Annotated in this window: 78 protein-coding genes and 2 riboswitches; of the genes, 58 read left to right on the forward strand and 20 right to left on the reverse strand. The window is 61.3% G+C overall.

Annotated elements, in window-relative coordinates; translation table 11 throughout:
• Positions 1-181, forward strand: a 181-nt coding sequence (locus DBR47_RS22385; RefSeq protein ID WP_148090435.1) for a transposase domain-containing protein, incomplete at its 5' end; no start/stop codon positions are given.
• An 858-nt stretch (positions 182-1,039) separates the two neighbouring features.
• On the opposite strand, the gene DBR47_RS22390 is transcribed toward DBR47_RS22385, so the two are convergent.
• Both DBR47_RS22390 and DBR47_RS22395 read right to left on the reverse strand, forming a co-directional pair.
• Positions 1,040-3,019 carry a UvrD-helicase domain-containing protein gene (locus tag DBR47_RS22390; RefSeq protein ID WP_124454316.1) on the reverse strand — a complete coding sequence of 660 codons (1,980 nt, stop codon included), beginning with the start codon at positions 3,017-3,019 and terminating at the stop codon, positions 1,040-1,042.
• Positions 3,016-5,439 (reverse strand): AAA family ATPase, encoded by a 2,424-nt coding sequence (locus tag DBR47_RS22395; protein WP_231512456.1) that lies wholly within the window; start codon positions 5,437-5,439, stop codon positions 3,016-3,018. Before DBR47_RS22395 ends, DBR47_RS22390 begins: the two co-directional genes overlap by 4 nt.
• Positions 5,440-6,653: 1,214 nt before the next feature.
• Here DBR47_RS22395 and DBR47_RS22400 point away from each other — a divergent pair.
• Positions 6,654-10,913 (forward strand): hypothetical protein, encoded by a 4,260-nt coding sequence (locus tag DBR47_RS22400; RefSeq protein ID WP_124454318.1) that lies wholly within the window; start codon positions 6,654-6,656, stop codon positions 10,911-10,913.
• Complete coding sequence (locus DBR47_RS22405) at positions 10,873-12,759, forward strand: hypothetical protein (RefSeq protein WP_124454320.1); 1,887 nt, start codon at positions 10,873-10,875, stop codon at positions 12,757-12,759. The genes DBR47_RS22400 and DBR47_RS22405 overlap by 41 nt, the downstream gene beginning before the upstream one ends.
• 845 nt (positions 12,760-13,604) lie before the next feature.
• On the opposite strand, the gene hxsA is transcribed toward DBR47_RS22405, so the two are convergent.
• The 4 genes from hxsA to DBR47_RS25160 form a co-directional block, all read right to left on the reverse strand.
• Positions 13,605-14,378 carry a His-Xaa-Ser repeat protein HxsA gene (gene hxsA, locus DBR47_RS22410; protein ID WP_124454322.1) on the reverse strand — a complete coding sequence of 258 codons (774 nt, stop codon included), beginning with the start codon at positions 14,376-14,378 and terminating at the stop codon, positions 13,605-13,607.
• Complete coding sequence (gene hxsC, locus DBR47_RS22415; protein WP_124454324.1) at positions 14,371-15,456, reverse strand: His-Xaa-Ser system radical SAM maturase HxsC; 1,086 nt, start codon at positions 15,454-15,456, stop codon at positions 14,371-14,373. The genes hxsA and hxsC overlap by 8 nt, the downstream gene beginning before the upstream one ends.
• Complete coding sequence (hxsB, locus tag DBR47_RS22420; RefSeq protein ID WP_124454327.1) at positions 15,453-16,922, reverse strand: His-Xaa-Ser system radical SAM maturase HxsB; 1,470 nt, start codon at positions 16,920-16,922, stop codon at positions 15,453-15,455. The genes hxsC and hxsB overlap by 4 nt, the downstream gene beginning before the upstream one ends.
• Positions 16,923-17,332: 410 nt before the next feature.
• Positions 17,333-17,563 (reverse strand): AlpA family transcriptional regulator, encoded by a 231-nt coding sequence (locus DBR47_RS25160; protein WP_124454329.1) that lies wholly within the window; start codon positions 17,561-17,563, stop codon positions 17,333-17,335.
• A gap of 1,217 nt (positions 17,564-18,780) precedes the next feature.
• Between DBR47_RS25160 and DBR47_RS22430 the strand changes: the two genes are divergently transcribed.
• The 8 genes from DBR47_RS22430 to DBR47_RS25405 all read left to right on the forward strand — a co-directional run bounded on the left by DBR47_RS22430 (position 18,781) and on the right by DBR47_RS25405 (position 41,768).
• Positions 18,781-21,267 (forward strand): TerB N-terminal domain-containing protein, encoded by a 2,487-nt coding sequence (locus tag DBR47_RS22430; protein ID WP_124454331.1) that lies wholly within the window; start codon positions 18,781-18,783, stop codon positions 21,265-21,267.
• Positions 21,264-22,574, forward strand: a complete 1,311-nt coding sequence (locus DBR47_RS22435; protein WP_124454333.1) for an ATP-binding protein — start codon at positions 21,264-21,266, stop codon at positions 22,572-22,574. The genes DBR47_RS22430 and DBR47_RS22435 overlap by 4 nt, the downstream gene beginning before the upstream one ends.
• 13 nt (positions 22,575-22,587) lie before the next feature.
• On the forward strand, positions 22,588-24,825 hold the full coding sequence (locus DBR47_RS22440; protein WP_370454944.1) for a DEAD/DEAH box helicase: 2,238 nt from the start codon (positions 22,588-22,590) through the stop codon (positions 24,823-24,825).
• 217 nt (positions 24,826-25,042) lie between these two features.
• Positions 25,043-25,519 (forward strand): hypothetical protein, encoded by a 477-nt coding sequence (locus tag DBR47_RS22445; RefSeq protein ID WP_231512457.1) that lies wholly within the window; start codon positions 25,043-25,045, stop codon positions 25,517-25,519.
• 406 nt (positions 25,520-25,925) lie between these two features.
• Positions 25,926-28,157: a type I secretion system permease/ATPase gene (locus DBR47_RS22450; protein ID WP_124454453.1), complete on the forward strand. Its 2,232-nt coding sequence runs from the start codon at positions 25,926-25,928 to the stop codon at positions 28,155-28,157.
• Positions 28,154-29,605 carry an HlyD family type I secretion periplasmic adaptor subunit gene (locus DBR47_RS22455; protein ID WP_124454335.1) on the forward strand — a complete coding sequence of 484 codons (1,452 nt, stop codon included), beginning with the start codon at positions 28,154-28,156 and terminating at the stop codon, positions 29,603-29,605. Before DBR47_RS22450 ends, DBR47_RS22455 begins: the two co-directional genes overlap by 4 nt.
• The gene (locus tag DBR47_RS22460) at positions 29,605-30,927 is read left to right on the forward strand and encodes a glycosyltransferase family 4 protein (RefSeq protein WP_124454337.1); all 1,323 of its coding nucleotides are present in this window, start codon (positions 29,605-29,607) and stop codon (positions 30,925-30,927) included. Before DBR47_RS22455 ends, DBR47_RS22460 begins: the two co-directional genes overlap by 1 nt.
• 506 nt (positions 30,928-31,433) lie before the next feature.
• Positions 31,434-41,768, forward strand: a complete 10,335-nt coding sequence (locus DBR47_RS25405; RefSeq protein ID WP_124454339.1) for a calcium-binding protein — start codon at positions 31,434-31,436, stop codon at positions 41,766-41,768.
• Positions 41,769-41,966: 198 nt separating this feature from the next.
• On the opposite strand, the gene DBR47_RS22475 is transcribed toward DBR47_RS25405, so the two are convergent.
• Positions 41,967-42,869 carry a nucleotidyl transferase AbiEii/AbiGii toxin family protein gene (locus DBR47_RS22475; RefSeq protein WP_124454341.1) on the reverse strand — a complete coding sequence of 301 codons (903 nt, stop codon included), beginning with the start codon at positions 42,867-42,869 and terminating at the stop codon, positions 41,967-41,969.
• Complete coding sequence (locus DBR47_RS22480; RefSeq protein ID WP_197047232.1) at positions 42,866-43,465, reverse strand: AbiEi antitoxin N-terminal domain-containing protein; 600 nt, start codon at positions 43,463-43,465, stop codon at positions 42,866-42,868. The genes DBR47_RS22475 and DBR47_RS22480 overlap by 4 nt, the downstream gene beginning before the upstream one ends.
• 259 nt (positions 43,466-43,724) lie before the next feature.
• Here DBR47_RS22480 and DBR47_RS22485 point away from each other — a divergent pair, with 259 nt between their 5' ends.
• Positions 43,725-44,525, forward strand: coding sequence for a glycosyltransferase (locus DBR47_RS22485; protein ID WP_124454345.1), 801 nt, complete (start codon positions 43,725-43,727; stop codon positions 44,523-44,525).
• A gap of 80 nt (positions 44,526-44,605) precedes the next feature.
• Entirely contained in the window at positions 44,606-47,563 is a 2,958-nt protein-coding gene (locus DBR47_RS22490) for a glycosyltransferase family 2 protein (RefSeq protein ID WP_197047234.1), read from the forward strand.
• On the opposite strand, the gene DBR47_RS22495 is transcribed toward DBR47_RS22490, so the two are convergent.
• Together DBR47_RS22495 and DBR47_RS22500 are read right to left on the reverse strand one after the other, a co-directional pair.
• Positions 47,526-48,386 (reverse strand): hypothetical protein, encoded by an 861-nt coding sequence (locus DBR47_RS22495; RefSeq protein WP_124454349.1) that lies wholly within the window; start codon positions 48,384-48,386, stop codon positions 47,526-47,528. The two genes, DBR47_RS22490 and DBR47_RS22495, sit on opposite strands and share 38 nt — an antisense overlap.
• Positions 48,387-48,509: 123 nt before the next feature.
• Positions 48,510-49,745 carry a site-specific integrase gene (locus DBR47_RS22500; protein ID WP_124454351.1) on the reverse strand — a complete coding sequence of 412 codons (1,236 nt, stop codon included), beginning with the start codon at positions 49,743-49,745 and terminating at the stop codon, positions 48,510-48,512.
• A 332-nt stretch (positions 49,746-50,077) separates the two neighbouring features.
• Here DBR47_RS22500 and DBR47_RS22505 point away from each other — a divergent pair, with 332 nt between their 5' ends.
• Together DBR47_RS22505 and DBR47_RS22510 are read left to right on the forward strand one after the other, a co-directional pair.
• Entirely contained in the window at positions 50,078-50,779 is a 702-nt protein-coding gene (locus tag DBR47_RS22505) for a heavy metal response regulator transcription factor (protein WP_124454353.1), read from the forward strand.
• Positions 50,776-52,158: a heavy metal sensor histidine kinase gene (locus DBR47_RS22510; protein ID WP_124454356.1), complete on the forward strand. Its 1,383-nt coding sequence runs from the start codon at positions 50,776-50,778 to the stop codon at positions 52,156-52,158. Before DBR47_RS22505 ends, DBR47_RS22510 begins: the two co-directional genes overlap by 4 nt.
• A gap of 8 nt (positions 52,159-52,166) precedes the next feature.
• Here DBR47_RS22510 and DBR47_RS22515 read toward each other — a convergent pair whose 3' ends face one another.
• The gene (locus tag DBR47_RS22515) at positions 52,167-52,538 is read right to left on the reverse strand and encodes a CzcE family metal-binding protein (RefSeq protein ID WP_148090436.1); all 372 of its coding nucleotides are present in this window, start codon (positions 52,536-52,538) and stop codon (positions 52,167-52,169) included.
• Positions 52,539-52,779: 241 nt separating this feature from the next.
• Positions 52,780-53,063, forward strand: a riboswitch (cobalamin riboswitch).
• A 269-nt stretch (positions 53,064-53,332) separates the two neighbouring features.
• On the opposite strand from DBR47_RS22515, the gene DBR47_RS22520 reads away from it, so the two are divergent.
• From DBR47_RS22520 to DBR47_RS22620, 21 genes are all read left to right on the forward strand, one after another.
• Positions 53,333-54,001 carry an energy-coupling factor ABC transporter permease gene (locus DBR47_RS22520; RefSeq protein ID WP_124454358.1) on the forward strand — a complete coding sequence of 223 codons (669 nt, stop codon included), beginning with the start codon at positions 53,333-53,335 and terminating at the stop codon, positions 53,999-54,001.
• Positions 53,998-54,825: a precorrin-4 C(11)-methyltransferase gene (gene cobM / locus DBR47_RS22525; RefSeq protein ID WP_124454359.1), complete on the forward strand. Its 828-nt coding sequence runs from the start codon at positions 53,998-54,000 to the stop codon at positions 54,823-54,825. Before DBR47_RS22520 ends, cobM begins: the two co-directional genes overlap by 4 nt.
• Positions 54,822-55,832 (forward strand): sirohydrochlorin chelatase, encoded by a 1,011-nt coding sequence (locus tag DBR47_RS22530; RefSeq protein ID WP_124454361.1) that lies wholly within the window; start codon positions 54,822-54,824, stop codon positions 55,830-55,832. The genes cobM and DBR47_RS22530 overlap by 4 nt, the downstream gene beginning before the upstream one ends.
• An 8-nt stretch (positions 55,833-55,840) precedes the next feature.
• Complete coding sequence (locus DBR47_RS22535; RefSeq protein WP_305037024.1) at positions 55,841-56,533, forward strand: precorrin-8X methylmutase; 693 nt, start codon at positions 55,841-55,843, stop codon at positions 56,531-56,533.
• Entirely contained in the window at positions 56,530-57,630 is a 1,101-nt protein-coding gene (locus tag DBR47_RS22540) for a cobalt-precorrin-5B (C(1))-methyltransferase (RefSeq protein ID WP_124454365.1), read from the forward strand. The genes DBR47_RS22535 and DBR47_RS22540 overlap by 4 nt, the downstream gene beginning before the upstream one ends.
• Positions 57,631-57,648: 18 nt before the next feature.
• Positions 57,649-59,001: a precorrin-6y C5,15-methyltransferase (decarboxylating) subunit CbiE gene (gene cbiE, locus DBR47_RS22545; RefSeq protein ID WP_124454367.1), complete on the forward strand. Its 1,353-nt coding sequence runs from the start codon at positions 57,649-57,651 to the stop codon at positions 58,999-59,001.
• Positions 58,998-59,780, forward strand: coding sequence for a precorrin-2 C(20)-methyltransferase (cobI, locus tag DBR47_RS22550; protein ID WP_124454369.1), 783 nt, complete (start codon positions 58,998-59,000; stop codon positions 59,778-59,780). Before cbiE ends, cobI begins: the two co-directional genes overlap by 4 nt.
• Positions 59,777-60,535, forward strand: coding sequence for a cobalamin biosynthesis central domain-containing protein (locus DBR47_RS22555; RefSeq protein WP_124454372.1), 759 nt, complete (start codon positions 59,777-59,779; stop codon positions 60,533-60,535). The genes cobI and DBR47_RS22555 overlap by 4 nt, the downstream gene beginning before the upstream one ends.
• Positions 60,532-60,945, forward strand: a complete 414-nt coding sequence (locus tag DBR47_RS22560) for a cobalamin biosynthesis protein (protein ID WP_231512458.1) — start codon at positions 60,532-60,534, stop codon at positions 60,943-60,945. Before DBR47_RS22555 ends, DBR47_RS22560 begins: the two co-directional genes overlap by 4 nt.
• A 4-nt stretch (positions 60,946-60,949) precedes the next feature.
• Positions 60,950-61,951, forward strand: coding sequence for a precorrin-3B C(17)-methyltransferase (gene cobJ / locus DBR47_RS22565; protein WP_124454374.1), 1,002 nt, complete (start codon positions 60,950-60,952; stop codon positions 61,949-61,951).
• A 13-nt stretch (positions 61,952-61,964) separates the two neighbouring features.
• Positions 61,965-62,217: riboswitch (cobalamin riboswitch) on the forward strand.
• A gap of 140 nt (positions 62,218-62,357) precedes the next feature.
• On the forward strand, positions 62,358-64,394 hold the full coding sequence (locus tag DBR47_RS22570; RefSeq protein WP_124454376.1) for a TonB-dependent siderophore receptor: 2,037 nt from the start codon (positions 62,358-62,360) through the stop codon (positions 64,392-64,394).
• Positions 64,384-64,941 (forward strand): hypothetical protein, encoded by a 558-nt coding sequence (locus DBR47_RS22575; protein ID WP_124454378.1) that lies wholly within the window; start codon positions 64,384-64,386, stop codon positions 64,939-64,941. The genes DBR47_RS22570 and DBR47_RS22575 overlap by 11 nt, the downstream gene beginning before the upstream one ends.
• Complete coding sequence (locus tag DBR47_RS22580; protein WP_124454380.1) at positions 64,929-65,777, forward strand: ABC transporter substrate-binding protein; 849 nt, start codon at positions 64,929-64,931, stop codon at positions 65,775-65,777. The genes DBR47_RS22575 and DBR47_RS22580 overlap by 13 nt, the downstream gene beginning before the upstream one ends.
• Entirely contained in the window at positions 65,774-66,787 is a 1,014-nt protein-coding gene (locus tag DBR47_RS22585; protein WP_231512459.1) for an iron ABC transporter permease, read from the forward strand. The genes DBR47_RS22580 and DBR47_RS22585 overlap by 4 nt, the downstream gene beginning before the upstream one ends.
• The gene (locus DBR47_RS22590; RefSeq protein ID WP_124454382.1) at positions 66,784-67,554 is read left to right on the forward strand and encodes an ABC transporter ATP-binding protein; all 771 of its coding nucleotides are present in this window, start codon (positions 66,784-66,786) and stop codon (positions 67,552-67,554) included. Before DBR47_RS22585 ends, DBR47_RS22590 begins: the two co-directional genes overlap by 4 nt.
• 60 nt (positions 67,555-67,614) lie before the next feature.
• Complete coding sequence (locus DBR47_RS22595; protein WP_124454384.1) at positions 67,615-69,729, forward strand: TonB-dependent siderophore receptor; 2,115 nt, start codon at positions 67,615-67,617, stop codon at positions 69,727-69,729.
• Positions 69,730-69,739: 10 nt separating this feature from the next.
• Positions 69,740-71,218, forward strand: coding sequence for a PepSY domain-containing protein (locus tag DBR47_RS22600; protein ID WP_124454386.1), 1,479 nt, complete (start codon positions 69,740-69,742; stop codon positions 71,216-71,218).
• The gene (locus DBR47_RS22605; RefSeq protein WP_124454388.1) at positions 71,208-71,564 is read left to right on the forward strand and encodes a ferredoxin; all 357 of its coding nucleotides are present in this window, start codon (positions 71,208-71,210) and stop codon (positions 71,562-71,564) included. Before DBR47_RS22600 ends, DBR47_RS22605 begins: the two co-directional genes overlap by 11 nt.
• Before the next feature lie 159 nt (positions 71,565-71,723).
• Entirely contained in the window at positions 71,724-71,972 is a 249-nt protein-coding gene (locus tag DBR47_RS22610; protein WP_124454390.1) for a hypothetical protein, read from the forward strand.
• Between the two features lie 103 nt (positions 71,973-72,075).
• A complete protein-coding gene (locus DBR47_RS22615) occupies positions 72,076-73,194 on the forward strand; it encodes a sensor histidine kinase (protein WP_197047235.1) in 1,119 nt (372 codons plus the stop codon).
• Positions 73,191-74,048: a LytTR family DNA-binding domain-containing protein gene (locus tag DBR47_RS22620; RefSeq protein ID WP_124454392.1), complete on the forward strand. Its 858-nt coding sequence runs from the start codon at positions 73,191-73,193 to the stop codon at positions 74,046-74,048. Before DBR47_RS22615 ends, DBR47_RS22620 begins: the two co-directional genes overlap by 4 nt.
• Before the next feature lie 43 nt (positions 74,049-74,091).
• On the opposite strand, the gene DBR47_RS22625 is transcribed toward DBR47_RS22620, so the two are convergent.
• From DBR47_RS22625 to kynB, 6 genes are all read right to left on the reverse strand, one after another.
• Positions 74,092-75,900 carry an aminopeptidase P family protein gene (locus DBR47_RS22625; protein ID WP_124454394.1) on the reverse strand — a complete coding sequence of 603 codons (1,809 nt, stop codon included), beginning with the start codon at positions 75,898-75,900 and terminating at the stop codon, positions 74,092-74,094.
• A 180-nt stretch (positions 75,901-76,080) separates the two neighbouring features.
• The gene (locus DBR47_RS22630; protein WP_124454396.1) at positions 76,081-78,717 is read right to left on the reverse strand and encodes an ATP-binding protein; all 2,637 of its coding nucleotides are present in this window, start codon (positions 78,715-78,717) and stop codon (positions 76,081-76,083) included.
• Positions 78,714-79,577: an ABC transporter substrate-binding protein gene (locus DBR47_RS22635; protein ID WP_124454398.1), complete on the reverse strand. Its 864-nt coding sequence runs from the start codon at positions 79,575-79,577 to the stop codon at positions 78,714-78,716. Before DBR47_RS22635 ends, DBR47_RS22630 begins: the two co-directional genes overlap by 4 nt.
• A 197-nt stretch (positions 79,578-79,774) precedes the next feature.
• Positions 79,775-80,623, reverse strand: coding sequence for a tryptophan 2,3-dioxygenase (kynA, locus tag DBR47_RS22640; protein WP_124454400.1), 849 nt, complete (start codon positions 80,621-80,623; stop codon positions 79,775-79,777).
• The gene (kynU, locus tag DBR47_RS22645) at positions 80,620-81,921 is read right to left on the reverse strand and encodes a kynureninase (RefSeq protein ID WP_124454402.1); all 1,302 of its coding nucleotides are present in this window, start codon (positions 81,919-81,921) and stop codon (positions 80,620-80,622) included. Before kynU ends, kynA begins: the two co-directional genes overlap by 4 nt.
• Before the next feature lie 15 nt (positions 81,922-81,936).
• Complete coding sequence (gene kynB, locus DBR47_RS22650; protein WP_124454404.1) at positions 81,937-82,587, reverse strand: arylformamidase; 651 nt, start codon at positions 82,585-82,587, stop codon at positions 81,937-81,939.
• 262 nt (positions 82,588-82,849) lie between these two features.
• On the opposite strand from kynB, the gene DBR47_RS22655 reads away from it, so the two are divergent.
• The 14 genes from DBR47_RS22655 to DBR47_RS22720 are packed head-to-tail and all read left to right on the forward strand — an operon-like array spanning position 82,850 to position 96,934.
• Complete coding sequence (locus tag DBR47_RS22655) at positions 82,850-85,204, forward strand: bifunctional salicylyl-CoA 5-hydroxylase/oxidoreductase (protein ID WP_124454406.1); 2,355 nt, start codon at positions 82,850-82,852, stop codon at positions 85,202-85,204.
• An 8-nt stretch (positions 85,205-85,212) separates the two neighbouring features.
• On the forward strand, positions 85,213-85,998 hold the full coding sequence (locus DBR47_RS22660) for an SDR family NAD(P)-dependent oxidoreductase (RefSeq protein ID WP_124454408.1): 786 nt from the start codon (positions 85,213-85,215) through the stop codon (positions 85,996-85,998).
• The gene (locus tag DBR47_RS22665; protein ID WP_124454410.1) at positions 85,998-86,558 is read left to right on the forward strand and encodes a MarR family winged helix-turn-helix transcriptional regulator; all 561 of its coding nucleotides are present in this window, start codon (positions 85,998-86,000) and stop codon (positions 86,556-86,558) included. The genes DBR47_RS22660 and DBR47_RS22665 overlap by 1 nt, the downstream gene beginning before the upstream one ends.
• Complete coding sequence (locus tag DBR47_RS22670) at positions 86,555-87,418, forward strand: enoyl-CoA hydratase family protein (protein ID WP_231512460.1); 864 nt, start codon at positions 86,555-86,557, stop codon at positions 87,416-87,418. Before DBR47_RS22665 ends, DBR47_RS22670 begins: the two co-directional genes overlap by 4 nt.
• 12 nt (positions 87,419-87,430) lie before the next feature.
• Positions 87,431-88,591 (forward strand): acyl-CoA dehydrogenase family protein, encoded by a 1,161-nt coding sequence (locus tag DBR47_RS22675; protein ID WP_124454466.1) that lies wholly within the window; start codon positions 87,431-87,433, stop codon positions 88,589-88,591.
• 12 nt (positions 88,592-88,603) lie between these two features.
• Positions 88,604-90,223, forward strand: coding sequence for a benzoate-CoA ligase family protein (locus DBR47_RS22680; protein WP_124454412.1), 1,620 nt, complete (start codon positions 88,604-88,606; stop codon positions 90,221-90,223).
• A 31-nt stretch (positions 90,224-90,254) separates the two neighbouring features.
• Positions 90,255-91,463, forward strand: coding sequence for an ABC transporter substrate-binding protein (locus tag DBR47_RS22685; protein ID WP_124454414.1), 1,209 nt, complete (start codon positions 90,255-90,257; stop codon positions 91,461-91,463).
• On the forward strand, positions 91,460-92,380 hold the full coding sequence (locus tag DBR47_RS22690) for a branched-chain amino acid ABC transporter permease (RefSeq protein WP_124454416.1): 921 nt from the start codon (positions 91,460-91,462) through the stop codon (positions 92,378-92,380). Before DBR47_RS22685 ends, DBR47_RS22690 begins: the two co-directional genes overlap by 4 nt.
• 5 nt (positions 92,381-92,385) lie before the next feature.
• Positions 92,386-93,348 carry a branched-chain amino acid ABC transporter permease gene (locus DBR47_RS22695; RefSeq protein ID WP_124454468.1) on the forward strand — a complete coding sequence of 321 codons (963 nt, stop codon included), beginning with the start codon at positions 92,386-92,388 and terminating at the stop codon, positions 93,346-93,348.
• Positions 93,341-94,114: an ABC transporter ATP-binding protein gene (locus DBR47_RS22700; protein WP_124454418.1), complete on the forward strand. Its 774-nt coding sequence runs from the start codon at positions 93,341-93,343 to the stop codon at positions 94,112-94,114. Before DBR47_RS22695 ends, DBR47_RS22700 begins: the two co-directional genes overlap by 8 nt.
• Positions 94,111-94,821 carry an ABC transporter ATP-binding protein gene (locus DBR47_RS22705; protein WP_370454947.1) on the forward strand — a complete coding sequence of 237 codons (711 nt, stop codon included), beginning with the start codon at positions 94,111-94,113 and terminating at the stop codon, positions 94,819-94,821. The genes DBR47_RS22700 and DBR47_RS22705 overlap by 4 nt, the downstream gene beginning before the upstream one ends.
• 46 nt (positions 94,822-94,867) lie before the next feature.
• Positions 94,868-95,260: an acyl-CoA thioesterase gene (locus tag DBR47_RS22710; RefSeq protein ID WP_370454948.1), complete on the forward strand. Its 393-nt coding sequence runs from the start codon at positions 94,868-94,870 to the stop codon at positions 95,258-95,260.
• Between the two features lie 7 nt (positions 95,261-95,267).
• Complete coding sequence (locus tag DBR47_RS22715) at positions 95,268-95,705, forward strand: RidA family protein (RefSeq protein WP_124454422.1); 438 nt, start codon at positions 95,268-95,270, stop codon at positions 95,703-95,705.
• A gap of 53 nt (positions 95,706-95,758) precedes the next feature.
• Positions 95,759-96,934 carry an acyl-CoA dehydrogenase gene (locus tag DBR47_RS22720; protein WP_124454424.1) on the forward strand — a complete coding sequence of 392 codons (1,176 nt, stop codon included), beginning with the start codon at positions 95,759-95,761 and terminating at the stop codon, positions 96,932-96,934.
• 164 nt (positions 96,935-97,098) lie between these two features.
• On the opposite strand, the gene DBR47_RS22725 is transcribed toward DBR47_RS22720, so the two are convergent.
• From DBR47_RS22725 to DBR47_RS22735, 3 genes are all read right to left on the reverse strand, one after another.
• Positions 97,099-97,404 carry an addiction module antidote protein gene (locus tag DBR47_RS22725; RefSeq protein WP_124454426.1) on the reverse strand — a complete coding sequence of 102 codons (306 nt, stop codon included), beginning with the start codon at positions 97,402-97,404 and terminating at the stop codon, positions 97,099-97,101.
• 10 nt (positions 97,405-97,414) lie between these two features.
• Positions 97,415-97,708: a type II toxin-antitoxin system RelE/ParE family toxin gene (locus DBR47_RS22730; protein WP_124454428.1), complete on the reverse strand. Its 294-nt coding sequence runs from the start codon at positions 97,706-97,708 to the stop codon at positions 97,415-97,417.
• 145 nt (positions 97,709-97,853) lie between these two features.
• Positions 97,854-98,876, reverse strand: coding sequence for an integron integrase (locus DBR47_RS22735; RefSeq protein WP_370454949.1), 1,023 nt, complete (start codon positions 98,874-98,876; stop codon positions 97,854-97,856).
• Between the two features lie 839 nt (positions 98,877-99,715).
• Between DBR47_RS22735 and DBR47_RS22740 the strand changes: the two genes are divergently transcribed.
• The 8 genes from DBR47_RS22740 (at position 99,716) to DBR47_RS22775 (ending at position 103,374) form a co-directional block, all read left to right on the forward strand.
• Positions 99,716-100,192, forward strand: a complete 477-nt coding sequence (locus DBR47_RS22740; RefSeq protein WP_124454432.1) for a hypothetical protein — start codon at positions 99,716-99,718, stop codon at positions 100,190-100,192.
• A gap of 59 nt (positions 100,193-100,251) precedes the next feature.
• Positions 100,252-100,614: a hypothetical protein gene (locus DBR47_RS22745; protein WP_124454434.1), complete on the forward strand. Its 363-nt coding sequence runs from the start codon at positions 100,252-100,254 to the stop codon at positions 100,612-100,614.
• Positions 100,615-100,637: 23 nt separating this feature from the next.
• Complete coding sequence (locus tag DBR47_RS22750; RefSeq protein WP_197047237.1) at positions 100,638-101,036, forward strand: hypothetical protein; 399 nt, start codon at positions 100,638-100,640, stop codon at positions 101,034-101,036.
• 57 nt (positions 101,037-101,093) lie between these two features.
• Positions 101,094-101,597 carry a hypothetical protein gene (locus DBR47_RS22755; RefSeq protein WP_124454436.1) on the forward strand — a complete coding sequence of 168 codons (504 nt, stop codon included), beginning with the start codon at positions 101,094-101,096 and terminating at the stop codon, positions 101,595-101,597.
• Between the two features lie 197 nt (positions 101,598-101,794).
• Entirely contained in the window at positions 101,795-101,998 is a 204-nt protein-coding gene (locus tag DBR47_RS25180; protein WP_124454438.1) for a hypothetical protein, read from the forward strand.
• A 128-nt stretch (positions 101,999-102,126) separates the two neighbouring features.
• Positions 102,127-102,516, forward strand: coding sequence for a DUF6864 domain-containing function (locus DBR47_RS22765; RefSeq protein WP_124454440.1), 390 nt, complete (start codon positions 102,127-102,129; stop codon positions 102,514-102,516).
• Positions 102,513-102,851, forward strand: coding sequence for a hypothetical protein (locus DBR47_RS22770; RefSeq protein ID WP_124454442.1), 339 nt, complete (start codon positions 102,513-102,515; stop codon positions 102,849-102,851). The genes DBR47_RS22765 and DBR47_RS22770 overlap by 4 nt, the downstream gene beginning before the upstream one ends.
• Positions 102,823-103,374: a DUF6869 domain-containing protein gene (locus tag DBR47_RS22775; protein WP_124454444.1), complete on the forward strand. Its 552-nt coding sequence runs from the start codon at positions 102,823-102,825 to the stop codon at positions 103,372-103,374. The genes DBR47_RS22770 and DBR47_RS22775 overlap by 29 nt, the downstream gene beginning before the upstream one ends.
• Positions 103,375-103,544: the final 170 nt, after the last annotated feature.

Consider the following 103,544-nt stretch of genomic DNA (forward strand, 5'->3'; position numbering starts at 1 on the left):
CTTCGCTGGAAGCCTGCGCGCGGGCAAGCGAGCTGCGGCCGTCATGAGCTTGATCCAATCGGCCAAGCTCAATGGGCTGGAGCCGTGGGCTTACCTGAAGGGCGTGCTGACCAGGCTGCCGACGCAGCCGGACAGCCGAATCGCGGAACTGCTGCCGCATCGCTGGGCGCAGCCGACATAGCTTGAGGCCAGATCAGCCCGTCAAGATGACTTGGCTGGACGCATACGATGAATCGCTACAGCGCAGTGCCGATTCGTTTGGCAGACTCTGGTGGCCTTGCTGAGCTGAGGGTCAGTGGCCTGTTTCAGACGGGAGACAACGCGAGCTTCGCGCGGGCTGTGGCGGCGTTGCATGGTCTGCGTGTGCTTGATGGTCCGGATCGAATTCAACTTGCCCGTCCTAAGTAAGCCGACTTCTGCAGCATTGCCAAAATAATTGGGTGACCGGCTAGCAGGCTATCAATTGCAGTTGATAGGTGTCACAAACGAAGAGTTGCCTCGAAGCCAAAGTGCATTGGCTTGAGATAACAGACTGCAATGCAGCGGTTGCTGCCGTTCGAATTTTCCGCTTGTGGGAGCGCTTGTGCGGCGGATTCAGCCGTTCTCGGTGCGTTGCGGAGTAGATGGTGCCTTGAGATTTAAGGTCTGACCTTCGTGCCCCTTCAACCAGCTGCACCACCATGTTGGTGATGTTAGACGACTGCAGCTGCACACCCGTCGAGATTGGTTCGGGCGCAAGCGGTGCCGGGGCTTCGAAGAAAAGCCTCAGCTAGCTGGGCCAGCCGTTGCGCACAACGGTGTGCATCAGGGGATGGACCAGAAGGGAAGCATTGACCACATGCCCCATCAGCTGCGGCGCATGGCCGCACTGCATGCTGCAGTGTCATCCTGAATGCCTCGGTGGCCGTGTTTAAACCGACTAAGCCGATGAGCAAGGTCGTGACCTCGTTGAGGAAGTCCTGCAGCGAGGTATGGATTCTTGCGCCGAGCACTCCAGGCTCCTTCTGTTCAGTTGAAGCGCTATCCCGCACCCATCGTCTCACGCCAACATGGCGACCTCATCCGCCTGGAACCAACCCGTTGCCTTGATTGCCGCGGCAGCCGCACCTGGGTTGGATGCCCACAGCACCAAAGCAAGGCTCTCCTCCGCTCTGCTGCAGGTCACGTAGAGCAGTCGAAGGGTTCTGTCGATGCTGGTCTCCTTGCCTTCCTCGGCGTTGGTCTTGTCGCTTGAAGAAAGCTCCTTGGCCCCGAAGAGCTTGTCGTACGAGAAGAGGAAGCCGCCGGCCTCGGAGTCGTCCATGACCACCATCACGTGCGGGAACTCAGAGCCCTTGACCACCTGATGGGTAGCGAGCTCAGCCTCCCCACTCAAGTAGGACTTGTACAGACCAATCTGTTCCCAAGGCGTCTCGAATAAGTGACTCCAACCGCGCTTTAGCCGGTCCACCCGGTCCTCCTTGGAGACGACTTTGGGAGGGTCCGGTGGTGGCGTTGGGTCCAGGAACGCATCAGTCAACCGTGCATCTGTATCGAAGACTCCCGCCACGAGCAGGGGCTGAAGGACCTCGCGAACCGTGGCACCAGGCTTCCTCGCCACCGCTCCAAACGCGAGCACGGCGTCGTGCAGCTTGGCGAGCTCCGCCCGACGCTCGTCGATGTCCTCCGGTAGCCCCTGCAGGGATTTGGCTGCCCGAAGGACGTTCATAACCCGGAACTCGTCGACCTCGCCTAGCTTGTCGAAGCACGCGGAGAGCTCCAGAGCAGGTCCCAGCAGCGGTCTCACCATGGATGGCCCTGAGCGTTCGCCGTTGCCCTTTGGCGCTGCGGCATCCTCATCCAACAGCTCCATCGCGAAGTACGTTTCGAAGAACCGGCCTCGCTTCGCCGCCAACTTGTGCTCTAGCGCCAGTGTCTTGAAGCTCCTCACGTCCTCAGACCACGCCACTGCACCCGTCGCCTTCAGCATGACCGCAGCACACTCCCGCTCGCGCTGCACCTTCGCTTCGGTGTCTTGTTTGGCATCTCCAATGAAGAGCCGAACCAGCCCCGCAGACTTCTCTTCCCGAGGATGCTGAGCGAAGCCAGTCTTGGCCTGAGTCCGCCCCGCAAGGTCCGCATCCCAAATCGCGTTTATGAGGTCCACCACGCGTTTCTGGCTGCGATGGTTCATCTTCAACGCCGGAAGGGCCCAGCCCTCTGGGACGTGACTAGGAAGGTCTCGGTGGCCGTCGGCATAGATGCGCTGACGGTGGTCGCCCAGCAGTCCCAAGCTGAATTTCCCTGGCCGAGCTGCTTCCAACCTGAGGAGTGCATCGAGGATGCCCCGCATCGTGTCCTGCGACTCGTCGATGAGGACGAGCGGGTGCCGCTCCTCTAGGATGCGCTGTAGGGTTGGTCGGTTGTCGATGAGCCACGCAGCAACGCGCAGGACCGTCGTGTGCGAGAGCGCTCCTGATCCATATGTGTTCTTGTCCGGGTGGTAGATGAACTTCTCCGTCGCCCGAATCGCGTCCGCTTCCTCAGCAATCTCTCGGTACCTAGCCCGGTCCTTGTCGGTCTCCCCTCGGACCTTCGTCGCAGCTTCTAGCTTGGCCTGCTTTAGTTCTTCGTCCTTGAGAGCAAGAAGGCCCTCCTGGATATCCGCGTCGAAGCCGTCAATGAGCTCCCAGCAGAACGCGTGGATAGTTGACACAACGGTCAAGTTGTTCTCGCCAAGCCGGCCGCTCACGACGTTGGTCGCGTTCTTCGTGTACGTGATGACGCGAACCGTTTGACCGTGACTGCGGAGGCGCCTTGCGAAGACACCACCGGTCTCGTGCGCAACGACGCCAGTGACCCGCCGCAGAACCTCAACAAGCGTCCGCGTCTTTCCCGACCCGGCTCCTGCGAACAGGAAGAAGCTCCTCGGCGGCTGCCCAGTCACGTAGGCGCAAATCTCCTCCACGACGTGGGCGTCTCGCTCGTTCCCACCGGCAGCGATGCCGACGGCCGCCACTGCTTCGGCTACGCCGCTCATGGGGTTCCCCCAGCGGTCACGTTAACCTCCGCGCTCAACCACTCCAGCGCATTCTTGATGTACTCGGGGCACTGAAGGACGGCGCCGCTATTCAGGCGTTCAAACAGCGTGGCAGCAAAGTCGCCCTTGCTGAAGGTTCCGTGCATGAGGTTGTGCAGCGCCTCCAGCAGCTTCACGTGGTCGGGGTTGTCGACCACAAGCTCCACCACCTTGCTAAGAGCGCCGCGATGCTTCCTCTTCTTCCCTTCGGCGTCGACTTCTTCGTCCAGCTTCTTGAACCAATCGATGTTCGCCAAAACGAGCGCGTCCTCGAACGAACTCGGCCACTGGTCGCTCGCGGCCGTCACCGGTAGCTGCCACGCAAAGCGCACCTTGACGCCCTTCGGCGACGTCCACTCAAGCTGCGCAGCAGTTGGCTTGCCGTAGTCCTTGAAATTCGGCAGGCCCGGATGCCACGAAGTCAGCGTGTCGTTCCCGCACTCAAGGTCGGCCTGGCCGGCGATATGCACAGCAGTCCGAACCGTCCGGCCCTTCGCGGACTTCGTTTGAATCACAGGGTCAAGGTCCGTGACGATTGCGGTTGGGATTCCAAGTTTCTCAACGAGCGGCCGGAGCCGATGCGCGTGGCTCCCACCAATGTCTACGAAGGACACATATCGCTTCGCAAGCTTGGGGACGTGCTGTTCGATGAACAGTGGCACCAACATGCGCTCAGCAGTCCCTTCCACGAAGACCGCGGCGTCCGCGAACAGCAGGTCGGTGTGCTGAACCTGGAAGTACCGCTCCGCGAAAATTCGAGTCTCCACATCCTTGCCGAACACGTCGCCGAGGTTAACCACCTCGGTGCTTGGCTTTCCGCCGGCGCCGTTGCTCGGCAGCCGCTTAACGTAGCGAAGACGCGTGAAGCTGTCGCCGTGAGCCAAGTGGCTTGAATGCGTACTGATGAGCAACTGGCTACGCAGATGGGCGTGCACGGCGTCCTTGGGCTTGATGAGCCCATGTGCGTTGGACGAGAAGTTCCTTGTCACCTGCACGTGAAGGTGAGCCTCCGGCTCTTCCACGATGACCAAGTGGATGGCAGCTGGCGCTCCCTGCGGCGGATTCAGCCGCGCTGCTCGGAACGATACGAGCATGAAGCTCAAGGATTGCAGATTCTGGTAGCCCAGCCCAATGGAATGCTCAGGGAGGGACTCATCGAGCACCGACTTGTCGAGTCGGTACTGGACCGCGGTGCTGTGAGCAAGGAGGTCAGCCGTCTGAATTCGAGTCCTAAAGTGGAACTGCTGCGGGTCATGAAGCCCGGGGTAGCCAAGAACCTCAACGTCCTCCATCGCCGGCTTCAGCGCCTTGTAAATGAGGTCGTCCAGCTTCGCCTGCGCCTCCGCTATGGCGGCAACCAGTGCCTCACCGTGCCCAGCCGAACTCGTCGACACGTTCAGATGCTGTCGAGCGAACTTGAGCAGTTGGCTTGAGAACATGCCGGGGCGAGAGCTTGGCGTCTCTGACCTGGCTTCATCTTCCTCGGCCCCGAGTCCCCGCTGAGCCGCGACGAAGTCGACGCGAATCAGCTTACGCAGGTGGGCCAGTTCCACCGGTTCCGAGCCTGCCGGGAGAACTTGAGGCGATGACTCCCCCTTTGTCGCCAGGGGTCCCTCCGCTGGGTCCAGGCGGTAGGCGCATACCTTTCGCAGGTCCGAGGGATGCCGCAACCAGTAGTCGATGATGTCCTCAGGCCAGGCGTGGCCCTTCTGGGGCAAGTCCTTCACCGGATGACGCGCCTCGCGGAAGGTCCACGCCAGCTTGCGAAGCTCTTCAATGTTGGAGACGGGCTCAAGCCGAAGTCGCACGCCAACGGCGCCGCCCTCCCACTTCAACGACGTGATGAACGGAGCCACGTAGCTGTACGCACCTTCCTTGGCGTCGAACCACAGGTCCGCGAATGGCATGCAGCTGAGCAACTGCTCCAACTGGTCCACCCATACCTCCGCGTCCTTCGTCTCAGTGGTTGGGTCCTCCGCCAGGCCTTCCCAAGCCTTGCTCAGCTCCCGGAGCTTGGACCATTGCGAGAGACTTAGGTCATAGGGCCGGAAGCCGGACTGGTCGCTCAGAAAGTTGCGAAGCACCGTCAGCAGCGAGGTCTTGCCGCTATTGTTGGCGCCGACCAGAACCGTTGTGGTCTCATCCAGGTCCAGGCGCGTGCTGGACAACCGCCGGAAGTTGCACACCTCCACACAGGCCAGTCGAATAGGTGGTGTAGCGAAGGGCGCAGTGGCTGCGGGCGCGTCGTCATTGGATGGTGCTGCCGCCGGCACTGCGTCAACTGCGGCGGAGGAAATCGTGTGAGTAATCATCTGCTTGAGCTTTTGTTTCGCCAGAAGGCGAGTGTCACAAATTGAGGTGCGACGGCGTGGCAAACTCAAGCTCTAGCTCAGGTCTCCGCTCCGCAACTCTCCCCTTTCTGATTCATAACGGATTTCAGACCAGAAACCCGACATCCGGGCGGCATACGGAACAAAAGTTGACCAAACAGGCAGCTCGCACAGAGCGCTCGCAGGAGAGCTGGTCTTGCCGGCCAGCCGAAGGTGCGAGAGTCCACGAGGCGCGAGGGTCAGGCCTCAAATCTCAAGGCCCGATGTAATCCGCGACGACGTTCTTGCTGGCCAGCGAACGGTTGCTCCGTGCGCATTGAAGACTTACGAATGCCGAGTCCGAGCGGGTGCACCTAGCCAAATGCAGAAGTTGGCCGGAATTCAGCTTTGCAGCGATTGCTGTCGTTCACATCGCAGAGCTCGAAGCCTGCAAGCGGTCGTTCAACGTCTGCGCTCATTGGACGGTGAAGCCGTTCGCTGCAGCCAGTCGCTGCACATCGTCTGCGAGGCCAGCCCCCGCGGCTACGTCATCCAGTGCCACCTCTGCGCCCAGGGCCTGCTCTGCGATGTGGTCCCACCGTCCAGCATCGCTCACGCAATTGGCGAGCGCATCAAGACCGACCGGCGCGATGCCATGCTTCTTGCTCGGTTCGCCCGCTCGGGCGACTTGTCTGTGGTGCGCGTGCGGATACGGCCGACGAGTCTGTGCGCGACCTGGTGTGTGCCCGCGAGGATGCCGTGCTCGAGCAGTGCAGCGGGCGCCGCCGACTGAAGGCTCTGCTGCAGCGCAACGGCGTGGCCTACGCCGGCAATGCCTCATGGACGGTGGCGCATTTGCGCTGGCTGGGCGGTGCATCAAGCTCACGCATTCGACACAGTAGATCGCCTTCCAGGAGTACCTGCAGGCCAGCACGCAAGCTGGCGAGCGCATCGCCCGGCTTGAGCAGGCGCTGAGCGCACGCCGGGTCGACAAGACAAAGGCGGTGGTGCGCGAGCTGGCCGGATCCGCATGGGCCATCGGGGCGCGCGAGGTGCAATTCTCAGGCTGGGCGGGCCTGAAGCCGTAAGCGGCGTGACGGAGTAGCTCCGACAAGCCACATGACCAACGAGGTGAAATACCAGCATCTGCACCGTCAGCGCACGGCGGGCCCATCGGATCCTGATAAGGTTGCTGCACTGGTGGCCTAAACTGCGCATCGCCTGCAGCAGGCGAGAATTTGGCACATGAGGCGTGCGCATGAACGCTCGCACAAGAGGAGGAGTACATGGGTTGGCTCACTGTGGCGATGAGGTCCGCGGGAACCGTCCTGAGCGCAGCGTTGCCGTTCTTCAAGCAGAGGTTTGCGGAGCGTGCGGCTGGAGACGCTCCGGGGGATGTCCCGGCTTCCATCACTGACGATCTGATGGACGGGGCGCTGCTGCGCCTGGGCGAGTTGAAACCCGATGACCCGCTGTGGAAGCGTAGCCTAGTCAGACTGGAAGGGGCGCTCGTTCGCCCGGACCTGTTCAACATGCCCAGTGTGCGCGAGTGGCTCAGTCGCCCTCAGGTTCGCGAGGGGATTAAGCGCGCTGCAGAGACTGCGATCGCCCGCGGCACCGTGCCCCAGGATCTGATCAATCGGCTGGCTGATGAGTATGCGGACTCCACAGGAGATGATCGCCGATTTGCGGATCAAGCTATCCGCATCGCCGTCGCCTCCCTTCAGGCCAGCGTTCAAGCCTTCGCACGAGATCAGGGCACCGCGGCCATCGTCCAGGCGACGACGTCCGAGCTTGGTCGAAAAATCGACAGCGGCTTCGCCGACGCGGCTCGGGATAGAGCGCTCGCCGACAACCCGTTCATCTCGGAGCGCTTCACGCAGGACGGTCGTGACGAGCTCAACAGAATCCTTCGCAGGCGGGCAACGCGGGGGGCGAAAACCGCACAAGAGTTGAGGGGCCTCATCCGCGACTTCGAACCGGGCGGACGGTTTGCAGCCGCAGCACCCTCGCTTCAGAACGACGCCACGTTCTGGCTTGCGCGGATGGAGGCAGCAGCCGGCGATGGAGAAACTGCCGCCGGCCGGTTTGTCACCTTGGAACAGCGCGGGTACACGGTTCCACCCGCCGCGTGGGCGTTGGCCGACCTGGCGACCGGGGATACCCAGGCTGCGCTGCGACGCGTCCGCGATCTGACCGATGCCGAAAGTCAGACGGCGATCTTTCACATTCTCATGAGGTCGCAGGGGAAAGCAGCCGCCCTTCAGTACGTCGATGACCTTGGCGAGCTGACTCCAGGCTCCTTCACCATTATCGGTTGGAACAACGTTTGCCTCATCCTTCAAGAGGAAGGACGCATCGCCGATAGCGCTGCACTTCTGGCGCGCCTTCCGGAGTCCGTGCTCAGCCAGTGCACGAACCTCTACTACATGTACGCGGTCAGCCAGTTGCTGCCGATGCTCCCGGTCGACAGGTATTCGGCACTCAAGAGCAACGGCTTCTATGCAGTCACGGAACCCGTGCTGGATAACCCGCAGTCATCCGTGGCTCGGACGAGAGCCCTTGAAGCGGCTGAGTTGGCCAGGCAGTGTGCAACTGATGCGCGAGACGCCTTGATCGCCGAGCAGTGCGTGAAGGGGATTCACTGCCTGCGCTTGCAGGATCCACGAACGCGGGACCAGGAGATTGCATCGATCCAGGAAGCGATGAAGGACGGCGAAGCAGCGGTACATCTCATCGGGCTCGCTCGGGCCTGTAGTATCGAATTTGACCCCCAGCCACTCGAGCGCCATCTGGACCGCGCGCAAATGATGGGCGGACTCAGCGAGCTGCAGCTACGCGCGAAGATGAACCTGCTGGCCACTCCCAACCGAAGCGGCGATCTCGTCAGGTTCCTGGACGAGTCCTGGGACAGTCTCCTGCCCGACAGCAGCATTGAAACCCTTGTCATCATGAAGGTCCAGGCGCTCGGCAACAACAAGGACTTCGACGGCGCAACAGCGTTCCTTGACGCCTACGCCGACCGGGTCGAGGCCGCCACGCTGTCCCGGCTTCAGCTGATGTTGCAGGACGAACGTGGCGGGGATCCGAGCGACGCGGCAGCGCAACTTTTCCGCCAGTCCGATTCGATCGTGGACCTGCACAACTTGGTGCGCGTGCTCGTTGGCCGAAACCGCTGGAAGCGGCTGAAGCCATACGCTGAGCAGCTCTTCCAGAGAGAGCCCAACTATGACAACGCCATGCTGCAGCTCAACTGCCTGCAGCGCACGCGGGCCAGCGCGAAGGAAATCTGCGCCTTTCTTGAGAGGACGATTGATCTGGTTGAGCAACGCGCCGAGATCCGATCAGCGCGGGCCTGGGCTCTGTTCAGGGTCGGCAAGCATCTGGAGGCCAAGCGCCTCAACGACGAATTGCTCGTCGAGCGCGACGCCACCAACGATCTGGCACTGGATGTCAACATCGCGATCCGCACGGGGGACTGGGAACGCTTTGCTGCGATTGGCGCTCGAGGATGGGAGCGCCGTGCCCAGCTTGATGGGCGAATGCTACTGATGCTCGCGAGGCTGGTTGGCTTCTCGGATCCCGCTCAGTCGCTCACCCTCGCGCAAGAGGCGGTGGCAAAAGAAGGCGACGATCCGGCGATTCTCGTTGGCGCGAACGCCATCGCGATCGCCGCCCGGAGAGACGACTTGGCCATGCCCTGGGTGCACAAAGCTGCCGAGCTTTCCAAAGATGACGGGCCTGTGTCGGTCTTCTCCTTTAGTGAGATGGTCGAGTTCATGAGGAGGAACGCAGAGAGCTGGAGGGAGAAGAACGAGTTGTACCGCACGGGGCAGGTGCCGCTGCACCTGGCGGCGTCGCTGTTCAACGCTGCCTTCTCGCAACTGCTCATTGCTCAGCCGAGGCAGAACGCGCGAGAGGTTGACCCGAGGCGCCGCCATCCCGTCCCGATCCGTTCTGGTCAGCGAGCCGCTGCTGGGGGTCATGAGTACTCTCGTGTCTCACTCGATGTCACCGCGCTGTTTGTGCTGAGTGAACTGGGAAAGCTCGAGGCCGTTCTTGATTCGCTTGATGAGGTGTTCGTCTCACCGAGAGTGATGGACGTGCTGCTCGAGGACCGCGGGCGGGTCGCATTTCATCAACCATCCAGGATCGCCGAAGTGAAGCCGCTGAGCGCATGGGTTGCGTCGGGTCGGCTGAAGGTCATCGATGCCAAGGCCAGCGTAGGCCTGGCGGACGAGGTCGGCGAGGAAGCAGCCGTCTTGTTGGCGGAGGCACAGACCCATGCGGGAATGTTCATCCATCCCGGCCCGCTCTTCAAGGTTGCCTCGTACATGGACAAGGAAGCGGCTCTGGGCGAGCTGCAGACGCGGTTCGCCGATCCCGTCGATGTTATCAGCGCCCTTCTCGCGGAGGGCCTCCTGACACAGGCAGAAGGCGATGACGCGACGACGTTGTTGCAGCGCATCGGGATGGCCGCACGCCAGGCGGTGCAACCTTCCTCGCCCTTGTATCTCGACGGCCTCGCCGTCCAGTACCTGCAGCAAGCCAAGCTGCTTCAACCGCTGCTCAACTCGGGGCACGTTGTGTATGTCCACAAGAGCACGGTTGACGAGTGGCAGGCCCTGCTCGCCACCGAGCCGATGACGGAGGAGCTGATCCAGGCTCTCGACGCCCTCAGAAGAACGGTTCGAGCTGGTCTGATGTCCGGGAAGGTGAAGTTTCTCGCTGAGAGTGTTAGACGCAGCGAATTGAACGCGATCACCATGCTGCCGATGGTCGATCTGCTCGATGACATCGCGGGCATCGACGCGGTTGTGCTTGACGATCGCATGCTCGGGAGCAACCACAGCCTCACCGATGCAATGGGTAAGGCCGTTCCGGTTCTATCGAGCCTGGACATGTTGGGCATGCTGGTGCACAAGGGATCGATGACCGAAGCTTCTCAGCGCGAGTCGCTTCATCTCCTTCGCACCCGGTGCTACTTCTGCATTCCGATCGATCCAGGCGAGGTGTGCCACTACCTAGGCCAAGCCTCCGTGGAGGATGGAAAGCTGAAGGAGACGGCCCAGCTTCGTGTCATCAGACAGTATCTTGCTCGCCTGAACGCGACGGACGTCCTGTGTACGGCGGCGGACCTCAGCTACCAGCACTCGCTCTGGCGAGCCTCCAGTGTGGTCATCGGCATGCTGTGGATGGATTCAGCCACATCAATTGTCGATGCCGAAGCCAGGTCCGACTGGGTTGTCGCCTACCTTCTTCCGAACCCTGAACTTGTCATGCGGTTCACACAGGGCGAGGCAGATCGGATAGCCGAAGTCGTCGCCTCGCAGCTGACGGTCTCGTTGATGCCTGTTGGCGGGGACGCCGCACGACGCAAGGCCTACGCCAATTGGTTGGAGCGCGCCCGCCTGTCAACTCTCCTGCCGGCCAACTCGCGCGTGCTGGACCTGGCAGCCGAGCAGGCCGCGGAATTGTTGATCAGGCGAGCCTCGGAGATTGCAGATGAAATTAGAAGCAGAAGTAGCGCGGATCCAACTGAATAGCCTGCCACCGCTGATAGCGGAGCGGCTGTTGATGCGGCGTGACGTTGCTTCGCTGGTCGAAGCGGGTTCTGCATCGATCAGAGATATCGGTCAGTTCAGGTATGCCGATATCCGAGATGTCCTGGCAACGGCGCCGCTTGGCAGCTTCGTGGACGTATCTGGTGCAGTTGGCGCTGGGCTCTCGATCGCCCGGTCATCCGACGCATTGATCCGGGTCCGCGGGCAGACGGGTAAAGAGAAGATCCTGCCGGAGTTGTCGCTGCTCGATCCTTCGCAGGAGATTCGACTGGAAGGCATCAGGCTTCTGTCAGAGAGGGCACAACCCCACTGGCCGCGCCGCTTGAGCTGGCGCCAGAAAGCATCCGATTCGCCGCTCGCCGACAGCGAATTCGGGTTGTTGCTCGATGAGCTGCAGAACATTGCAGAGCCGGTCATCGGCGAGATCGGGCAGAAGCTGGAAAATGCAGGTTTTGGCGCAAAGGACCTTGTTCCTACGAACACGACCTACTACGAGTCGATCCTTGGGGGGATACCGTGGACGATCGGCGTTGACGAGTACATTGCCGACACTCTCATGCCGCACCTAACTGCCATGTTTAGTAGGAATCCCACATGGGGTTTAAGGTGCATGCAGGCCAGCTGTGTCTCGGAAAGAGTCGACCCGGTGCCATTGACGGCCTCGGTTTCGAACGACGATCTTCTGTCTGCCATCAATTCCATCGGCCATGGCCAGACGCCGTTCGCCGTGCTTGCGACCTACAAGCTGGCGTCCTCCCGCGCCTCCGGCGACGAGCGATTCGCAAAAGTCGCCCAGGCCGCCCTGCAGCAGCTCTTCGATCGCACCACCACAGGCGATGATCCCAGAGGCCTCGATGAGCTGCTGATTGCGCTTGTGAAACTGACGCTGAGCATCATGGGCCAGGCGGAGCAGCTAGCACTTGCACCTGTGTTCTGGCGTCGGCTCGTGGCATTTGCCCATCCGACCCTCCTTCTGGAGTCGATGAACATCTCCGAAGATGATGTGAGAGACCTTGCTGACTGGATCGCAGCACGCCTCACGCGTGAGAGTGCGGCAGTTGAGATCCTTGATGAGCTCGCGGAGCCTGGATGGCGTACTGATTCCCTCCATGGCCAGGAACTCTGGGCAACAGCGCTGCTTCGCGGCCTGCAGTTCTCCTCAGCAAGTTCCGCATCGGCGGTCTTGTCGCCCGCCCAGCTGAAACTGGCTGAGTCGCACCTCGTGCATGTCGCGGGCTTGCCGGACCCGCTGAGCGGTGCCAGGCGAGACTGGGCAGCCGTCACGACCAATACGCTTGACGCGGATCTGCTCAAGAATATGGACGCCGCGAACCCCGATGGATCCGCAGCTGAACCTATCCGTGTCTGGAGCGCACTCGTGCACCACGCGCAGATCTACCGCTTTGGCGAAGACCTTTTGGCGCGGATCCGCGACCGGCTCAACAGCTCGATGCCCGCAGCGGGCACAAACCTCTCTGAGGACCATGAGACGCTGGTTCTTTGCTGCAACCTCGCGTCGACTCAGGGCGACATCGACCTGGCTGCGATCGTGGCCGCACGGGCCATAGAGGCCGGCGAGAGCTCCACCGATCCAGCCAGCGCGTCGCTGGCAGCTTACATCGTGATCCTGGCCGCCGGCGCAGCCAAAGACAAGCCTGCCAGTTTGGAGTGGGCTGCCGAAAGGCTGCTGCAGCTGGCATATCGCCTGCCCCACGGCGCACCCTGCGCAGCTTTTGCAGCGACCATCACGATGTTCCAGCGACTCATTCCGTTCCAAGAACGGCGTTGGGCCAAGGCGTTGGTTGTTGCCAGTTCGGCCGCTACTTGAGCGTTCGTTGCCCCTCTGCCGGCTTCCGCTCGCATGAGCGGGCGTCAGTATCCGGACATCGGGCAAGTACCAGTCCAAGTCCGCTTGCTAGAAAGTGGGCCAGGTGAATTGCAGCCTCTCAGTAGATCCCGTGATGAAGAATAGTGAGGCCCTGCCCTGGCCATCGCGACGCGGCCGGGGGGCGGTGGTCGAGGATCTCCCTCAGCCGATCCAAATCGGGTGGTACTCCCCGTTGGCCTTGACCCAATCGTTCATGCTGGTCTCGCTAGCCTAGACGAATCTGCCCCGGCGTTTGGCGGGCAGTTGACCTAATATTCAGGCCGTCACTCTGTCACCTCACTGCGAGGTGTCTGCACCGTACAGGAACTGCTCGGACACGTCGATGGGGCGACGACCATGACCTACACCCCTTGGCTCAGGATGGGCTGCGGTGCCGTGCGCAGCCCCTTGGACTCTCTGCCTGGGACTGGAGAGCCGCAAAGCAGTCGCTGGTGAAATACCGCAATCAGCCTTGAGCCGACTTCGCATTGCCGAACGGCTGTAGTGCAGCGGGAGCGGTCGCTGCGTCTCGCTAGGTCTCAGACAGGTTCGTTGCACCTACCGGCCATTCCTTTGACAACTTGTCCCTAAGTTCGTCGGCTATCCTCGGATCAAAGGTAAACAACTATTGGGACCTGCCGGTTCATCCAATGTCGTCGAGCGTTCGTCTGGGCCGTTTAGAGGGGGTGGCCAGGTTCTTGTTCGCTGCATGGCAAATCAATGCAGTGATGAACGGCGGCGGCGGCATTGTTCCGGCATTAGAGTGCGCCTAGGAGGCCGTTCAGCGTCAAGGGATATGCGAGTGCTCAGTTCACCGTCGGCACACCCAGGGCGTTCAGCGTATCTGTGAGCATCAGGCCCGTCGGACGCAAGCCTTTGACGATCTGGAAATGCTTCACAGCTTCCTGCGTCTCCGCGTTGAACACGCCATCAATCTGCCCCTCGTAGAGCCCCATCCGCTTGAGCGCAAGTTGCACACGGAGCACTTGCAAGCGAAGCTTCTCGGCGCGCTTCAACTCTGGCGTAGCGCCCTCTGGCTTCGGTGACACGCCCGGTGCGTACAGCACCTGCGCCGGCGCGCGGGAAGGCGAAGTTCTCACGCCGGACGTCGTCCCACTTAGCGGGGGAGCTTGATTCGCATCAAGCGTCAGCGGGACCCGGACGTGCTCGCCCGAAGTGGGCTGCGAAGTGTCTTGCGAGGAGAGTGGTTGCGCGGACAAAGGGAGCGAGCGCGCAGGCGCCGGTGCTGCGGGCTGCGCGTAGGTCGGCGCAGGAGCCGGAGCCGGAGTCAGGTTCAGTACCGGCGCGGATGCCGGCGGTGCTGGCGCTGGAGGGACGTAACGGCTGCTGCCGCTGCTTCCTGAGTAGTGAGAGCTATGGCTCGAATGTGACCGATGGCTTGAATGGGATCGGTGTGCCGCGAAGAGGTTGTCAATGTCCGAGTTCAGCGGCCTCAGCGACACCGGCTTCAGGTCATCGCTGGTCGGCGTGGTTGGGGCAGGGGCCGCCACCGAAGGCTTCAGGCCGAGCAGCGGAGCGCCTGCCAAGAACAGGGTTAATGTGCGCAGGAACTTAGACATGTTTGGCTCGCAGTATTGGTGTGACGCGGGTCCTGTGAAGGGAGCTCTTGTCCCAGGTGAAGAAGCCGCTGCATCTGGGCTTCAGCTGGCAGAGTTCGCATTCGGGGGCGAACTCGTTCTTCCAATCGGAAATGCTTGCCGCGGCGAAGGGGCGGAGCTGCGCAGGGAGCTTACAGAGCGGCAGGTTCATTAGCACAGGTGTGAGGCCATGAAGTCGCAGAGTCGCTACCGCCGCGCGGATCTCGTCCACCCGCTCGGACGGGTCAACTAGGCACATCTCCGCGTTGGCCAGCGCAAAGCCGATGGGCTCTGTGCCCATGAGCGCCACCGTTTGCACGAACGGCAGGTTCTTCGCGATGAACTCGCAGAGCGCGGGAAGCTGGTCCAGGACAGGCTGGATGAGCACCGTCCTTACTTGGATTGACTGACTGTGCGCTTGCAGGTTGAGCAAGCCGCCAATGGTCTGGTCGAACGCGCACGGCGCCTGGACCACGAAGTCGTGCAGCTCATCAGCCCCCCCATACAGAGGCACCAACCAGGTCGTCCGGCCCGGACGAAGCCCCTCGAGCAAGGCTGCTGCTACACCCGCCTCGCCAAGCTGCCTGGCGTTGGTGAGCACCTCCACGGTCGTAACCGGCCAGCTTGCATGCGCGAAGTCCAATAGTTCGCGCAGCTTCGCCGCATGGAGAGTCGGCTCCCCTCCCGTCACGCCTACTACCCGCGGCGGGCACTCGATAAGTGAGATGGTCTCCATCGCCTCGCGGAACAGCCAGCTGTCATCCTGGCGCGTTGGCGGCTGCGAGCACATCAGGCATCGGCTGTTGCACTGGTTCGTGACGAAGAGCGTGTGGTGCGTATCCGCAGCGCGGTACGCCACGATGACGCGGCTCAGCCCTTCAGAGAGCCGAACCACATCCTGCGGCACAAGGCAGGCCGAGCCATCAAGCTGACAAACAATGCTGCGCTGAGGCTCGCCTCCTAACGAGCTGCTGGTCAACGTCACCAAGCGCCCCGCGAGGCTGGACACCTTGAAAATGCCTGACGTCGGCGATGGCGACGCGAGAAGAACCTCCCTCATGACGCGCCCGCCATGCTGTTGGGTTGCGCCCAGCGAGCAAGAAGGTCCGCCGTTTGCGTATCGCCCCGCCCTTCAACATCACCAAGCCGGTTCAGCCAGAAATCGAACATGGCGGTCTGGCGCCGACAGTGCTCGGTCTCGCGGGTAGGCGCTGCGTGGCCGCCTTGCGCGAGGGCTGCGGCATCAACGGGGCTCGGGGCGCAGTGGCTCTTGAACGCGCATGCACTACAGTCCGGGTCGCCGGAGGCGTCTCCCTGGTCGGCAATCCTGGAGGACACATCGCAGCTGAGCAGCGCCTCCAATGGCGTGCCGATGGCGCCCATGCGGAAGCTCGTATCGCCTGTCTCCGCAAGCATCCTTGCCTCGTCACTCGGATACACCCAGCCATCGTAGTTGTAGACCAGCACCGCACGCCCGGAGGCATTGGGACTTTGCAGGTCGACGTAGCCGGCATCAAAGCTGGAGATGAGCTTGTTGAGGATCAATCCTGCGTAGGCCTCGCGGATGGCGACGCCCTGACCGTTCCACCAGAGGACCCGATCCACAGCCCGCTTGTAGAAGCGCATGAAGTCCTGCGTCGAGTAGCCGAGGTAGGCCAGATTCCGCTTGGCGAACCCGTATGGACTGAGCGGGCGGATGAACACATCCTGCAGGCCAAGAGCGACATACTCATCCACGATGGCCTCTGCATACTCAATGCTATGGTGCGTCGTTGTCATCAACGCCGACACCGAGTCCGGGCCCAAAGCAGCCCGCGCCAGCTCAATGCCCTGAAGAGTTCGGGCATACGAATCCCGGGTCGGCAACGGCCTGTTCTTGTTGTGCAGCCAAGCCGGTCCGTCGATGCTGGTCGACAGCTTCACGTCATACTGCCTTAAGTAGCTGCACATCTGGCCGGTCAGTTGGTGCAGCGTCGACGCGATGACGAATCGGATGGCTCTACCTTGGCGCGCCGGATGGTGTGCAAGTGCTTCAATGGCCAGCTGGATCAGGTCGAACCGGTTAAGCGGATCGCCGCCCTGAAACTCGACGGTCAGGGTCTCAGCGGCGCTGGCCATGATGGTGTCGCAGGCGGCCAGCATCTCGTTTTGCGACATCGAGAAGCCTTGCGCGTCAAGGGCCCGGCTCACCTGGCAATACTGACAGCTGTGCGCGCACTGGAGGGTCGGCACCAGGATGTGCAGGGCGGGAGGCCCGGCAGCGGTGGCCGCCTTCTCGGCCAGACGGGATGCGTAGAGTCTATCCAGTCCTGGGGTCGACGCCGAGCTCGTCAGAAAGTGCTTGGCTTTGAGGCACTGGCGGAGGTCGCCGTCGACCTCTTCGGGAGCGGTGCGGAGCAGCTCGAGTATCTGGGCGTCTAGGAAGGCGACCTCGCCAACCGGGGACAGGCACGCCCAGCGACCGCCTTCGAGGCGGCGCGTCTCAAATGGACGGACCTTTGCTTGATAAACCGTCCCTACGCTCACGTACGTCTCCCCGTCTGCTGAACAGACTCGCGGCCGCCGGCGGTTTGTTGGGTTCTGCCGTTACGGACATTTCTAATTTTGTGTATGTTGGCACGCAGGCGCGCCCGGAAGAAGAGGGTCGTTCCTTAGTGAAGTCTGTGGGCGACTCAGCAAGCAAAGAGGGGCAATACCTGACTGCAAGCATCTAACTGCCGCGGACATTGCAAGGTAAGAGCTCGAAAGACTTGGCGGATTGCACCCAATGAGTGTACGTTAGGCCCAATGACCTCTTAATGTGATCGCCGACACTCTCTGTTCGACGATGAATGTCGCTGACAGCCTAATGCAGGCGGCCGGGTTGCTTGAGTATCCGCAGATCTAGCTAGGATGTTGCGCCGGCACTGCTTGTTTGGAAGCTGAAAGCGCCCGTTTCAATATGAAGATGGCTTTCTGGCTCGGCTCCATTCGGCCAAGTCCGACAGGCGCCACCCAACGGCGCGGCCGGAGAGATGAACCGAAGTGGGGAACTCATGGGTTGCCATAAGTCGATAGATCGTCGATCGGCCCAGGCCTGTCATTCGCCGGACCGTAGGCATGCGTACGAAGTGCGGCGTCTGCAGATCAACATCGTTGGATTCATGTGGGGCTGACTGGGAATGCATGGTGCGACTCCGTTGATGATGTGCCCTTGAATCTACGCAACATTGGGGTCAATGTTTGCGATGACTTCGATCAGTAAATCATCTCTTCATCTCCGACCTGGTATGAACGTCGGTAAGGCTGTGGGTCATGGTCGTTAGCGGAGTGCTCGGGTTTCAAAACGCGGCCCTTCCCGAGCCAGAGGAGAGGCGAGCGCTGTTTCATTCACGCTTTGCGTGAACGCGCTCGCCTGCCGAACAGGCCTGTGGCCAGATCGGCACCTCTGGCTCCCGCCACGCCCGAAGCCGGGCCGCTCGCGACGCTGTGCGTCGCTTGGTTCCTTGCGCGCATTGCGGTTGATTTGGGGGCTTCGATTGGGGTGGAATTTGGTAGCTTCAAGTCCGTCTCCTGCGCGCCAGTGCGTGGGCATTTGATTGGCTTCGGGGGCTGAAGTGAACTTCGGTAGCTTTGGGTTGAGTGCGTCTGGCCAAATGTGCCAGCGTGTCTACGTTGACAGGCTCTCCTTGCACGCTGTGGCTTGTTTTTGCGGTGCAGTGGGACCAACTCAAGTTGCTCAGTTCAAGGGGCTAGGCTGGGGGTTGTTAAGTCGCTTAACTATCTGGTCGGTCACAAGGTGAGTCCAATCTGCCGGGTGATCTCCTTGAGTGCAGTCTTGAGCTTTTTGTGATGGCCACTTTCGGCTTGTTGGGCCGCTCAACGCTTTCTCGGCCGAAGCCTAGGCGCTTGGCTGGCGTGGCTGACTCGTGGAACTGTTGCTGGTTAGCAGTTGAGGCCGCGGGGAGCTAGAGGCAGCATCTCTTTCGGCTGAATCGGGCCATGACAGTTTCGCTCTTGGTGCGGACTCTGTTCGGATACGGTTCAGTTGTGGTTCGGTTGTGGTTCACTTGTGAGTCGCTTAGTTGCCGGTCTCTGTTCACTCTCTGTGCTTTGTATGCGGCAGAGCTTGTCTTTGTGGAACCTGAAAACTGGTGAGTTTTGGTGAGTGCAGAGATAGGCGCGGTGGCGTAGTTGTCAGACAAATGGCGCGCGCGAAACTTTTAGCTCAAACAAGCAATGCGTTCATTTGTCGCCAGCGCAATCCAGGCAGGGCAGCCGGGAAATCCCTCTGCCATAAAACACGGCCAGTGAGTAACTCGACTTGCCAACAAGGTATCGTTACGAAAATTGTTGGCTGATCGACGTCACTGAGGCGGCGACAGACCGGCAAAGGGAGTCGGCCTTGAGCAGGAAGAAAAAAACGGGCGCTGGACTTAGCGCCTTGATCGTCGTTGGCGTGTTGGTTGCGTTGTTCGCGGCTATCTCTAAGGAAGTGTGGCTGGTCTTAGCATTTCTTGCTGCGGGCTGGTTCATCGTGAAGATGTTCAACGGAAGCAAAGGGCCGGTGGCGCAGCGAGAAGAATCTCGGTCGCCGGCTTCGGGTGTTCGTTCAGGATCGTCCTTCCCGGCACCGACACCTCGTGAGCCACCGGCGCCTCGTGTCATCACTTTGGAGCCTCAAGCCTCCAACGCGGCAATGAAGACGCCCGTGGCTGCGCCGACCTTGGTTACTTCTACGCCGATTGCGTTTGATGAACCAGTTCTTGTGGTGCCCGCGGCGCCTGCTCCAACGCGAGTGGAGTTCAAACTGCCGAGCGGCCCGAAGTTTTTGGGACCGGCGACATGGATTCCGCACGGCTCTGCGGTGGAAGTTGCAGGCGTCTTGATTCAGGGTGGGTTGGTTTATGTCGGGACGGTGTTGAAAACACCGAGCGGGGCGAATGATCCTTGCCTCATCGACCCTACAAAGTCGGTTGCGTCCCATGGCGACTATATGGATCGCCACATGGGCTATTGGCCCAGCTACTCGGAAATTCCCAGTGTGGCTCGACGGGCGTATTTGAACTGGTTGGCTGGAGGGCGCTCAGACCCGAACGCCGATATTGGCTACGTTTTCCTTTTCTTCTATGGTCTAGAGCGGCGGGCAGTCATTGATGCAAATGCCGACGCTTCTGCAATGTCTGACTGGCCAGTGATCGCCGATGAGCTGCGCCGTTTGCTCGCTGTTTATGGAGACAAGTCAGGCTCATTCAGGAGCTACGCCGGTGAACTCTTGAACTGGGTTTCGCTGAACAAAGATGGCAAGCTCTACGAGAAACCAGTTCCGAATCTGATAAAGACGTTTGAGCTTCCGCTTTACCTGAAGCTGGCGTTGGGTCAGGCTGCGCTTGATGGTGCGCCGGTTCCCACGGCACTGGCTCTGGCGTGGGTTAGGTTTGATCCAAATTACTACCCTAGAACGCCCGCGACGCGCTGCGTGGACCAGTTCAATGCGATGTTCGAGATCGAGTACCGGAAGCGATTCGGCAATGGGATTGCTTTGCCGAAGAATCGAACGAAGTTGAAGTTTGTCTACCGACCTGCCTCATCAGGATTTCACGGGTTCAATGAGATCAAGCTTGTCTTTGGAGATACGCCTGACGTGTCTGTCTTGACGAAGCCAATCAAAGAGCTTCGTGCCCTAGCTGATCTGGTGACTGACCAGTTGGACGCGTTTAGCCGTTTCGTCGGGCGCAATCCTGAAGGCAGAGACACGTTGGAGGGAATGCTGTTTCTTCCGAACTATCTTTGGCCCGGCTTGGCCCGTGAAACTTTGGATAGATATCGTGAGGAAGTTAGATGCGCCCCGGTGTCGCTGGGGTACCAGGAGCTTCTAACTGCACTAGGTGCCAAGAGTGTTTTGAACAAGGAAAGGACACAGGCGCTTGCTCGCGCTTTCGCGGCAGCGGGTATTGGCATTGAGCCTGATGTTCTCGGAAACTCAAGGCCGCCAAAACCGGAGGAGCGCGTGGTCCTCTTTGAGTTGTTGGCGATTGAGGAGCTCTCACGTGCCACCCCTGCTTATCAATCGGCTTTGCTGACGTTGCAGCTGGCTTCCTCTGTCGCGTCAGCCGATGGTGATTTTGGAGAATCCGAGCTAGAGCATTTGAAGTCTCAAGTCAAAACTTGGGTTCACTTGTCGCCCAGTCACCAACATCGTTTGGCTGCCCATTTGCAGCTCTTGGCTGCTGCTCCGATGTCTTTGACGTCGCTGAAGAAGCGATTGGAAACATTGGATGTTTCGGCCAAGGAGTCGATTGCGTCGTTCATGGCTATCTTGGCCCAGGCAGATGGCACTGTGTCGCCTCAGGAAGTGAAGACCTTGGAGAAGGTTTACAAAATTCTGGGCCTTGATCCTAAGAAGGTTTTCAGCGATCTCCATGCGGTAACGGCAGGCGAGGGGGTAGACAAAACGTCGGTCTCCGTGGGAGGTTTGAAAGAGGGGTTCAAGCTCGATGCCGCCCGCATCGCTTCGCTGCAGCAGGACACTGCGAAAGTCTCGGCGCTGCTGGCCGGTATCTTTACAGAGGACTCAGCGGAGCAAGCTGTGGGCTTGTCTAGAAGCGTCGAACTCGAGTCAGACCTTGAAGTTGAACCGTCTGATGAAGCCGCGCCTGCGTTGTTGTTTGGCCTTGATGAAGCGCACGCTTCATTGGCCAGGTTGTTGCTGACGCGACCGCATTGGACTCGTGAAGAGTTGCAAGATGTGGCAGCTGACCTTGACCTGATGCTGGATGGTGCGATTGAGTGCATCAATGAGGCGGCGTTCGACAAGCATGACATTCCATTCACCGAGGGTGATGACCCGATCGAGGTCAGCAACGAAATCAGGGAGAAGATTGAAGCATGAGCACCCCAATACGTCCAAAGGATCGCGACGCGGTCATCCAATCTTTGCGGGCTGGCGTCGTGCCGCGGGCTGGGCAGCACTTGATTCAGGTAGGGCGCACCCGAGAGATTCAAACTTTGCTTGCGGATATCGAACGTGTCGCTGATGGTGGTTCGGCGTTCAGGGTTGTGACCGGTGAGTACGGCGCTGGCAAGACTTTTTTCCTGAATCTGGTGCGAGCAGTCGCGATGGAGAAGAAGCTTGTGGTCGCAAGCGCAGATCTGAACCCTGATCGCCGTCTGCATGCAAGTGGAGGCCAGGCGCGCTCGCTGTATGCAGAGTTGATGAGGAACTTGTCGACGCGGACAAAACCAGATGGGGGGGCCTTGGCGGGCATTGTTGAAAAGTTCATTGCGACAGCGAAGGCCGAAGCCAAGGCCGCAGGGATCACGACCGAAGCAGCGATCCGGCAAAAGCTTGACCACCTCACAGAGTTGGTCAATGGGTACGACTTTGCCGAGGTGATCGCCGCCTATTGCCGTGGCTTCGAAGAGGGCAACGAACAACTCAAGGCTGATGCGGTTCGTTGGTTGCGCGGTGAGTTCACCACCAAAACTGATGCCAGACAGGCGCTCGGTGTGCGTACTATCGTGGACGACGCAGCGGTCTATGACCAGTTGAAACTGATGGCTCGGTTCATCCGACTTTCGGGCTTTTCAGGGCTGCTCGTGAGCTTGGATGAGCTTGTGAACCTGTACAAGCTCGCGAACACACAGGCTCGAAATGCGAACTATGAGCAGATCCTTCGAATTCTGAATGACTCGCTCCAAGGGTCCGCTGAAGGATTGGGTTTCGTCTTAGGCGGAACTCCCGAGTTCTTGCTCGACACTCGGCGAGGTCTGTATAGCTATCCTGCGCTGCAGAGTCGATTGGCTCAAAACACATTTGCCGCAGAGGGCCTGGTTGACTTCAGTGGGCCTGTTGTGAGGCTTTCCAGCCTGACGCCCGAAGACTTTTATGTCTTGTTGCAGAAGATTCGGCATGTCTTCGCCGGTGGTGATGCGGAGAAGTACCTCGTGCCTGATCAAGGCATCTTCAGTTTTATGGAGCATTGCTCGAATCGAATCGGCGAGACCTATTTTCGAACGCCTCGCACGACGATTACGTCTTTCATCAACTTGTTGGCCGTCTTGGAGCAAAACAAAGGCGCGGCGTGGCAAGAAATTTTGGGGGGTGTTGAGGTCCTTCGTGACGCGGGCGGTATTGCCGACACTTTGGTCGAAGGCGACGCTGACGCCGATGATGAGTTCGCGTCATTCAAGCTGTAGTTGCGATCTCTAGGTGTCCAAACTGAGCACACACACCTCTTCTGCCTTTGACCTGCTTGATGTACGCATCCAGCGCTTCATCTGGGCGGAAGGATGGGCAGCCCTTCGGGAAGCCCAGGAAGCCGCGATCCCTCTTGTTCTTAAGGCTGATCGTGATGTGATCGTTGCCGCAGCGACAGCGGCTGGCAAAACCGAAGCTGCCTTTCTTCCTGCACTGACACATCTCCTCAGTCAGGAATCTCCAGGGTTGATTGTTTACATCAGCCCATTGAAGGCGCTGATCAACGATCAGTTTGGCCGACTTGACAGGCTGTGCGATCAGTTGGATCTGCCTGTGTGGCCATGGCATGGGGACATCACGGCCTCGACGAAATCTCGGTTCTTGTCGAAGCGCCAGGGGGTTTTACTTATTACGCCTGAATCGCTGGAAGCCTTGCTTTGCAATCGAGGTACATCGATAGGGGCGATCTTTCGTCGCTTGGACTTCTTCGTAGTTGACGAACTCCACGCATTCATCGGCTCGGAACGAGGAAAGCAATTGCAGTCCTTGATGCATCGAATTGAATGTGCCGTGGCACGGACTGTTCCTCGCATAGGACTTTCTGCGACGCTGGGTGACATGAGCCTAGCGGCAGAGTTCTTGCGCCCCGGAAAGGCGCGAGGCGTTGCGATTGTTGATTCGAAGTCTGAGGGCAATGAACTCAAAGTCCTGATCAAAGGCTATGAAGAGCCTCTGACTATCAGGCATTCTCGGGACTTCGAGGACGATGAGCAAGAGACTGAACCAGCGACGCCTGGGCAAGTTGCCGCGCATCTTTTCCAGGTGCTCCGAGGATCGAACAACCTTGTTTTTCCCAACTCCAGGCGAGAGGTCGAACGCTACACACATTTGCTGAGCAAGATGTGTTTGGATCAACAGGTCCCGAATGAGTTCTGGCCCCACCATGGCAGTCTGTCCAAAGAAATTAGGGCGGAAACCGAGTTGGCTCTGAAGCAAAAGGAGCGACCTGTAACAGCTGTTTGCACCAACACTTTGGAGTTGGGCATTGACATCGGTGCTGTCAAGTGTGTGGTCCAAATCAATCCGCCACCAACAGTTGCAAGTGTTCGTCAGCGATTGGGCCGGTCAGGGCGTCGCCCAGGTGAGCCTGCAATTTTGCGAGGCTACTGCATTGAGGACGCGATCGATGCAAAGTCGCCGCTCGAATCGCTGCTGCGACTCCGCACGGTTCAGATGACAGCCACGGTTGGGCTTTTGATCGAGGCCTGGTTTGAACCACCAAAGGCCAATGGGCTACATCTATCCACACTGGTCCAGCAGGTTCTTTCATTCATAGCTCAGAACGGCGGGGCTTCGATTGCGCAGCTGTATGGCTTGCTCTGCGGCCCGGGTAAGCCGTTCGCGGGTTTAAGCAAAGAAGAGTTCGCTTCGCTGATTCGGCACCTGGGTAGCAAAGATTTGATCGTCCAAGAGTCTTCGGGGACGTTGCTGCACGGTGTACTTGGCGAAAAATTCGTCAACCACTACAGCTTCTATGCCGCGTTTTCTGCTGATGAGGAGTTTCGAGTAGTCGCGGGAGGAAAGTCCCTTGGCACGATCCCGGTCTCACAGATGTTGTCCATCGGCCAGCGGATTCTTTTTGCTGGGAAAACCTGGCGCGTTGATGAAGTCGACGAGGAGCAGAAAGCGATCTACGTGACGAGGACTTCTGGCGGTGTGCCACCGATGTTTAATGGCGGCGCAGGGCGAACCCATACGCGGGTCCGTCAAAGAATGCGTGCTTTGCTTGAGTCGGCGGATGTGCCTGTGTTTTTGGATCCGACTGCAACGCGGTTTTTGATGGAGGCGCGAGAGGCTTATCGGGTTCGAAACATCTCCACTGAGTTTGTGCTGGACCAAGGCCGCCACTTCCTCCTTTTGACTTGGCTTGGCGATTCAGCAAATGAGGCGCTGGCTTGCCTTCTGAGATCTCGTGGATTTACGGCTGCGGCGACAGGGCCGGGTATCGAGGTTCAGAAGGCGCATTGGTCGATTCGAGATATTTTCGAGGTGTTGTTGGATTTGGCAAATAGTGAGCCTCCGTCTTTCGAGCAAATGCTTGACGATGTTTCCAATCTTCAGCGCGAGAAGTGGGATTGGGCATTGCCGGACGGACTGCTGAGAAGAGCCTACGCCAGCATCTACTTGGATATCCCCGAGGCCCTGGCTTGGGCAAAAGAGGCTGAGTCCTTTCCAAGGCGGAGCCGGTAGACAAGCGTCGAAAGCTGGTCACTCATTCGCTACTTGGATTGAGGCTAGGCAGCAGTTTGCAGGTCCCAGGCTCTTTGAACGGGCCGCGTCAGGGCTAGCACAAGTTCGCATGACCTGCTCCCTTCCTGGCATCCGAGGACGCCAGGAAGTCTTTTCATAGTTGGGCACATTCCAATGCCGATTGCACTTTGATGGTTTTGACTGAATGGGAAACGAGATGCTGACATCGCTTAGGCCAAGCGGCCACATTTGGATGCACGCCGAGCAGTTCTTTAACGCAGCCGAAATCTTGTGGAACGCCGAAGGTGTTGACCTCAGCAAGCTCTGCATTCCACTCGTGGTGAACTATGCGCTCAGCGCGGAGTTGGCCATGAAGGCGGCCGAGGGATTTACGAACTACGGGCCTGTGATTGACGGGATTATTGGCGCTGCGACCTTGGGGTCGAGTGCTCGCGGGCACAAACTGCCAGAGGTTTTCAACAAGCTTCAGACTGACACGCAAGCTGGAATTTCTCGCGAGTTCTACCTCGCAACCGGCGAACCACTTCAGCCTTTGCTCGAGAGGTGCGCTGACTATTTCGTCCAAGGTCGGTATGCCTACGAATCAAAGGGCGGGTCCTATGACCTGACTGCGATCCGAATGCTCGCTGGCGGCTTGCTCAAGGCCGTAAAGGCTCATGGGCTGAAACAGTAGGAGCTGCCGTGGCGCTGTTCCTTTGCGGCGTTGCTTGTGAATGACAACATCGGGCTCAGACGTTCGTTGTTCAACGAGAAGACAGCCGCCTCAAATTGGCAACTCGTGCCCTTTTCACTTCCAAGTCTCCTTGGCTTGAAAGCGCGCGTTCGAATGCAATGGTCTGTTCGTCGCTGACCAGCCATAGCAGTAGCTTGTCGCATTTGTTTGTAGGACGTGGGTGTCTACAAAGCCAATCCTTTTTTAGTGCGAAGGGAGGAGTCAATTTGCGAAGCCCCCCAAAGGTGGGATTTCTCATCGTGAAGAGATTGAACGACCATGCCCTTGGTTTGTAGGTAACTGTGATGTAACCGCTGATAGCGGATCAGGGAGAAAAATGACAATCACGGCAGACGCAGTGAGCGCCATGCCCGGGGATGTGTCTAGCGTGCCGCTTGATGCCAAATCCGGAACTGTTTTACCCGACGAGGCCAAATTAGGCCCGCCTCCCGACTCGACTTTGGCTGCCTTGGCAATCGTCGCAAGGTTGCACCATGTGGCCATCGAACCTTCGGCTTTGCGCCATCAGTTGGGTCTTGGCGACACAGACAACGTTTCTCGCCAAGACCTGCTGCTAGCAGCAAGGCAGCTCGGTCTCAAAGCCAAGAGCACGAGTAGCAGCTCGGATCGCCTGAGCTTGCAACCCCTGCCCGCGTTGGCATTTCTCGCAGACGGCCGTGTGGTTGTGCTTGCCCAGTGCGACGGACAGCGCGTCCTTTTTATGGACCCTGCTGGGCATCAAAATGGTCAAGCAACTCGACCCACCATCGAGCCCGTTGAGGTCTTTGCCTCGCAATGGACGGGCGAGCTGATCTTGATTGCCAGTCGCGCCAGCCTTGCGGGCGAGCTGGCCAAATTTGATTTCAGCTGGTTCATCCCCAGCATTGTCAAGCACCGCAAGCTGCTGGGCGAGGTCTTGACGGTCTCCTTGTTCCTGCAGCTCTTCGCCCTGGTCTCGCCGCTGTTCTTCCAGGTGGTCATGGACAAGGTGCTGGTGCATCGCGGGCTGAGTACCTTGGATGTGTTGGTGGTCGGCTTGGTCGTCATCATGCTGTTCGAGAGCGTGCTCAATGTGCTGCGCAGCTATGTGATGAGCCACACCACCAGTCGAATCGATGTCGAACTGGGGGCCCGCCTGTTTCGTCACCTTTTGAACCTGCCCTTGGCCTATTTTCAGGCTCGCCGTGTGGGTGACTCGGTGGCGCGTGTGCGTGAGTTGGAGAACATCCGGCAGTTCCTCACCGGGAATGCCTTGACTCTGGTGCTGGACGTGCTGTTCTCGGTGATCTTCATCGCCGTGATGTTTGTTTACAGCGTGCCGCTAACGCTGATTGTTTTGTGTTCGCTTCCGCTGTACCTGGGCCTGAGCTTGGCAATCGTTCCGATCTTGCGTGGTCGCCTAAACGAGAAGTTTGCCCGCGGCGCCGAGAACCAAAGCCTGCTGGTCGAGACCATCACCGGCATCCAAACTGTCAAGGCCAGTGCCTTGGAGCCGCAGATGGCGCGGCGCTGGGATCAACAGTTGGCCGCCTACGTTTCGGCCAGCTTCAAGACCCAGACCTTGGCGCAGTACGGCCACGAGGGGGTCAACCTGGTTGGCAAGCTGGTGAACGCTGCGACGCTTTGGTATGGCGCGCATTTGGTCATGGATGGGCAGCTGACAGTCGGCATGTTTGTGGCCTTCAATATGTTTGCGGGCCGGGTGGCCCAGCCCATCATGCGCATCGCGCAGATGTGGACCGACTTCCAGCAAACCGGGCTTTCCATGGCTCGCCTGGGCGACATCCTCAACACCCGCACCGAGCTTGCTTCGCAAAGCGCCAGCCCGCTGCCCCGCATCCAAGGCCGTGTGACGCTGGATCAGTTGAGCTTTCGTTACCGCCCCGATGCTCAGCCTGTGCTGAACGGCATCAACCTCGATGTGCGCCCCGGCGAGGTGATTGGCATCGTTGGCCGCAGCGGCTCCGGCAAGAGCACGCTGACCAAGCTGATTCAGCGCCTCTACGTGCCCGAGAGCGGGCGGGTGCTGGTCGACGGGCACGATGTGGCCATGATCGATGCCGCGCAGTTGCGCCGTCAGGTGGGTGTGGTGCTGCAGGAGAACATGCTGTTCAACCGCAGCGTGCGCGAGAACATCGCCGTCTCCGACCCGGCGGCGCCCCTGGAGGCGGTGATCCATGCCGCCAAGCAGGCGGGGGCCCACGACTTCATCGCCGAGCTGCCCGAGGGCTATGACACGGTGGTGGGCGAGCAGGGCTCCAGCCTCTCGGGCGGGCAGCGCCAACGCATCGCCATCGCTCGGGCCTTGTTCAGCCAACCCCGCATCCTGATCTTCGACGAAGCCACCAGCGCGCTGGACTACGAAAGCGAGGCCATCATTCAACGCAATATGCGCCTCATCTGCCAGGGCCGCACCGTCTTCATCATTGCGCACCGGCTCAGTGCCGTGCGCCAAGCCCACCGCATCATCGCGATGGACAAGGGGCGCATAGTCGAGGTGGGCAGCCACGAGCAACTGCTTGCCAAGCCGCAAGGCCTCTATGCCCATCTGTGGCGCATGCAGAAGAACGCGGGTCAAGCCGAAGGAGCGTCAGCATGACAACCGCTGCTGAAACAAGCCCACCTCCCAAGTCGCCCCGACACCCCGTCAGCGAGCTATTGGCGCGCTATGGCGCGATCTTCAAGGCGGCGTGGGCCGTGCGGGATCAGCTCGCCGGCCCCAAGCGCCTGGCCGACGAGCGCGCCTTTTTGCCGGCTGCACTGGCCTTGCAAGAGACGCCACCGCATCCGGCACCCAGGCGAGCGGCGATTGCCATCTGCAGCCAGTTCGTCATCGCCTTGCTGTGGTCCATCTTCGGCCAAATCGACATTGTTGCCGTGGCTCAAGGGCGCATCATCGTGAGCCAACGCAGCAAGACCATCCAGCCCTTGGAAACCAGCGTGGTCAAAGCTATCCATGTGAAGGACGGTGATCGAGTCAAGGCCGGGCAGCTGCTGATCTCGCTGGACGCCACCGCCACCCAGGCCGACGCCAACCGGGTGGGCGAGGAGCGCAGTGCTGCCTGGAGCGAATTACTCCGCTCGCAAAGCCTGCTCAAAAGCCTGGCCAGCGGCCTGCCGCCACAGCTTGCCGAGAATCGGGCGCTGAACGCTGCCGATCTCGCCACCAGCCGCATCCAGCTGCAAAGCGACTGGGCCGACATCAGCGCCAAGTTCGCCAAGTTCGACGCCGAGGCCGCCCGCCGCCGGGCCGAGATTGCGACGGCCGAGCAATTGGTGGCCAAGCTGCAAACCACCTTGCCCATGGCCCAGCAGCGTGAAAGCGACTTCAAATCCCTGACCGAACAAGGCTTTATGGCCGGCCACGCCGAACAAGACCGCCGACGCGAGCGCGTCGAGTTGGAGCGAGACCTGGCCACCGCCCTGGCCAGACGAAGCGAGGCGCAGGCTGCCTTGAAAGAAAGCGAGCAGTCACGTCTCGCCTACCGGGCAGAAACCGAACGTCTGCTGCGCGAGCGCTCAGCGCAAGCCGAACTGAAGACCAAGCAACTGGGTGAAGAAGGCATCAAGGCCGACAAGCGTAACGCGCTGACCCAGCTGACCGCACCTGTCGCCGGCACGGTGCAGCAGCTAGCCGTGCACACGTCCGGCGGCGTAGTCACCGAAGCGCAGGTGCTGCTGGTGCTGGTGCCTGACGACGCCGCAGTCACCGCCGAAGTCGTGCTGGAGAACAAAGACATGGGCTTTGTCCGTGAGGGCCAAGCGGTCACCGTCAAGCTGGAAACCTTCCCCTACACCCGCTACGGCACGGTCAGCGCCACGGTCAGCAGCATCAGTGCAGACGCCGTCAACGATGAGAAGCGCGGGGCCATCTTCCCGGCCACCTTGGTGCTCAATCAAACTGAGCTCAAAGTTGACGGCAAGCGCATCAAGCTGGCGCCCGGCATGAATTTGACGGCCGAAATCAAGACCGGCAAGCGCCGGGTGATCGACTATCTGCTCAGCCCGGTGCAGAGGCATGTGGATGAGAGTTTGAAGGAGCGTTGATGCGGATCCTCATCATTCATCAGAACTTCCCCGGCCAGTTCAAACACATGGCCGCCGACTGGGCCAAGCGCCCCGGCTGGCAAGTCATTGCCATTGGGCGCGACACCGCACCTGGCTTGCCGGATACACCCCAACTTCAGTTGATCCGGTACAAGCCCCATCGAGCTGTTGGAAAGGAACAGCACCCCTACTTGCGCAGAATGGAAGACGCGGTCCTGCACGGTCAAGCCGTGGCGCGCATCCTGCTCAAGCTCAGGGCTCAGGGCTTCAAGCCCGATGCCATCCTGGCCCACCCCGGTTGGGGTGAGACCTTGTATGCCAAGGACGTGTTCCCCGATGCCAGACTCGTCCACTACGCAGAATGGTTTTACAACGCTCACGGCGCAGACATCGGCTTTGACCCCGAGTTCCCGAGCACCTTCGACGACCAGGCCCGCATCCGTTCTTGGAACGCCTTGCATCTGCTGAACCTGGAGAACTGCGACGCAGCCATCAGCCCCACGCATTGGCAAAAGGCCCAGCACCCCAAGGCCTATCTGGACAAGATCACGGTGGCGCATGAGGGCATTGATACCCAGAACTTGGGGCCAGACCCCGCTGCACGGTTCAAGTTGCCGGGCGGCCATGTGCTCAAGGCCGGGGACGCCGTCATCACCTACGTGGCCAGAAACCTGGAGCCCTATCGCGGCTTCCACACCTTCATGCGGGCCTTGCCGCAGATTCAGGCCGCGCACAAACACTGCCACACCGTCATCGTCGGTGGCGACGACGTGAGCTACGGCAGCAGGCCAAAAGACGCCCCCAATTGGCGCGAGAAATTGCTCCGCGAGGTGGGGGCGGGTATAGATCCGGCGCGCACGCACTTCTTGGGCAAAGTGCCTTACCAAGACTACAAAAAGATCCTGCAAGTTTCAGCGGCGCATGTGTACCTGAGCTATCCCTTCGTGTTGAGTTGGTCGTGCCTGGAGGCCATGGCCTCGGCTTGCCTGGTGATTGGCTCAGACACCGCCCCAGTCAGAGAAGTCTTGACGGATGGCGTGAACGGGCGGGTGCTGCCGTTTTTTGACCGGGTGCGGCTAAGAGAAGCCGTTTTGCATGCGCTGGAAGAGCGGGCAGATGGCTTGCGACAAGCAGCACAGCAAACGGTACGAACCAGGTTTTTAAGGTCGTCTGGGGAGGCGGCGATTTTGCGTTGCCTTGATTTACGAACTTCAGTTGACCTCGTGCGCCGTCCGGAAGCAGTGCTGGCAATGAAGTCGAAGCAACGGCCTCAAGCTGGCGTGCCGAACCTCAATGTTGAAGTTTCCAAAGCATTGTCATGACTGGAATTCTGCTCATCGTTGTGTTGATTTTTTGGGTTTGGGCCTGCACCGCCATCACGCGAGCGCTGATGCGCAGACTGCCATCACGGTGGCGCGCAGGCATAGGCCTATTGGTCTGGTTGGGCCTGTTGATGTTGCCGGTAGCGGACGAAATTGTGGGGGGCATTCAGTTCCGATCGATGTGTGAACGTGACGCCGTAGTCAAGATCGATGCTGAAAAGGTCCGTGGCAGAACCTTACGGCAAGTCGGTCAACAGTCCTTTCCTAGGTATACGGTGCTTCGCATCGAACGGGCACGAATTGGTTTGGTAGATACAACCAGTGGCGATGAAGTAGGAAGTTATGTTTGGCTAAGAAGTTACGGGGGCTGGCTTGTTCGGGCACTGTTCGCGTCCGATGGAGTTAGCCCATTGCTGATACATCCATCCACTTGTGATCCGTGGATGCATCACCGTCTAGATAAGGCATACGGTTTTGTCTTGGTACAAGATTGATAGGAACGAACTATGAATTCTCTCGAAAATACTTACATCAACGCGCTTCTTGCTGATGCAGTCTATGTTGACCTTGCGCCGACTAGTGATCTTCGAACAGCGCTGAAAGGCAGGCTCACCCCATCGCTTGCTGACTTTGTAGCCACGAATTTCAGCGTTTTAACCTCAGTGAACTCCCCTGGTGTCATGGGCTCAGGTTTTGACGCGACGGTGTGGAAAGGTGCTGCCAACTCAAATTACGCAGGCAAGGTTTACGTTTCGATGCGAGGCACAACGCCGGGCATTGATTTGCTCAATGACATTGATCTGACGTTTGGTGGCCCTGCCGGAAATCAGTTGGTAGATATGGTCAACTGGTGGTTGAGAGTCACAACGCCTGCTGGTCAGACGGTACAACAAATTCAATTGGCCAGCGTATTCAACCCTTTGGCCTGGTTTGCTGCTGCACCCTCAGCGTTGGGAACAGGAGAAATTTCTGCTGCTGACCTGATCAACGGCCGGGTTGAGGTAAACGGGCATAGTTTGGGCGGCTATTTGGCTAGCGCGTTCACGCGATTGTTTGGAACTCAAGCTCATATCACACATACAACCACATTTAACAGTGCTGGCTTTGGGCCCGGAAGTGAGACAGTTTTCAATCAGCTCCAACAGATTGTTGGGCTGGGCTACGGCTTGGGTCGATTCCCCAATGCTGTGGAGCAAACCAATGCCTTCGCCGTGAATGGTCTTAACGTCACGACCAATAGCTTTTGGTTCAATCAAGTAGGCCAGCGCCTTGAGTTGTTCAACGAGGAAGGCACGGGCATACCGAACCATTCCATGTACAAGCTCACCGACCTTTTGGCGCTGGGCTCGGTGCTGGAGAAGTTGGACTCTAGCTTTACCACGGCCAAGCTGAACGACATTGTTAAGGCTGGCAGCAACTTGAAGCCAAATTCGCTCGAAGAGGTGCTGGATGCCTTGCGGCGCGCCGTGTGGGGGCCTGCATTGGGCGCTGTTCCGGTGGGTGATGCGGGTGACAGCGCGGCTTCCCGGGTGAGTTATCACGAGCTGCTGAAGCAGCTGAGTGATTCGGATCCGTTCAAGTCCCTGGCGGGCAAGGTTCGGGTGACGGCGGTGGGGAGTAATTTGGCAGACCAAGCCAAGGCGCGGGTGGATTTTGAGACGTTTGTGGCGTTGCAGACGCTGGCACCTTTCGTTGTCGATGCCTATGGGCCTGATGGTCAGGCGGCGTTGGACGCATTGTGGGAGTCGCCAGTTTGGCGAGATAGTTACCAAGCTTGGCAGGACGACAGAAATAGCCTGAATGCAAAGGGTGAGGCGACCAATTTTACGGATGAGTATCTGAGCGATAGAGCTGCGTTGTTAAATGCGATTCAAGTTCGCAATCAACTTGATATTCCGAATGATGCTGTTGTTCCAGCCAAGGTCATTGGCGATCCGGCTATTCATTTCAAAGACTTTGCTTCTGGCATTGAGTTTAACTTTGGAGGGCTAGCTGAAAAGCAAATTCAGTTCGGTGACGCGAGAGACAATGAGCTGTGGGGAAAAACGCGTGACGACCGCATTTACGGCGGGGCGGGAAAAGATATGATTTTTGGGGAAGGTGGTGATGATTACTTAGAAGGAAATACTGGTAATGATTTATTGGCGGGTGGAGATGGCAATGACATATTGCTAGGCGGCACGGGTAACGATGAGCTCAAAGGCGGCGACGGTGTTGATCTGTTGAATGGCGGAAAAGACAATGACATCCTCGATGGCGGCGCCGGGAATGACCTGCTTCGCGGCGGCGCTGGCGGTGACATCTACACCTTTACTGGCGCTTACGGCACGGACATCATTGTCGACAGCGATGGTATTGGTGCCATCAAAATCGATGAGCAGACAGTCGGCGAAGCCCAATTCAAATTCGAGAATATCTATAAGGACGAAGCTTCAGGGAATACCTTTGTAAAACTGAACGGTGGTAATAGCATCGTCATCTTGAAGCCCGGAGAAACCAACCGAATTCTCGTGAATGACTGGTCAGAGACGGGGAGTTTAGGGATTTCACTGCAAGGTGAAACGCCAACTGCGCCCGTCGCGACTATCACAGGTGACTTCAAGAAGAAAATAGATACTAAGGACACGGTATCGGAGGCAGATGACACCTATGTAATGGATGGCGGCAACTATTCAAGAGATGGTGTAGAAGTTGGTGCGCTGGACCTCATTAGCGGCGCGTCGGGAGACGATGTCATAGATGGTCTGGGAGGCGATGACGCACTTTCGGGAAGAGCAGGCAATGACTACATCCAGGGTGGCGCAGGCAGCGACGTCATCCAAGGTGGGCTCGGGAAAGACACGCTGAACGGTGGCTCGGGTGAAGACAAAATTTACGGCTCGAGCGATGAAGATCTAGGAAAGCCTCACGATGTCGGCTTCACCAAGCCGGTTAATTCATACTCGCATGCTAGCGGAACTGGATTCAATTGGACGGCTGGGTATGATTCGACTTACTCGAATGGGGTGCCCAAGGGTTATACGGATGCTCCACGAAATAGATTGGATGGCGATGACGGGAATATGATTGATGGCGGCGCGGGTGATGATTTTATCGCTGCCGGCACCGGATCTGACTACGTGCATGGCGGATCAGACAAGGATCTGATTTTTGGCATGGGGAAAGATGATATTATTTTCGGAGATGACGGGAGTGATATCATTTATGGCGACGGCGGTTTGCCCGATGGTTCTTCGGTCGTTTGGGCGCTACCGGAAGATCATGGTGCCGACGTCATTGACGGGGGGCAAGGTGATGACTGGATTATCGGTCAAGGAAACAGTGACATTATTTTTGGAGGTATTGGCGACGACCGTATCTGGGGCGATAGCGACGAAGATGATCTGCCGGTTCAATACGCAGGAGATGACTTCATATTTGGCGGAGAGGGTGCTGACTCGATAGGCGGAGGCTCTGGAAACGATTACCTTGAGGGCGGTACTGGCACAGACACTATCTGGGGTGGCGTCGGAAATGACATCTACTTTTTCAACAAGGGCGATGGGGTCGATGTAATCTGGGATTCAGTGGGCGAAAATAACATTATTCGCTTCGGTGATGGCGTGAGCAGCTCAGATATTAAGTTGCGCCTCGGATCTCTGCTTTTGGATCTTGGCAATGGCGATGCCATTCATGTCGGCGCATTCGATCAAACTAATGTCTTCAACAGCTCTTCCGTTGCGAGCTTTGAATTTTCAGATGGAAGCACCCTCACCGTTCAGGAGTTACTGGCCAGGGGCTTCGATATTGACGGCACAGACGATGACGACGGCACAATTGATGTAGTCGACCCTACCACTGGATCGTCTGTCACTCTGTACAAGTTAGTAGGAACCAATACAAATGATCGCATTAATGGTCATGGAGGCAATGACTCCTTGTTTGGCATCGACGGCAATGACAGCCTCGATGGCGGTTCTGGCAATGACTGGTTGCAGGGCGGAAATGGCAACGACACGTTGGTCGGGTCCGACGGAAATGACACGCTTTTAGGCGAGGCAAATGATGACCTGCTCACCGGAGGCGTTGGAGACGACAACTTGAGTGGCGGCCACGGCGATGACACTTTGGATGGCGGCGCTGGATTCGATGTTCTTGATGGAGGGGCAGGTTCAGATGTCTATCGATTTGGTCGTGGCTCTGGCAGAGACACCATAGTTGGTGACGGCAACATCGATCCAGATGGGAATGATCGCATCGAAATTTTTGGAAGTATTGCCCCGGCTGCTTTGAGCGTCTCTACCACGTCGAACGGTGATTTGATACTGACGACTGATGGCGGCGACACGCTCATCGTGCAGCGATATTTCTCGACACCCATTGAATTTCGAAACCCACCCAAAATCACGTTTGCCGACGGCACGGTCTGGGAGTTGGCCGATGTTGTAAATCGTGCCAGCGTTGGAACAAGTAGAAATGACACGCTCAACGGTGGGGGCAACAGCGACAGCATCTCAGGTGGCGATGGGAACGATGAAATTCGTAGCTGGGGAGGCAACGACACCTTGGATGGTGGTGCAGGCAATGACGAGATGTATGGGGGGCAGGGATCGGATGTCTACAGATTCGGACGTGGCAGCGGCAATGACGTGGTGTTCGAGGTCAACGACCCGCAACTCGGCGAGCTGGACGCAGTCTCCTTCGATGCCACGGTCGATCCAGCGGACGTGAAGGTGTCGGCCAGCGGCCAGGACTTGATCTTCACGTTGCGCTCCACCCTGGAAACACTCACCATCAGCGGCTTCTTCGCCGACGGCTCCCGCGTCATTGAGCGCGTGGACTTCGCAGACGGCACGCAGTGGGACGCGACATTCATCCGCACTTTGCTGTTGGCGGGCAGCAGTGGCGACGACTCGCTAATGGGTGGCAGCGCCAACGACACCATTGCGGGCCTTGAATGTAACGACCAGGTGACTGGTGCGGACGGCGACGATCAGCTCTACGGCAACGATGGCCGCGACTCGCTCAATGGTGGCAGCGGCAGCGACGTGTTGATCGGTGGCGCGGGTGACGATACGCTGGATGGTGGCCGCTATGGCCCTCCCGCCGGCGACCTGGTGGCAGGAGGAGGCGGCAACGATTACTTATACGGTGGCTCTGGGGGGGAGTGGGCTGCCGGTGGGTTCATCGGTGGCACTGGCAACGATGTGCTTTACGGGGAGGGCGGCGTCAATACCTACCTCTTCAATCGAGGCGATGGTCAAGACGAACTCGCCAGCTTCGCCAGCGACCCGGGCTATGACGTTCTGCTACTGGGGCCAACAATTGGCACCGCTGACATCATCCTAACTCGCTCCGGCAAAAATCTCGTCCTTGCGATTGCGGGCGGGTCGGACTCGGTGACCATCCGTGCATGGTTCGACCGGTCGCCGGACCGCAGTGGCGTCGTGCTGTTTGACGACGGCACGCAATGGGGCCCCAATGAACTGCTGGCGCACCTCAGCGTGCCCGTGACAACCGAAGGCCCCGACTTGATCCAGTTGTACGTTGACGGCAGCGTCACGCTCTCGGGAGGCGGTGGTGATGATCAGTTGAGAGCGGGCGGCGGCAACGACGTGCTCGATGGGGGCTCGGGCAACGACTATCTATTCGGCGGCTGGGGAGGAAACGATACGCTGATCGGGGGATTGGGTAATGACACGCTTAATGGCGGCGGCCGTACCACTTACATCTTCAACCCAGGCGACGGTTCCGATGTCATCTACCCTCCCGGATCGGGCTCCGAATGGGAACATGCCGAGCTCAATACGATTCGAATCAACGGCACTCCGGCCGGCGTCACGCTGGCCCGTGGTGGCTCCGATAACAGCAGCGTTTTTCTTGTGCTGCCCAGTGGTGACAGCATTGAACTGTGGAGATGGCTCCAGTCCAAAGACGACGTCTCGGGTACCTTTGAGGTCATCTTTTCCGACGGCACAGTGTGGGACGCTGCGACCCTGGTTGCAAACTCCAAGGTCGCAGCAACGGACAATGCTGACCGTCTGTATGGCGCCCCGGGTGCTGACCTCATCAAAGCGCTGGGCGGCGATGATTCAATCCGCGGAAGTGCAGGAAACGATACGCTCGTTGGTGGTGCAGGCAACGATACCATCGAAGGGGGCTCTGGAGCGGACGAGTACGTGTTTGGCTACGGAGACGGCCAAGACGTCATCTACGACCGGGACGGGACATCGGTAGCCGAGCTGAGCATCGACACGATCCGACTCTCGCCAGGCGTAACCGTGGCTGATGTGAACGTGGTCAGTAACGGGTCACAGATCACACTCTCACTGGCCAACTCGACGGATTCCATCAGGTGGACGCAGGATGACCGAAATCGCATCGAGAGACTGGTTTTCGAGGACGGTACCGTGAGGAATCTTGCTATAAACCCTGCCGGCCCGACCAATGGCACGGGTGGCAACGACTCTCTATCGGGTACTGGCTACGACGACCTCATCAGCGGGGGCGCTGGCAACGACACGCTGACCGGCGGATATGGCAACGACACGCTACTGGGGGGGGACGGCAACGACTACATGGGCGAGAACGGAGCATCGGGCTACAACCGCTTCGATGGAGGGGGAGGCAACGACACAATCTACAGCTGGCAGGATCAAGACACCGTCGTGTTCGGCTATGGTTACGGAACTGACACCTTCTATCGAAACGGGCATGCCACGATCGAGTTCATTGCTGGCGTCCGACCCGAGGACCTAATCCTCACGGGCAGCACCTACTGGACCTTGCAGGTGAAGCTGCAAGGCTCGTCCGACGTGCTGACCATTTCGGATTGGTTCAGCCCCACAGATCCAGATTCGCCGCTGGACTCTTTTTTGTTCGCCGACGGAACACGCTGGACGGTGCAGGACGTTCGCGCGCATATTTCGACTGGTGGCGGCGCGGGCAATGACACCATGTACGGATTTGTCGGTGCCGATACATTGTTTGGTGGCGGTGGGAATGACAGTCTGACCGGCATGGGCGGCGACGACAGCCTTCTGGGCGGGGACGGCTTCGACAGCATCGACGGGGGCCAGGGCGCCGACACACTGGTCGGGGGGGCGGGCAACGACAGCCTGCGAGGCGGCGAAGGGCGGGATACCTATGTCTTCAACGCTGGCTTTGGTCAGGACACCATTGACGACACCGGTGACGTCCACGGTACGCGCTCAGCCAACCGGATCATATTTGGTGCCGGAATATCGGCGCCCAACATTGTCATCAGTGCGGATGCTGACAGCGTGCCGAACTGGCAACGCAATCTCTACCTTTCGATATCCGGAACCAGCGACCGGATCGCACTCAAGGGATGGTTCACGTCCCAGTCGACGGTGGATTCGGTCGAATTCTTCGATGGCACCGTGTGGAATCGCGGGGACCTGGTCGCGCGCTTCAACGCACTCTGGGCGTCAGACAAGGTGTTGGCTAGCGACGCCGGTGAGACGCTCGTCGGCACCTCGGGTCACGATGACATCGAAGCTCTTGCCGGCGACGACTTTTTGCAAGGCCTTGGCGGCGACGACATGTTGATTGGCGACCTCGGAAACGATTCATTGGATGGCGGCAGCGGTGACGACATATTGATTGGAGGGATCGGCGACGATGCCTACATGTTCGGACTAGGCTCGGGCTCGGATGTCATCGTCGACATGGACCGCACCGGCGGGCACGACCGTGTGCTGTTTGGGCCTGGCATCACAGAGACCGATGTCGTCGTGACTCGCGACGAAGGCAACCTCTATCTGACTCTTGCCGGCAGCAGAGACCGGCTTACGATCCGCTGGTACCTGGACGCTGCGCTGCAAATTGAAGAATTCCGCTTCAGTGACGGCAGCATGTGGACTGCCGAGCAAGTGACCGCCATGGCTGATGCAACCGTCACGCAGCAGGGAACCAGCGGCGATGACGCGATGTTCGGTGACGGCAAACGAAACTTCCTCTTCGGCGGCGAGGGAAACGATACGCTCATCGGATTGAGCGGCAACGATGTGCTCAATGGGGGCTCGGGCGATGACCGGCTGGACGGGGGTATGGGCGACGATCTGCTCGTCGGCGGTGCGGGCGACGACATGTATGTAGTAGATAGTGGCAGTGACCTGATCACCGAGCTGGTTGGCGGCGGCGTTGACAGCGTGGAGTCCACCATCGATTTCACGATGGGTGGGGAACTAGAGAACCTCAAGCTCACCGGCTATGCAGTCATTGGCGGCACCGGCAACACGCAGGACAACCGCATCACCGGCAATGCGGCGGCCAATGCACTATCAGGGGGCGCAGGTGCGGACACGCTAGAGGGCGGCGCTGGCGACGACACCCTGACAGGCGGTGCGGGCGCAGACCACTACCACTACGCCGCCGGATGGGGCCACGATACCGTGATAGACAGCGAAGCCGATATCGATGTGATCGTCTTCGATGCGAGCGTCGACCGAGCAACCATGAATTACCAAATCCAAGGCAGCAGCATCGTGCTGAGTTCAGGGGGCGCCAGCATCACCCTGAAGGATCTACTGAATTCATCCAATGGGGGCGTGGAGCAACTCCGGTTCGCCGACGGCATGATCGTCACGCGAGCGCAGATGATCACGCAGGTCAGCTCGGTGTACGGCACAGAAAGTGCCGACTCGATAAATGCGCCACTCTCAAGTGACTGTCTGCTCTACGGCTTAGGTGGTGATGACAACATCGTCGGTAGCGCCGGGAACGATCTGCTGGATGGCGGCACGGACAACGATAGCCTTAGCGGTGATGAGGGAAATGATTCTCTCCGCGGTGGGCAGGGCAACGATAGCGCCTACGGCGGCCTAGGCCGCGACACGCTTCAGGGAGGTGCAGGCAATGATTACCTGGATGGACAGTCGGGCGCCGACGTCTACCAGTTCGCCCGCGGCGATGGGGCGGACACTATAAACGGAGCCCTTTCTGAGGCTTTCACCTTCGACGAGTTGCAATTCGCAACAGGTATCGCGCCGAGTGATGTGACCGTCATTTCCAATGGCGGTGGCACAGACATGCTCGTAACTATCAATGGCACGACCGACTCCGTTTTGGTTGCAGGATTCCTCTTCGCAAGTTCTTCGTTCTCAACTATCCGGTTCGCAGACGGGACCACATGGACTCGTGAACACCTGATTGGCCAACTTACCTCCATCTTTGGCACGAACGGTGCTGATAGTCTGACGGGTGGGGCGGGAGCAGAAAGATTGTTTGGCTTGGGGGGGAACGATACGCTGAATGGTGGAGCTGGCTGGGACACCTTGGACGGTGGTGTCGGTGCTGACCGTATGCTTGGAGGTGTGGGGAACGACAGTTATATCGTCGACTCCACCTCCGATGTTGTCATCGAAAATTCGGGAGAGGGTTTCAACGATGGCGTTGAGAGCTTTGTCACCTACACATTGCCGAGCAACGTCGAGTCCTTAATTCTGTCGGGCGCTGCAAATATCAATGGTACGGGCAATAGCTTGGGGAACTTCCTAGCCGGCAACTCAGGTAACAATTCGTTAAGTGGTGCTGCGGGGGTGGACGATCTCTTCGGTAACGAGGGCAACGACACCCTCAATGGCGGCACTGGTGATGACTACATGGCAGGAGGCCTCGGCGACGACAGCTATGTGGTGGACTCGACACCGGTCTGGAATGGCGAGGAGCTGGTAGCTGGTGACTTCGTTGAAGAAGGGGTGAACGAGGGAGTAGATAGCGTCTCGGCAAGCGTTGTTTACGAATTACCAGCTAATGTTGAAAACCTTACGTTGACCGGAACGGCCAGTATCGGGGGTGGAGGCAACGGAATGGCTAACTTGCTGACTGGCAACAGCGGAGCCAATCGCCTCGTTGGGCAGGACGGCAACGACACTCTGAATGGCGGTTCTGGTGTCGACACCTTGATCGGCGGAGCAGGAGATGACAGCTTCGTCGTCGATGCTTCTGGCGAACTCATCGCAGAAAATGCGAATGAAGGTATTGACAGTGTCCAGTCCAGTGTTACTCATACTTTGGGCGCCAATGTCGAGAACCTGACGCTGACCGGCAGTTCGAGGATCAATGGCACAGGCAATGTGCTGGACAACGTGTTGATTGGAAACAGCGCCAACAACACGCTGACCGGCGCTGCGGGTAATGACACTTTGGACGGCGGCGCCGGCATCGACACCATGGTTGGCGGCCAGGGTAACGATACTTTCTACGTGTCTGTTGCCACCGATGTAGTCACCGAGGCAGCGTCAGAAGGAGTCGATACAGTCAATTCAGTCGTGACCTATACGCTGGGCACGAACGTTGAAAATCTCACGCTGTCAGGGGTTTCCGCAATTAACGGAACCGGCAATACGCTGGACAACGTGCTGCAAGGCAATGCCATGGCCAACACCTTGACGAGTTCAGCGGGCAATGACACTTTGGATGGGGCGGCAGGGAATGACACTCTTGTAGGTGGAACAGGCGCGGATCGATATCGCTTTGGCCGTGGCTATGGCATGGATCGGGTCAATGAAAATGATTCGACGGCGAACGTTTTGGACTGGGTAGAGCTCGGTGCAAACGTAGTCCAGTCCGACGTGAAGTTTGTTCGCAACGTAAATGCGCTTGAGTTGCGAATCAACGGGACGACAGATGTCTTGAGCATAGAGAACTGGTTTTCAGGCGCTCAGTATCACGTTGAGCGTTTCAAGTTCTCTGATGGCGCGATCTTGACAAATACGCAGGTCGCTTCTCTCGTCCAGGCGATGTCGTCGTTTAATGCTCCAGCATCGACTACAACGGCAATTTGGCGAGACACTTCCTGGCGTCGCGGCAGCATGGTGCTTGTGGCTGACTACTGAGTTCATTGACGGCCGGGCAGGCTCGTTTTAGGACCTCGCTCGGGCCGACACAGTCTCAAAATTCCGAACAGTTTCTTTGGCGCATCGACCTGCTGAGGATGTTGGCCTCCCATCGAAGCAACTCGCTTTCGAACTTTGGAGGTGGCTTGCTATTTGTTTCTAGATGGGCGCTGAGTTTTCAAGCGCCACGTCTTTCATTCATGTCCACCGCAGAAAGCTCGGATGCCAAGTCGCAGTCGCTCGACTACGTGTGATGGCAGTTTCCGTCGGTAGCCTTAGCAGTGTGTCTAGGAGAGTGACTGTGTCGCCGAGTGTTGCCGCCTCAATGCGATTTTTGTTCAGGAAGGCTTGCCATTGGCGCAGCTTGGCCGCGTCTTCGCTGAATTGCTTGGTTAGGGCCAGTGGACGCTCGGCTGGCAGTACGGTCTGGCGCCGAGAAAATGTGGCGGTGATGGCTTTGGCAAGCGTCGCGCTGTCCAGCTCTGTACGCCTTGCAATGACGGCGATGTCGAAGAAGTCCTTCATGCGAGTATTGGCCTGACCGAGCATCACCATGGCTTGGTACTTTTCTGCGATCACGGTGTAGACCGGATAGACCCGCAGCGAGGGCGACTGGAAATCGCTGAGCAAAGTGGGGTAGGACACCGTTAGAGGGCCTGGCGTTACGGCGTCACCGAAGCCAACGTCAATTTGGAGGGCGCAACGTGCGGACCCGATCCGTGCCGTCAGGGTGATGCGGGTGCCGCCATAAGGGTTCTCTTCACGAATGGCGTCTGCCTTGACGGTGTCGGGGTCGAACACGATGCCGTCAGCCAAGTCCATGCCAGCGACTTCGCGGAATGTAGCAATCAGATCTTGCTCGTCGTCAGGACCGAATCCCAACAGGTCTGCGTCCCGCGTTGGGCGATGTGGGGTGTCGTACCAAAGAGAGAAGAGCAGGGCGCCTTTGAGCAAGAACCGGTCAGCGTATTGGGAGGTACTGATGCGGGCGAGTAAGCGCTCCAGCCCAAAACGGTTGAGCAAAAGGCTGTAATCGTCGCCTCGCTGCTTGGCCAAGGCCAGCAGACGTGCGAGGATGGATGCCGATAGATTTGCGCTCATGCCATCACTGCCTCGAGGTAAGGTTGCATGACGCGTTCGACACGATTAATTCTGGCGAAGTGATTCAACTCGTCCATGGTGACCAGGCGGTTCCGCCAGGCATCTTTGAGCGCCTCTAGGGCTACATCCAGGCCGATCTTGTTGCGGAACTTGAAACAGTCGGTCACGGTTTTGGCGACGCTGTAGACGCGGATTGGTGAGCCTTGCTCTGTCACGGTCTGGATCCCTGCTGAGTAGGCTTCGCCCCTTAGGCGTGCGATGCGCAGTGTTGGGTAGTCCAGCGCTGGGGTCTGTGTGGCTTCCGGTAGTGCGACCCATACTTCATAAGGCATTTGAGTGCCTATGCCGTGGAACTGCAGCGCGCTCAGCAGGCACAGAACGGCTTTTGGCACGCGCTTGCATACTTCGATCAAGGTCTGGTGCTCTGTGAGCTCCGCATCAGGCAGGCTGTAGAGGCCTCGCGCCGTTCGTTGCAGTTTGCCGGCATGGTGCAGCTTGAGCAGCAGCTGTGGCGACCAGCCGTGCTCTCGCAGGTCTGCGGCGCGTAGCACGCGCCGGTGGCGAGCAAGGGCAAGGATTTGGTCGGACTGGCTCATGTGCTCAGAGTTTAATAGTCGCATGACTTATTTTCAAGTAATGCGAATTTTCTTTCAACTTATCGTCCTTGGAGTGAACGCCTACGCGCAATTCGAAAGATTCAATCGGATCCACGGGCCGAGGAGTGATACTGGTAAGTAACGCATAATCTAAGCGGTATCAATATGCTGGGAACTCGCCTTTGATCGCCGCAGTAAGAACGATTGGTTTATGCGAACGGATCGTGCCCGCGTCTAGACTTCTGTAAGAACATTTCACATGCTCACGTTGGTAGAGCCTCGAAGATCGATTGCGACTTTGATTGCCTCTCGGCCAAAGTGCCCTGAACTACTCCTTCATGCCGTGTCAACCGTTGTGACTCAACGCCGGCCCTCGGATAAGTTGATACTGGTATTTGACCGAGACATGCCAGATGCGGCGGTGCTGTTGGCGATTGAGCGTGATTGCGCGGACTTGTCGCTGACCATCCTTCGGAATCAAGGAAGCCCTGGTGCGGCAGGTACTTGGAACACCGGACTTGCATGGCTTCAGGCGCAAGGCTTCACAGGTTATGTGGCCGTTCTCGATGATGATGACGAATGGGACGATGACCATTTGGCCCGTTGTGAACTGGCCAGTGGCGACGGAACAGCCGACGTTGTGCTGTCCGGACTTCGAGTCAAGAAGGATGGCGTCGAGTTACCTAGAGAGCCGCTGGCTTCAGTTCGCAGAGATGACTTTCTCGCCGGCAACCCAGGTTGGCAGGGCAGCAATACCTTCGTGAGTCTTGAGGCCTTGTTGAGGGTCGGAGGCTTTACCGATGGGCTGCCGAGCACCAATGACAGGGATCTGGCTGTTCGGCTGTTGAGTCTTCCAGCTTTGAACGTGGCATTCACTCATCGAATGACGGCGACTTGGCATATCAACACAAAGGGCGACGCGCTGTCGCGCCCTGGTAGTGCCGAGAAGCGAGATGGGCTCATTCGCTTCCTTGCGATGCATGGCGACTTGATGACACCTGAAATCCGGGCCAAGTTCAAGGCACGAGCTCGAGACTTGTTCGGCGTGGAGGTTTTTTAGCGATGGCATTGGGCAGTCAATCTCACTCTCGTGACTGGTCTGAGCCAACCCGGCCTGCGGTCAGGCTGACGCATCGGAACATGCACTTCATCAAGGCACCAATGGACCTGGCTTTGCACGCTGAGGTCGTGGTTGGGGTGACCCATCGCAACCATCCAGAGGAGCTTCGAGTTGCTCTGGAGTCTGCACTTGCTCAGGAAGCTCCATTTGGCGTTTTCTGCTTGGTGCTCGATGACAGTTCTGACGAGGGGTGGATGAACTCTTTGAGCCCCGAATTGTTGGCAGATCCGAGAATCGTGATCGCCGCGGGAGCATTTGGGTCACCTGCTCAGGCTAGAAACGGGTTACTTGACTTGGTGGATCAGCACTTCCCGAACGCCAGATGGGTGGCGCGAATGGATGCAGATGATCGGTTTGCAACTCAAGTAAGTTTGCGGGCCATGATTGAAGCTGGCCATACCTACGGCAGCAAGTACGTGGTGGGTAGCAACAGCTTGTCAGTGGATGGCGTAGTGCTTTCGGGCGTCAACGTCGCGAGTTCGGCGACGCTTTTGGATCGGGGGCGGTTGAATGCTTTCATACAAGCGTTTTGTCGCCATGAAGTTCCCAACGAATTGCCTTCCTGCAACCTGGTGCTGAGAACCCAATCCGGCATTCGGTATCCCAGTTCGGTCAGTGCGGAAGATCACTGGTTGGTGGCTGGGTTGCTCATGCACCATCCGCACGACGGCTGTGTTGTCGCTGATCCCGTCTATGCCGTTTATTCCCTCGGTGGTGCTGCAACGCTTGCCAATAAGCAGTCAGAGGCTTGGACAAAGTCGCGACTGGCGCTGGCAAGTGCGGCCGATGTCTGGTACCAAACGCATCAGGCGCCAGGCGCCAAACTGTTGGGGTGGGGGCAAGAGGGCGTGGTGTGGCGCCAAGCATCGCTTGTTTACAAACGCTTCTATCCCTATGCCGTAACTATGCCGGAGTTGGTCGATATCAAGCGGCTAGCGGATCTTGCAGGTGATGCGGTTATCTCATTTGAGCCGCATGCCGACGATGGGCCAGGCGCTCGAATACTTTTGTGCCCAGAGCCTCTGGCGGAACTTCCGCAACGATGGCTCCCGATGCTCACGCGTCAATTTCTGCAGAAGCTGTATCGAGCAGGCGTGGTCACCAGCAATGTCAAGCGTGACAACTTGAGACTGACCCTTTCCGGCGAACTGCAGTACATCGACATCGGGCGCGACATCGTCAAACTGACTGCTTCAAGATTCTTGGATTGCGCGGCACGCTTGTTTGCAATTGGTGAGTTGGGCTGGTCGGATCATGAGTTGGCAAGACGTAAGACGATTGCTCGGGAGGCTGATGTATTTCGGGCACTCCCGGGATTCGAAGCCTTTTACGGTGAACTTGTTTTTGCTTTGCATCCTGACTGCGATCTCAGCGGTTTCAGCACAGAAACTTTGTACGCCCCGGCTGACCACCGGGATGTCACGTTATTGATCAAATGCTGCCCGCAAGATGCCATGACGATTGATAGTCAGGTTCGGCATTTGGTTGGTGAACTTCGACTTCGTGCTCGATTCGCAAAGACGGTTCTTCTTGTCGACCAGTTTGAAGGGCCATACCTTCGCCAGTACGCTGCTGGTGACCTTTCGCAACTGTTGTCCTCCATAGAGCACTTGCATCAGGATGCGGTGCTAGATGAGGTCTGGCTGGCACCAAATGACCCCAAGGTAGTCGGGAATGTCCACCGTCGCTGGTTCGCGGCACCATATGCGACGCTTTCCCATACCTCTCAGGGAGCGCCAGTTGCTTCTCAGGTTTGGGCATTTGATCGCGTTCAAACGCCGTACGTCTTGCAGATGGATGTCGATGTCTTCATTGGAGGAACTGACGCAAGCCACGATGTTCTGTCGGACATGAAACAAGCATGCGCTGAACCCGGGGTTTGGTGTGTGGGCTTCAACATTCCTCAGAGCCGGCAGGGCTTCAAACCCTACGAGGGGAGGCCAGACCAGTTCGCGCCGGAAGTTCGTTGTGGCCTGTTGAACTTGGAGCGAATCAAACGCTCAGCGCCGTTTGAGAACCCGGTCATCGAAGGGCGACTGTCTTGGATGTGGCACCGGGCGCTGCAACAAGCGCAGCCCAAGCTGGGTATGTGCAGTGTGCGAGGTGGTGATAGCCGGACTTTCTACGTGCATCCAAGGAACGAAGACAAGCACCTTGAGACATTGGACCAATTGCGGGACCTTATCGGACAAGGTTGTATTCCGGCAGGCCAGGCTGACGCGTGGGATCTGGTTCCTTCTGCAAGGTGGCATCGAAAGCCGCGCTTTGAAGACATCGTCTTCTTGCTTTTTGGGCGGGACACCCCCTCTAATAAGCTGGAACGCTGCTTTGCATCTTTGGCAAGCCAATCTTGCCAAGACTTCGGTGTCGTATTCATCGAGGACGGAGGCTCTGCTCTCGCCGCGGCTGAATTACCCCAGCGCATTGGCCCGCTGAAAGATCGCGTTACGTTGATCAGGCGAACCGCTCAGGCCGGCTACATGGCTAATTTCAATGAGGCGGTCTTGACGATCTGCCCGCGCCCTGAGTCCTTGATGGTGGTCTTGGATCAGGATGATGCGCTGATGCATGTTGACGTGGTCAAAATGCTCCGGGAGGCTTGGCAAGCGGGGGCTGATCTGATTAACGCACCCATGTTTAGGCCAGAAAAGCCCTTGGCCCAATACAGGGTTGACTACGCCCAACCTCGCCAGCGAGGAGGTGGCAATGTTTGGAGTCATTTACGAGCGTTCCGCAAGTCACTCTTCGAGCGGGTGCCCTCCAGTGCATGGGAGAGCGCGCCTGACGCTTGGTGCCTATCAGATTTTCTGACCATGGTGCCGATGGCTGAGTTGGCGGAAAAGCCCACTTGGCTTGATGGGCCTTACCTTTATTGGCATCAACGATTGCCCTACTCCGCCGAGCGGAAAGAAAGAGAGCAGGCCATGAAAACCTGGTTGTTTACGCAGCCTTCACTTGCGACTCAAGCGCTCGGCTGAAGGCGAACTGTTGAGCGCTTCTGATGCTGTGGGCAATCTGCTCGATTAGGGCAGATGCTTGCGCATCGTAGAGCCACCAATTGCGCGTATCGCTTTGCTCTCGATCTAGCTGGAACATCGCTTCCAACTTGCGGTTGAGTTCTGACGGTCTCAAAAGTTCAGGCCCGGTCTGAATGGCAAATTGAGAGATGCGTTGAATTGGGGCAAGTGACCCGGAGTGTGCTGCCGCCTCCAAATAACCAGCCACTTCAGCAAGATCGATTAGTCGCTTTCCAGCCAATAGGGGAAGCTCGGCGTCATCGCGGACGCCTGCTTTGACCAATGGCCAGGACCATCCCAAGCACGGTGAGTTCAACCAACGCAGGAACGTAGTCCTTCGCTCGCCAAGCCAGTTGTGAAACGCTTGGGGTAGCGGCTTGCGTACAGGCAGATTGCCTGGCCTAGCAAGACTTGGGTCGAATCTGATTCCAATGATTGAAACGTCGCAAGCCTCGTCCCATAGGCCGTGGAGAACGGCATAGCCTGTCGAGGGAAGGCAGCCAAGATCGAGTGCTTGTTGCGAGAGGTTTTGGTTGAGGTGCTCCTCAATTGGGCCAGGCATTGCTCGTTCGCTGTTTGCAAATACGCTTAGCTTTGGCTTGCCGAACACGTCCTTGGTCATGCGTACATCGAGGTTGATGCCAGTCCTGGTCAATGGCTGGCGCCCGTTGAATGTAAGCGTGACTGCAGCCTCGCGAGGTGGAGGGGATTGAGCTGCGCCATTTCCAAGAATCAAGATTTCACCCGACGGGAACAGGCTGTTGACGACTTCAGCGAACTTCATGTTCGATGGTGTTTTTTGGTACCTGGGCGAGCTGCATCTCTGTCTGCACAGACTTCGGTGGAGATTTGGCGTACAAATGCCGGAAGATAGATGCGTTCCATAGGTGAAGCCCCCTTCGCCGGACTACTTCGGCGTTCCAAGTAGATCAAAGATTGATGCCCCGTCCTTGGGCTTCCCGATGAATGACTCCCAGTCCAACATCAGAGCACGTCGTTTCTCAAGCGCGTCGCCTCGGCGGTAAGCAGCTTCGACCTTGTTCTCAAGCACATGCGCAAGAGCTTGCTCGGCCACTTCTCGCGGATGGTTTGTGCGCTCGCCAGCCCAGTCTCTGAACGTGGATCGGAAACCATGGGGAACAGCGTTCGCTTTCATTCGCCTTAGCACTTGGATCAAAGCCATGTCAGATAGCTGAGCACCGCTTGGGCCGGGAAAAATGTATTCGCTGTTCTCAATCCTGGGTATGCGTCCAATCAGCCTGAGCACTTCGTCAGTCAGTGGGACGCGGTGTTCCTTGCCTGCCTTCATACGCTCGGCAGGTATGGTCCAGACTTTGGCTGACTTGTCGATCTCGGCCCAGCTTGCACCCCGGACCTCACCGCTGCGCGCTGCAGTCAAAATTGTGAACTCAAGAGCGCGTGCTGCTGTGCCTTCGCGCTCTCGAAGGGCACGCATGAACTCGGGCATGGCGTCGATCGGTAGTGCTCGAAAGTGTTCTACCTTTTGAATCTTGCCTGGTGCTGCCAAAAGCTTGTCGAGATGCCCTTTCCACCTTGCTGGGTTGTCGCCCGTCCGGTACTTGCGGACCGTGGCCCAGTCCAGGACCGCCTCTAGTCGGCCTCGTAGTCGGCTTGCTGTTTCAGTCTTGGACTTCCAGATCGGTTCTAAGATCTTCAGCACATGCTCTTGACCGATATCTTGGATCAGCAAATCGCCAATGACTGGATGAGCGTAATTGTTCAGGGTTCCGTTCCATTGGGCGAGGTGTTTGGCGCTTTTCCATGCCTCGCCGTGGGCGCTGACGTAGTTCTCGGCTGCGGTCTTGAAGGTAATGGCCGTAGCCTGCCGGGCCCGCAAATGGCTGGCTGCTTCCTTCCTTCTTTCGATGGGGTCGATACCTTGAGCGATCTCATCACGAGCTCTTCTCGCGCGCTCCTTGGCTTGTGCCAGTGGAACATCTGGGAATCCGCCTAAGCCGATGTGCCGCCGCTTGGTTCCAACCATCGCTCGCAACACCCAGGATCTGGATCCGGATTCAACGACATAAAGATAAAGGCCTGCGACTCCGCCCACCGCATGGTGGCCTGGCTGCGTCAGGCGACCCACAGAAAGCGGTGAAAGCTCTTTGGCTTTGCGTGGCATGGTGAAAGTGACCTCGATTTATCTACCAATGTTTCTACCATAAATTTTGCGATTGAGCGCTAGTTTCTAGGATGCTGTGAGACTCTCGAAGGTGTCTCTCTCCTATGAAAACAGCGATTTTTGGACGAATTGGGATGCTGCGAAATTGAGCCGCATCCGCCCCCCTCTCCTCCAAGTGACTTCACTTGGAAAACAAAGAAAAGGGCCAGTCCATGTGACTGGCCTTTTTTCGTTTCTGACGGGTTGTTTGCCTTCATGCGGGAGCATGTGCGCAGGTGCGAGATGACAAAAACGTAATCTGCTGCTTGGCCTGGGCCCTGCAAAATCGGGCCATGAAGATTCTGGTGATCGAGGATGAGCGCAAACTGGCCGCCTATTTGCGGCGGGGTTTGAGTGAAGAGGGCTTTGGCGTTGAGCTGGCGTATGACGGGATCGACGGCTTGCATCAGGCGAGCGAAGGTAGCTTCGATCTGATCTTGCTGGACAGCATGCTGCCTGGCATTGACGGCCTGGCGGTGCTGGCCGCGCTGCGCAAGACGAGCCGGACGGCGCAGACGCCGGTGCTGATGCTGACGGCGCGTGCCCAGGTGGAGGACCGGGTGCTGGGCTTGCAGAGCGGGGCGGACGACTATCTGGTCAAGCCCTTTGCCTTCTCGGAATTGCTGGCGCGCATCCAGGTCTTGCTGCGACGCAGCTCGGCGGCCGCCGGTGCTTTGGAGCCCACGGTCTACCGCCTGGCCGATCTGGAGCTGGACCTGATTCGCCGCAAGGCCAGGCGAGCCGATCAGCGCCTGGATCTGACAGCCAAGGAGTTCAATCTGCTGAGTCTCTTGCTGCGTCGGCAGGGTGAGGTCTTGTCGCGCACCGAGTTGGCCGAACAGGTCTGGGACATGAATTTCGACAGCGAGACCAATGTGGTGGAGGTGGCCATACGGCGCCTGCGCAGCAAATTGGATCAACCCTTTGCGCTGCCCTTGCTGCATACCGTGCGTGGCATGGGTTATGTGTTGGAGTTTCGCGAGGCCAAGTCATGAGCCTAGTGAGCTCAACAAGCCCAACAAGCCAAGCGGGCCCAGGGGAGTCGCTCAGTCTCGGGCAGCGCCTGTCCTGGTGGTTGGCCTGGCAGGCCTTGCTAGGCCTCAGCCTAGTGTGTGCCAGCGTCTACATCGTCACGGCCCTGACCCTGGCCCAGCGCCAGGAAGAAGTGCTGGATCAAAAGCAGGTCGTTTTGCAGCATCTCTTGGCCGAAGGTCGTGCAAGCCATGCGAACGAGGGTGTTCAACACCAGTTGGAAGACTTCCATGCCGGGCATAGCGATCTGCAGCTGCGGGTCCTCGCGCCGGACGGCCGCCTGCTCTACGCCAGCGCGAACGCCGCCTCGGCCGCGCCGCGTCTGAAGTCGCGCGTGTTTGAGATCAACTCGCCGGAGCTGGGTCCGCCCGATGATGCGAGCTGGGCCCGGGCCGAGCTGAGCCTGGATGTGGGGGCCGACGATGTGCTCTTGAGTCGCCTGGCCAAGACTTTGGCGGCCGCGGCCCTGGCCGGAACCTTCTTGATCGCCTTGGGTGGCTTTCGCCTGGTTCGGCTGGGCCTGCGTCCGCTGCACTTGCTGGTGGACCAGACCCGGGCCTTGGACGCTCGCCAAATGGATGCCCGTCTGGATGGCTCGGCCCAGCCGGCCGAGTTGCAGCCCTTGATCGCCCAGTTCAATGCATTGCTCGATCGCCTGGCGGGCAGTTATCGGCAGATGGAGGGCTTTAACGCCGATGTGGCGCATGAGCTCAACACGCCGCTGGCCACGCTGATCAGCAGCTGTGAGCTGGCTCTGCGCCGCAGCCGCGATGCGGACGAACTGCGCGAGCTATTGGCCAGCAATTTGGAAGAGCTGCAGCGCATGGCCGGCATGGTGGGCGATATGTTGTTCCTCGCCCATGCCGATCGCGGCCACGGCGCTCGACGGCAAGCCCTGCCCAGCCTGGCTCAGGTGGCGCGAGAGGTGATTGAGTTCCACGAGGCCGCGCTGGAAGAAGCCAACCTGGCCGCCGAAGTCCTGGGTGATGCAAGCGGCGTGGTGGATGGCCGCTTGCTGCGCCGTGCGCTTTCCAATCTATTGAGCAATGCCCGCCGCTTTGCTCGCCCAGGCACTCGCTTGCAAGTGCGCATTCAGGCCGAGGCGCAAGGCATGCTCAGGCTGAGTGTGATCAATCAAGGCGAGGTCCTGGACCCGGTCGACTTGCCGCGCTGGTTTGATCGCTTTTACCGGGCCGATAGCGCCAGGGGGCAAGATCAGCGCAATCACGGCCTGGGTCTGTCCATCGTGGCCGCGATTGCGCGTCTGCATGGCGGTGAAGGCTTTGCCCACACGGCCCAGGGGCGGACCGAGGTAGGCTTCAGTCTGAGAGCGGTCTCGTAGCGAGCGTCTTAGCTGCGCTCGGACTCATTGCGGTCGACGTAGACCAGCAGCGGCTTCTTGATGAAGCCCGCGGGCGCGATCTTTTGCAGGTCCACGATGCGATGGCTGACCACGTCGAACTTCCAGGTAAAGCTTTGCGCGCCTTGCCGGAAGGTGAGGGTGTCGCCGCATTTGACATTCAGCGCGTCCAGCTGATCGACATTGACCTCCTTTACCGCGCTGCTGGCCGTGGCCGGCACACCGTAGATGGACTTGCCATTCATCAGTCGTTCGCCATTCGCACCTGTGGCGGCCTGGCTGGCGCCGGCCATGCTGAGGGCAGACAGAGCCAAGGCGAGGGCGAAGGTGGAGGCATTGAGGGACGGGGTTTTGCGCTTCATGATGGGACTCTCCTGAGGACGTTTCGCTCGGCCGGGACATCCGGCCCTTGCTGCTTTGCGTCTGGCCTCCAATGTAGAAACGCGACCCCGACTGCAAGCCGTCTGGCGGATGACAAATGCGTCATGCAAGCCGCTGGGTTGGTGTTTTTGTAACGCTTGAATATGAAGTTATGTTTTTGCTGTACGCAGGGTTTGGCTGGGCTTGCGACCATCGTCCTGCTTGGTGCCAGCCTCGATATGCATTACCATCTGCCCCGTTGGTGCTCGCGTCGCCCGCTCAAGGCGCGCAGTTAAACGGGAATTGGCAGGGAGGGTCTCCGCAGGGAGTGCGCCCACCCAAAGTCAAGCTGCCCCCGCAACGGTAAGTGAAAGAAGTCTCGCCCATGCAGTCGCAAATGCAATAGCAGATGCGCTTGTGCATGGCCAGCCTTCAAGCAAGTCGAAATCCCACTGGATGTTTTTTCCGGGAAGGGCACTTGCTGATTTTCACGAGCCCGGATACCGGCCAACAGGCGAGTTCGTGCGAGAAGCGCGGGCTCATTCGGTGCATGACCTGCGGGGAAGCGGGTCGGCGCATTTGGTCAGGCTCCACCATGTCCTCATTCATCCAGAACTAGCCCCTGGCTTGTCAGTTTTGCTGACCAGCGGCGCTGCTGCGCGCTTGAATCCCTGGTTTACCTTTTTGGATCCGACTTCCCGGGTCTGGCTGCTGCATGGGCGATCGCCTTGCTGAGCCCAGGCTCATGGCCCACTGCCGCCCTTTGTTGATGGGGCGGCGCAAGGAGTTTTCTCTCATGCATATCGAACCCGGCTTGATCGCCCCCGCCAAACTCTTGTTCGCGGCCGCGGCCGCCACCGCTGTGTTGGCCTGCTATGTGCCGCGCCTGCTCAAGCAGCCGGCGCTGGCCTTGCGCACCTTGCTGGCGGCACTGTTCTTCTCGGTCTTCATGCAGATCTTCCATATGAAGGCCGGGCCTTCGGAGTTGCATTTCCTGGGGGCCATCCCGCTCTATCTGAGCTTTGGATTTGTGCCCACGCTCTTGGGCCTGGCCCTGGGCCTGCTCTTGCAAGGCCTGGTGTTTGAACCGCAGGATCTGGTGCATCTGGCGGTCAACTCGCTGTCTTTGATGCTGCCCCTGATGCTGATGCATTACGGTCCGGCCCGCCGCCTGCTGGGCGACAAGGACAAGCCCGTCGGTGTGGCCACCCTGGTCAAGCTGGACACGGTTTTTTACAGCGGCGTTGTGGCCATGGTGGGCTTCTGGCTGGCCCTGGGTCAGACCCAAACCGCCCTTGCCGACTGGGCCAGTTTTGCCGCCGCCTATCTGCCTTGGTTGATTGTTGAGCCCTTGTTCACGCTGGCGATTCTGTGGCTGCTGCGCCCGGCCGGTGCCCTGCGCCGCTATGCCCTGGCACGCCTGTGCTTCGACTTCAGCCTGACTTCCCGAGCAGCCCAGGCGTGAGCGAGCAGGAGGCAAGACCTGGCACCGTCTGGTTTGTCGGTGCCGGCCCGGGTGACCCGGATCTGATCACGGTCAAGGGTCGTGAGTTGATAGCGCGTGCTGGCGCCATTCTGTTTGCCGGCTCCCTGGTCGATGAGGCGGCCACGCGTTGGGCGCCGCCCGGCTGCGAGATCGCCGATTCCAAGGGCATGACGCTGGAGCAGATGTCGGCCTGGCTGATCGAGCGCGCCGCCAGGCATGAGACCGTGCTGCGCCTGCAGACCGGCGACCCGGCCCTGTACGGTGCGCTGATGGAATTGGTCCAGCCCCTGGACGCGGCCGGCGTGCCCCTGCGGGTGGTGCCCGGCGTGTCCTCGGCCATGGCCTCGGCGGCGGCGGCGGTGGAAACCTTCACCCTGCCGGAGCTGACCCAGAGCGTGATCTTCACCCGCGTCGAGGGCCGCACGCCCATGCCGCCGGGTGAGGACCTGGCGGCCCTGGCCGCGCACCGCTGCACCCTGTGCATCTTTTTGTCCATCACCTTGCTGGGCAAGGTCACGAGTGAGTTACGCGCCGCTGGTTGGGCCGAGGACGCGCCCATCTTGGTGGTGCACAAAGCGTCCTGGCCGGGTGAGCAACAGATCGTCCGCGCGACCCTGGCCGATGTGAAGCAGCGCTGCCGCGAGGCCGGCATCGTTAGCCAATCCATGATCATCGCCAGCCCCACCCTGGGCTCGCGCCACTGGCCTGAGCTGGCCAAGTCCAAGCTCTATGACGCCACGTTCACCCATAAATTCCGCCGCGCCTCGGCGCCTGCACAAACTGCTCAAGAAGAACAAGCATGACGACAACACATCTGCACGATTTTGAGACCGTGCTGCTGGTGGGCCATGGCTCCCGCGAGGCCGGGGCTAACGATGAAATCGAGCGCTTTGCGCAAGTCTGGCGCGCGCGTCAGCCGGAATGGCGCATCGAGGTTTGCTTTATCGAGTTCGCCCCGGTGATGCTGCACGCCGGCCTGCGCCGCGCGGCCCAGGGCGCCCAGCGGGTGCTGGTGTTGCCGCTGATCCTGAATGCGGCCGGCCACGTCAAGATGGACATTCCGCAAGCGATTGACTCGGCCCGCCTGGACTGCCCCGGCACCCAGTTCCTGTACGCCCCGCACCTGAGCGCCTGCGACCCCATCCTGGCCCTGCTCAAGCGCCGCCTGCGCCAGGCCATGCTGAGCCTCGATATGCCCGACCCACACAGCACCGGCGTCGTGCTCCTGGGCCGTGGCGCCTCGGACCGCCAGGCCAATGGCGATGTAGCCAAGATGGCGCGCTGGCTGCAGGAAGAGGGGGACCATGAGCTGGTGGACATCGCCTTCACCGGCATCACCTTCCCGCGCCTGGAGCGGGTGGTGCAGCGTCAATCGATGCAGATGATGAGCCAGGTGGTGGTGCTGCCTTACTACCTCTTCAGCGGCACCTTGATCAGCCGCATTCAGCGCCAGGTCGAGCATCTGCGCCGGCAATACCCGCAGATCCGTTTCGCCCTGGCTGACTATTTTGGTGCCGAGAAAGAGATTTTCGAGCTGCTGGAACAGCGCGCCCAGGACCTGCGCGACGCGGCACCGGCCGCCCTGATGCCTTGCGACGGCTGCAAGTACCGCGAGATTGCCATCACCCTGGGTCACGGCGGCCACCACCATGGGCCGGAGGCGCACACGCATGATCACGATCACCCACACGATCACCCACACGATCATGCCCATGAGCACTCGCACGATCACGCGCACGATCACGCGCACACGCATGCCCACGATCACGACCATGGCCATGCCCACCCGCATGCGCATGCCCCCGCATGAGCGCCGCCCTGCCCAATCTCAACACCGTCACCGAACAGCTGACCGCTGCGGGCCGCGCCATCGAGCATGACTCTTTCGCGGTGATCGACCGCGAGGTCGGCCCGCATGTGTACGACGCCCAGCAATGGCCGGTGGTGCGCCGCATGATCCACGCCAATGCGGACTTTGACTTCAACGGATTGACGGATTTTCATCCGCAGGCGGTGGCGGCGGGCGTGGCCGCCATTCGCAGCCGGGCCAGCCGCGTGGTGGCCGATGTGGAGATGATTTGCGTGGGCCTCTCGCGCCCGCGTTTGAGCCATTTCGGCATCGTCGGCTATCAGTTCATCAGCGATGCGGATGTGATCGAGCGCGCCAGCGCCGAGGGCACGACCCGCGCCGTGCAAGCCATGCGCAAAGCCCATGCCCATGGCTTGTTGAACGAGGCCATCGTGGGCATTGGCAATGCGCCCACCGCCTTGATTGAGTTGGTGCGGCTGATCCGCGAAGAGGGCGCCAAGCCCGCCCTGGTGGTGGGCATGCCGGTGGGCTTTGTCTCGGCGGCCGAGAGCAAGGATTTGATGGCCGAGCTGAGCGAGGTGCCCTGGATCGTCATCCGCGGCCGCAAGGGCGGCTCCACCCTGGTGGTGGCGGCCATCCACGCCTTGCTGGGCCTGGCCGAGGCGGAGGAACTGGCGGAGAAGGGCTTGCACCGGCCATGATGGAAAAAACCGTCAAGCGCGGCACACGCACCGGCTTCACCACCGGCGCTTGCTCGGCCGCGGCCGCGCGCGCCGCCGTGCTGGGCCTGCTGAACGGTGGCGTGCCCGAGACGGTGGAATGCTTGCTGCCCAATGGCCAGCGGGTCAGCTTTGCCGTCAATGACGGGGTGTGCGATGGCTCGCAAGCCCACGCCATGGTGATCAAGGACGCGGGCGACGACCCGGACTGCACCGACAAAGCCCATCTGACCGCCGATGTGCGGGTGCGACCCGAGCTGCAGGGGCAGGTCTTGCTACTGGGCGGCTTCGGTGTGGGCACGGTCACCATGCCCGGCCTGGGCCTGGCCGTGGGCGGGCCGGCCATCAACCCGGTGCCGCGTCAGAACATCGAGGACAACGTGCGCGAGGCGGGCGTGGCCCTGCTAGACGAGGTGGGGCTGGAGGTGACGATCTCGGTGCCGCAAGGCCTGGAGATGGCCAAGAAGACGCTGAACGCGCGCTTAGGCATCTTGGGCGGCATCTCCATCCTGGGCACCACCGGCATCGTCAAGCCTTACTCCACCGCCGCCTACCGGGCCAGTGTGGTGCAGGGCGTGCAGGTGGCCGGCACCACGGGTGCGGGCATGGTGGCCCTCACCACCGGTGGCCGCACCGAGAAGTTTGTGATGGAAGAAATGCCTCAGCTGCCGCAAGCCTGTTTTGTGCAGATGGGCGACTTCCTGCGCTATGCCTTGGATGCCGCGGTCAAGGCCAAGCTGGGCCATGTGGTCATCGGCGGCATGGTGGGCAAGCTGACCAAGATTGCGCAGGGCGAGACCATCACCCATGCCGGCCGGGCCGAGGTGGATACCGGCTTGCTGGCTGAGCTGTGCGCCGGCATCGGCGTGCCCGCCGATGTTTGCGAGGACATCCGCAATGCCGAGACCGCGCGTTATGCCAGCGAGCGGGTCGAGGCCCTGGGTCTGGTGCTGGAGTTTCACCAGGCCCTGGCTGAGAAGGTGGTGCAAACCGTGCTGGGCCGCTACCCCGGCCGCTTCCGCCTGACCGTGCTGGTTTGTGATTTCGATGGCCGCAAGCTGGCCGAGGCGCAGGGCTGAAAGAGTACAAGAAAAACCATGGATTCAATACAAGAAGATGTGATCGTCGGGGAGGACCTGACGTATGAAGGCCAGCGCTTCACCCGCGGGCCACGCTGCCGCGTCATCGGTGTGCTGGACGACGGTGCGGCCAGCCTCAGCAGTCTGGCCTTGGCTCATCTGCGAGAGGCCGAATGCGTCATCGGTGCGAGCCGCACCTTGGCTCTGCTGGAAGCTCAAATTGCGCCCACCGCCCAGCGTCTGGACCTGGGCGAAGGCCTGAGCCAGGTGCCCGAGTGGGTGAGGCAGGCACAGGCGCAGGGCCGGCGCTGCGTGGTCCTGGCCACGGGCGACCCGCTCTTCTTCGGCATCGCCAGCTATCTGGCGGCGCGGCTGTGTGTGGATGCGTTGGAGGTGCTGCCTAACTTGAGCACCGTGCAGATCGCTTGTGCCCGCCTGGGCCTGCCTTGGCAGTCCATCAAGCTGTGCTCCATCCATGCCCGTGATGCGGGCGAATGGCGGGTCGGGGCCGAGGCCTCGCATGGCCTCTACGAGCTGATGCAGACCCTGCGCTCGCATGAACGGGTCGCCGTGCTGACCAGCCCGGACAACAGCCCCGACCGCATCGCCCGCATGCTTTTGGCCGAGGGCCTGGGCGAGGAGTTTCAGCTCGCCGTGGCAGAGTCTCTGTGCCAGCCGGGTGAGCGGGTGCGCGCCGAGTTGAGCGCGGCCGAGGTCGCGCAGATGCGCTTTGCCGAGCTGAATATCGTGCTGCTGCTGCGCCTCAAGCCCCGGCCCCGGCCCGTGCTGCTGGGCTTGGCGGACAGCAACTATGAACAGCGCCAACCCGAGAAGGGCTTGATCACCAAGCAGGAGGTGCGGGCCGTCTCGCTGGCGCGCATGCAGCTGCGTGCCGACAGCATCGTCTGGGACATCGGCGCGGGCTCCGGTTCGGTGGGCCTGGAGGCCGCGCGCCTGTGCAGCGAAGGCCATGTCTACGCCATCGAGAAGAACGCAGAGGACTTCGCCATTGCCGGCCGCAATCACCGCGCCATGGCACTCTCCAACTACAGCTTGCAGCAGGGCAGGGCGCCGGAGGGCTTGGATGCCTGGGCGGACCCGGACGCCGTCTTCGTCGGCGGCTCGGGCGGCGAGTTGGCCCAGCTGATCGCACGCATCCTGGCCCGGCTCAAGCCCCAGGGCATGCTGGTGATGAACTTCGTCACGATAGAAAACTTGGGCACGGCGGTCGAGGCCTTGAACGCTTCTGGCGCTCAGTGGGACGTCCTGCAGCTGCAGGCCTCGCGCAGCAAACCCATCCTGCATATGCATCGCATGGCGGCCGAGAACCCGGTGTGGATTGTCTGCGCGCAGAGCGGGGCCAAGCCATGAGCGCGCAAACCGGACGTTTGATCGGCGTTTCGCTAGGCCCCGGCGATGCCGGCCTGATCACCCGCCGTGCCTGGGCTCAGCTGCAGCGCGCCGAGCCGCTGTGGACCTACCCCTTGCGCTCGCTCAAGACCGAGAGCTATGCCCTGGCCATCGCCCACCGTTCGGGCTTGCCCCTGCCGGCGGACGCCCAGGCCCTGGTCTTCCCCATGACGCATGACGCCGAGAAGCTGGCCCGCGCCTGGCTGCGCGCGGCGGCCCAGGTTTTGCCGGTGCTGCAAAGCGGGCGCGATGTGCTCTTCCTGGTCGAGGGCGATGCCTCCACCTATGCCACCTTCGGCCATCTGGAACGCACGCTGCGCGGGCTGGCGCCCGAGCTTCAGGTCGAAATCATTCCCGGCATCACCAGCTTCCATGCCTCCTGCGCGCGCCTGCAAATCCCCTTCTCGGAGCAGGACGACACGGTCGCCATCGTGCCCGCCGCTTACGGGGTGGAGATGGTGGAGCGCTTGTTCGACGACTTCGACACCCTGGTGCTGATGAAGGTCAAACCCTTGATTGACGAGCTGGTCGATCTGCTTGAGCGCCGCCAGCTGCTGGACAAGAGCTGCTTTGTCGAAAAAGCCGGCTCGCCCGAGGAGCGGGTGCTGCGCGGGGCCGAGCTGCTGAGCCTGCGTGGAGCCAAGGTCAATTACCTCTCCTTGCTGCTGGTCAAGAACGACCAAAGGCTTCGCGGCGAACGCGTCAAGGGCTGCAAAAAGAAAGCATCGATCACCGCATGAACACCTCTCATCACTCCCAGGCTGCGGCCCCCGTCCGCACCGTCCTCGTCGCCATCACCAAGCATGGGGCCGCTCAGGTGGCCAAGCTGGCGGCCCAGCTGCCGGAGGCCGAGCTTTGCGTCTCCGCCAAATTCGCCGCCCAGATGGCGGGTTTGGCAAATCCGCTGCAGGTCTATGCCGGTGCCTTCAAGGACGAGATTGGCGCGCTGTTTGAGCGCTTCGATCAAGTCGTCTTTTTCGTCTCTTTGGGCGCCGTCGTGCGCCTGATCGCCCCGCATCTGAAGAGCAAGGACGAGGACCCCGGCGTCGTGGTGGTGGACGACGCGGGAGAGTTCGTCATCCCCGTGCTGTCCGGCCATGTGGGCGGCGCCAATGCCATGGCCTTGGAGATCGCCGCGCTGCTGCAAGCCACGCCGGTGCTGACCACGGCCTCCGATGTGGGCAAGACCATTCCCGTCGACATCCTGGGCCGCGAACTGGGCTGGACGGTGGAAGCGCCCAAGATCAATATCACCCGGGTTTCGGCCCATGTGGTGAACGAAGAGCCGGTCGCCTTTGTGCAGGAGGCGGGCAGCCCGAACTGGTGGACCCGGCCCACGCCCCTGCCATCGAACATCCACTGCTTCAAGCAGTTGGTGGATGTGGACCTGGCCCGCTACAAGGCCGTGCTCTGGGTGACCAACGCCGAGGTCAGCCCTCAGCTTTGGCAGCGCCTGCAAGAGCGCCTCGTGGTCTACCGGCCGCCGCTGTTGTGAGGCTAGGGATTCGCTTGACCTTGGGCCTGGGCTGCGATCGCGGCACGCCGCCCGAGACCTTGGCGCAGGCGGTGGACCAGGCCCTGGCCCGCCTGGGCTGCCTGCCCTCCCAGGTCAGCGGCGCGGCCAGCATCGATCTGAAGGCCGATGAACAAGGCTTGCTGCGCCTGGCCGAGCAACGTGGTTGGCCGCTGCAGTTTTACAGCGCGGCCGCGCTGGCGGCGGTGGCTGTGCCCAACCCTTCGGAGACGGTGCGGCGCTACACCGGCACGCCCTCGGTCAGCGAGGCCGCGGCCTTGTTGCTGGGGCAGGGGGAACTGGGCGATTTGCTGCTGGAGAAGTTCAAACATCAAGGCGCCGACGGCCGCAATGCCACCGTCTCGGTGGCCAGGGATAGACGCGAGGAATGAAGCAATGACAGAACAAAAAGAACAAGCGCAGGCCGGCAAGATCATGCTGGTGGGCATAGGCCCGGGCAGCGTGGAGCATATGACCCAGCGCGCCCGGGATGCGATTGCCGAGGCCGATGTGGTGATCGGTTATGTCACCTATATCAAGCTGGTGGCCGATCTGCTGGAGGGCAAGGAGATCATCCGCAAAAGCATGACGGAGGAGTTGGACCGCGCCATCAGCGCGCTCGAAGCGGCCGAGGCCGGCAAAAAAGTGGCCTTGATCTCCAGCGGCGATGCGGGCGTTTACGGCATGGCCGGGCCGACCTTCGAGGTCTTGTTCCAGGCGGGCTGGACGCCCGAGCACGCCGTGCAAATCGAGATCATCCCCGGCGCCTCGGCCCTGAACAGCTGTGCCGCCCGGGTCGGTGCGCCGCTAACCCATGATTTCTGCGCCATCTCGCTGTCCGATCTGCTGACGCCCTGGCCGACGATTGCGCGCCGCCTGGACGCCGTGGCCTATGCCGACTTTGTGGTGGCGCTCTACAACCCCAAGAGCGGGCGCCGCACCCGCCAGATCGTCGAGGCCCAGCGCCTCTTCCTGCGCCACCGTCGGCCTGACACGCCGGTGGCCATCGTCAAGAGCGCCTACCGCCGGCGTGAGCGCATCGAGTTCACGACCCTGGACCGCATGGCCGAGGCCGATATCGGCATGCTGTCGACCGTGCTGATCGGCAATAGCAATACCTTTGTGCGCCACGGCCTGATGGTGACGCCGCGCGGCTATGCCAATAAATACGATTTGGAGGAGGGCGGCAGCACGCTGGCGGGCGAGAAGGCGGGCCGCTCCCTGAGCACCGGCTTGCTGGGTTGGCTGGAGAACATACAGGCTGAGCACGCGGCCGGCGCCACGCTGGAGGCCCTGGCCTTGCAGCACCAACTGCCGCTGGACTATATCCGTGCCACCCTGAGCGAGCCGCTTGAGGAGGCTCCCAAGATGATGGAAGAGGAGAGCACGAGCGAGTAAGAAAGACCAGGGATTGATCCACCAGCTGCCAGGTGCTTGCGTCCGCTTTTGAAGGCGATGCGAGTTAAACGGGAATGGGGTCAGGTCTTGCCACCGCTGCAAGACCGCATGCCCCGACTGCCCCCGCAACGGTAGGCGAGTGCGGTGTCCTCTGGGTGCGCGCAGCCCTTGCGCCAGCACCAGCCACTGAGCTTGTATGCAAGCTTGGGAAGGCGAGGCCACAAGACTCGCGAGTCCGGATACCGGCCTGCAGCCTACGCGCCAGCGCCCTTTGTGCGCTTGGCCTTTAAAACGACCGCCCACGGGGTGTTGGACGGAGCTTGGCCTGCGCCTATCGCTGCTCTTTTGCGCTGCGCAGCCCTGTTCTCGTGCCATGTAGGCGGTCATTGATTGAACTGCTTTGAACATGCGAAATTTATCGAAGGGCGCTGCCCGCCTGAACTTTTTGGCGGCGGCTTCATTGCTGGCCCTGCAAGCCCCGACCACAGCAAGCCCTGCGGCCGACCCCAAAGCCCTGGAGATGGTCGTCATCACCGGCAGCCGCACGCCCACCCGCTTGGCGGACAGCCCGCAGCGCATCGAGCTGATCAGCGCTGAGGACATCGAGCGCACCGTCAGCCGCGAGCTGAGCGATCTGCTGAAGAAGAACGCCAGCGTGGACGTCATTCAGTACCCCGGCAATCTGTCGGGCATAGGCATACGGGGTTTCCGGCCCGAGTTCTCGGGCATCAACAAGCGCAGCCTTTTGCTGGTGGACGGGCGGCCCGCCATGTCCACCAATTTAAGCCTGGTCAATATGGACATGGTGGAACGGGTCGAGGTGCTCAAAGGCCCGGCTTCCGCGCTCTACGGCTCGCAAGCCATGGGGGGGGTGGTGAACTTGATCACGCGCCAAAGCCGTGGGCCACTGGGCGGCATGGTGCAGGCTTCCCTGGGCACGGCAAAGGTGCGCGAGCTCAGAGCCCGTCTTGGGGGTCGTTTGAACGAGACCCTGGATTTCGACTACGCGGCTTCCGTCTATTCGCAAGCGGACTTCCGCATGGGCGACGGCCAGCTGCGCCCCAGCACCGCTTATGGCCAGCAAAGCCATGGCCTGCGGGCGGGGCTGAACTTGGGCCCCGATTGGCGTGTGAGCGCCAGCGGCGAGTTCTACCGCGGCCGTGACATCGCCACTCCCGGCGACCTGGCCTATGGCATGAACCAGCAGGGCAATAAAGACATGGACCGTCATGCCCTGGACTTGCGCCTGAATGGGCGTGTGGCCGCGCATCAGCTGGGGCTGACCCTGTTCAGCGGCAGCCAGTGGTATGAGACGCGCACCACCAGCTCCAGCAATCCGACGCAGCAGGCCTACCTGCCTTTCCGCAGCTTTGCCGAGGACCTGCAATGGCAGGGCGTGCAGCTGCAGGACAGCTGGGCCTGGGGGAACGGCCGGCAGTTGGTGATGGGCGTGGATTGGGAGCGTGCCCAGGCCGACAGCAAGAGCTATCTGCCCCAAGGTCCGGCCAAGGCCCCCTTCTCGGCCGACAACAGCCGCAGCGCCCTGGGTGTTTACGCACAGAACAGCTGGCAGCTCAATCAAGGCGACACGGTGTTGACGGCCGGCCTGCGCCACGACCGCATCGAGGTGCGCACCCTGGAGACCCCCTTGAAGACGGACTTCGAGCCCTCGGTCGCACAGTTCTCCAGCACCAATCCCAGTCTGGGCTTCAAGCAGCAGCTGGCCTCCGGTCTGCACTTGCACGGCACCCTGGGCCAGGGTTTTGTTTCACCCTCGGCCGCCGAGTTGACCGGCACCGCCACCACCCAGTACAGCAACCGGGTCGAGATCACTCAGGGCAATGCCGCCCTGCGGCCGGAGTCCAGCCGAAGCTGGGATCTGGGGCTGGCCTGGGCCTGGGCCGGCCTGAGCCTGGATGCGACCTACTTCGACACCCGGGTGAAAGACAAGATCAGCCGCGACGCCGGGCGCCGCCTGGACGCTCGCACCCAGGTATTCAGTTATGTGAACGCGGCGCAGGCCCGCATGCAGGGCTTGGAGCTGGAGGGGAGCTGGCGTGCTGCCGCCTGGCTGCGTCTGCACGCTGGCGGGACGCATTATTTGCAGGCTCGCCAGCAGCAAGGCGAAGCCTGGGAGCCCATCAACAATGTGCCGGCGCAGACCCTCAGGTTGGCCGCCGACCTGCGGCAAGGGGCTTGGAGCGGGCGCTTGGGCCTGCGCTATCTGGGCCGCAGCCATGACCAGGACTGGGTGCAGGGCAGCGGCCGGCAGGTGCGTTACGAGCCTTTTGCCGTGGCCGATGTGTCGGCCCGCTGGCAACTCAGCCCGGCGCAGGACTTGAACCTCGGCGTGGAAAACCTATTCGACCGTTTCTATGCCGAGAAGTTCGGCTTCCCGCAGCCCGGTCGTCAATTCAAACTGAGCTATCGCCATGAATTCTGAACGTCAAATTATTGAACAGCGCGGCTTGGGGCGCTTGGAGCTTTGGCCCTTGCCGACCGACGAGAACACCCTGTGGATGCTGTTGATGGATGTGTTCGAAGGCTATTGGCAAGACATACGCTTTGGCACCATGGTGCCCGGCGGGGTGTGGGAGATCCGCGCCCCCAATGCGCCGACCCGGGTCAGCCTGATGGACGGTTATGTCACCGTCGACTTCGGTGCCTGGCACTTCCACATTTGCGTGGGGCATTTCAGCGGCTGCGAGCCGACCTTGGCGGCCGAGCGCCGCACCGGCCGGGCCGAGCTCTATCGCCTGCTGGACCGCGAGGATGCCCCCAAGAGCTGGGGCCTGCGCCTCTACAACCAACTGGGTGACCAGCAGCTCACCGTATTCCTGCCCAACCCCTTTCTGGACCCAGGCGGTTGGCGCGCTCTGGCGCCCGATTGGGAGCGCTTGCGTGCCTGGGACACCCTGCGCCAGTCCTATCTGGGTTTAGCGCCCGATCCGGTGGATCGCAGCGGGCAGGGTTTTGTATGCGGGGGCTGAAGGATTGCCTGCAACTGGGCGGCATGGCGCTGCTTTGGCTGAGTGCCCAGGCCCATGCCCAGATTCAGACGCCGGTGCTGCCGCAGCGCATCGTCTCGCTGAATCTGTGCACCGACCAAATCCTGCTGCAGCTGGTGGCGCCGCAGCGCATTGCCGCGCTCAGCTGGCTCAGTGCCAGCCCTGAGAGCTCGGCCTTGCACGCACAGGCGCGGCCCTTGCGCCATGTGCGTGGCCATGCCGAGGAGGTGCTGGCCTTGCGGCCCGATTTGGTGCTGGTGGGCACGGCGACGACGCGCTTCACCGCCCGGCTGCTGCGCGAGTTCGGTGTGCCCGTGCTGGCCTTGCCGGGGGTGAAGAACTTTGCCGAGGTGCGCGAGCAAATCCGCCAGGTGGCCCATGCGGTGGGTGCGGTGGCCGAGGGCGAGGCCTTGCTGGCCCGCTTTGACGCCCGCCATGCGGTGATGCAAGCCCAGGCCGCCGCGAGGCCTGCCGCCGTGGCCATGCAATACCTGGCGGGCGGGCGCAGCGCCGGTGCGGGCACTTTGTATGACGACATCTTTGCCGCCGGTGGGCATGCCAATGGGGCCGCCCGTGCCGGTCTGCGCGGCTACGGCGCCATGCCCATCGAGAGGGTGTTGGTTGAGCAGCCCGATGTGCTGGTCACCAGCGACTATCGCCGTCATGTTGCCACCCAAGGCAATCGCCTGCTCAGCCACCCGGCGCTGGCTCATCTCAGCCTGCATGAGCTGGTGCTGCCTTCGCGTCTGAGCGTCTGCGGCGGGCCTTGGAATCTGGAGGCTGCAGCCCTGCTGGCGGCCAGGGGAGAGCGCTCGTGAGCCTATTCGCTTTGAAAGAGGGACGGCACTGGCTGCTCTATCTGTTGATGCCCATCTTGCTGCTGGCCTTGAGCGTGGTCTCGCTGGGTGTGGGCTATGTGGACATGTCGCCCCTGCGCCTCTTGCAAGGCACTTGGGAAGGTGAGTTGCTGGCCTCGCGCATCTTGCTGGAACTGCGTGTGCCGCGTACCGCGCTCTGCCTTTTGGTCGGTGCGGTGCTGGGCTTGGCGGGGGCGGCCTTGCAAGGTCTGCTGCGCAACCCTCTGGCCGAGCCCAGCTTGCTGGGTGTTTCCAGCGGCGCTGCGCTGGGGGCTGTGCTCGCGCTCTACAGTGGTTTTGCCGATGCCTTTGCCCTGGCCTTGCCCTTGGCTGGCCTGCTTGGCACGGCCCTGGCTTTGGGCATTGTGTTTGCACTGGCCGGGCGAGGCTCCAGCAGCAATACCTTGGTGCTGGCCGGGGTGGCGGTGTCGTCCTTGTTTGGGGCGCTGATCGCCTTGACGCTGAACTGGGCCAAGACGCCCACGGCGGTGAGTGAGATCGTGTTCTGGATGATGGGCTCGCTGGCCGATCGCAGCAATCACGAGCTGCTGCTGGCCACGCCCTTCATGCTGGTGGGCGCGCTGCTCTTGCTGCGCTGCCGTCGCGGCCTGGCCGCGCTGAGCTTGGGCGAGGAGACGGCCCACAGCCTGGGCGTCAACCTCGGGCGCTTGCGCACTCTCGTGCTGCTGGGTACCGCCTGCTGCGTGGGCGCGGCCGTGTCGGTCGCAGGCACGATTGGTTTCATTGGCCTGGTGGCGCCGCATCTGATGCGGCCTCTGGTGCGCGGCGACGCGGCGCGCCTGCTGCCCGCCTCAGCACTGGCAGGTGCGATCCTGCTCACCCTGGCCGACCTGGGCGTGCGCCTCATGCACACCCAGACCGCCGAGCTCAAACTGGGCGTGTTGACCTCGCTGGTCGGGGCGCCGTTCTTTTTGCTCTTGATATTGCGCCACAGGAGCCAGGACGTATGAAGCCATTGATGCAAGTGCGGGGCTTAAGTCTGAAGCTGGGCGAGCGAAGGCTGATCGATGGCCTGGACATGGACCTCAGCGGCGGCGAGCTGCTGGGCATCTTGGGCCCCAACGGTGCGGGCAAGACCAGCTTGCTGCGTTGCTTGATCGGCGCCCGCCAGGCCCAGCAAGGCCGGGTGGAATTGGGTGGGCGTGCCTTGTCTGAGTGGCGGCCGCAGGCGCGCGCCCAGCGCCTGGCCTATTTGGCCCAAGGCCACCAGGTGCATTGGCCGCTGCCGGTGCGGGAGGTGGTGGCGCTGGGCCGCTTGCCGCATGGCGACGCCCATCGCCCACGCGGCCAGGCGGCGGTGCAAGCGGCGCTGCAAGAGCTGGGTTTGCTGGGCATGGCCGAGGACTCGGCCCAGTGCTTGTCGGGCGGTGAGCGGGCACGGGTGATGTTGGCCCGTGCGCTGGCCACCGAGCCCGAGGTCTTGTTGGCCGACGAACCCCTGGCCGCCCTGGACCCCGCCCATCAGCTGCACATCATGGGCTTGCTGCGCGCTCAGGCGCAGGCCGGCCGGGCGGTCGCCCTGGTCTTGCACGACCTGGGCCTGGCGGCGCGCTTTTGCACCCGGGTGCTGGTCTTGCAAGGCGGGCGTGTGCAGGCCGATGGCCCGCCGGCCCAGGTGCTGGACGCGGCCTTGCTGGCGCGCAGCTACGGCGTGCAGGTGCTGGATCTGCAGCATGAGGGCGAGCGTTGCCTGCTGCCCTGGCGCCTCACGGCCTAGGGCAGCCTTCCGCCGCCTTCCGCCCATTTCTTTGTTTAGTTTTTTCCCTTGTTTTTTCTGATGCGATTTCAATTCAAACCCCTCAGCACGGCCGTGTTGACTCTTTGTGCCTTGGGCCACGGCAGCACCCATGCTGCGGAGCCTGCGCCTGAAGCCGTGCGACTGCAGCCCGTGCAGATTGACGGTAAGCAGAGCAAGGCCTCACGGCTCCAGGCTCGCCAAAGCACCGCCTCCCGCCTGGGTCTGAGCGGCCTGGAGCTGCCCGCCAGCAGCGATAGCGTTCTGATCGATCAACAAGCTTTGCGCGGTGTGACCGGCACGGCCGATCTGGTGCAGCGCACGGTGGGCATGAGTTTTCAGGGCTCACCCGGCTCGGGCTCGACCTTTCAAAGCCGGGGCTTCTCGGGCAATGACTCCATCGTCCAGGCCGAGGACGGGGTGCGCGTGCCCACCACCTCGGGCACCCAGTCGATGCCGCAGGATGGCTTTGGCTACGAGCGGGTGGAGGTCTTGCGCGGCCCGGCCTCGGTGCTGTTTGGCGATGGCGCGGTGGGCGGTGTGATCAATCTCTTGCGCAAGCAGCCGCGCGCTGAATTTGCGGCCAATGCCGAGGCGGGCTTGGGCAGCTTTGGCGCCTGGCGTGTGGGCCTGGGCCTGAACCAGCCCCTGAGCGCCCAGCTCGCCCTGCGCCTGGATCTGTTGGACAAGGGTGGCGAGGGTTTTGTGGCGCGCGGCGACTGGCGTCAGCGCAAGCTGATGAGCACCTTGCGCTGGCAGGTCAGCCCCGACTTCCATCTGGACCTGATTCTGGATCTGCACCGTGACCGCAACAGCGCCTACTTCGGCACACCGCTGCGCGAGGGGCGCATTGACGCCCGTTTGCGCGAGCAAAACTACAACGTGGAAGACGCCTTCTGGCGGGTGCAGCAAGACCGTGCCCGCTTGCGCGGCGCCTGGACCCTGGCGGCAGACTGGCGGCTGGAGGGCGAGGTCTACCGCTTCGAGATTGACCGCCAGTGGCGCAATCTGGAGGAGTACGAGCTGGCCAAAGATGGTCAGGCCGTCGACCGAGTGGGTTATCTGGGCATTGCCCACCGCCTGCGCCAGGCCGGGGGGCATCTGGAGCTGAAAGGCCGCAGTCAATTCATGAATCGTGAACTGGGCCTGGTCTTGGGCCTACAAGGCCAGGGCCTGAATTTCACCCACATCAATGATGGCTATGAGTACGACACGCCCAGCCGCGTCAGCTTGCTCGACCCTCAGCCCGGCCGCTATCTGCAGGCGGGGCCCTTGGTCCCGCGCCAGGCCTCGCAGACGCGCCAGTACTCGGCCTATGCCGAGGCCGCGCTCTCCTTGGCGAAGGACTGGACCCTGCATGCCGGCCTGCGGGCCGATCGCATGCAGGTGGCCCGTCAAGCCCTGCTGCCCAGCCGCCCCGATTGGAGCGCCAAGTACCAGCCCACGACCTGGCGTCTGGGGCTTTTGCACGCGATTGACGCGGGGCAGTCGGTCTATCTGAACACCGGCCTGGCCACCGACCCCATCTCCAATATCGCCACCATCTCCAAGGGCAATGCCGACTGGAAACTCAGCAGTGGCCGTCAGTGGGAGCTGGGCTATAAGCGCGCTGGCAAGCAGTGGGATGCGACGGCGGCCCTGTACCAGATCAAGAAGGAGGGCCTGCTCACCACGGTCAAGAACCCAGGCCAGGAGGCCTACACCGTGCAGGGCGGCAGCCTGCTCTCCAGCGGCGTGGAGCTGACGGCACAGCTGCGTCTGCCCGCCGGTTTTGCCCTGGACGGCAATATCAGCTGGAACCGCACGCGTTACGACAAGGTTGTGCAAAGCGGCCGCGATCTGAGTGGCAATCAAGCCCCTTACGCGGCCAAGCAGATGGCCAATCTGGGCCTGACGTGGGCCCACTCAGACTTGGACGCGGGTGTCTTGCTGCGCGGCGTGGGCCCGCGCTTCACCAGCATCAACAACAGCATGCGGCTGCCCGGTTACGCGCAGCTGGATGCGTATCTGAACCTGCAGCTGAACCCGCAAGTGAGCCTGGGTCTGGCAGGGCGCAACCTGGCCGACACGGTCTATGCCACCAGCAGCTACAGCAGCACGCAAGTGATGTTGGGCGAACCCCGCAACTGGCAGCTCACCGGCCGCCTGAACTTCTGAGGCGGCAGGGATGAAACGTTGGCTGCATCTGGCCCATCGCTGGCTGGGCATAGGCCTGGGCCTGCTGGTGCTGGCTTGGTTGTTCTCGGGCCTGGTGATGTTGTGGGTGCCGCGCCCGGCGCTGCAGGCGGCAGAAGCCTTGCGAGCCCTGCCACCGCTGCCTAGCCAAGGCTTGCTCGCGCCGGCCCAGGCCTTTGAGCGGGCGGTGCTGGGCGGGCCAGCCACCGGCGCGCGGCTGAGCATGCGTGGGGCAGAGCCGGTCTGGCTGTTCCAGACCGCCGGGCCGCGCTGGGAAACGGCCTCGGCGGTCTCGGCCCTGTCGGGGCAGCGCTTGCCGCCCTTGCAAGAAGCGCAGGTGCTGGACCTGGCGCAGACCCAGGCCGCCGCTTTGGGGCTTGCTGCTGCCAAGCCCGAGGCGGAGCTGATCCAGCGCGATCAATGGAGCATCTACAGCCGCTTCAATGCCGCGCGCCCGCTGTGGCGGGTGAGCTTGCAAGATGCGGCCGGCACCGAGCTGTACTACGCCCAGGCCAGCGGTGAATTGGTGCTGGACACAAACCGCTGGGAGCGCGGATGGAACTGGCTGGGCACGGTCACCCACTGGCTTTACTTCACGCCGCTGCGGGCCGACACCGGCCTGTGGCGCCAAGTGGTGTTGTGGAGCAGCGGCGTCGCCTTGCTGCTTTGTGGCCTGGGCCTGTGGCTGGGCCTGCAGCGCCTGCGCCTGCGGGGCTATGCCAGCGGCAGCGTCTCGCCCTACCGCGAGCGCTGGCAGCGCTGGCACCATTTGCTGGGCCTGGGCGCGGGCGGGGTGCTGGCGGCCTGGTTGTTCAGCGGCTGGTTGTCCATGGATCCCTGGGGCTGGCCCTCCAGCAATCCCAAGGATCAGGCGCAAGCGCCTTGGCAGGGTGAGAAGCAGGCCTTGCCAGCGGAGTTGCCCCGCCTGGATTTGCTGCCGGGCTTGAAGGAAGTGGAGTGGCTGCGGGTGCAGGGCCAGAGCTATTGGCGACTCAAGAGCGAGCAGCAAAGCCTGCTCCTGGACGCCAGGGCTCAGGTCCTGCCCCAGGGCCTGAGCGAGGCGCAGCTCTTGTCCGCCTTGCAAGCCATGCATCCGCAGCAGCAAATCAGTAGCCATGATTGGCTGAGCGGCCCCGATCTTTACTACTACGGCCTGCGTCACCAGACGCGCAGCTTCCCCGTGCTGCGGGCCTGCATCGCCGACGCCAGCGCTACCTGCTACTACCTGGACCCGCAAGCCGCCCGCATCGCTCAAAAGGTCGATCACTACGGCCGGGTGGACCGCTGGCTCTTCAACGCCTTGCATCGCTGGGACTGGCCGCCGCTGCAGGCCATGCCCTTGGCCAGAGATGCGCTGGTGCTGGCCTGGAGCTTGGCCGCGGCCGGCCTGTGCCTGGCCGGCTGCGTGCTGGGCTGGCGCCGACTACAAACCCAACGCAAAAAGAAAAGGAAGACATGCCATGAGTGCTGATGAGATCGTCAAACCCAAGATCGCCAGCTACAAACGCCATCTGCTGGTCTGCACCGGCCCGCGCTGCACCCAGGACGGCGAGGCCCAAGCCTTGTTCGACAGCCTGGGCGAGAAGTTCAAGGCCGCCGGACTGCACGAGGGTGAGCTGCGAGTCAAACGCAGCCGGGTCAGCTGCTTTGCCGCCTGCAAGGGCGGGCCGGTGATGTGCGTGCAACCCGATGGCACCTGGTACTTCAATGCCCGGGGCGAGAACCTGGACCGCATCATCACCGAGCATCTGCGCGACGGCCAGCCGGTGGCGGACTTGGTGTTCCACCAAGGGCCGGGTGCGCAAGCGCAGCCTTGAGCGGCCTGAGGGGAGGGGCGAGGACGGGAGTAAAGCGCTTGTTGGCGGATTTGGCCTATCCCCCTTTCGGGTGCCCCCATTTGATGTGAACCCCCCGCCGGGCTGCGGCCGGATAGTCCCGCCATGTGCCAGTCTGGTTTGGCGCGGGAGTGATGAATCATGCAGTTCGACGAAGTGGATGCCGGCGATTTCCGGATTTATGCGGGCGCCGTGGAGCGCAAGAACAGCTACGGCTATGTGGCGGCCGTGGTCGTGGTGCGGGTGCGCGGTGAGCCTCTGCGCCAGGAAGCCTTTAGAGACGAGAACCTGGCCGGCGGTTTTGCCTGGGCCTCGCCCGCCGAAGCCCTGCGCTTTGCCATCAACGCGGGGCGGGATGTGGTGATGTGCCGAATCGGCGCCCTGGCCTGAAGCCTGGGCCGCCAGGGGTCATCCAAGGGCTCCAAACCGTAGTTCGTCGCTTTTGCGCCGGTTCTGGGCTCAGACGGGGCCGCCCAGGGCTTAGGCTAGCGGCATGCCGAATTCCAAGCCGTTCTCTTCTCTCTCAGCTTCTTCCCAAAGTGAAGCCCTGCCCAGCCATGCGCAAGCCTGGGCCAATTTCGTCGCCTACCTGACCCTGGGCCGGGTCAGCTTGTCCCTGGGCCTGGGCAGCTTGGCCGCCATGGCCTTGGATGCCATCTTCATCACGCCCTTCCCGGTGCTCCTGGGTCGGACCTTGTTCGTCGGCTTGCTGGGCCTGATTGCGTTCTCTGCCGCCGGTCAGTGGCCGCGTCGCTTGCCCAAGTGGTTGAGCCGTTGGTTTTTGCAAGTGGTGGTGGTGGTGCTGGCCGTGCCGCTGGCGACCCTGGCCGTCTATCTGGTCTCGGTGGGCGGCGACCTGAGCTCCTTGCTGAACAGCCAGGGCAAGGTGATGGGCTTTATCTTTATATCCGGCGCCGGCCTGGTCGTTGGGCCCTTGCTGGCCATGGGCGCGCTGTACCGCCAGCGGGATGCCGAGGCGCGCAGCCAGGCCCTGCGCTTTGATCTGGAGCGCAGCGAGCTGGAGCGCCAGACCTTGGACACCCAGTTGCGGCTTTTGCAAGCCCAGGTGGAGCCGCATTTTCTGTTCAACACCCTAGCCAATGTGCGCGCCCTGGTGGAAACCGGCTCGCCCCAGGCAGCCCCGGTGCTGCGCAGCTTGATCGCCTATCTGCGTGCCGCCATGCCGCGCCTGCAGAACGAGGCCGCCAGCCTGGGCGACGAGCTGGCCTTGGTGCGGGCCTATCTGGAGCTGATGCATCTGCGCATGCCGGACCGCCTGCGCTTTGAGATTCAAGTCGCTGAGGACTTGCAAGGCCTGCGCTTCCCGCCCATGGCCTTGCTGACCCTGGTGGAGAACGCCATCCGCCACGGCATCGACCCCAGCGAGGAGGGCGGTGAGGTCTTGTTGGGCGCCGAACGCACAGGGGCCGAGGGGCCGGTGCGCATCTGGGTCAGCGATAGCGGCGTGGGCTTGACCCAGAGTGGCGGCTCGGGCACCGGCTTGCGCAATCTGCGTGAGCGCCTGCGGGTCTTTTTCGGCGCTTCGGCCCGCCTGGACCTGAGTGAAAATTCGCCCCATGGCCTGCGTGCCGAGATCCAGTTTCAGCCATGACTTCCACTAGCAAGGGCGCCGCCCGACCCGCCCACCCCACGGCCTTGATTGCCGACGACGAACCCCTGCTGCGCGACAGCCTGGCGCGTGCCCTCAAGGCCGCCTGGCCGGAATTGGACGTGGTGGCCCAGGCTCGCAACGGCCGCGAGGCGCTGGAGCTGTTCGAGCGCCTGCAGCCGCAGATCGTGTTTCTGGACGTGCATATGCCGGGCCTGAATGGCGTCGAGGCTGCGCGTCAGCTGGCGCGTCGGGCGCAGATTGTGTTCGTGACGGCTTTTGATCAATACGCGGTCCAAGCCTTTGAGCAAGGCGCCTTGGACTATCTGGTCAAGCCGCTGGACGAGGCCCGCCTGGCCGATACCGTGCAGCGCTTGCAAGAGCGTTTGGCCGTTAAGCCTGCCCCCGCCGGTCTGGCGGCGGCCGAGGCCTTGGAGGCCCGCATCGAGCTGTTGCTGCAGCAGCTGGCCCGCAGCGGCGAAGCGGCACCGTCAGCTGCGCCCGCGGGAACTGCAGCCGCCCCCTCCAAGCCTTTTTTGCAATGGATACGCGCCTCGGTTGGCGCCACGCTGAAGCTGATCCCGGTGGAGGACATCATCTATCTGCGCTCCGACGAGAAGTACACCCTGGTGGTCTGGAACGAGGGCGAGGCCTTGATCCGCACCCCCATCCGCGAGCTGATGGAGCAGCTAGACCCGCAGAAGTTTGTGCAGGTGCACCGCTCCGTGGTCGTCAATCTGCATGCCATCAGCCATGTCACCCGCGGCCCTAACGAGACGGCCGATGTGCATCTGCGCAGCCGCAGCGAGGTGCTGCCGGTGAGCCGCAGCTATTTGCACCTGTTCCGGCAGATGTAGCAGCGCGCGATTTTTTTGCGTTCTGTTTGACTCAACAGAAGACTTAAATCGCTTCGGTCCGCGTGTTCAACCAAGCCAGTGCCGCGCCGCTGACCAAGGGAGCCAGCCGCGCGCGCACCTCGGCGTGATAGCTGTTCAGCCAGGCGATCTCATCGGCTTGCAGCAGGTCCAAGTCGATGCAACGGGTGTCGATGGGGCACAGGGTCAGGGTTTCAAAAGCCAGCATGGCGCCGAAAGCACCGCGCTCTGGCGTTGGCTTGGCCACATTGAGCACCAGGTTCTCGATCCGCACACCCCAAAGGCCGGGGCGGTACATGCCGGGTTCGATGGAGGTGATCATGCCGGGCTCCATGGCCATATGCGCGTCGGGCACGGCCTTGGAGATGCTTTGCGGGCCTTCATGCACATTCATGAAGTAACCCACGCCATGGCCGGTGCCATGGCCGTAGTCCATGCCATGGGCCCACATGGGGGCGCGGGCCAGGGCGTCCAGCATGGGGCTCAAAGTGCCTTGCGGGAAGACGGCGCGGGAGAGGTTCAGCGTGCCCTTGAGCACCAGGGTGTAGTCGCGCTTTTGCGCGGCGCTGACATTGCCTATGGGCCAGACCCGGGTGATGTCGGTGGTGCCGCCCAGGTATTGGGCGCCGGAGTCGATCAGCAGCAGGCCGTTGCCCTCGATCACCGCATGCGAGTCGGCCGAGGCGCGGTAGTGCGGCATGGCGCCATTGGCATTGAAGCCGGCAATGGTGGGGAAGGACAGGCCCACAAAGCCGGGGCGTTTGGCGCGTGCGGCACTGAGCTTCTCGTCGATGGTGATCTCGGTGATGCGCTCCTTGCCCAGGGCTTGCTCGAACCAGGCATAGAACTCGCACATGGCCGCACCGTCTTGCGCCATGGCTTCGCGCACGAACTCGGCTTCGGCGGCGGTCTTGCGGCTCTTGGCCAAGGTGCTGGGGTTGATGGCCTCGCGCACCGTGGCTTGTGCGCTCACGGCCTCACGCAGGCCCAGGGTGACGCGGCGGGGGTCCATCAGCACACGGGCGCCGGCGGGCAGGGCGGCCAGGGCGGCGGGGGCTGCCGAGTAGGCGGCCAGCTTGACGCCGTCGGCCAGCAGCCGGGCTTGCAGCTCGGCGCTCACCTTGCCTTCGGCCAGGAAGATGGTGGCCTCGCTGGCGCTTAGCAAGGCGTGCGCCACAAAGACTGGGTTGTAGTCCACATCGGCGCCGCGCAGATTGAAGAGCCAGGCCACATCGTCCACGCTGGAGATGAAGTGATGGGTTTGGCCCTGGGCGGCAAAGGCAGCGCGCACATGGGCCAGTTTGTCGGCACGGCTGACGGTGGCTTGCGGCGGCAGATGTTCATAGATCGCTGCGGCGGGCAGTCCGGGGCGGCCCTCCCAGACGGCCTCGATCAGATCGGTGTCGGTGCGCAGCTGGATGCCGGCCAGGTTCATGGCCGTGCGCAGCTGCTGGGCCAGGGCCAGGCCCAAGACTTGACCGTCCACCGCCAGGGTCTGGCCGGCCTGGAGTTGGCCGGCGATCCATTCGATGAAATGCGTGGCGGCGCCGGTGGGGATTTTTTGCAACTCGATGCCGGTGCCGGCCAGCTCGGCCTCGGCTTGGGTCCAGTAACGCGTGTCGGCGAAGACGGCGGCGCGGTCCAGGGTGACGACCAAGGTGCCGACCGAGCCGGTGAAGCCGGACAGCCATTGGCGAGCCTGCCAGCGCTCGGGCAGGTATTCGGACAGATGCGGGTCGGCGGAGGGCACCAAGCAGGCGTGCAGGCCTTGTGCCTTCAGGGCGTCGCGCAGCTTCTCGATACGCAGGGTGATGGTGGAAGTGCGGGAATCCATGGCTAAAAGCTCCGTCAACACGATCTTGAATGCCGCCCGGCATCTTGGGCCAGGGGCTGCTTGCGCGCCCGAGACCGGTGGGACTCGGGGTTTTGAATGCCTGCGGATTGTAGGCGGCGGCCGCGCTCTGGCCCCGGCGCGAGGGCTTTGCGGACAAGTTCCAAAGCCAGCTGGCCGCCCTCAGCCGCGCGGCAGGCGCAGCTCGAACAAGGCGCCACCCTGGCCGTGATTGTGGGCGGTGATGCTGCCGCCGTGGGCATTCATGATCTTGCGGCAGATGGCCAGGCCCAGGCCGGTGCCGCCCGAGCCGTCCTTGGTCAGCGAGCCCTGGACGAAGGGGGCAAAAATGCTTTCCAGCTCGGTGGCCGGAATGCCGGGGCCCTGGTCGTGCACGCTCAGGGCGATGCCTTGCTCGTCCTTCAGGGCTCGAATGTCCACGCTGCTTTCGGGGGGCGAGTAGCGCAAGGCGTTGTCCAGCACATTGCGCAGGGCTTGCTGCAGGCGTTCGGCGTCAACGGCGGCTTGCAAGCCCTCGTCCTCGATATGCAGGCGCAGCTGCACCTTGCGCGACCTGGCCATGGCTTGCATATCGTTGACCACGTTTTGAATCAGGGGTCTGAGGTTTTGCTTGATCAGGCTCAGATGGCCGACCGGGCTTTCCAGGCGGGACAGATCCAGCAAATTGTTGACCAGCTCCAGCATGCGATGACCGGCCGCAAAAATGCGGTTGAACATGCCGTGCAGGCGCGGTGTGTCCTCGCTGCGGCTGAGGCCGATTTCGGCAAAGCCGATGATGCTTTGCAGCGGCGTGCGCAGCTCATGGCTCATATTGGCGACGAACTCGGTCTTGATATTGTTGGCCAGCTCGGCCGCATCGCGAGCTTCGCGGATCTGCTGCTCGGCCTCGATGAAACGGCTGATGTCGATGGCGCTGCCCACCACGCCGGCGGGCTGGCCGCGGCCGTCGGAGAACACGGTTTTGTGCGTCAGCAGGCAGCGCTCGCGTTCGCGTACCTCCATGTGCTCGCTGCCGCCACTGGCCAGCAGGCGCAGGTCCAGCGCCTCCACCGGGCCCGAAATGGCGGGCGGTTTGACCTCGCTGAGCTTGCGGCCCAGGGCGATGTGCTTGTCCACCCCGGTCATCTCGGACCAGGCCTGGTTGACCATCACAAAGCGCAGGGCCGTGTCCTTGGCAAAGATGGGGATGGGGCAGACGTCGATCATGCGGGCGGTGAAGTCCAGCTGGGCTTGCAGGCGCTCGCGGGCGTCCTCGCGTTCGGTCACATCGATGGCAAAGCCCACATAGCCGCCCAGGCTGCCGTCGGCTTCCTTGATGGCGGTGACACTGACCTCCAGCACTCTTTGGCGCCCACCGTGTGAGGCCAGGCGCAGGGCGATGGGCAGGTTCAAGAAGCCGCTGGCGCTGCGAAACAGGCTGCGGGCCTTGGCATGGTCGCGCGGCTCGATCAGGGATTCAAAGGGCTTGCCCAGCACCGGCAGGCCATCCTTGCCGCCCAGAAACGTGCCATGGTTGACGAATTGCAGCACGCCCTCGGTGTCGGTGCGGAACATCAGCTCCTGCACGTTTTCGATCAAGAGACTTTGCTCGCGCTCCTTGGTGGCCAGGCTGCGGTGGGCGGACTCCAGCTCGCTGCGCGACTGGTCATAGGCCGAGAGGGCGCGCCAGGCAAACGTGCCCAGGGCCAGCATCAAGGCCAGGCCGCAGAGCAGGGCCAGGCCCACCGCCTGCACGACGCTGCGCAAGTGGACCCACAGCATGGCTTGGGGCAGCTCCACCACAATCACCCAGGGGTAGTTGGTGGTGAGGCGGTAGCTGCCCAGGCTGTCTTGTGAGTTCAGTCCGCGCGCCTGGTAGCTGCCGCTTTCCAGGCTGGGCAGATGCTGGCTGAAGATCAGGTGCTGCTCAAAGCGCTGGCCGGTGCTCAGCTTGAGCTCGGCGCTGCCGGCAATCAGCTGGCCGTCCAGGCTGAGCAGGGCGCCGGTCTGGTCGGTGCTGCCCAACTGGCTTTCAAACACCTTGGAGAAATAGTCGGGGTTGAGCGTGGCCACCACAAAGCCTTGGCGCCCGTCCTCGCCCAGGGTTTGGGTCAGGGGAATGTAGAACTGCGAGGCGCTGAGATAGATGGAGTTGCCCGAGGACTGGCTGGGCAGAGGGTTGGCGGCGGGCCTGGGGCCGGCGTCGCCCAGGTCGCGGCCGACCTGCAAGCTGCCCAGGCCGCCCAACAAGGTGTTGGATGGGGTCTTGAGCCGCTCCAGCGGCAGCTGCAGACCCACATTGCCGCTATTGCTGCTAGCCAAGACCAGGCCGTGCGGGTCCAGCAAGGAGAAGCTGCGCACAAAAGCCATGCTGGCCAGGGGCTGGCGCAGCAGCTGGCCGATATTGTCTTGCCAGGCGGCGCTGTGGGGCAGGCTCAGGCCGCCCTTGTTTTGCAGCTCATGGTCCAGATTGCGAGCCAGAGCGCTCAGCGCTTGCTCGACCGCGGCCACGGTTTGATTGGTCTGCCACTCCAGCGTCTTGGCATAAAGCTGAGCCTGCTCGCGCGCTGCGTTCTGGGCCTGTTTGTGCGAGAGCCACAACATCCCTAAGGCCAGCATCAAGAGCATCAGGATCAAGCAGGCCGTGCCCCAAACCGCCACCCGGGCATTGACCCAGGCGGGCAGGCTACGGCTCGCAGGCGAGGGCGGGGAGCTGCTGGCCGGCGCAGGGTTGAGCAGGGCGGAGGACTTGAAAAAACTCCTCAACGCAGCGCTGGATTGCAGTGCTTCGCTGGGGGTGGGTTTGGCCGAGTCCGTCAATTGCGCACCATGATTTCGCTCAGTCGGTACTTCTGCGCCGCGGCCGCCAGGCGGCCGTCTTTCTTGATGTCCGCCACAAAGCGGTCCACCCGAGCCAGCCAGCCGGCGTCGCCGGGCTTGACGGCGTAGGCGTAAGGCATGGGCGAGATGGGGCTGGGCGGGCTCAGGCGGCGCAGCCAGTCATTGGTTTCCAGCAGGCGCTGGCTGTAGGGGAAGTCGGTCATGAAGACATCGACCCGACCGGCCTCCAACTCCATCTCATTGGTTTGTGGCGGGCTGATCTGCACCAGCTGGGCCTGTTTGAGCCAGGCCGCCATCACCGGCGCGATAAAGCTGGCTGCCGGTGCCGCGACCTTGACGCCGGGTTTGTCGATATCGTCCCAGCTTTTGATCACCCGGCTGTAGCGGGTGGTGAGGGCGTAGATATCGGTCTTCAGATAGGGCGCGCTGAAGCTCAGCCGTGCCTGGCGCTGGGGGGTGACGCCGATGCCGAACATGGCGATGTCGCAGCGGTCCTTCAGCAGATCGTCGATGAAGCGAGCGTAATTGGTCTCCACATACTCCAGCTTGGCGTCGAGGTCCTTGGCGAAGGCGGCCGACAGATCGATATCGATGCCGCTGAGTTTTTGCGTTCGGGGGCTGCGATGGCTGATGCCCACATAACCGGGCCAGATGCAGACCCTGACGCTATGCCTTTGTAAAACCCGCTGCGAGACCTCGCCTGCCTGTGCTTGGGGAGCCAGCAGCAGGCTGGTGAGGCCGAGGCTGCCGCCAAGCAGGCGGCCAAGCGCCTTGCGCAGCGCAAGACCACGGCGCCTGAGTGGCGGGCTGGCAGCTGGATCGGACCCTGACAAATGCATCGCGTCTTCCTCACCATGACCTCTTGCGAGGCGAGATCGAGCTCGCTGCGGCCGGGGCGCGGAACGGGATGAAAAGACCAGGGCGCTCCAAGCCAACGTGCCGGGGCGCTGCCATCGAAAGACCCGCCCTTGCTGCAGGACTTTATAGCAGATGCCCGCGCCGGCAAGTCGGGATTGGCGGGCTTGCCACAGCTATTTCACAGCTCGGTGCGCAGGGCCCACAGTTCGGGGAAGAGCACCACGTCCAACATCTTGCGCAGATAGCCCACGCCCGAGGTGCCGCCGGTGCCGCGCTTGAAGCCGATCACCCGCTCTACCGTCGTGACATGACGGAAGCGCCAGAGCCGGAAAGCGTCTTCCAGGTCCACCAATTCCTCGCCCATCTGATACAGATCCCAATGCGCTTGAGGATCGCGGTAGACCTGCAGCCAGGCTTGCTTGACGCCCTCGTCGGCCAGGCGCGGCTGGGTCCAGTCACGTTCCAGGGCCTGAGCGGGAACCTGGATGCCACGGCGGGCCATCAGTTTGAGGGTTTCGTCGTAGAGCGAGGGCGCGCGCCAAGCGGCCTCCACCTCGGCCAGCAAGTCGGGCCGGTGGGCGTGTGGCCCCAGCATGGCCGCATTCTTATTGCCCAGCATGAACTCGATGCGGCGGTACTGGGCGCTCTGGAAGCCGCTGCTATTCGACAGATAGGGTCGAATGGCCGAGTACTCGGGCGGCGTCATCGTCGCCAGCACATCCCAGGCATGGACCAGCTGCTCCATGATTTTGGAGACCCGGGCCAGCATCTTGAAGGACTCCGGCAGCTGATCCGCCGCCAGCTTGGCCACGGCGGCCTGCAACTCATGCAGCATTAGCTTCATCCACAGCTCCGAGGTCTGATGCTGGACGATGAAAAGCATCTCGTTGTGCTCGGGCGAGAGCGGCTTCTGGGCCGAGAGAATTTGGTCCAGCTGCAGATAGTCGCCGTAGCTCATATCGCTGGAGAAGTCGAGCTGGGCGCCTTCTTCAAGCACGATGTTTTCTGGATGGTGGGGGCAGCTCATGTCACTTGGCCTTTCTGGGCGAATTGGGGGGCACGCCATTCCTCTTTTTGGAGGACCTGGACCAGATGCTCGACGGCATCAAACACATCGACAAAGCCGAGGTAGAGCGGGGTGAAGCCGAAGCGCAGGATGTGCGGGGTGGCGGCCAGATCGCTCGGGTCGCCGGCGCGGAAGTCGCCGATCACGCCACGCGCGATCAAGGCCTGGACCACGGCATAGCTGGCGTCCTGCAGCTCGGGCACCAGGCTCAGGCAGACCTGGCTGCCGCGCTGGCGCGCGTCGCGCGGCGAGGCGAGCAGCACGCCCAAAGCGCCGCAGCGGGCCTCGGCCAGTGCGATGAAGAGTTCGGTTAGCGCGATGGACTTGGCGCGCAAGGCGGCCATGCCGCCCAAGGGTTCGGCGGCCAGCACGGTGTCCACCCCGCATTCCAGCGCGGCCAAAGACAGCAGGGCGGGTGTGCCGCAGATATAGCGCTTGATGCCGGGGGCGGGTTGGTAGTCCGTCGTGAACTGGAAAGGCGCGGCATGGCCCAACCAGCCCGACAAGGGCTGCTGGGCCCGCGCCACATGGCGGGGGTGAACCCAGACAAAGGCCGGGGCGCCGGGGCCGCCGTTCAAATACTTGTAGCCGCAGCCGATGGCGAAGTCGGCGTCCGCAGCGTTCAAGTCCACCGGCACCGCGCCGGCCGAATGGGCCAGATCCCAGACCACCAGGGCGCCGGCCGCATGGGCGGCCTGGGTCAGGGTCGCCATCTCGTGCTTGTAGCCCGTGCGGTAATTGACCTCGGTCAGCATCAGCACCGCCAGATCCTGGTTCAGGCAGGCGGGGATGTCTTCCACGCGGTCCACCAAATGCAGGCGAGCGCCGAACTGCTCGGCCAGGCTTTGGGCGATGTAGAGATCGGTGGGGAAGTTGCTGCGCTCGGAGACGATCACCTTGCGCTCGGGCGCGTCTTGTTGCACTAAGCGCAGAGCCGTAGACAAAACCTTGTAGAGATTGAGTGAGGTCGAGTCGGCCACGATCAGCTCGCCCGGGCGGGCGCCGACCAGGCGGGCGATCTTGTCGCCGATGCGGCTGGGCAGATCGATCCAGCCGGCGGTGTTCCAACTTTTGATCAGATCCTGGCCCCATTCGCGCTGGATCACCTCTTGCACGCGGCCCAGGGTGGCGCGCGGCAGCACGCCCAGGGAATTGCCGTCGAGGTAAATCACGCCGGCTGGCAGATCGAACTGCGACTTCAGTTCGCGCAGCGGGTCTTCTTGATCGCGTACTTCGCAGTCTTGGCGGGTGGTGCTCATATCGGGCCTCTTTTCTTAGATTTTGCGAAGGACGGCGCGCACCGGGGAGGCGCAGGCACCGGCCAGTTTGAGGGGCAGGGCGATCAGCTCGTAATCGCCCTCGGGTACATCGTCCAGCACCAGGTTCTCCAGCACGCGCAGATTCAGCGTTCGCAGCTGCTGATGGCTTAGCAGGCTTTTGCTCTCCGCCGGGTCTACCGAGGGCGTGTCCAGGCCTATCAGGCGCACCCCCTGGGCCGCCAACCAGGCCACGGTCTCGGGGGCGTAGGCGCTGAAAGCGGGGTCCCAGACCTCCTTGGCCTTCTCATTGCAGCGCACCAGCACCCGAGGCGGTAGACCCGTGCCTAGCGCGTGCTGCAGATGTTCAATCTGTATCAGCGGGCCGCAGCCTATGGCGTGGATGACGCGGCAAGGGCCGAGGTAAGCATCCAACTCGACCTCGGCCGCACTTGCGCCGCCAGCGGCGTAATGCAAGGGCGCATCGGCGTGCGCCCCCACATGGGGTGACATGGTCAGAGCGCTGAGGTTGACGGGGCATTCCGGCGAAAGCGTAGCCGTCCAGCGTAGGGCATAGGGCTCGTCGCCGGGGAAGATGGGCGATTGGGGCGAAACAAGCGGGGAGATGTCCCAGAGTCTTGGGCTGGCGGGCTTGTTGGCGAGGTTCATAAAAGCTCCTGAATCCGTTCGCTTGCTTGGGTAAATCAGCGATGGGAGCGCACCATAGCAAGGCTTGGCGGGCCGTGGTGTCGGTTAATCCCAACAGGAAATTCGGCTTGGCGAAAAAGCGGCTGGGCTTGATTGTTGTGCGGGAAAGTCCCGACCGCAAGCTCTGGCAAATTTAGTTGACGTCTAAACTATCCAGACCTAAAGTGCATCGCATGGCAGCACAAAAAACCTGTGCTGCTCGGCGATTGATGGAGATTGACTCATGCGCATCACCTGTATCGGCGGCGGCCCCGCCGGCCTGTATTTCGCCCTGCTGATGAAGCAGCAAAACCCTGCCCACCAGATCACCGTGCTGGAGCGCAACAAGCCGGGTGACACCTTTGGCTGGGGTGTGGTCTTCTCCGACCAGACCCTCACGGCCATGCGCGAGGCCGATCAGAAGACGGCAGACGAAATCCTCACCGCCTTCAACCACTGGGACGATATCGAGGTGCATATCGAGGGCCGCACGCTGCGCTCAGGCGGCCATGGCTTTTGCGGCATCGGCCGTATGAAGTTGCTCAATATTCTGCAAGCCCGCTGTGTGGAGCTGGGCGTGGACCTGCGCTATGAATGCAATGTCGACGACGACGAGGGTCTGGACGCTGATCTGATCATCGCCTGCGACGGCCTCAACAGCCGCTTGCGCCAAAAGTACACCGCCACCTATCAGCCCGATATCGATCTGCGCCAGAACCGTTTTGTCTGGCTGGGCACCAGCCGCTTGTTCGAGGCCTTCACCTTCGACTTCCAGAAGACCGAGTTCGGCTGGTTCCAAGCCCACGCCTACCGCTTTGACGAGCACACCTCCACCTTCATCGTCGAAGCGCCGGACGCCGTCTGGCAGGCCGCCGGCCTTGAGGCCATGAGCAAGGAAGACAGCATCGCTTTTTGCGAGAAGCTGTTTGCCAAGGTGCTGGACGGCCACAAGCTCGTTTCCAACGCCGCCCATCTGCGCGGCTCGGCGCAGTGGATTCGCTTCCCGCGTGTGGTCTGCAAGAACTGGGTGCATCACAACGGGCGCGCACCGGTTGTGCTGATGGGTGACGCCGCCCACACCGCGCATTTCTCCATCGGCTCGGGCACCAAGCTGGCCTTTGAGGACGCCATCGCCCTGGCCAAGGACATGGCGGCCCATCCCGGCGATCTGCAAGCGGCCCTGGATCACTACCAGGCGACGCGCTCCATCGAGGTCTTGCGCATCCAGAACGCGGCGCGTAACTCCACCGAGTGGTTTGAGAACGTGGAACGCCATGCGCGCTTGGCGCCCGATCAGTTTGCCTATTCCTTGCTGACCCGCTCGCAACGCATCTCGCACGAGAACCTGCGCCTGCGCGACGCGGCCTATGTGGCGGCCTTTGAGCAATGGCTGGCGGCGCAGAGTGGTATCGCGGCGCCCAAGCCGGTGCCGCCCATGTTCACCCCCTTCAAGCTGCGCGGGTTGAGGCTGAAGAATCGCGTCGTGGTCTCGCCCATGGCCCAGTACTCCTGTGTGGACGGCCTGCCCGGCGACTACCACCTGACGCATCTGGGCGCCCGCGCCCTGGGTGGTGCCGGCCTGGTGTTCGCCGAGATGACGGCGCCTTCACCCGACGGCCGCATCACCCCGGGCTGCCCCGGGCTCTATACCGACGCGCAGGGTCAAGCCTGGCGCCGCATCGTGGATTTCGTCCACGCCCATAGCTCCGCCAAGATCGCGATGCAGCTGGGTCATTCCGGTGCCAAGGGCTCGACCCGCCTGGGCTGGGAGGGCATAGACCAGCCGCTTGAGAGCGGCAACTGGCCGCTGATCTCGGCCTCCAGCCAGCAGTATCTGGAGGGCGTCAGCGATGTTTCTCGCGCGATGACCAGAGCCGATATGGACCGGGTGCTGGCCGAATTCTGCGCCGCCACCGAGCGTGCCGCCGCCGCTGGTTTCGATTGGCTGGAGCTGCACTGCGCCCATGGTTATTTGCTGTCTAGCTTTATCTCCCCACTGACCAATCACCGTGAAGACGAGTACGGCGGCAGTCTGGAGAATCGTCTGCGTTACCCGCTTGAGGTCTTCCGCGCCATGCGCCGCTTGTGGCCAGCCGAGCGGCCCATGTCGGTGCGCATCTCGGCGCACGACTGGGTGGCGGGCGGCACCACGCCCGAGGATGCGGTGCTTATCGCGGCGGCCTTCAAGGCGGCGGGGGCGGATCTGATCGATGTGTCCTCCGGCCAGGTCAGCAAGCTGGAGAAGCCGGTCTACGGCCGCATGTGGCAGACGCCGTTTTCCGAGAGCGTTCGCAACCGCGTGGGCATTGCCACCATGGCGGTGGGGGCGATCTCGGAGGCCGATCATGTCAACAGCATCATCGCGGCCGGCCGTGCCGATCTCTGCGCCATCGCCCGGCCCCATCTGGCCAATCCGGCCTGGACGCTGAGCGAGGCGGCGCGCATCGGCTATGCTGGGCCGCAAGGTCTCGATTGGCCGCGTCAATACCATGCGGGCAAGCAGCAGATGGAGCGGGAGTTTGAACGCCAGCGTGCAAGTTCTGCTCAGGCCGGCGGCCTGAGCGCGCTGGAGCAGGCGAACAAGGCGCTGGGCGTATGACTGCGGGGATGAGCGAGTCGAGAAGCTTGCAAGGCCTGCATGCCGCGGTGACCGGTGGCGGCAGCGGCATCGGCGCGGCGATTGCGCTCGGCCTGCTGCAGGCCGGGGCGCGTGTCACCCTCATGGGCCGCAGCGCCGAACGCCTGCAGGCGCAGGCCGAGTTGTTGGGCGAGCAGGGGGCGGTGGCCATTCAAACCGTGGATGTGAGCGATGAGGCCTCGGTGGAGCAGGCCTTCGCGCCCTTTGCCAATGGGTCTTTTGGTCCGGTCGACATCCTTGTCAATAACGCGGGTCAGGTGCAGACCGCGCCTCTGCAGCGCACCAGTCTGGCCTTGTGGAATGAGATGCTGGCCGTCAATTTGACCGGCACTTTTCTCTGCAGCCGCCAGGTCTTGCCCGCCATGCTGGAGCGCGGCCATGGCCGCATCATCAATGTGGCCAGCACGGCGGCGCTGACGGGATATGCCTATGTCGCCGCCTATTGCGCGGCCAAGCATGGGGTCCTGGGCCTGACCCGGGCCATGGCGCTGGAAGTGGCCAAGCGCGGCGTGACGGTCAACGCCGTTTGCCCTGGCTACACCGAGACCGACATTTTGAGCCGTGCCGTGGACACGGTGGTGAGCAAGACCGGCCGCAGCGCCGAAGTAGCCCTGGCGGGTTTTGCCGCCAGCAATCCGCAAGGCCGCTTGGTACAGCCCGAGGAAGTGGCGAACGCGGTGTTGTGGCTGGCGCAGAAGGGCAGCTCAGCCATGAACGGCCAAGCCATCGCCGTCTGCGGCGGGGAGTTGATGTAATGGATGCTGTCGAGCTAGGCCCGGACCTGGAATCACGCGTGCAAGGCCAGGATCACCAGGCCTTGCGTTTGTGGCTGCGCCTGCTCAGCTGTACCACCCGGGTAGAGGGCGTGATACGCAAGCGCCTGGCGCAAGACTTCGCCACCACCTTGCCGCGCTTTGACCTGCTGGCTCAGCTGGAACGGCATCCGCAAGGCCTGTCCATGCGGGAGTTGTCCAAGCGCTTGATGGTGACCGGCGGCAATATCACTGGCATCACCGATCAGCTGGAGGCTGAAGGGCTTGTCTTGCGTGATGCCCACCCCAGCGATAGGCGTAGTTTTTCGGTCAAACTCACGCCCCTTGGTCGACGCCAGTTCAAACGCATGGCCAGCACGCATGAGCAGTGGGTGTTGGAGCTGCTGGGGGGGTGGTCGGCCGAGCAGCAAGAGCAGGTCCATGGCCTGCTGGCTGATTTGAAGCAACATTTGGGAGCCTTGGAGGCGGCGGCGCAGCAAGAACTGCAGCAGCCACTCAAACCGTCGACCAAGGCCCGGACAAGAAGGAAACAACAAGCATGAACACTCCTATCGGCCGAGCCATGGACGCCCATTTGAGCGGCGGCAATCAACGCAGCCTGCAGGGTTTTGCGCCCCAGCACTTCGCCTGGGAACAGCGTGGCGCGGTGGGCGTGATCACGCTGAACCGGCCCGAGCGCAAGAACCCGCTGACCTTTGAGAGCTATGCCGAGTTGCGCGATCTCTTTCGCACGCTCAGCTATGTGGACGAGGTGCGCGCCATCGTCGTCCAGGGTGCGGGTGGCAATTTCTGCTCCGGCGGCGATGTGCACGAGATCATCGGCCCTTTGACGAAGATGAGCATGCCCGATCTGCTGGCCTTCACCCGCATGACGGGTGATCTGGTCAAGGCGATCCGGGCCTGCCCCCAACCGGTGATTTCGTCCATCGACGGTGTCTGCGCTGGCGCCGGTGCCATCATCGCCATGGCCTCGGACCTGCGCGTGGGCACGGCCCGCAGCAAGACGGCGTTTTTGTTCACCCGCGTCGGCCTGGCCGGCTGCGATATGGGGGCTTGCTCCCTCCTGCCTCGCATCATCGGCCAGGGCCGCGCCTCCGATCTGCTTTACAGCGGCCGCAGCCTGGGCGGCGAAGAGGCCTTGGCCTGGGGTTTTCTGAACCGCCTGGTCGAGGCCGAGGCGGTGTTGGAGAACAGCGTTCAATGGGCCCAGGAGATTGCCGCCGGCCCTAGCTTTGGCCATGCCATGACCAAGAAGATGCTGCATCAGGAATGGGCCATGGGGGTGGACGAGGCGATCGAGTCCGAGGCCCAGGCGCAGGCGATTTGCATGATGACGCAGGACTTCCATCGCGCCTACCACGCTTTTGTGGCCAAGCAGCGGCCCGAGTTCAAGGGGGACTGATTCATGAGTTCCATGCATCTGAAACATCTTGAATGGCCATTCTTCGAGGAGCGCCACCGCGTCCTGGCCCAAGAGCTGGAGGCCTGGTGCCAAGCCCATTTGCAAGATCCCGCCCACGGCGCGGATGTGGATGCCGAGTGCATCCAGCTGGTCAAGCACTTAGGCGAGGGCGGCTGGCTCAAGCACGCCATCGCGGGCCAGGCCCTGGGCGGGGCGGCGGAGGCGATCGACACCCGATCAATTTGCATCTTGCGTGAGACCTTGGCGCGTTGTCACGGCCTGGCGGATTTCGCCTTTGCCATGCAAGGCCTGGGTTCGGGGGCGATTTCACTGGCCGGCACCGCCGCTCAACGCGAGCGTTATCTGCCACGGGTGGCACGAGGCGAGGCCTTGGCGGCTTTTGCTCTCTCTGAGCCGCAGGCCGGCTCGGACGTGGCGGCTATGCAATGCAGCGCGAGCGAAGACGGCGATGCTTATCTGCTGAATGGTGAGAAGACCTGGATCTCCAATGGCGGTATTGCGGATTTCTATGTCGTGTTTGCGCGGACGGGTGAAGCTCCTGGTTCACGTGGCATCAGTGCCTTTATCGTCGATGCCGGGATCCCCGGTTTCGAGATCGCCGAGCGCATCCAGGTGATCGCGCCCCATCCCCTGGCCCGCCTCAGGTTCACCAATTGCCGGGTGCCCAAGTCGCAAATGATCGGCGCGGGCGGCGAGGGCTTCAAGATTGCTATGCGCACCTTGGATGTGTTCCGCACCTCGGTCGCGGCCGCGTCCCTGGGCTTTGCGCGTCGCGCCTTGCAAGAGGGTTTGGCTCAGGCCAAGAGCCGCGCCATGTTTGGCGCCACGCTGGCCGATCTGCCCCTGAGTCAGGCCAAGCTGGCCGATATGGCGTGCACGGTGGATTCCTCGGCCTTGCTGGTTTACCGCGCTGCCTGGCAGCGTGACCAGGGCCAGAACGTGACCCGCGAAGCCGCCATGGCCAAGTTGATGGCGACCGAGGGCGCGCAGCGGGTGATCGATTCGGCCCTGCAATTGCATGGCGGGCGCGGGGTGCAGAGCGGGGAGATTGTGGAGTCGCTGTACCGGGAGATTCGGGCCTTGCGGATTTATGAGGGAGCGAGTGAGGTGCAGCAGCTCATCATTGGACGCGACTTGTTGAAGAACAGTTGAAGAAGGCCAGCCATGAGTGATACAGCCCATATCGATACATTCGCCAGAGACAATCTGCCGCCCAAAGATCAGTGGCCCGAGCTGATCTTTGAGCTGCCGGAGCTGCAATTCCCGGAGCGGCTCAATTGCGCTTATGAATTGCTGGACCGATGGGTTGAGCGGGGCCAAGGCGAGCGCCTGTGCATCCAGGGTGTCGACGTGAGCTGGACCTATGCGCAGCTGCAGGCCCAGGCGAACGCCATTGCCCATGTGCTGGTCGAGGACCTGGGTGTGCGCCCCGGCAACCGGGTGCTGCTGCGCGGTGCCAACTCACCCCAATTGGCGGCCTGCTGGTTTGCGATTCAAAAAGCGGGGGCCATCGCCGTGGCCACCATGCCCTTGCTGCGGGCCAAGGAGTTGAGCCAAATCCTCGACAAGGCCCAGGTCAGCCATGCCTTGTGCGATGAGCGCTTGAGCGAGGAATTGCTGGCGGCGCAGGGCCAGAGCCCCACGCTGAAGTCGGTCTGCCTGTATCACAGCGCCGCGCCCGAGGGCCTGGAGGCGCGCGCTGCCACCAAGCCCAGTCAGTTCAGCAATGTGGACACCGCGGCCGATGACTGCTGCCTCATCGCCTTCACCTCGGGCACCACCGGTGCGCCCAAGGGCTGCATGCACTTTCACCGCGATGTGATGGCGATCTGCCGCTGCTGGCCGCCGCATGTGTTGAAGCCTCAGGCCGACGATGTCTTCATCGGCAGCCCGCCGCTGGCCTTCACCTTTGGTCTAGGAGGGCTGGTGCTCTTCCCCATGACCGTGGGTGCCTCCACCGTGCTGCTGGAAAAGGCCTCGCCCGATGCCTTGCTGCCCGCAATTGCCAAGTACCGCGCCACCGTCTGTTTCACCGCGCCTACCTCTTACCGCGTCATGGCGCCTCAGGTGGGGCAACACGACTTGAGTAGTCTGCGCAAATGCGTCAGCGCCGGGGAGGCCTTGCCAGCGGCCACCCGCGCGCTGTGGAAGGAGGCGACAGGCATCGAGTTGATCGACGGCATCGGCGCGACCGAGTTGCTGCACATCTTTATTTCGCATGACGAGGCCCATGCCAAGCCGGGAGCCACCGGCAAGCCGGTGCCGGGCTACCGGGCCTGTGTTCTGGACGAAGAGGGTCAGGTCTTGCCTGCCGGCCAGGTCGGCCGCCTGGCCGTCAAGGGCCCGACCGGTTGCCGCTACCTAGCCGACCCGCGCCAACAAGCCTATGTGCTGAAGGGTTGGAACCTGACCGGCGACGCCTATCTGCAGGACGATGAGGGTTACTTCGTCTACCAGGCGCGCACCGATGACATGATCATCTCGGGGGGCTACAACATCGCCGGTCCGGAGGTGGAGGCAGCCCTGCTTTTGCACCCGGCCGTGGCGGAATGTGGCGTGGTGGGGCAGCCCGATGAAGCGCGGGGGCAGATCGTCAAGGCCTTTGTCGTCTTGCGGCCCGGCCATGCGGCCGACGCTGCGATGGTCAAGACCTTGCAGGACTTTGTGAAGGCCCAGGTGGCGCCTTACAAATACCCGCGCGCCATCGAGTTCTGCAGCCAGCTACCGCGCACCGAGACGGGTAAATTGCAGCGCTTCCGTTTGCGCACCCAGCAGTCCCAATGAGTTCAATTTCATCCCAGGCTAGGAGAGACGAATGAAGACCGCATCCACCGCAAAGCACCCCGTCGTTTTGAGTTTGAGCGCTTTGGCCATGAGTCTCTTGCTGAGCGCTGCGCCCGCCCAGGCGGCCGACAAGATCAAGGTTGGCTTGCTGAGCACGCTGTCCGGCCCCGGCGCCGGCTTAGGCGTGGATATCCGCGATGGCTTTGCCCTGGCGCTAAAGCACAGCGGTGGCAAATTCGGCGGCCTGCCGGTGGAACTGATCACGGCGGACGATCAACAAAACCCCGAGGTCGCCAAACAGACCTCGGACCGCTTGATCAAGCGCGACAAGGTTGACTTCATGACCGGCATCGTGTTCTCCAATCTGATGTTGGCCGTAGGCCCCAGCGTGTTTGCCAGCAAGACGCCCTTCGTCAGCGCCAATGCCGGGCCCTCGCAATACGCGGGCGAGCAATGCAACCCCTTCTTCTTCAATGTGGCCTGGCAGAACGACAATGTGCACGAGGCCATCGGCAAGACCATGACGGACAAGGGCTTCAAGAAAGTCGTGATCCTGGCGCCCAACTATCCGGCCGGCAAGGATGCTGCCGCCGGCTTCAAGCGTTACTACAAGGGCGAGGTGGTGGAGGAGATCTTCACCAAGCTGGGTCAGCTGGACTATGCGGCCGAGTTGGCGCAAGCCCGGGCCGCCAAACCCGACGGCATGTATATCTTCCTGCCCGGCGGCATGGGCATCAATTTCATCAAGCAGTTTGTGGGCGCGGGTTTGTCCAAAGACATCACCTTGTTCGGCCCCGGCACCTCGGCCGATGAGGACGTGATCAAGGCCGTGGGCGAGCCCATGCTGGGCATGTTCAATAGCTCGCAATGGGCGCACGACCTGGACAACGCCGCCAACAAAAAATTTGTGGCCGACTTCCAGAAGGACTACGGCCGCCTGCCCTCCATGTTCGCCGCCCAAGGCTATGACGCGGCCCTGCTGATGGACGCCGCCGTGAGGGACGTCAAGGGCAAGGTGGAAGACAAGCCCGCGCTCTTGAAGGCCTTGAAAGCCGCCAAGTTCACGTCCATCCGAGGCAATTTCAAGTTCAATAACAACCAGTTCCCCGTTCAGGACTATTACCTGCGCGTCATCACCAAGGACGGCCAAGGCCGGGTGACCAACAAGACCCTGGGCAAGATCTTCAGCAACCATGCGGATGCCTACGCCGCATCTTGCAAGATGCAGCAGGTGCAATGAACTGGATCTTGATCACCGAGCAGGCCCTCAACGGCCTGCAGTTTGGCCTGATGCTATTCCTGCTGGCCGCGGGCTTGACCCTGGTCTTCGGCATCATGGACATGATCAATCTGGCCCATGGCTCACTCTATATGGTGGGCGCCTATCTGGCGGCCGCCACGGCGCAGGCGACCGGCTCCTTCACTTTGGCCGTGCTGGCGGCCTTGGGCGGCACGGCGCTGTTTGGCATGCTTTTGGAGCTGACCCTTTTGCGGCGGCTCTATCAGCGCGACCATCTGTCCCAGGTGCTGGCCACCTTTGCCCTGATCCTGATCTGCAACGAGGGTGTGCGCATGATCTGGGGTGAACAGCCCATGATGCTGAACACGCCGGCCGCGCTGTCCGGCCCGGTGGAGTTGCTGCCGGGACTGTTTTATCCTGCCTATCGCCTGCTCATCATCGCGGTGGGCTTGGGTGTGGCGGCCTTGCTCTTTGTGCTGGTGACGCGTACCCGCATCGGCATGTGGGTGAGGGCGGGGGCCTCCAACCGGCCCATGGCCATGGCCATGGGGGTCAATACTGGCCGCTTGTTCACCCTGGTGTTTGGCTTTGGCGCGGCCTTGTGCGCGCTGGCGGGCTCGCTCTTGGGCCCCTTGCTGGCGGTGCAGGTGGGCATGGGTGAGAGCATCTTGATTCTGGCCTTTGTGGTCATCGTCATCGGTGGTATCGGCTCGATTCGTGGGGCCCTGGTGGGTGCCTTGCTGGTGGGCCTGGTGGACACCTGCAGCCGCGCCTTGCTGCCCGCGCTGCTGCGCCAGGTGGCATCGGCCGATGTGGCCAGCAATCTGGGCCCGGCCCTGGCCTCCATCCTGATCTATGTGCTGATGGCGGCGGTCTTGTTCTGGAAACCGGCGGGCCTGTTCCCGGCACGCGGATGAGCGCCATGCCTGCGTCGATTCATCACCGCGGCCTGGGCGTGTGGGCCTGGGGGCTCTTGCTGTTGCTGGCTTGCTTGCCGCCCTTGCTGAGCGCGCTGGGCATGGAGTTCTATCTGGGCGTGCTGAGTCGGGTGCTGATCTTTGCCATTGCCGCATCCAGCCTGAACCTGATCCTGGGCTTTGGCGGCATGGTCAGCTTTGGTCATGCAGCTTTTGTGGGCCTGGGCGCCTACACAGTGGGCATCCTGGCCGAGGCGGGTGTCGTGCAGGCCTGGGTTGCCTGGCCGCTGGCCATGCTGGTGAGCGCACTGGCCGCCGCCTTGATTGGGGTCATCAGCCTGCGCACCCGGGGTGTCTACTTCATCATGATCACCCTGGCGTTTGCCCAGATGTTTTACTACCTGATGGTGTCGCTGAAGGCCTATGGCGGGGAAGACGGCCTGCCCCTGTCACAGCGCTCCCTGGCGCCGGGTTTGGACTTGCAAAACGATGCGCAGTTCTTTTGGCTGATTCTGGCCCTTGGCGCCCTGGTGATGGCCGCGCTGCAGCGATGGGTCAATTCTCCGTTCGGTCAAATCCTGCAAGGCATCAAAGAGAACGAGCAGCGCATGAGCGCCGTCGGCAGCCCGGTGTTCGCCGTGCAATGGCAGGCATTCGTGCTGGCCGGCGCGCTGGCAGGGCTGGCGGGCGCCTTGCTGGCCAATCTGAATGGCCTGGTCACACCGCATATGCTGCATTGGTCGCAATCGGGCCAGCTGCTCATCATGCTGATCATCGGCGGTGCCGGTGCGCTCTGGGGTGGGGCGCTGGGCGCGGCGGTTTTGCTGCTGCTGGAGGAGCTGCTGTCGGGCTACACCTTGCATTGGCAGATGGTGCTGGGCGTCCTGCTTCTCTGCGTCGTCCTGTTCGCACACAAGGGTCTGGCAGGCCTGGTCGTAGCCCGCAAGCGAGGAGCCAAACATGAGTAACGCTCAGCCCTTGCTGAAGATAGAAGGCTTGGTCAAGCGCTTTGGCGCGCTGGCCGCCACCGACAACGCTTCCTTCGAGGTGAGGGCGGGCGAGGTCCATGCCTTGATCGGCCCCAATGGCGCTGGCAAAACGACCTTGATCCATCAGATCTCGGGCGCTTTGAAGCCCGATGCTGGTCGCATCCTTTTCGAGGGGCAAGACCTGACCCTCAAGCCCATGGCCGCGCGGGTGAGGGCGGGCTTGGTGCGCTCCTACCAGATCACCAGCATCTTCAAGAGCTTCAGCGTGCTGGACAACCTCTGCCTGGCCGTGCAGGCCCGCCGCCCCGGTTGGCCCAGCTTGTGGCGGCGCGCTGCTGCCGATGCGGCTTTGCGTGATGAGGCCCAAGCCTTGCTGGCCCGCATCGGCTTGGCGGCTTCTGCGCAGCGGCAGGCGGGTTCACTGGCTCACGGCGAGCAGCGGCAATTGGAGCTGGGCCTGGCCCTGGCCGCGCGGCCGCGCCTGCTGCTGCTGGACGAACCCATGGCCGGCATGGGGCCGGATGAATCGGAGCGCATGGTGACGCTGTTGCAATCGCTGCGCCAAGAAGTGACCCTCTTGCTGGTGGAGCACGATATGGACGCGGTGTTCCGCCTGGCCGATCGCATCTCCACCCTGGTGTTTGGCCGGGTGATCGCCAGCGGCACGCCGGATGAGATCCGGGCCCACCCCGAGGTCAAGAAAGCCTATCTGGGGGATGAGGAAGCGATGGAGTCTGCGTTGTGAGCGCATTGCTGGAAGTGACGGGACTCGAAGCTGCTTACGGTAGCAGCCAAGTTCTCTTTGGTCTGGACCTGACGATTCAATCCGGTGAGGTGGTGACGCTGCTGGGCCGCAACGGCATGGGCAAGAGCACGACGCTTCGCTGCCTGACCGGCTGGATGAAGCCCAAGGCTGGGCAGATCCGCTTTTGCGGCGAGCTGGTCAATGCTTGGTCGGCCGACCGCATTGCGCGCTTGGGGCTGGCCATCGTGCCCGAGGGGCGGCAGGTTTTTCCGAATCTGTCGGTGCGCGAGCATCTGCAGGCGTTTGCTGCCAATCGCAGCGGGGCGCAGCAGCCCTGGGATGTGGAGCGGGTGTTCGATTTGTTCCCGCGCTTGCGCGAGCGCGCTGGAAACATGGGCAATCAGCTCTCGGGTGGTGAGCAGCAGATGCTGGCCATAGGCCGGGCGCTGGTGACTAACCCGCGTCTGATGATTTTGGACGAGGCCAGCGAGGGCCTGGCCCCGCTGATCCGTGAGGAAATCTGGCGCTGCCTGAAGGTCTTGCGTGAGTCGGGGCAGACGATTCTGGTGGTGGACAAATACGTCAAACGCCTGATCCGCCTGGCCGATCACCATCACATTCTGGAGCGCGGGCAAATGGTCTGGACCGGGGATTCCGCCGCCCTGGACGCCGACCACGCGCTCTGGCATCGCTATCTCGGTGTTTGAATAAAAAATGGCAGCAACTGACTTTGTATTTGAGCGGCAAGAACTGGTGCGCTTCGGGCATTGCGACCCGGCGGGCATCGTCTTTTACCCGCGCTATTTTGAGATGCTCAATGCCCTGGTGGAAGACTGGATCAGCCAGGGCCTGGGCGTGGACTATGCGCAGCTGCTGGGCCCGCGCCGCGTTGGCCTGCCCAGCGTGAGTTTGGCTGCCGACTTCAAACGCATCAGCCGCATGGGCGATGTGTTGCGCCAGCGCCTGGCCATCGCCAAGCTGGGCCGGACTTCCTTGGCCCTCAGTATTTCTTTTGACGGGGAAGATGGCCAGCGTGTGGCCTTCGAGCAGGTGCTGGTTTGCACCTCGCTGGAGACGCACAAGCCCCAGCCTTTTCCCGATGATTTGCGCGCCGCGCTGGAGCTTGCGGCGCAGCAGCAGGAGTAGAACCCCCATGACAACAAGCAGCAGTAACTCTTCATCTTTACCTTCATCCAAACAGATCCTGCAGCCCGCCGGCTGGGCCGCTCCGCGCGGCTATGCCAATGGGGTGGCGGCCACTGGGCGACAGGTTTTTGTGGCCGGCCAGATCGGCTGGAACGCTGCTTGCCAGTTCGAGAGCGAGGACTTCATCGCGCAAGTGCGCCAGACCCTGCTCAATATCAAGGCCGTGCTGGCCGAGGCCGGCGCCGAGCCCAAGCACATGACCCGCATGACCTGGTACCTGACCGACAAGCGCGAGTACCTCGCGCGTGGCCGCGAGGTGGGTGCCGTCTACCGCGAGGTCTTGGGCAGCGAGTACCAGATCGCCATGACGGCGGTGCAGGTTGTGGCCTTGATGGAAGACCAAGCCAAGGTGGAGATCGAGGTCACGGCCGTTGTTCCGGAGTGAACACGAGGCTAGCGCTGCACTGAATTACCATTGAGTTACTAGGAGACAAAACAATGAGCAAAGCATCTTTTCACTGGGACGATCCGCTGCTGTTGAATGAGCAGCTCAGCGACGATGAACGCATGGTGCGTGACGCGGCCGCCAGCTATTGCCAAGAGCGCTTGGCGCCGCGTGTGTTGGAGGCCTTCCGCCACGAGCGCACCGATCTTGAAATCTTCCGCGAGATGGGCGAGATTGGCCTGCTAGGCCCCACCATCGCACCTGAGTACGGCGGCCCCGGCCTCAACTACGTGGCTTACGGCCTGATCGCCCGCGAGGTGGAGCGGGTGGATTCTGGCTATCGCTCCATGATGAGCGTGCAAAGCTCGCTGGTGATGGTGCCCATCAACGAGTTCGGCAATGAAGCCACCAAGCAAAAGTATCTGCCCAAGCTGGCCACCGGCGAGTGGATCGGCTGCTTTGGCCTGACCGAACCCAATCACGGTTCTGACCCTGGCTCCATGGTCACCCGCGCCAAGAAAGTGGCGGGCGGTTACAGCCTCAGCGGCGCCAAGATGTGGATCACCAACAGCCCGGTGGCCGATGTGTTTGTGGTCTGGGCCAAGGACGACGAAGGTGCCATCCGTGGCTTTGTGTTGGAGAAGGGCTGGAAGGGCCTGAGCGCCCCCGCCATCCATGGCAAGGTGGGCCTGCGCGCATCGATTACCGGCGAGATCGTGATGGACGAAGTGTTCTGCCCCGAGGAGAACGCCTTCCCCGATGTGCGCGGCCTGAAGGGCCCGTTCACCTGCCTCAACAGCGCCCGCTACGGCATCGCCTGGGGGGCCTTGGGCGCGGCCGAAGACTGCTGGCACAAGGCCCGTCAATACACCCTGGATCGCAAGCAATTCGGCAAACCCCTGGCCGCCAATCAGCTGGTGCAAAAGAAGCTGGCCGATATGCAAACCGAAATTACTCTGGGCCTGCAAGGCTGCTTGCGCTTAGGCCGCATGAAGGACGAAGGCACGGCCGCGGTGGAGATCACCTCCATCATGAAGCGCAATAGCTGCGGCAAGAGCCTGGACATCGCTCGTACCGCGCGCGACATGCTGGGCGGCAACGGCATCAGCGACGAGTTCGGCATCGCCCGCCACCTGGTGAATTTGGAGGTGGTCAACACCTATGAGGGCACGCACGATATTCATGCGCTGATTCTGGGCAGGGCGATGACGGGGATTGCGGCTTTTTAGGCTTGGGGGGCAGACCGCCCGGAGCGAGCGCAGCGAGCGGAATCGCTCTGACGCTGCACAGGCAAGTCGGAAGGCTTGGCTCGGCTGCCGAAGGCCTTGCCACGATACTGGTGGCAAGGCTGACCCCAACTGAGTGAGCGGGACTCAATGCCGCTCATGCGTTCTCAAGTGTGAAGGGGTTGGACAACGAGCCGAACGCCAAGGGCCGCACAGACCTTGCTGATGGTGTCAAACCTGGGTTGCGAATCTGCACGCAGTGCTTTGTAGAGCGCCTCGCGAGCGATGCCTGAGGCTTTCGCAATCTCGGTCATGCCCCGTGCCCGCGCAATGTCCCCCAAGGCCGCCGCCAGCAAGGCAGGATCACCAGCTTCCATCACGTCGGTCAGGTAGGCTGCAACAGCTTCCTCCGAGTCGAGGTAAGGAGTTGCATCAAACTCCGGTAGTTCGCTCACTTTTGTACGCTTGCTCATCTTGTGCTCCTTAGTCCAAGGTCTTCGCCAGGGTTTTGGCTTTGCGAATGTCTGCCGCTTGGCTCTTCTTGGAGCCGCCTGCGAGCAATACGATCAGCTCATTGCCACGCTGCACAAAGTACACGCGCCAGCCCGCACCGAAGTGAATACGAAGCTCCGACACGCCCTCGCCCACCGGGGCGACATCACCAGGCAGCCCCAGGGACAAGCGCAGCACTCGCGCAGCAACAACAGCCTTGACTTTGGCGTCAGGGACGCCATTCAGCCAATGGCTGAACTCGGGCAAGGCCTTCACGCGGATCATGGTATATTGTAATCGATCGATTACGAATCATCAACAAGCTATTGTTGCCTGGCGGCGCCTTGGCACGGGTGGCGGTTTGTGGGTTTCTAAGACTTTGCTGATTAGTTTCGAGGCCCGAGCCCCTGCCTTGAATGTCTTGCCCTGCTTAGCCATTGCCGCCTAGAAGCCTATCAATCGGGCTCGTCACGGCGCCGCCGCCCATCTTGAGCACATGGGTGTAGATCATGGTCGTGGACACATCTGAATGGCCCAGCAGTTCTTGCACGGTGCGGATGTCAGTGCCCGCCTGCAGCAGATGGGTGGCAAAAGAGTGGCGCAGGGTGTGAACAGACACCGGTTTGGCAATGCCTGCCAGCGGCACTGCCTTCTTCAGTGCGCGTTGCACACGGTCTTCGTAGAGGTGGTGGCGCCTCTCCACACCGCTTCGCGGATCGATAGACAAGGTGGGTGACGGAAACATCCAGAACCAAGCCCACGAATAGCCCACCTTGGGATACTTTTGCTCCAGCGCATGAGGCGTCTCCACGCCCCCGCGCTGAGCCTGTCGATCAGCTTCCCAGAGCGCGCGAGCCGCCAGCAATTGCAAACGCAAGGCCGGCACGAGCGAACGCGGCAACATCACCACCCGGTCTTTGCCGCCTTTGGCATCGCGCACGATGATCACCTGCCGCTCAAAATCTACGTCCTTGATACGAAGGCGCATCCCCTCCATCAGGCGCATGCCCGTGCCATAAAGCAGGCGGGCGATCAGTGCGGTTTCACCTTGCATCTGTGCCAGCAAGCCCGCCACTTCGTCGTTGGTCAACACACTGGGAATGCGCCGCTTCTGGGTGGGGCGATTGATGTTGCTGAGCCAAGGTAGCTCGATAGCGAGCACTTCCCGGTAAAGAAACAGAATCGCGCTCAACGCTTGGTTGTGCGTGGATGCAGACACCCTGCGCTCTGTGGCCAGATGGGCCAAAAACGCTTCGACCTCGCTGGCACCCATGTCGCGGGGATGCCGCATGACCCCGCCACGGCCCGACCAGCGAATGAAGAAGCGCACCCAGTAGAGGTACACCTGCTCGGTGCTGAGGCTATAGTGCATGTACCGTATCCGCTCGCGCAACTGGTCCAAAATCCGGCTGGACTGCAGCACAGGGGTGCTGGGTTTCGCGGAATTTTTAATACTGTACATGCATACAGTATATTGAGCAAAAAGCCAGCATTCAAGCCACTCTCAGGGGGGACAGATGATCAATGTATGGAGCAGCGCCCAACTTCTAGAGCAGACTTTGCTCTGGACATTACGTTGGGCGGCACTAGATGCAGGTTGATCGACCTTCTTGGGAAATTCGAGGAATCCGATGCCAGTGTTGCGCCAGGCAGGGTGCACTTTGCTTTTTGGCGTGTCCCAATTGCGAGGCTGTGGTGCTTGTATGCGATGAAGTGGGTACCGCATATCTAGACCCGACCGACCTAGAAGCTGCGGTTTACGGCGCGCTCGATGATCCGAATTGCAGGTGCCCAAGGTGTTTGGCGAAGCGTATTTCTGAATTTGAAAGCGCCTCATCGGAGCAAATTCAGTTGGCAGGATTTCCGGATGGCACGTATGAGTGAGAGCGTGCTGCCCAACCCGTCATTGCAGCCGACCTGCGCCAGCTTCGCTGGCTGGTCGGCTGAATTCCAACGTTGTGCAGCATGAAACTTCGGCCTGCCGTCCGCCGCAATTGGATAGTCGCTCTGGCATTTTGCGGTTTCATCTTGGCCTCTCTTGCAGGTGCCATGCTCGTCGGATTGGTTCCGTCGTTCGAGCAGAAGTGCGCCCAGCAATGCAAGCCCGCGGGGTTAGACGGGCGCATGGTGCCAAGCTATCCACAGGAGATGACGGGTGGCCGTGGCGGCCCAAAGGAGTGCAAGTGCTTCAGTCCCGGTACTTCCTCGGCTCCAGCATGACGCTCACGCGGCACAACCTTTTGCTGCAGCGGACGGCTACGCCGCCCGCTGAGCGCGAACGTTAAACAGCAAATGCGACCGCACTTCTTTGACCCCGTCGCGTCGAATCCAAACCTGCCTGCGGCGCGGAAGCTAGCCCGAGACATCTACGGCTTGCACGAGGCAGGCGCGAACTACGCCGCCGAACTTCGGCAGTTGGGGCTGCTGGCGGGGCGAATCATCTCCTTGCAACAGGTCATGGGCGCATTCGGCTCTAACGACCCGGAGACCTTTGCGCAAAAGTCGCTGGTTGACTGGCATGCACTCCCGAGGGATGCAACCGAGGCCGAAATGCTGGAAATGCTTCGGTTGATATGTCAGGCCAAGGGCACCGAGTTCCAAGTCGAGTATTGGGTGGAATGCCTGCGCGTCAACACCGGTGACGAGCGCCTCAGCGACTTGATTTTTTGGCCAGATGAGTATTTTGGGAAGCCAACCATTAAGGACCTGTCAGCCGAGGAAATCCTCGAAGTTGCTCTGGGCCGCTCGGGAGGCGAACTTGCTGTTTAACCCTTCGCAGCAGCGGACGGCTTCGCCGCCCGCTGAGCTCACACGTTAAAGGGCACGACTTGGCTTCAGCGTCTCATATTGAGCTGCCGTCCTTCGATACCGGCGAGTACGAGGCCAGCGAGCTTCATATGTCCGAAGGGAAGGCCGTACTGAGGGTGCATATCGCCGGGCGCGAGCCCGTTCAAATCGCCTTCGCCTGTGTTCGTTGGCATCGCTTCACGTCGCTGTACGCGTGCCCGGCTGAATGGATCTCCGGGTACTACTTCAAGGTTGGAGTGGTTGGCAACAGCCGGGAATTGGCAGAGCACCTGGAGGCGGACCAAGCATCTGTGAAGCCCTACAAGCAGCTTCACCATTTCCGGATATTTCTCGACAAAACAGGGTGTCATGAGTTCTTGGCGGAGAGCGCTGATGCCCTTTAACCTGTCATTGGAGCGGACCGCCTTTGGCGTCCGCTCACTTTCACGTTAAAGGGCACGACTTGGCTTCAGCGTCTCATATTGAGCTGCCGTCCTTCGATACCGGCGAGTACGAGGCCAGCGAGCTTCATATGTCCGAAGGGAAGGCCGTACTGAGGGTGCATATCGCCGGGCGCGAGCCCGTTCAAATCGCCTTCGCCTGTGTTCGTTGGCATCGCTTCACGTCGCTGTACGCGTGCCCGGCTGAATGGATCTCCGGGTACTACTTCAAGGTTGGAGTGGTTGGCAACAGCCGGGAATTGGCAGAGCACCTGGAGGCGGACCAAGCATCTGTGAAGCCCTACAAGCAGCTTCACCATTTCCGGATATTTCTCGACAAAACAGGGTGTCATGAGTTCTTGGCGGAGAGCGCTGATGCCCTTTAACCTGTCATTGGAGCGGACCGCCTTTGGCGTCCGCTCACTTTCACGTTAAGCCGCACTATGAAGCGTTTGGCAATTGCCACGACAGGAATCCTCCTCGCCGCTACCGCATTTGCTGCGGGGCATATTGCTGCGGTGACTTCTCGGGGGCTTGGGCCAGTTCAATTCGGTATGACAGTGGCGCAGTTCAGTCATTCGGTTGGGGAGGCACTGTCCGAGCCTCAGAATCCAGAAGACAGCGGCTGCTTTTATCTGGAGTCCAAGCGGTTCAACGGTGTCTCCTTCATGTTTGAGGACGGAAAGCTTCGTCGAATCGACGTGCGCACCGACAAGATCTCTACGCAAGACGGTATCCGCATTGGTACGACAGTAGCCGCCGTTAAGCGACGCTACGGTAGGAGACTTAGCGATGAACCGCATCACTATTCGGGCCCAGAAGATCGATATCTAACGGTTGCCCTCGCGGGTGATATCGCAGTGCGTTTTGAGACCAGAGACGCCAAAGTCGACAACTTCTACATCGGTAACAAAGCCCAAGTGCAGTACGTGGAGGGCTGCCTGTGATGCGGCTTAACCCTTCGCTGCAGCGGACGGCTTCGCCGCCCGCTGAGCTCAAACGTTAAGCCGCAAGCGCAATGCCGTTCCTTCGCATAGTTCTGGACGCAAACTCGGACGAAGTTGGCCGTGCTGACAAGCGGCGAGGTCTGGTTGACACAGCGAACCCGAGCTACCGCGGGAAGCATCCTCTCATTCGATGCTGGTTGATTGAGTTTGACGAAGATGGCGCGCCATGGAGGGAGATCGGACTGGATCAAAATGAGGCCATCATGGTTGCTGGCCCCAGCATCCATGACTATGGTTTTTGGCTCGATACAAACATGCGGTACGCGGATTTCAAGGGTGAGCCGGTAGCGGGCGAATATTTCGAGAAGCTATGGGCAGAATCTGGGGTGGTCGCACCATGATGCGGCTTAACCCTTTGGTCAAGCGAACCTGCGCCAGCTACGCTGGCTGGTCCGCTTACCGCAAACGTTGGACATCAGGGGCGAAGCCGCTCGTTACTTGAGCGGACAATACCCGCCCAGGAGGCAGCATGTCATTCATTTCAAACGCTGGCGCGCCCGTCGGCCAACCATTCGCTCCCGTCCAGATTCGCACGTCGGGGCGCGATGTTGTGTCGGCTGGTACGGTCATCACGGTAGACAACCGCAATCTGGAGTTTCAGATCGCCCATCTAAAGGTCGTCTTCTCCTTCGTCACTGATGCTGGCGCTACGCGGCTTGGCCCTGGGTCTGCGTCTGACTCCACGCTGAATCTCACGCTCTACAACTTCAACAACTCCATCGGTTCGGGAACAACCGCCCCTCTCGACATTGGGACTTTGGCTGGTCGAAAGCTGTCGCTCTCCTTCATGGTTTATGCCATCAGTCCGGAGAGCAGCAAGACTGTTCACTACACCTTTACGCTTGGGGAGCCCGCGTGAGTGAGCAATCATCTTCCCTGACTACGGCCAATTTGGGTCAATTGCAAGGCGAACTTCGCGCGCCGCCGGTCCCCGAGACCTCGGGCTCAATCTCAGTGTCGATCCCTGGTACGGTGACTCAGCAGATTGGCTCTGGCGAGCATGCTCAGAATTCAATCGTCTATCGGACGATCCTTTGGTCGTTCATTGGCGGTGGGGCGCTATCTACTGCATCTATCGTGATCGCGCTTGCCAAGGGAAATGCGAGCGCGCTCACTGAAATCAAGGACGTTTGGTCGATCTTCGCGCCACTGATAACTCTCGCGCTTGGATACCTCTTCGGCAAGGGGCGGTGATGCCCAACACTTCAATGGATCGGACAGGCAAAAGCTGGCCCCGCTGCGATCCCTTGTTATTGTTGCCTTCGCGGGGCCAGCTCTTGCCTGCCGCTCATCTTGGACGTTAGCCGTCATGGAAACACCGCTACCCGTACACCGCGTAGTAGAAGAGTGGCTTCTGTGGGCCGCTTGGCAATCTGACCCGAAAAATCACGGGAAGCAGAATGCCGACTTGATCGGGTTCGATGAATTCGACTACGTTGTCCGAAAGCATCCCGAGCACGCCTGGCAGTGCATTCTTGCTACGGTCGCAGAGGCGAGGGCCAAGCCGTTTCTGGGTGTACTTGCTGCCGGGCCGGTAGAAGACCTCCTCGGGCTTTACGGTGCCGCGTTTATCGAGAGAGTTGAGCGGGAGGCCCGTCTGAATCCACAGTTCGCTTGGATGCTCGGCGGTGTCTGGCAGTGTCAAATTGCAGACGAAGTCTGGGCCCGGGTTCAAAAGGTCTGGAATCGCCGCGGCTGGGATGGAATTCCAGAATGACGGCTAACCAGTCTACAAGGACTTCCTACCGTTTCAAGCTCCAATAGCAAGACTTGACCCTACGGGGTATTTTTCATTTCTAGACCCGCGTTCTGAACAGCGGCAACGCAATGAGGAACAGACTGAACATCTACAAACGGGCTTGCTGCTGACCATGCCGCTGCCCCAGA

The sequence above is a fragment of the Paucibacter sp. KBW04 genome (assembly GCF_003852425.1).
Taxonomy (GTDB): domain Bacteria; phylum Pseudomonadota; class Gammaproteobacteria; order Burkholderiales; family Burkholderiaceae_C; genus Paucibacter_A.

What these genes read in the sequence shown, in the direction of transcription:
- DBR47_RS22390 (WP_124454316.1), bottom strand. Translation starts at nt 3,019, where the DNA reads ATGAGCGGCGTAGCCGAAGCAGTGGCGGCCGTCGGCATCGCTGCCGGT.
- DBR47_RS22400 (WP_124454318.1), top strand. Translation starts at nt 6,654, where the DNA reads ATGGGTTGGCTCACTGTGGCGATGAGGTCCGCGGGAACCGTCCTGAGC.
- DBR47_RS22405 (WP_124454320.1), top strand. Translation starts at nt 10,873, where the DNA reads ATGAAATTAGAAGCAGAAGTAGCGCGGATCCAACTGAATAGCCTGCCA.
- hxsA (WP_124454322.1), bottom strand. Translation starts at nt 14,378, where the DNA reads ATGTCTAAGTTCCTGCGCACATTAACCCTGTTCTTGGCAGGCGCTCCG.
- hxsC (WP_124454324.1), bottom strand. Translation starts at nt 15,456, where the DNA reads ATGAGGGAGGTTCTTCTCGCGTCGCCATCGCCGACGTCAGGCATTTTC.
- DBR47_RS25160 (WP_124454329.1), bottom strand. Translation starts at nt 17,563, where the DNA reads ATGCATTCCCAGTCAGCCCCACATGAATCCAACGATGTTGATCTGCAG.
- DBR47_RS22435 (WP_124454333.1), top strand. Translation starts at nt 21,264, where the DNA reads ATGAGCACCCCAATACGTCCAAAGGATCGCGACGCGGTCATCCAATCT.
- DBR47_RS22445 (WP_231512457.1), top strand. Translation starts at nt 25,043, where the DNA reads ATGCTGACATCGCTTAGGCCAAGCGGCCACATTTGGATGCACGCCGAG.
- DBR47_RS22450 (WP_124454453.1), top strand. Translation starts at nt 25,926, where the DNA reads ATGCCCGGGGATGTGTCTAGCGTGCCGCTTGATGCCAAATCCGGAACT.
- DBR47_RS22455 (WP_124454335.1), top strand. Translation starts at nt 28,154, where the DNA reads ATGACAACCGCTGCTGAAACAAGCCCACCTCCCAAGTCGCCCCGACAC.
- DBR47_RS22460 (WP_124454337.1), top strand. Translation starts at nt 29,605, where the DNA reads ATGCGGATCCTCATCATTCATCAGAACTTCCCCGGCCAGTTCAAACAC.
- DBR47_RS25405 (WP_124454339.1), top strand. Translation starts at nt 31,434, where the DNA reads ATGAATTCTCTCGAAAATACTTACATCAACGCGCTTCTTGCTGATGCA.
- DBR47_RS22475 (WP_124454341.1), bottom strand. Translation starts at nt 42,869, where the DNA reads ATGAGCGCAAATCTATCGGCATCCATCCTCGCACGTCTGCTGGCCTTG.
- DBR47_RS22480 (WP_197047232.1), bottom strand. Translation starts at nt 43,465, where the DNA reads ATGAGCCAGTCCGACCAAATCCTTGCCCTTGCTCGCCACCGGCGCGTG.
- DBR47_RS22485 (WP_124454345.1), top strand. Translation starts at nt 43,725, where the DNA reads ATGCTCACGTTGGTAGAGCCTCGAAGATCGATTGCGACTTTGATTGCC.
- DBR47_RS22490 (WP_197047234.1), top strand. Translation starts at nt 44,606, where the DNA reads ATGCACTTCATCAAGGCACCAATGGACCTGGCTTTGCACGCTGAGGTC.
- DBR47_RS22495 (WP_124454349.1), bottom strand. Translation starts at nt 48,386, where the DNA reads ATGAAGTTCGCTGAAGTCGTCAACAGCCTGTTCCCGTCGGGTGAAATC.
- DBR47_RS22500 (WP_124454351.1), bottom strand. Translation starts at nt 49,745, where the DNA reads ATGCCACGCAAAGCCAAAGAGCTTTCACCGCTTTCTGTGGGTCGCCTG.
- DBR47_RS22505 (WP_124454353.1), top strand. Translation starts at nt 50,078, where the DNA reads ATGAAGATTCTGGTGATCGAGGATGAGCGCAAACTGGCCGCCTATTTG.
- DBR47_RS22510 (WP_124454356.1), top strand. Translation starts at nt 50,776, where the DNA reads ATGAGCCTAGTGAGCTCAACAAGCCCAACAAGCCAAGCGGGCCCAGGG.
- DBR47_RS22515 (WP_148090436.1), bottom strand. Translation starts at nt 52,538, where the DNA reads ATGAAGCGCAAAACCCCGTCCCTCAATGCCTCCACCTTCGCCCTCGCC.
- DBR47_RS22520 (WP_124454358.1), top strand. Translation starts at nt 53,333, where the DNA reads ATGCATATCGAACCCGGCTTGATCGCCCCCGCCAAACTCTTGTTCGCG.
- DBR47_RS22530 (WP_124454361.1), top strand. Translation starts at nt 54,822, where the DNA reads ATGACGACAACACATCTGCACGATTTTGAGACCGTGCTGCTGGTGGGC.
- DBR47_RS22540 (WP_124454365.1), top strand. Translation starts at nt 56,530, where the DNA reads ATGATGGAAAAAACCGTCAAGCGCGGCACACGCACCGGCTTCACCACC.
- cbiE (WP_124454367.1), top strand. Translation starts at nt 57,649, where the DNA reads ATGGATTCAATACAAGAAGATGTGATCGTCGGGGAGGACCTGACGTAT.
- cobI (WP_124454369.1), top strand. Translation starts at nt 58,998, where the DNA reads ATGAGCGCGCAAACCGGACGTTTGATCGGCGTTTCGCTAGGCCCCGGC.
- DBR47_RS22555 (WP_124454372.1), top strand. Translation starts at nt 59,777, where the DNA reads ATGAACACCTCTCATCACTCCCAGGCTGCGGCCCCCGTCCGCACCGTC.
- cobJ (WP_124454374.1), top strand. Translation starts at nt 60,950, where the DNA reads ATGACAGAACAAAAAGAACAAGCGCAGGCCGGCAAGATCATGCTGGTG.
- DBR47_RS22570 (WP_124454376.1), top strand. Translation starts at nt 62,358, where the DNA reads ATGCGAAATTTATCGAAGGGCGCTGCCCGCCTGAACTTTTTGGCGGCG.
- DBR47_RS22575 (WP_124454378.1), top strand. Translation starts at nt 64,384, where the DNA reads ATGAATTCTGAACGTCAAATTATTGAACAGCGCGGCTTGGGGCGCTTG.
- DBR47_RS22580 (WP_124454380.1), top strand. Translation starts at nt 64,929, where the DNA reads ATGCGGGGGCTGAAGGATTGCCTGCAACTGGGCGGCATGGCGCTGCTT.
- DBR47_RS22590 (WP_124454382.1), top strand. Translation starts at nt 66,784, where the DNA reads ATGAAGCCATTGATGCAAGTGCGGGGCTTAAGTCTGAAGCTGGGCGAG.
- DBR47_RS22595 (WP_124454384.1), top strand. Translation starts at nt 67,615, where the DNA reads ATGCGATTTCAATTCAAACCCCTCAGCACGGCCGTGTTGACTCTTTGT.
- DBR47_RS22600 (WP_124454386.1), top strand. Translation starts at nt 69,740, where the DNA reads ATGAAACGTTGGCTGCATCTGGCCCATCGCTGGCTGGGCATAGGCCTG.
- DBR47_RS22605 (WP_124454388.1), top strand. Translation starts at nt 71,208, where the DNA reads ATGAGTGCTGATGAGATCGTCAAACCCAAGATCGCCAGCTACAAACGC.
- DBR47_RS22610 (WP_124454390.1), top strand. Translation starts at nt 71,724, where the DNA reads ATGCAGTTCGACGAAGTGGATGCCGGCGATTTCCGGATTTATGCGGGC.
- DBR47_RS22615 (WP_197047235.1), top strand. Translation starts at nt 72,076, where the DNA reads ATGCCGAATTCCAAGCCGTTCTCTTCTCTCTCAGCTTCTTCCCAAAGT.
- DBR47_RS22620 (WP_124454392.1), top strand. Translation starts at nt 73,191, where the DNA reads ATGACTTCCACTAGCAAGGGCGCCGCCCGACCCGCCCACCCCACGGCC.
- DBR47_RS22625 (WP_124454394.1), bottom strand. Translation starts at nt 75,900, where the DNA reads ATGGATTCCCGCACTTCCACCATCACCCTGCGTATCGAGAAGCTGCGC.
- DBR47_RS22635 (WP_124454398.1), bottom strand. Translation starts at nt 79,577, where the DNA reads ATGCATTTGTCAGGGTCCGATCCAGCTGCCAGCCCGCCACTCAGGCGC.
- kynA (WP_124454400.1), bottom strand. Translation starts at nt 80,623, where the DNA reads ATGAGCTGCCCCCACCATCCAGAAAACATCGTGCTTGAAGAAGGCGCC.
- kynU (WP_124454402.1), bottom strand. Translation starts at nt 81,921, where the DNA reads ATGAGCACCACCCGCCAAGACTGCGAAGTACGCGATCAAGAAGACCCG.
- kynB (WP_124454404.1), bottom strand. Translation starts at nt 82,587, where the DNA reads ATGAACCTCGCCAACAAGCCCGCCAGCCCAAGACTCTGGGACATCTCC.
- DBR47_RS22655 (WP_124454406.1), top strand. Translation starts at nt 82,850, where the DNA reads ATGCGCATCACCTGTATCGGCGGCGGCCCCGCCGGCCTGTATTTCGCC.
- DBR47_RS22660 (WP_124454408.1), top strand. Translation starts at nt 85,213, where the DNA reads ATGAGCGAGTCGAGAAGCTTGCAAGGCCTGCATGCCGCGGTGACCGGT.
- DBR47_RS22665 (WP_124454410.1), top strand. Translation starts at nt 85,998, where the DNA reads ATGGATGCTGTCGAGCTAGGCCCGGACCTGGAATCACGCGTGCAAGGC.
- DBR47_RS22670 (WP_231512460.1), top strand. Translation starts at nt 86,555, where the DNA reads ATGAACACTCCTATCGGCCGAGCCATGGACGCCCATTTGAGCGGCGGC.
- DBR47_RS22675 (WP_124454466.1), top strand. Translation starts at nt 87,431, where the DNA reads ATGCATCTGAAACATCTTGAATGGCCATTCTTCGAGGAGCGCCACCGC.
- DBR47_RS22680 (WP_124454412.1), top strand. Translation starts at nt 88,604, where the DNA reads ATGAGTGATACAGCCCATATCGATACATTCGCCAGAGACAATCTGCCG.
- DBR47_RS22685 (WP_124454414.1), top strand. Translation starts at nt 90,255, where the DNA reads ATGAAGACCGCATCCACCGCAAAGCACCCCGTCGTTTTGAGTTTGAGC.
- DBR47_RS22690 (WP_124454416.1), top strand. Translation starts at nt 91,460, where the DNA reads ATGAACTGGATCTTGATCACCGAGCAGGCCCTCAACGGCCTGCAGTTT.
- DBR47_RS22695 (WP_124454468.1), top strand. Translation starts at nt 92,386, where the DNA reads ATGCCTGCGTCGATTCATCACCGCGGCCTGGGCGTGTGGGCCTGGGGG.
- DBR47_RS22700 (WP_124454418.1), top strand. Translation starts at nt 93,341, where the DNA reads ATGAGTAACGCTCAGCCCTTGCTGAAGATAGAAGGCTTGGTCAAGCGC.
- DBR47_RS22715 (WP_124454422.1), top strand. Translation starts at nt 95,268, where the DNA reads ATGACAACAAGCAGCAGTAACTCTTCATCTTTACCTTCATCCAAACAG.
- DBR47_RS22720 (WP_124454424.1), top strand. Translation starts at nt 95,759, where the DNA reads ATGAGCAAAGCATCTTTTCACTGGGACGATCCGCTGCTGTTGAATGAG.
- DBR47_RS22725 (WP_124454426.1), bottom strand. Translation starts at nt 97,404, where the DNA reads ATGAGCAAGCGTACAAAAGTGAGCGAACTACCGGAGTTTGATGCAACT.
- DBR47_RS22730 (WP_124454428.1), bottom strand. Translation starts at nt 97,708, where the DNA reads ATGATCCGCGTGAAGGCCTTGCCCGAGTTCAGCCATTGGCTGAATGGC.
- DBR47_RS22740 (WP_124454432.1), top strand. Translation starts at nt 99,716, where the DNA reads ATGCGACCGCACTTCTTTGACCCCGTCGCGTCGAATCCAAACCTGCCT.
- DBR47_RS22755 (WP_124454436.1), top strand. Translation starts at nt 101,094, where the DNA reads ATGAAGCGTTTGGCAATTGCCACGACAGGAATCCTCCTCGCCGCTACC.
- DBR47_RS22765 (WP_124454440.1), top strand. Translation starts at nt 102,127, where the DNA reads ATGTCATTCATTTCAAACGCTGGCGCGCCCGTCGGCCAACCATTCGCT.